The sequence below is a fragment of the Thermonema rossianum DSM 10300 genome (genome assembly GCF_000426825.1).
Classification (GTDB): Bacteria; Bacteroidota; Bacteroidia; order Cytophagales; family Thermonemataceae; genus Thermonema; species Thermonema rossianum.
In genome coordinates this window covers 1-115,343 of record NZ_AUGC01000001.1, presented here as the reverse complement: position 1 = coordinate 115,343, position 115,343 = coordinate 1, and the positions used below count along the sequence as shown (strand labels likewise).

Annotated in this window: 108 protein-coding genes and 1 tRNA gene (1 of these 109 running past the window's edge); 44 read left to right on the top strand and 65 right to left on the bottom strand. The window is 48.8% G+C overall.

The features are described from left to right. The 5 genes from K384_RS00545 to K384_RS00525 all read right to left on the bottom strand — a co-directional run. A protein-coding gene (locus K384_RS00545) for a tetratricopeptide repeat protein (protein ID WP_038028397.1) crosses the window boundary here: on the bottom strand, positions 1 to 634 show its 5' portion. It extends 86 nt beyond the left edge of the window; 634 of the gene's 720 nt are visible here — the first part of the coding sequence; it begins with the start codon at positions 632 to 634; its stop codon lies off the left edge, out of view. A gap of 18 nt (positions 635 to 652) precedes the next feature. Continuing rightward, positions 653 to 1,231, bottom strand: coding sequence for an RNA polymerase sigma factor (locus K384_RS00540; protein WP_038028395.1), 579 nt, complete (start codon positions 1,229 to 1,231; stop codon positions 653 to 655). 228 nt (positions 1,232 to 1,459) lie between these two features. Beyond that, positions 1,460 to 2,662 (bottom strand): hypothetical protein, encoded by a 1,203-nt coding sequence (locus K384_RS13160; RefSeq protein ID WP_051632969.1) that lies wholly within the window; start codon positions 2,660 to 2,662, stop codon positions 1,460 to 1,462. A gap of 38 nt (positions 2,663 to 2,700) precedes the next feature. Next, the gene (locus K384_RS00530) at positions 2,701 to 3,447 is read right to left on the bottom strand and encodes a prolipoprotein diacylglyceryl transferase (protein ID WP_169737590.1); all 747 of its coding nucleotides are present in this window, start codon (positions 3,445 to 3,447) and stop codon (positions 2,701 to 2,703) included. After that, the gene (locus K384_RS00525) at positions 3,402 to 3,983 is read right to left on the bottom strand and encodes an RNA polymerase sigma factor (protein WP_038028391.1); all 582 of its coding nucleotides are present in this window, start codon (positions 3,981 to 3,983) and stop codon (positions 3,402 to 3,404) included. Before K384_RS00525 ends, K384_RS00530 begins: the two co-directional genes overlap by 46 nt. 236 nt (positions 3,984 to 4,219) lie before the next feature. On the opposite strand from K384_RS00525, the gene K384_RS00515 reads away from it, so the two are divergent. The 6 genes from K384_RS00515 (at position 4,220) to K384_RS00490 (ending at position 9,010) form a co-directional block, all read left to right on the top strand. Continuing rightward, positions 4,220 to 4,723, top strand: a complete 504-nt coding sequence (locus tag K384_RS00515; RefSeq protein ID WP_038028387.1) for an RNA polymerase sigma factor — start codon at positions 4,220 to 4,222, stop codon at positions 4,721 to 4,723. Positions 4,724 to 4,912: 189 nt separating this feature from the next. Then, entirely contained in the window at positions 4,913 to 6,712 is a 1,800-nt protein-coding gene (locus K384_RS00510; protein WP_038028384.1) for an acyl-CoA dehydrogenase family protein, read from the top strand. 338 nt (positions 6,713 to 7,050) lie between these two features. Continuing rightward, a complete protein-coding gene (locus K384_RS00505; protein ID WP_051632968.1) occupies positions 7,051 to 7,530 on the top strand; it encodes a TlpA disulfide reductase family protein in 480 nt (159 codons plus the stop codon). Positions 7,531 to 7,534: 4 nt separating this feature from the next. Continuing rightward, on the top strand, positions 7,535 to 8,137 hold the full coding sequence (locus K384_RS00500; protein ID WP_038028380.1) for a thioredoxin family protein: 603 nt from the start codon (positions 7,535 to 7,537) through the stop codon (positions 8,135 to 8,137). A 91-nt stretch (positions 8,138 to 8,228) separates the two neighbouring features. After that, positions 8,229 to 8,588 (top strand): hypothetical protein, encoded by a 360-nt coding sequence (locus K384_RS00495; protein WP_169737589.1) that lies wholly within the window; start codon positions 8,229 to 8,231, stop codon positions 8,586 to 8,588. Between the two features lie 161 nt (positions 8,589 to 8,749). Then, positions 8,750 to 9,010: a hypothetical protein gene (locus K384_RS00490; RefSeq protein ID WP_038028377.1), complete on the top strand. Its 261-nt coding sequence runs from the start codon at positions 8,750 to 8,752 to the stop codon at positions 9,008 to 9,010. A 48-nt stretch (positions 9,011 to 9,058) separates the two neighbouring features. On the opposite strand, the gene K384_RS00485 is transcribed toward K384_RS00490, so the two are convergent. From K384_RS00485 to proS, 4 genes are read right to left on the bottom strand one after another with little or no spacing between them, the layout of a single operon-like run. Then, a complete protein-coding gene (locus K384_RS00485) occupies positions 9,059 to 9,595 on the bottom strand; it encodes an NADH-quinone oxidoreductase subunit B (protein WP_038028375.1) in 537 nt (178 codons plus the stop codon). Between the two features lie 3 nt (positions 9,596 to 9,598). Beyond that, positions 9,599 to 10,096 (bottom strand): NADH-quinone oxidoreductase subunit A, encoded by a 498-nt coding sequence (locus K384_RS00480; RefSeq protein ID WP_038028926.1) that lies wholly within the window; start codon positions 10,094 to 10,096, stop codon positions 9,599 to 9,601. Positions 10,097 to 10,118: 22 nt separating this feature from the next. After that, positions 10,119 to 11,405: an adenylosuccinate synthase gene (locus tag K384_RS00475; RefSeq protein ID WP_038028374.1), complete on the bottom strand. Its 1,287-nt coding sequence runs from the start codon at positions 11,403 to 11,405 to the stop codon at positions 10,119 to 10,121. Positions 11,406 to 11,428: 23 nt separating this feature from the next. Next, the gene (gene proS, locus K384_RS00470) at positions 11,429 to 12,904 is read right to left on the bottom strand and encodes a proline--tRNA ligase (RefSeq protein WP_038028373.1); all 1,476 of its coding nucleotides are present in this window, start codon (positions 12,902 to 12,904) and stop codon (positions 11,429 to 11,431) included. Positions 12,905 to 13,051: 147 nt separating this feature from the next. On the opposite strand from proS, the gene K384_RS00465 reads away from it, so the two are divergent. Then, entirely contained in the window at positions 13,052 to 13,981 is a 930-nt protein-coding gene (locus K384_RS00465) for a hypothetical protein (RefSeq protein WP_038028371.1), read from the top strand. A 59-nt stretch (positions 13,982 to 14,040) separates the two neighbouring features. Continuing rightward, complete coding sequence (locus K384_RS00460) at positions 14,041 to 15,537, top strand: hypothetical protein (RefSeq protein WP_038028369.1); 1,497 nt, start codon at positions 14,041 to 14,043, stop codon at positions 15,535 to 15,537. Positions 15,538 to 15,785: 248 nt separating this feature from the next. Here K384_RS00460 and secG read toward each other — a convergent pair whose 3' ends face one another. From secG to K384_RS00405, 11 genes are all read right to left on the bottom strand, one after another. Further along, positions 15,786 to 16,088: a preprotein translocase subunit SecG gene (secG, locus tag K384_RS00455; protein ID WP_038028366.1), complete on the bottom strand. Its 303-nt coding sequence runs from the start codon at positions 16,086 to 16,088 to the stop codon at positions 15,786 to 15,788. 16 nt (positions 16,089 to 16,104) lie between these two features. Next, positions 16,105 to 17,055, bottom strand: a complete 951-nt coding sequence (locus tag K384_RS00450; protein ID WP_169737588.1) for a tetratricopeptide repeat protein — start codon at positions 17,053 to 17,055, stop codon at positions 16,105 to 16,107. Between the two features lie 118 nt (positions 17,056 to 17,173). Then, the gene (locus K384_RS00445) at positions 17,174 to 18,334 is read right to left on the bottom strand and encodes a trans-sulfuration enzyme family protein (RefSeq protein WP_038028362.1); all 1,161 of its coding nucleotides are present in this window, start codon (positions 18,332 to 18,334) and stop codon (positions 17,174 to 17,176) included. Then, entirely contained in the window at positions 18,331 to 19,194 is an 864-nt protein-coding gene (locus K384_RS00440; protein WP_038028361.1) for an alpha/beta hydrolase family protein, read from the bottom strand. Before K384_RS00440 ends, K384_RS00445 begins: the two co-directional genes overlap by 4 nt. Before the next feature lie 72 nt (positions 19,195 to 19,266). Then, positions 19,267 to 20,049 (bottom strand): hypothetical protein, encoded by a 783-nt coding sequence (locus K384_RS00435; protein ID WP_038028359.1) that lies wholly within the window; start codon positions 20,047 to 20,049, stop codon positions 19,267 to 19,269. Continuing rightward, positions 20,033 to 20,770: an ABC transporter ATP-binding protein gene (locus K384_RS00430; protein ID WP_038028357.1), complete on the bottom strand. Its 738-nt coding sequence runs from the start codon at positions 20,768 to 20,770 to the stop codon at positions 20,033 to 20,035. The genes K384_RS00435 and K384_RS00430 overlap by 17 nt, the downstream gene beginning before the upstream one ends. Before the next feature lie 3 nt (positions 20,771 to 20,773). Further along, positions 20,774 to 22,027, bottom strand: coding sequence for a nitrous oxide reductase family maturation protein NosD (gene nosD / locus K384_RS00425; protein ID WP_038028355.1), 1,254 nt, complete (start codon positions 22,025 to 22,027; stop codon positions 20,774 to 20,776). Next, positions 22,014 to 22,457: a nitrous oxide reductase accessory protein NosL gene (locus K384_RS00420; protein WP_038028353.1), complete on the bottom strand. Its 444-nt coding sequence runs from the start codon at positions 22,455 to 22,457 to the stop codon at positions 22,014 to 22,016. Before K384_RS00420 ends, nosD begins: the two co-directional genes overlap by 14 nt. Further along, a complete protein-coding gene (locus K384_RS00415; protein ID WP_157629988.1) occupies positions 22,444 to 23,082 on the bottom strand; it encodes a hypothetical protein in 639 nt (212 codons plus the stop codon). The genes K384_RS00420 and K384_RS00415 overlap by 14 nt, the downstream gene beginning before the upstream one ends. A 59-nt stretch (positions 23,083 to 23,141) precedes the next feature. Next, positions 23,142 to 25,121: a Sec-dependent nitrous-oxide reductase gene (nosZ, locus tag K384_RS00410; protein ID WP_038028352.1), complete on the bottom strand. Its 1,980-nt coding sequence runs from the start codon at positions 25,119 to 25,121 to the stop codon at positions 23,142 to 23,144. 31 nt (positions 25,122 to 25,152) lie between these two features. Beyond that, entirely contained in the window at positions 25,153 to 25,641 is a 489-nt protein-coding gene (locus K384_RS00405; RefSeq protein WP_038028349.1) for a c-type cytochrome, read from the bottom strand. 176 nt (positions 25,642 to 25,817) lie between these two features. Between K384_RS00405 and K384_RS00400 the strand changes: the two genes are divergently transcribed. Continuing rightward, entirely contained in the window at positions 25,818 to 27,128 is a 1,311-nt protein-coding gene (locus tag K384_RS00400; RefSeq protein WP_038028347.1) for a DEAD/DEAH box helicase, read from the top strand. Here K384_RS00400 and K384_RS00395 read toward each other — a convergent pair. Then, positions 27,125 to 27,754, bottom strand: coding sequence for an SH3 domain-containing protein (locus K384_RS00395; RefSeq protein WP_038028345.1), 630 nt, complete (start codon positions 27,752 to 27,754; stop codon positions 27,125 to 27,127). The two genes, K384_RS00400 and K384_RS00395, sit on opposite strands and share 4 nt — an antisense overlap. A 64-nt stretch (positions 27,755 to 27,818) precedes the next feature. Here K384_RS00395 and K384_RS00390 point away from each other — a divergent pair. Then, positions 27,819 to 27,894, top strand: a tRNA-Lys gene (locus K384_RS00390). Positions 27,895 to 28,016: 122 nt separating this feature from the next. Here the strand turns inward: K384_RS00390 and K384_RS00385 are convergent. Next, on the bottom strand, positions 28,017 to 28,766 hold the full coding sequence (locus tag K384_RS00385; RefSeq protein ID WP_038028343.1) for a YebC/PmpR family DNA-binding transcriptional regulator: 750 nt from the start codon (positions 28,764 to 28,766) through the stop codon (positions 28,017 to 28,019). 30 nt (positions 28,767 to 28,796) lie between these two features. Next, a complete protein-coding gene (locus K384_RS00380; protein ID WP_038028341.1) occupies positions 28,797 to 29,102 on the bottom strand; it encodes a DUF4286 family protein in 306 nt (101 codons plus the stop codon). A 61-nt stretch (positions 29,103 to 29,163) separates the two neighbouring features. Here K384_RS00380 and K384_RS00375 point away from each other — a divergent pair, with 61 nt between their 5' ends. Together K384_RS00375 and K384_RS00370 are read left to right on the top strand one after the other, a co-directional pair. Beyond that, positions 29,164 to 29,631: a tetratricopeptide repeat protein gene (locus K384_RS00375; protein WP_038028338.1), complete on the top strand. Its 468-nt coding sequence runs from the start codon at positions 29,164 to 29,166 to the stop codon at positions 29,629 to 29,631. A gap of 21 nt (positions 29,632 to 29,652) precedes the next feature. Then, entirely contained in the window at positions 29,653 to 30,801 is a 1,149-nt protein-coding gene (locus K384_RS00370) for a DNA polymerase III subunit (RefSeq protein WP_038028337.1), read from the top strand. Positions 30,802 to 30,814: 13 nt separating this feature from the next. Here K384_RS00370 and K384_RS00365 read toward each other — a convergent pair whose 3' ends face one another. The 6 genes from K384_RS00365 to rlmD all read right to left on the bottom strand — a co-directional run bounded on the left by K384_RS00365 (position 30,815) and on the right by rlmD (position 38,411). Then, positions 30,815 to 31,309, bottom strand: coding sequence for a DUF7832 domain-containing protein (locus K384_RS00365; RefSeq protein WP_051632967.1), 495 nt, complete (start codon positions 31,307 to 31,309; stop codon positions 30,815 to 30,817). Between the two features lie 157 nt (positions 31,310 to 31,466). Then, entirely contained in the window at positions 31,467 to 33,350 is a 1,884-nt protein-coding gene (locus K384_RS00360) for a M1 family metallopeptidase (RefSeq protein ID WP_038028335.1), read from the bottom strand. Positions 33,351 to 33,461: 111 nt separating this feature from the next. Next, entirely contained in the window at positions 33,462 to 34,493 is a 1,032-nt protein-coding gene (locus tag K384_RS00355) for a lytic transglycosylase domain-containing protein (RefSeq protein ID WP_051632966.1), read from the bottom strand. Positions 34,494 to 34,495: 2 nt separating this feature from the next. Beyond that, positions 34,496 to 35,251, bottom strand: coding sequence for an LOG family protein (locus K384_RS00350; RefSeq protein ID WP_051632965.1), 756 nt, complete (start codon positions 35,249 to 35,251; stop codon positions 34,496 to 34,498). Between the two features lie 136 nt (positions 35,252 to 35,387). Then, positions 35,388 to 36,932 carry a YifB family Mg chelatase-like AAA ATPase gene (locus K384_RS00345; RefSeq protein WP_038028331.1) on the bottom strand — a complete coding sequence of 515 codons (1,545 nt, stop codon included), beginning with the start codon at positions 36,930 to 36,932 and terminating at the stop codon, positions 35,388 to 35,390. 63 nt (positions 36,933 to 36,995) lie between these two features. Next, entirely contained in the window at positions 36,996 to 38,411 is a 1,416-nt protein-coding gene (rlmD, locus tag K384_RS00340) for a 23S rRNA (uracil(1939)-C(5))-methyltransferase RlmD (RefSeq protein ID WP_038028329.1), read from the bottom strand. Between the two features lie 71 nt (positions 38,412 to 38,482). Here rlmD and K384_RS00335 point away from each other — a divergent pair, with 71 nt between their 5' ends. The 6 genes from K384_RS00335 (at position 38,483) to K384_RS00310 (ending at position 42,114) form a co-directional block, all read left to right on the top strand. Then, a complete protein-coding gene (locus tag K384_RS00335) occupies positions 38,483 to 38,938 on the top strand; it encodes a GatB/YqeY domain-containing protein (RefSeq protein ID WP_038028327.1) in 456 nt (151 codons plus the stop codon). 6 nt (positions 38,939 to 38,944) lie between these two features. After that, positions 38,945 to 39,508 carry a CvpA family protein gene (locus K384_RS00330; RefSeq protein WP_038028325.1) on the top strand — a complete coding sequence of 188 codons (564 nt, stop codon included), beginning with the start codon at positions 38,945 to 38,947 and terminating at the stop codon, positions 39,506 to 39,508. Then, positions 39,492 to 40,073: an anthranilate synthase component II gene (locus K384_RS00325; RefSeq protein ID WP_038028323.1), complete on the top strand. Its 582-nt coding sequence runs from the start codon at positions 39,492 to 39,494 to the stop codon at positions 40,071 to 40,073. Before K384_RS00330 ends, K384_RS00325 begins: the two co-directional genes overlap by 17 nt. A gap of 94 nt (positions 40,074 to 40,167) precedes the next feature. After that, positions 40,168 to 40,941, top strand: a complete 774-nt coding sequence (locus K384_RS00320) for an alpha/beta fold hydrolase (protein ID WP_038028321.1) — start codon at positions 40,168 to 40,170, stop codon at positions 40,939 to 40,941. Further along, positions 40,938 to 41,606 (top strand): CBS domain-containing protein, encoded by a 669-nt coding sequence (locus tag K384_RS00315; RefSeq protein WP_038028319.1) that lies wholly within the window; start codon positions 40,938 to 40,940, stop codon positions 41,604 to 41,606. Before K384_RS00320 ends, K384_RS00315 begins: the two co-directional genes overlap by 4 nt. A gap of 127 nt (positions 41,607 to 41,733) precedes the next feature. Next, the gene (locus K384_RS00310) at positions 41,734 to 42,114 is read left to right on the top strand and encodes a hypothetical protein (protein WP_038028316.1); all 381 of its coding nucleotides are present in this window, start codon (positions 41,734 to 41,736) and stop codon (positions 42,112 to 42,114) included. Between the two features lie 234 nt (positions 42,115 to 42,348). Here K384_RS00310 and K384_RS00305 read toward each other — a convergent pair whose 3' ends face one another. Beyond that, entirely contained in the window at positions 42,349 to 45,726 is a 3,378-nt protein-coding gene (locus K384_RS00305; RefSeq protein ID WP_038028314.1) for a lamin tail domain-containing protein, read from the bottom strand. Positions 45,727 to 45,866: 140 nt separating this feature from the next. Between K384_RS00305 and K384_RS00300 the strand changes: the two genes are divergently transcribed. Then, positions 45,867 to 46,268: a hypothetical protein gene (locus K384_RS00300; protein ID WP_038028312.1), complete on the top strand. Its 402-nt coding sequence runs from the start codon at positions 45,867 to 45,869 to the stop codon at positions 46,266 to 46,268. A gap of 20 nt (positions 46,269 to 46,288) precedes the next feature. Further along, positions 46,289 to 47,455 carry a glycosyltransferase gene (locus K384_RS00295; protein ID WP_051632964.1) on the top strand — a complete coding sequence of 389 codons (1,167 nt, stop codon included), beginning with the start codon at positions 46,289 to 46,291 and terminating at the stop codon, positions 47,453 to 47,455. A gap of 61 nt (positions 47,456 to 47,516) precedes the next feature. Here K384_RS00295 and K384_RS00290 read toward each other — a convergent pair whose 3' ends face one another. Both K384_RS00290 and amaB read right to left on the bottom strand, forming a co-directional pair. Beyond that, the gene (locus tag K384_RS00290; protein ID WP_038028311.1) at positions 47,517 to 47,939 is read right to left on the bottom strand and encodes a response regulator; all 423 of its coding nucleotides are present in this window, start codon (positions 47,937 to 47,939) and stop codon (positions 47,517 to 47,519) included. Between the two features lie 96 nt (positions 47,940 to 48,035). Further along, complete coding sequence (gene amaB, locus K384_RS00285; RefSeq protein ID WP_051632963.1) at positions 48,036 to 49,601, bottom strand: L-piperidine-6-carboxylate dehydrogenase; 1,566 nt, start codon at positions 49,599 to 49,601, stop codon at positions 48,036 to 48,038. Positions 49,602 to 49,783: 182 nt separating this feature from the next. Between amaB and K384_RS00280 the strand changes: the two genes are divergently transcribed. Together K384_RS00280 and K384_RS00275 are read left to right on the top strand one after the other, a co-directional pair. Next, positions 49,784 to 50,578: a rhomboid family intramembrane serine protease gene (locus K384_RS00280; protein WP_038028914.1), complete on the top strand. Its 795-nt coding sequence runs from the start codon at positions 49,784 to 49,786 to the stop codon at positions 50,576 to 50,578. A gap of 47 nt (positions 50,579 to 50,625) precedes the next feature. Next, entirely contained in the window at positions 50,626 to 51,534 is a 909-nt protein-coding gene (locus K384_RS00275) for a rhomboid family protein (protein ID WP_038028309.1), read from the top strand. Positions 51,535 to 51,542: 8 nt separating this feature from the next. Here K384_RS00275 and K384_RS00270 read toward each other — a convergent pair whose 3' ends face one another. The 6 genes from K384_RS00270 to K384_RS00245 all read right to left on the bottom strand — a co-directional run bounded on the left by K384_RS00270 (position 51,543) and on the right by K384_RS00245 (position 58,107). Then, positions 51,543 to 52,361 (bottom strand): universal stress protein, encoded by an 819-nt coding sequence (locus K384_RS00270; RefSeq protein ID WP_038028307.1) that lies wholly within the window; start codon positions 52,359 to 52,361, stop codon positions 51,543 to 51,545. Next, positions 52,358 to 53,134: an imidazole glycerol phosphate synthase subunit HisF gene (hisF, locus tag K384_RS00265; protein ID WP_038028306.1), complete on the bottom strand. Its 777-nt coding sequence runs from the start codon at positions 53,132 to 53,134 to the stop codon at positions 52,358 to 52,360. Before hisF ends, K384_RS00270 begins: the two co-directional genes overlap by 4 nt. Next, positions 53,124 to 53,855 (bottom strand): 1-(5-phosphoribosyl)-5-[(5-phosphoribosylamino)methylideneamino]imidazole-4-carboxamide isomerase, encoded by a 732-nt coding sequence (gene hisA, locus K384_RS00260; protein WP_038028305.1) that lies wholly within the window; start codon positions 53,853 to 53,855, stop codon positions 53,124 to 53,126. The genes hisF and hisA overlap by 11 nt, the downstream gene beginning before the upstream one ends. 303 nt (positions 53,856 to 54,158) lie before the next feature. After that, complete coding sequence (locus K384_RS00255; RefSeq protein ID WP_038028304.1) at positions 54,159 to 54,344, bottom strand: hypothetical protein; 186 nt, start codon at positions 54,342 to 54,344, stop codon at positions 54,159 to 54,161. A 132-nt stretch (positions 54,345 to 54,476) separates the two neighbouring features. Further along, a complete protein-coding gene (locus K384_RS00250; protein WP_038028913.1) occupies positions 54,477 to 55,745 on the bottom strand; it encodes an aminotransferase class I/II-fold pyridoxal phosphate-dependent enzyme in 1,269 nt (422 codons plus the stop codon). 280 nt (positions 55,746 to 56,025) lie between these two features. Further along, positions 56,026 to 58,107 (bottom strand): tetratricopeptide repeat protein, encoded by a 2,082-nt coding sequence (locus K384_RS00245; protein WP_038028303.1) that lies wholly within the window; start codon positions 58,105 to 58,107, stop codon positions 56,026 to 56,028. A gap of 80 nt (positions 58,108 to 58,187) precedes the next feature. On the opposite strand from K384_RS00245, the gene K384_RS00240 reads away from it, so the two are divergent. Then, complete coding sequence (locus tag K384_RS00240) at positions 58,188 to 58,910, top strand: SDR family NAD(P)-dependent oxidoreductase (RefSeq protein WP_038028302.1); 723 nt, start codon at positions 58,188 to 58,190, stop codon at positions 58,908 to 58,910. Here the strand turns inward: K384_RS00240 and K384_RS13155 are convergent. From K384_RS13155 to K384_RS00225, 3 genes are read right to left on the bottom strand one after another with little or no spacing between them, the layout of a single operon-like run. Beyond that, positions 58,896 to 61,034: a hypothetical protein gene (locus K384_RS13155; protein ID WP_157629987.1), complete on the bottom strand. Its 2,139-nt coding sequence runs from the start codon at positions 61,032 to 61,034 to the stop codon at positions 58,896 to 58,898. The two genes, K384_RS00240 and K384_RS13155, sit on opposite strands and share 15 nt — an antisense overlap. Beyond that, positions 61,012 to 62,214: a BatA domain-containing protein gene (locus tag K384_RS00230; protein WP_038028301.1), complete on the bottom strand. Its 1,203-nt coding sequence runs from the start codon at positions 62,212 to 62,214 to the stop codon at positions 61,012 to 61,014. The genes K384_RS13155 and K384_RS00230 overlap by 23 nt, the downstream gene beginning before the upstream one ends. Positions 62,215 to 62,222: 8 nt before the next feature. Continuing rightward, positions 62,223 to 62,672 carry a hypothetical protein gene (locus K384_RS00225; RefSeq protein WP_038028300.1) on the bottom strand — a complete coding sequence of 150 codons (450 nt, stop codon included), beginning with the start codon at positions 62,670 to 62,672 and terminating at the stop codon, positions 62,223 to 62,225. Between the two features lie 68 nt (positions 62,673 to 62,740). On the opposite strand from K384_RS00225, the gene K384_RS00220 reads away from it, so the two are divergent. Next, positions 62,741 to 63,328, top strand: coding sequence for a VWA domain-containing protein (locus tag K384_RS00220; protein WP_038028298.1), 588 nt, complete (start codon positions 62,741 to 62,743; stop codon positions 63,326 to 63,328). On the opposite strand, the gene rlmB is transcribed toward K384_RS00220, so the two are convergent. From rlmB to K384_RS00205, 3 genes are read right to left on the bottom strand one after another with little or no spacing between them, the layout of a single operon-like run. Next, positions 63,318 to 64,079: a 23S rRNA (guanosine(2251)-2'-O)-methyltransferase RlmB gene (rlmB, locus tag K384_RS00215; protein WP_038028297.1), complete on the bottom strand. Its 762-nt coding sequence runs from the start codon at positions 64,077 to 64,079 to the stop codon at positions 63,318 to 63,320. The two genes, K384_RS00220 and rlmB, sit on opposite strands and share 11 nt — an antisense overlap. 42 nt (positions 64,080 to 64,121) lie before the next feature. After that, entirely contained in the window at positions 64,122 to 64,751 is a 630-nt protein-coding gene (locus K384_RS00210; protein WP_038028296.1) for a thioredoxin family protein, read from the bottom strand. A gap of 33 nt (positions 64,752 to 64,784) precedes the next feature. Then, the gene (locus K384_RS00205; protein WP_245605262.1) at positions 64,785 to 65,516 is read right to left on the bottom strand and encodes a pyridoxine 5'-phosphate synthase; all 732 of its coding nucleotides are present in this window, start codon (positions 65,514 to 65,516) and stop codon (positions 64,785 to 64,787) included. 73 nt (positions 65,517 to 65,589) lie between these two features. Here K384_RS00205 and K384_RS00200 point away from each other — a divergent pair, with 73 nt between their 5' ends. After that, on the top strand, positions 65,590 to 66,525 hold the full coding sequence (locus K384_RS00200) for a sterol desaturase family protein (protein WP_051632960.1): 936 nt from the start codon (positions 65,590 to 65,592) through the stop codon (positions 66,523 to 66,525). On the opposite strand, the gene K384_RS13150 is transcribed toward K384_RS00200, so the two are convergent. Together K384_RS13150 and gpmI are read right to left on the bottom strand one after the other, a co-directional pair. After that, positions 66,507 to 66,851 (bottom strand): indolepyruvate ferredoxin oxidoreductase subunit alpha, encoded by a 345-nt coding sequence (locus K384_RS13150; protein ID WP_051632959.1) that lies wholly within the window; start codon positions 66,849 to 66,851, stop codon positions 66,507 to 66,509. The genes K384_RS00200 and K384_RS13150 overlap by 19 nt on opposite strands. A 143-nt stretch (positions 66,852 to 66,994) precedes the next feature. Continuing rightward, complete coding sequence (gene gpmI / locus K384_RS00190; protein ID WP_038028293.1) at positions 66,995 to 68,527, bottom strand: 2,3-bisphosphoglycerate-independent phosphoglycerate mutase; 1,533 nt, start codon at positions 68,525 to 68,527, stop codon at positions 66,995 to 66,997. 152 nt (positions 68,528 to 68,679) lie between these two features. On the opposite strand from gpmI, the gene K384_RS00185 reads away from it, so the two are divergent. Then, positions 68,680 to 69,090 (top strand): DUF4783 domain-containing protein, encoded by a 411-nt coding sequence (locus K384_RS00185; protein WP_038028292.1) that lies wholly within the window; start codon positions 68,680 to 68,682, stop codon positions 69,088 to 69,090. A gap of 5 nt (positions 69,091 to 69,095) precedes the next feature. On the opposite strand, the gene K384_RS13145 is transcribed toward K384_RS00185, so the two are convergent. The 5 genes from K384_RS13145 to dapF all read right to left on the bottom strand — a co-directional run bounded on the left by K384_RS13145 (position 69,096) and on the right by dapF (position 77,060). After that, the gene (locus K384_RS13145) at positions 69,096 to 70,547 is read right to left on the bottom strand and encodes a PorP/SprF family type IX secretion system membrane protein (protein WP_071837407.1); all 1,452 of its coding nucleotides are present in this window, start codon (positions 70,545 to 70,547) and stop codon (positions 69,096 to 69,098) included. Then, complete coding sequence (locus tag K384_RS00175; protein ID WP_038028290.1) at positions 70,547 to 72,076, bottom strand: T9SS type B sorting domain-containing protein; 1,530 nt, start codon at positions 72,074 to 72,076, stop codon at positions 70,547 to 70,549. Before K384_RS00175 ends, K384_RS13145 begins: the two co-directional genes overlap by 1 nt. A gap of 76 nt (positions 72,077 to 72,152) precedes the next feature. After that, positions 72,153 to 72,728 carry an SPOR domain-containing protein gene (locus tag K384_RS13140; RefSeq protein WP_051632957.1) on the bottom strand — a complete coding sequence of 192 codons (576 nt, stop codon included), beginning with the start codon at positions 72,726 to 72,728 and terminating at the stop codon, positions 72,153 to 72,155. Positions 72,729 to 72,805: 77 nt separating this feature from the next. After that, entirely contained in the window at positions 72,806 to 76,156 is a 3,351-nt protein-coding gene (secA, locus tag K384_RS00165; protein ID WP_038028288.1) for a preprotein translocase subunit SecA, read from the bottom strand. Positions 76,157 to 76,274: 118 nt separating this feature from the next. Then, positions 76,275 to 77,060 (bottom strand): diaminopimelate epimerase, encoded by a 786-nt coding sequence (gene dapF, locus K384_RS00160; RefSeq protein ID WP_157629986.1) that lies wholly within the window; start codon positions 77,058 to 77,060, stop codon positions 76,275 to 76,277. A 120-nt stretch (positions 77,061 to 77,180) separates the two neighbouring features. Here dapF and bioB point away from each other — a divergent pair, with 120 nt between their 5' ends. Continuing rightward, a complete protein-coding gene (gene bioB / locus K384_RS00155; protein ID WP_038028898.1) occupies positions 77,181 to 78,161 on the top strand; it encodes a biotin synthase BioB in 981 nt (326 codons plus the stop codon). Next, complete coding sequence (locus K384_RS00150) at positions 78,154 to 79,218, top strand: adenylyltransferase/cytidyltransferase family protein (RefSeq protein ID WP_038028287.1); 1,065 nt, start codon at positions 78,154 to 78,156, stop codon at positions 79,216 to 79,218. The genes bioB and K384_RS00150 overlap by 8 nt, the downstream gene beginning before the upstream one ends. A gap of 86 nt (positions 79,219 to 79,304) precedes the next feature. Here the strand turns inward: K384_RS00150 and K384_RS00145 are convergent, their stop codons facing one another. Next, complete coding sequence (locus tag K384_RS00145) at positions 79,305 to 80,762, bottom strand: hypothetical protein (protein ID WP_038028285.1); 1,458 nt, start codon at positions 80,760 to 80,762, stop codon at positions 79,305 to 79,307. A 116-nt stretch (positions 80,763 to 80,878) separates the two neighbouring features. Between K384_RS00145 and K384_RS00140 the strand changes: the two genes are divergently transcribed. Continuing rightward, a complete protein-coding gene (locus K384_RS00140; protein ID WP_051632956.1) occupies positions 80,879 to 82,828 on the top strand; it encodes a RecQ family ATP-dependent DNA helicase in 1,950 nt (649 codons plus the stop codon). 103 nt (positions 82,829 to 82,931) lie between these two features. Further along, positions 82,932 to 83,657: a hypothetical protein gene (locus tag K384_RS00135; protein ID WP_038028283.1), complete on the top strand. Its 726-nt coding sequence runs from the start codon at positions 82,932 to 82,934 to the stop codon at positions 83,655 to 83,657. Between the two features lie 82 nt (positions 83,658 to 83,739). Here K384_RS00135 and K384_RS00130 read toward each other — a convergent pair whose 3' ends face one another. Both K384_RS00130 and mutY read right to left on the bottom strand, forming a co-directional pair. Next, positions 83,740 to 84,213, bottom strand: a complete 474-nt coding sequence (locus K384_RS00130) for a single-stranded DNA-binding protein (RefSeq protein ID WP_038028281.1) — start codon at positions 84,211 to 84,213, stop codon at positions 83,740 to 83,742. A 108-nt stretch (positions 84,214 to 84,321) separates the two neighbouring features. Further along, positions 84,322 to 85,392 (bottom strand): A/G-specific adenine glycosylase, encoded by a 1,071-nt coding sequence (gene mutY / locus K384_RS00125; protein ID WP_038028279.1) that lies wholly within the window; start codon positions 85,390 to 85,392, stop codon positions 84,322 to 84,324. 190 nt (positions 85,393 to 85,582) lie between these two features. On the opposite strand from mutY, the gene K384_RS00120 reads away from it, so the two are divergent. The 3 genes from K384_RS00120 to K384_RS00110 all read left to right on the top strand — a co-directional run bounded on the left by K384_RS00120 (position 85,583) and on the right by K384_RS00110 (position 88,499). Beyond that, on the top strand, positions 85,583 to 85,897 hold the full coding sequence (locus tag K384_RS00120; protein ID WP_038028277.1) for an HU family DNA-binding protein: 315 nt from the start codon (positions 85,583 to 85,585) through the stop codon (positions 85,895 to 85,897). An 18-nt stretch (positions 85,898 to 85,915) separates the two neighbouring features. Next, positions 85,916 to 86,743, top strand: coding sequence for a tetratricopeptide repeat protein (locus K384_RS00115; RefSeq protein ID WP_038028276.1), 828 nt, complete (start codon positions 85,916 to 85,918; stop codon positions 86,741 to 86,743). 205 nt (positions 86,744 to 86,948) lie between these two features. Then, positions 86,949 to 88,499 (top strand): Rne/Rng family ribonuclease, encoded by a 1,551-nt coding sequence (locus K384_RS00110; protein WP_038028896.1) that lies wholly within the window; start codon positions 86,949 to 86,951, stop codon positions 88,497 to 88,499. Between the two features lie 33 nt (positions 88,500 to 88,532). On the opposite strand, the gene K384_RS00105 is transcribed toward K384_RS00110, so the two are convergent. The 5 genes from K384_RS00105 to K384_RS00085 all read right to left on the bottom strand — a co-directional run bounded on the left by K384_RS00105 (position 88,533) and on the right by K384_RS00085 (position 97,456). After that, the gene (locus K384_RS00105) at positions 88,533 to 89,684 is read right to left on the bottom strand and encodes an efflux RND transporter periplasmic adaptor subunit (protein ID WP_038028275.1); all 1,152 of its coding nucleotides are present in this window, start codon (positions 89,682 to 89,684) and stop codon (positions 88,533 to 88,535) included. 23 nt (positions 89,685 to 89,707) lie between these two features. Continuing rightward, the gene (locus tag K384_RS00100) at positions 89,708 to 94,057 is read right to left on the bottom strand and encodes a CusA/CzcA family heavy metal efflux RND transporter (RefSeq protein WP_071837412.1); all 4,350 of its coding nucleotides are present in this window, start codon (positions 94,055 to 94,057) and stop codon (positions 89,708 to 89,710) included. A gap of 111 nt (positions 94,058 to 94,168) precedes the next feature. Next, complete coding sequence (locus K384_RS00095; protein ID WP_038028274.1) at positions 94,169 to 94,561, bottom strand: hypothetical protein; 393 nt, start codon at positions 94,559 to 94,561, stop codon at positions 94,169 to 94,171. Positions 94,562 to 94,563: 2 nt separating this feature from the next. Next, entirely contained in the window at positions 94,564 to 95,856 is a 1,293-nt protein-coding gene (locus K384_RS13135) for a transporter associated domain-containing protein (protein ID WP_051632954.1), read from the bottom strand. A gap of 79 nt (positions 95,857 to 95,935) precedes the next feature. Beyond that, entirely contained in the window at positions 95,936 to 97,456 is a 1,521-nt protein-coding gene (locus K384_RS00085) for a CCA tRNA nucleotidyltransferase (RefSeq protein ID WP_051632953.1), read from the bottom strand. A 209-nt stretch (positions 97,457 to 97,665) separates the two neighbouring features. Between K384_RS00085 and K384_RS00080 the strand changes: the two genes are divergently transcribed. Continuing rightward, positions 97,666 to 99,243, top strand: coding sequence for an acyl-CoA carboxylase subunit beta (locus K384_RS00080; protein ID WP_038028272.1), 1,578 nt, complete (start codon positions 97,666 to 97,668; stop codon positions 99,241 to 99,243). 83 nt (positions 99,244 to 99,326) lie between these two features. On the opposite strand, the gene K384_RS00075 is transcribed toward K384_RS00080, so the two are convergent. From K384_RS00075 to K384_RS00065, 3 genes are all read right to left on the bottom strand, one after another. Continuing rightward, positions 99,327 to 99,785 (bottom strand): hypothetical protein, encoded by a 459-nt coding sequence (locus K384_RS00075; RefSeq protein ID WP_038028271.1) that lies wholly within the window; start codon positions 99,783 to 99,785, stop codon positions 99,327 to 99,329. Between the two features lie 165 nt (positions 99,786 to 99,950). Next, positions 99,951 to 101,177 carry an NADP-dependent isocitrate dehydrogenase gene (icd, locus tag K384_RS00070; protein ID WP_038028270.1) on the bottom strand — a complete coding sequence of 409 codons (1,227 nt, stop codon included), beginning with the start codon at positions 101,175 to 101,177 and terminating at the stop codon, positions 99,951 to 99,953. 33 nt (positions 101,178 to 101,210) lie between these two features. Then, entirely contained in the window at positions 101,211 to 102,581 is a 1,371-nt protein-coding gene (locus tag K384_RS00065; protein WP_316928910.1) for a hypothetical protein, read from the bottom strand. 212 nt (positions 102,582 to 102,793) lie between these two features. Here K384_RS00065 and K384_RS00060 point away from each other — a divergent pair, with 212 nt between their 5' ends. After that, a complete protein-coding gene (locus tag K384_RS00060; RefSeq protein ID WP_038028267.1) occupies positions 102,794 to 103,330 on the top strand; it encodes a D-glycero-alpha-D-manno-heptose-1,7-bisphosphate 7-phosphatase in 537 nt (178 codons plus the stop codon). A 13-nt stretch (positions 103,331 to 103,343) separates the two neighbouring features. On the opposite strand, the gene K384_RS13965 is transcribed toward K384_RS00060, so the two are convergent. Both K384_RS13965 and K384_RS00055 read right to left on the bottom strand, forming a co-directional pair. Next, entirely contained in the window at positions 103,344 to 103,469 is a 126-nt protein-coding gene (locus K384_RS13965) for a hypothetical protein (RefSeq protein WP_262509230.1), read from the bottom strand. Between the two features lie 65 nt (positions 103,470 to 103,534). After that, entirely contained in the window at positions 103,535 to 104,932 is a 1,398-nt protein-coding gene (locus K384_RS00055; protein WP_038028265.1) for a type III PLP-dependent enzyme domain-containing protein, read from the bottom strand. A 159-nt stretch (positions 104,933 to 105,091) separates the two neighbouring features. On the opposite strand from K384_RS00055, the gene K384_RS00050 reads away from it, so the two are divergent. From K384_RS00050 to panB, 5 genes are all read left to right on the top strand, one after another. Further along, complete coding sequence (locus K384_RS00050; RefSeq protein ID WP_038028263.1) at positions 105,092 to 106,060, top strand: arginase; 969 nt, start codon at positions 105,092 to 105,094, stop codon at positions 106,058 to 106,060. A 141-nt stretch (positions 106,061 to 106,201) separates the two neighbouring features. Then, the gene (gene obgE, locus K384_RS00045) at positions 106,202 to 107,194 is read left to right on the top strand and encodes a GTPase ObgE (protein WP_038028890.1); all 993 of its coding nucleotides are present in this window, start codon (positions 106,202 to 106,204) and stop codon (positions 107,192 to 107,194) included. A gap of 3 nt (positions 107,195 to 107,197) precedes the next feature. Next, the gene (locus tag K384_RS00040; protein WP_038028261.1) at positions 107,198 to 108,544 is read left to right on the top strand and encodes a dihydroorotase; all 1,347 of its coding nucleotides are present in this window, start codon (positions 107,198 to 107,200) and stop codon (positions 108,542 to 108,544) included. Beyond that, the gene (locus K384_RS00035; RefSeq protein WP_169737587.1) at positions 108,537 to 109,733 is read left to right on the top strand and encodes a murein hydrolase activator EnvC family protein; all 1,197 of its coding nucleotides are present in this window, start codon (positions 108,537 to 108,539) and stop codon (positions 109,731 to 109,733) included. The genes K384_RS00040 and K384_RS00035 overlap by 8 nt, the downstream gene beginning before the upstream one ends. Before the next feature lie 36 nt (positions 109,734 to 109,769). Continuing rightward, positions 109,770 to 110,585 (top strand): 3-methyl-2-oxobutanoate hydroxymethyltransferase, encoded by an 816-nt coding sequence (panB, locus tag K384_RS00030; protein ID WP_038028258.1) that lies wholly within the window; start codon positions 109,770 to 109,772, stop codon positions 110,583 to 110,585. 72 nt (positions 110,586 to 110,657) lie between these two features. Here the strand turns inward: panB and K384_RS00025 are convergent, their stop codons facing one another. Then, entirely contained in the window at positions 110,658 to 111,386 is a 729-nt protein-coding gene (locus tag K384_RS00025; RefSeq protein WP_038028254.1) for an SIMPL domain-containing protein, read from the bottom strand. A 295-nt stretch (positions 111,387 to 111,681) separates the two neighbouring features. Between K384_RS00025 and K384_RS00020 the strand changes: the two genes are divergently transcribed. The 4 genes from K384_RS00020 to K384_RS00005 form a co-directional block, all read left to right on the top strand. Then, positions 111,682 to 113,283, top strand: a complete 1,602-nt coding sequence (locus K384_RS00020) for a hypothetical protein (RefSeq protein WP_038028252.1) — start codon at positions 111,682 to 111,684, stop codon at positions 113,281 to 113,283. Positions 113,284 to 113,300: 17 nt separating this feature from the next. Next, complete coding sequence (locus tag K384_RS00015; protein ID WP_038028249.1) at positions 113,301 to 113,834, top strand: hypothetical protein; 534 nt, start codon at positions 113,301 to 113,303, stop codon at positions 113,832 to 113,834. Between the two features lie 269 nt (positions 113,835 to 114,103). Then, positions 114,104 to 114,661, top strand: a complete 558-nt coding sequence (locus tag K384_RS00010) for a hypothetical protein (protein WP_038028248.1) — start codon at positions 114,104 to 114,106, stop codon at positions 114,659 to 114,661. Between the two features lie 227 nt (positions 114,662 to 114,888). Then, positions 114,889 to 115,343, top strand: a 455-nt coding sequence (locus tag K384_RS00005; protein WP_038028246.1) for a hypothetical protein, incomplete at its 3' end; no start/stop codon positions are given.

Here is a 115,343-nt window from a genome sequence, read left to right as displayed (position 1 = left end):
CTTGTGGACGGTACTCCCGCAAAAAAACCAAAGCCAAGTACCAGCGTGCTGTTTCGGCGTAGTAGCTGTTTTCCGAACGGAAAGCAAGCAATATCTCTTTCGCTTCTTTGGGTTTGCCCATTTCTATGTAACTGATGGCTTCGTAAAGCTGCGTTGCCTCTGCCGAAGCACCTGCCGCACGTGCCTCTTTGAACTCTTTCACTGCCTTGGCATATGCTTTTTGCTCATAAGCCTCCAAGGCTTCTTCCAGTTCGGGCGACAAAGGCACTTCATGTGCTGCCAGCCCTTGGGTGGGCAGTGGTTTGTAGTGTGCTTCAAATAAACGATGAGGGGTGTAGTAATACTGAAAGCCCAAAGCAAAAACAAACAAAGCCACCACTACGGCCAGTCCCCAGCGCATGCGTTTTTGCAAACGGCTGCGGCGTTGCTCATGCAGATGCAACATCTTTAGGCGTTGCTTCATGCCGGCTCTTCCTGCACGCCGTGCCCCTTCCATCACGCCCCATAGCAAAACTGCCTCGCGCCGCAAAGCCGGCTCTTTTTGCAAGGTCATTTCCAACTCTATTTGCTCCTCGGGGCTTGCTTCGCCCCGGTGCATCTTTTCTATCAGTGTTTCAAATGCTGTATTCATCATACCAACCTTTTCGCCTCTTTAATCCACAGAATAGTTTTTCAAACGCTTTTCTACGGTTTTTCTAAGTTTTTGCAAACAACGTGCCTTTTTGTTTTTCATCACATTATCATTTTTGTAGCCCAGCTTTTGGGCAATAACTGTCAAAGACAGTCTGTCGAAATAAAACCACTGCAAGATACTCCGGCAGGGCTCTTTCATATTCCGGGCAGCTTCCAGCGCTATTTGCTCCATTTGCGCCTGCTCTTCCTCTTCGAGAAAAGCCGGTGCAAAACGGTCTTCGCTCAAATAAGCCATTTGCTCCTGGTTGCGCTGCCGGATGTCTGCTTTTTGAAACCTTCTGTATATTAAATGCTTACCAATGGCAAACAGATAAGTTTTCAGCGAGCTTTTGATATCCGGCATGGTGCCGCGGCATAGCTTCTCATAGAAAATCACGAATGCATCCTGAAATGCATCCAGCGCTTGTTCCCGGTCCAGAGCAAATTGTTTGTAACACCAATGAATAAATTCAGCATGTACGTCTAAGTAGTAGCGTTCCACCACTTGTTGGTTCCCTGTTTTGACTGCCTCCAATAGTTGCCGGTCACTAATAGCCATTTCGATTTCAGGTATTTAGTAAAAAGAAGCGCTGCAATGTTAGCACATAAAGTTAAAAAAAAGATGTAGTCCGGACATTGCTTTGAAAGCAACGCGCCCCTGCCGGACTTATTGCATGCTTTGCTTGCTTTGCCGGCTATAGAAAAAAGGAAGCTGCCCTCCACCGAAGGGCACTTCCTTGTAGCGGTACACAAGTCTTTGGTTGTATAGAGAAACCGTAGGTGCGGCTTAGAGCCGGATACCAAAAGAGATGGGCTGCAGGTTGATGTTTTGCGATTCGTCGAAAAGTGTATTCAGATCATATTTTACAAAGAGCAAAAGACTGCCGAAGCCTATCTGTCCTTCCACGCCGTAGCGCAGGCTGTTCAAATAAAAGTCGCCTTTTTCTTTGGTTTTGGAACCGCCCACAGGCTGCACTTTGGTCCAGGCATTGACCCGGTATCCCACATAGCCGCCAATACCCAAATTGAGCGTACGGTTGCCGTTGGCATTCATGCCACGATATACCAAACGCACCGGCACGTTCAGATAAGAAACCACCAGTTTGTTTTTCTTTAGGTCTTCTCCAAAATCTGCCTTATAGTCACCCCAGCTTACGCCGGTATCGGTGGCGCGCAAATAATAGGACGGCTTGTATTTGAAATTGTACCAATCCCACAAAAGCCCGAAATCAACAGCCAGGTAGCTACCGTTTTTGCCGGTCACCAAGTGGCGGCGTGCCGTAATGCCTATGCCTACATAAGTAGAGTTCAAAGGACGCACGGCATAAGGTGCGTTTTGGTCGTTCGGGAAGTTGCCATCTTGCAGATAGTTGTTTATCCCAAAATCGAAATAAGCGATCGTGTTCCAAGGTGTTTGGTAAAAAGTAATACCTTCGCCGCCCAACCATGCATCTACCTCTACCTCTCCTTCATCATCGTCTTCTTCCTCTGCCATGTCATCCATGTCAGCCTGACTGTGTTCTATACGGATGGAAAACTTATCGCCCAGAATGGCTTCGAGTTCTTCTACGTCTGCTTCCACTTCCTCCCAATCTTTCAGGTCTTCGCTGTCGGCCGGAATACGCAGGTTCAAAATGGTTTTGCCACGCTTGTTATTGCGAATTGTAAGCTGCACATACTCTTTTTCTTGTTGCTCTTGTTCATCATCTACGCGCACCAGCACACTCTTGTCGCCGGCATTGACCAGTTCATAGTTGTAAGTAACGGCGGTGTCAGGGGGCAAGTCCGCACCTACTTCCTTTATTACTTGTTCAATCAGGTTGTTGAAGTCGATATACTTCAGTTGTTTCAACGCCTGCTTGTCTTTGGTGGCTACTATCACGGTAGTATGGTCTTCCACCTCTACCCGGATGGTATCTTGGGCATGTGCCGGCACCCACAGACACAAAGCGGTGGTGCACAGCAAGATCATTTTGCTGAGTCGTTTCATTGTTCTTCCTGTTTTTAAAGTGAGATTTTTATTTCAAACTACTGACCAATGTCTTTTTTCAAATACAATACTTGGTTGAGCACTTTCTCTACCTTTTGCTTATTCCAAATGATGCGGGTTCCCATCTTTTTGTGCCCTTCCGGTTTGGCATTGGAAGTGGCTTGTTGTTCCCGCTCGGGCGAAATGCTTACTTGTACCCGCACCCGTGCGGGCGGCCGCTCGTAACGGTCAGGAGCGGCAGTAGTCTGCTGCATAGGCTCCTCCGGCGAATTGCCGGCTTCCTTGTCTGTCTCCGGCAGGGCTTGTTGGGGCTGCTGAGGCACTTCTTTCCGTATGGGGTTGGCTTTTGGTGTCGCTTCGGCCTGCTGTTTGGTCTCTGCTGCTCTCTTTGTCTGCCCGGTGTTTTCTTCTGCCAAAGGCACAAGCCCGCTTACTTTTGATTCTTCAGCTGCTTTGACTTCGCTACCGGCAGCAGAAGATTTTCCGCTTGTATTCAATAAACTCTCTTGCTCTGTTCCCATAGCCATGCTGTCGGTGGGCAAAGCGGTTGCATGCTCGCCTTTGAAGGCGTAGTATCCGCCCAGCATCAGGCTGCCCATGAGCAGCAGCGCCCATATCCAGTGTTTTTTACCACTCGTAAACGGCTGCTTGCCGCCGGCTGCCCCCCTCCGTATGCGCTCCCAAGCACCGGCCGGTGGCGGTACTTGATAGTGTTTCAGCTTTTTGCGAAACACTTCATCTATAGGATGTTTGTCCGGCTGCATTGTGCTTCTTCGGTTATCCATGTTTGTAACATCTTTCTGGCTTTCGCCAACTGACTTTTACTCGTTCCTTCGCTGATATTCAACATACCGGCTATTTCGGCATGTGTAAATCCTTCTATGGCATAAAGGTTAAAGACCGTTCGGTAACCTTTGGGCAATCGCTCCAGTAGCTCCATCAAATACTCTTCTTGCAGCTGTGCGAGCACGTCGCCGGCTACATGCAGCTCGTCGGCCACCGCCTCTGTTTCTTCTGTCTCCACACTCAGCAAGCGGCTTTTGCTTCGCAAATACTGCAGGCAGTGATTGACAAAGATGCGCCGCATCCAGCCTTCAAAGCTGCCCTCGCCTTTGTACTGCTCTATGTGTTGAAATACGCGCTGAAACCCTTCAATAAAAGCGTCTTCGGCCTCCGGCATGGGCAAATAACGGCGACACACGCCCATCATTTTGGCCGCATAGCGCTCATATAATGCCGACATTGCCTTTTCGCTTCCCTTGCGTATGGCTGCTATCAGCGACGCTTCATCTGTTATACTTCTCTTTCGTAGTCGTATCATCTGCTTTTATGAAAGCCTTCACTTATATAGATGCCACTCCTTGCAAAAGGGTTGCCTGAAGATAATATTTTTTTATGGCAAGCTTTTTTGTTTAAATATTGAGAACCAAAAGGAAAACAAAAAATGTTTAAATATTGATTTTGTTTAATATTAAACAATAAAAAGTTAAACAAAATTTGGATACCATCTGCAAACTTCCTATATTTGAAAAACATAGAAACCAAAGCCCCACAGCTATGAACCCACGCGAAGATTTCGGATACAGACTGCATGAAGCCGGCGCCTCGTTGCGCCCCTTTGCCCTGCGTATGGTCAAAGACCAAGACGCTGCCGATGATCTCATTCAGGAAACTTTATATAAAGCGCTCAAAAACAAAGACAAGTTTTCCATAGGTACCAACCTGAAGGCATGGCTTTACACCATCATGAAAAACACTTTTATTACACGCTACCAAAAGGCCAGCCGCCGGCAAACCTTCGTAGATACTACCGACAACCAGCACTTTATCAACTCGGGCGAGCGCACTGCACACAACGCGGCACTCAGCCACTTGATGACCGAGGAAATCATGCATGCCATAGATGCCCTTGCCGAACACTACCGCCTCCCCTTCCTGATGTATTACCGTGGGTTCAAATATCAGGAAATTGCCGACCGCTTGGGCATCCCTATTGGCACGGTGAAAAACCGCATTCATATTGCACGAAAGCAGCTAAAGGAAAAATTACAAAGAGATTAAGCCCTCCGCACGAACAAAAACACGCCACAACGCCTTATAAAAGGGAAGCCCTACGGACTTCCCTAAATTTTTGTATCACAATAAGTTTTATAAAAATCTTACAATTATTCTGCATGCATAATAATTTTTTATTACATTTGTCGATAAGAATGATTCCTTCTTTCGTCAATACGAAAACCGTTATAAACTATGGAAACCGTAGCAAACAAAAACCTGATCAAAGGTGGTGAATTCCTGATTAAGGACGTTACCCCCGAAGAAATTTTCACTCCTGAAGAGTTCACCGAAGAGCAGCGCATGCTGATTCAGGCATGTAAAGACTTTTTGGAAAAGGAAGTATATCCTAAGGTGGAAGAGCTGGACGAAGCCAAAGACACTTCTCTGATGGTGAGCTTGCTCGACAAAGCCGGTGAATTGGGCTTGCTGGGTGCAGGCGTGCCCGAAGAGTACGGTGGCATGGGCATGGACTTCAACTCTACCATGCTTATTACCGAATATCTGGGTGCCGGACACTCTTTTGCCGTAGCTTTCTCGGCGCATACCGGTATCGGCACGCTGCCTATTCAGTACTATGGCAACGAAGAGCAAAAGAAAAAGTATTTGCCCAAGCTGGCTTCGGGCGAGTGGAAAGCAGCTTACTGCCTCACCGAGCCCGACTCCGGTTCTGACGCCAACTCGGGCAAAACCAAAGCCACTTTGAGCGAAGACGGCAAGTATTATATCATCAACGGGCAAAAGATGTGGATAACTAACGGTGGCTTTGCCGATGTGTATATTGTATTTGCCAAAATTGATGATGACAAAAACCTGAGCGCCTTCATCGTAGAGAAAGACTTTGGCGGCATCACCATGAACCCCCCGGAAAAGAAAATGGGTATCAAAGGTTCGGACACCCGCCAAATCTTCTTCAACGACTGCAAGGTGCCCGTAGAAAACTTGTTGTCGGAGCGTGAAAATGGCTTTAAAATAGCCGTTAACATCTTGAATATCGGGCGTATCAAGCTGGCTGCTGCCGCTATTGGTGCTTCCAAAGCTGCCCTGAGCCATGCCATCCGCTACGCCAACGAACGTAAGCAGTTCGGTCGCCCCATCAGCTCGTTTGGTGCCATCAAGCATAAAATTGCCGAATCGGCTGTAAAAATCTTTGCCTCTGAGGCTGCCACCTACCGTGCCGGTCAAAACATTGAAGATGCCATCAAGATGTATAAAGAAGCCGGCATGAGCGACTCCGAAGCCAAACTTGAAAGCTTGAAGCAGTTTGCCATTGAGTGTGCCATGATGAAAGTACATGGCTCGGAAGTGCTCGACTATGTGGTAGATGAAGCTGTTCAGATTTACGGTGGCATGGGCTATTCTGCCGAGTCGCCCGTAGAGCGTGCCTACCGCGACGCCCGCATCAACCGTATTTTCGAAGGTACCAACGAAATCAACCGTCTGTTGACCGTTGATATGATTCTGCGCCGCGCCATGAAGGGCGAGCTCGACGTGATGGGTCCTGCCATGGCTGTTGCCAAAGAACTGATGGCTATTCCTGATTTCGGTGCCGAAGCAGATACCAGCCTTTTTGCCGCCGAGCTGAAAGCCGTGAAAAACTTCAAGAAAGCCATCTTGATGGTAGCCGGTGCGGCAGCTCAAAAACTGGGCAAAGGCTTGGGCGAAGAACAAGAAATCATCATGAATGTAGCCGACATGCTCATAGAAACTTATGTAACAGAGTCGGTGCTGTTGCGTGTGTTGAAGATGGCTCAAAAACAAGGTGAAGAAGCGACTGCCCTTTACCAAGACTTGGCTCGTGTGTACCTTTACGATGCCGTAGATGTGATTCAAAAAGCTGCGCGTGAAGCCATCACCGCCTTTGCCGAAGGTGACGAGTTGCGTGTAATGTTGCTTGGTTTGAAACGCTTTACTAAATTAGAGCCCTTCAATGTGAAGGCTGCCCGCCGTCGCATTGCCGATTATCTCATCGAAAAGAATGAGTATGCATTTTAGTGTTTAGGGTTGAACATATAGCCAAGCCGCCCATGAGTTTCTCATCGGGTGGCTTTTCTTTTTTCCGGGCAAAAGCTAACCGCTCCATAGTCATGCAAAAAAAGAGCAGGGTACATTCCTGCTCTTTTTACACCGGGGACGCACAAACACCCTACTCCACCACTATTTTCTTCACACTTCCGCCTGTCTTCTCGCGAATGAAATAAGTGCACAGTGAGAACAGCGCAGCTTTATCCGGCTAATTGTGGCAAGCCCGGACACCGGCTACCTGTTTTTTTTCTTCTAAAACAACATTTTAAACCCGTGCGTCGTTAATTATGCAAACAACAATCGGTACAATGAAACGGTGGTTATGGCTCTGCCTGCTGGCAATTGGCTTGGGGCTACACACACAAGCCCAAAGTGTTGAGGTCATTAAGATAGACCGCTTGGAAAAAGAAATAGCCCGGCGCGAGGGGGTGGTGGTGGTCAATTTTTGGGCAACCTGGTGTGCACCTTGTGTAAAAGAGCTGCCCGACCTTTACCGTGTTTATCAAGACTTTCAGGCACGGGGCGTGCAGCTACTTTTGGTGAGCCTGGACTTTGCCGACGAGCAGCCCAAAGCGCTCGCGCTGCTGAAAAAGAAAGGCATTGCGCTGCCCACTTTCCTGCTCGATGAAACCGACTATAACGCATGGATAGACCGCATTGAGCCGCGCTGGCAAGGTGCCATTCCCATGACCCTGATTTACCGCAACGGGCAAAAGGTGGCTTTCATTCCCGGTCCTGTCAGCTACGCATCGTTGGTCACACGTATTCAAGAGCAACTAAACCCATAGAGTCATGAAAAAGTATCTGTTTACCCTTCTGCTGCTGTTGCCGGCTGCCCTCACATGGGCACAAGGCTATAAGCCCGGCGACAAAGCCATCGATTTCAAACTGAAAAATATCGATGGGCGCCATGTGTCGCTTGCCGACTACCCGGAAGCCAAGGGCTTCATTGTGGTATTTACCTGCAACCACTGCCCTTTCTCCAAGATGTACGAAGACCGCATCATTGCCTTGGACAAGAAGTACAAGCCATTGGGCTATCCGGTCATAGCCATTAACCCCAACGACCCGAAGAAGCAACCCGAGGACAGCTTCGACAAAATGATAGAAAGAGCCAAGGAAAAAGGCTTTACTTTCCCCTATCTGTTCGACGAAACCCAAGAGGTGGCACGCACCTACGGCGCCACCAACACCCCGCATGTGTTTGTATTGAAAAAAGAAGGTAAAGACCTGATAGTAAGCTATATTGGTGCTATTGACGACAGCCCACGCGACGCGAGCAAAGCCAGCAAAAAATATGTAGAGCAAGCCGTAGATGCCCTGCTCAATGGCAAAGAGGTAGAGGTAAAACAAGCCAAAGCCATAGGCTGTACCATCAAGTGGCGCGAAATGTAAAATAACCTTTGCTTCCCTGTTTATCAAAGGCGCTTGTCAGTCCAAAGACAAGCGCCTTTTTTATTGAAGCCCCCACTAACCGCCTTTTGTCTTGGACAGTATCCTTTTTACAAAAAAAAATTTTCTATTGCCTTGGGTTACCTTTTTCAATCAAGGGAATAAAGGGGTGCATTTAGGTTCATTGTTAAACCTCAAAATTCTAATTACTATGAAAAAGTTATTTTTGATGTTGTTGGCTGCTGGTACTTTTGCATTGGTTTCTTGCGGCGAAGGTCAGCAAGAAAACGCTGAAACCCAGGAGCAACCTGCTGCTGAAGATGTACAACCTGCCGAAGAGCAGCCTGCTGTGGAAGAAGCTCAGCCTGAAACTACTGAAGAAGCTCAGCCTGAAGCTACCGAAGAAGCTCCTGCTGAAGGCGAAGCTCAGCCTGAAGAAGCTCCTGCTGAGTAATTTCATACGAAACAGCATTTATCAACCAAGCGAGCCCGTTCCAACGAACGGCTCGCTTTCTTTTATGCATAAAAAGAAAAATACAGTGGGTTACCTTTCGGCAAACCGGGAATTAAAGAGTGCACATACACTTGTGACACAACTAAAAAAACAGTAGAACTATGAAGAAGTTATTTTTGATGTTATTGGCTGCCGGTACTTTTGCATTGGTTTCTTGCGGCGAAGGTCAGCAAGAAAACGCTGAAAAATCAATGGAAGAAGCCACCGAGCAAGTAAAAGAAAGCGCCGAAGAGGTAAAAGAAGAAGCAAAAGAAGCTGCTGAGGAAGTAAAGGAAGAAACTGAAAAGGCAGCCGAAGAAGTAAAAGAAGGGGCTGAAGAAGTAAAAGAAGAGGCCGAAAAAGCCGTTGAAGAAATGAAGTAAGCAGCCGGACACTGTACAAAACAAAGGCGGGGCTTTGTGGCTCCGCCTTTATGTTTTTTTATTGCTCTGCCGTTTTTTCTCCAAAATTTGCCGGATACCTGCCACGTCTTTGCTTAGGAAGGCTTCCGCCTTAATTTTTTGCTGCAGTTTCATGAATGCCCCAATGAGGGCTTCGGGGCGTGGGGGGCAACCGGGCACATAAAAATCAACCGGTATGATTTTATCGACGCCTTTCACCACATGATAGCCGTGCTGCCAATAAGGGCCGCCGCAGTTGGCACAAGAGCCCATCGAAATCACATAGCGGGGCTCGGGCATTTGCTCATAGAGCCGCCGGATGCGGTCTGCCATTTTAAAAGTGACGGTGCCGGCTACTATCATCACATCGGATTGGCGGGGCGAATTCCGTGGAATGATGCCAAAGCGGTCCATGTCATAAGCCGAAGCATAGGCGGCCATCATTTCGATGGCACAACAAGCCAAACCAAAGCCCATGGGAAAAAGCGAAGACAAGCGTGCCCAGTTCAGCAGGTCTTCGGCTTTGAGCAAGAGCACACTTCCCTGATTGTTTCTTTCCATTTCCATAAGTTATGCTTTCTGTTTGGATGGCGGGCTATAGCGCCGGTTCACATTTTCATACAGGGCATGAGGCACGGGCGAATGAACCGACGGCACCTTGGGACGGGGCCTCGCCCAATCAAGAAAACCACGCCGCCAGGCATACAAAAGACCGGCAAGCAGCAAACCAATAAAAACGAGGGCTTCTATGAAAGCAAACCATGCCCACCGTCCTTGGGTGGCTTCTATAAGTTCTTTTTGCCCGAAAACTATAGCCCAAGGAAAAAGAAGCACGGTTTCTATTTCAAAAAGAATGAAAATAAGCGCGAGGGTATAGAAGCGAAAGTTGAACTGCCCCCATGCATGCCCTACGGGCTGCTCGCCACACTCGTAGGTCGATAGTTTTTCGTGATTGGGCTTGCGGGGTGCCAACAGGTAGGCAGCAAACAGGCCGCCCAACAAAAACAGAGCACTCCCGATGATGAACAATAGAATCATGGAAAAGGATGAGAGTGCTCCGTGTTGCATGGTATTGGGCATTTTTTATCACTTACATAGAAAACACATTCTTGCGCAAGATGGTTTGTGCCCGGTCGGGCCCGATGGACACCAGCGCGATGGGCAGGTGCAGGTATTCTTCAATGAAATTTACATAATGACGCAAATTGCGCGGCAGGTCTTCGTAGGCGGTGCTCGCTTCTATGTTTCCGGACCAACCGGGCAGCGTTTCATATACAGGCTCTACCGGCTCATTCAACAGACAGTAGGGCATTTGCCGGGTAATGGTACCATCGGAAAGCTTGTAATGCGTACAAACTTTGATTTCATCGAAGCCGCTCAGGACGTCAGCTTTCATCATGAATAGCTGGGTCACGCCATTGAGCATACAGGCATAGCGCAGCGCGGGCAAGTCGAGCCATCCGCAGCGGCGCGAGCGCCCAGTGGTAGAACCGAACTCATGCCCTGCCCGGCGAATGGCTTCGCCGGTTTCGTCGTTCAGCTCTGTGGGAAAAGGACCACTTCCCACACGCGTGCAGTAAGCCTTGAAGATGCCCAACACCTCGTGTACGGCTTTGGGCGCCACCCCCAAGCCAATGCAGGCACCGGCGGTGGTCGTGTGCGAGCTGGTTACATAAGGATAAGAACCGAATTCAATATCGAGCAAAGTGCCTTGTGCCCCTTCTGCCAATACCCGCTTGCCTTGCTGCAAAGCTTCGCTCAGCATGTATTCGGTATCGGCAAGGCGGAGTTCTTTGAGCTGCTCAATGGCCTCAAAGAAAGCCGGCTCGCTTTCATTCAAATCGTATTCATAGCGATAAAACTCCAGCAAGCCTTTGTGTTTATCTACAAGCTTTTGATAACGCTTCTTGAAGTCGGGGCTTAGGATATCGCCTACGCGGAGGCCGTTGCGTCCGGTTTTATCCATGTAGGCAGGTCCGATGCCGCGCAAAGTAGAGCCTATTTTTTCTTTGCCTTTGGCAGCCTCCGAGGCAGCATCCAACAGGCGGTGGGTAGGCAAAATCAAATGGGCTTTTTTGGAAATAAAAAGGTTTCTCTGGTAAGGCACGCCATAAGGCTTAAGAGCTTCTATTTCTTTCATAAAGACCACGGGGTCAATCACTACCCCATTGCCTATGACATTCTGAATGCCTTCATGAAAAATGCCCGAAGGAATTTGATGCAGCACATGCTTGATGCCGTCGAACTCCAAGGTATGGCCGGCGTTCGGTCCGCCTTGAAAGCGCGCTACCAGTTGATATTTGGGCGCCAGGAAGTCCACTATTTTGCCTTTCCCCTCATCGCCCCATTGTAATCCTAACAGTACGTCTAAGTTCATAGCTATGGTTCTTATGCTTGTTGTTAATAGGCTTTGGCAAATAAAACTCTGCGTTTCGATGGCTTACCAGTCACTATGCACTTGCCTTCTTCCTCTTCGGCATCCAGCGGGATACAGCGAATGGTAGCTTTGGTTTCTTCTTTGATACGCAACTCGGTTTCGGTGGTGCCGTCCCAGTGAGCCAAGATGAAGCCACCGTGCTTTTCCAATATTTCCTTAAACTCTTCGTAAGAGTCGGCTTTGCGTGTGTTGGCTTCGCGGAAGGCCAAAGCACGTTTGAAGAGGGACTGTTGCACATCATCCAGCAGGTCAAGTATATGCTCGGTAAGGCCATCTACAGGGGCGGTGTGCTTTTCGCCGGTATCACGGCGTGCTACTTCCACCTGATTGTTCTCCATATCACGCTTACCAATAGCCAAGCGCACAGGGACGCCCTTCAATTCCCATTCGGCAAACTTAAAGCCCGGACGGTGGGTATCACGCGCATCAAAGTGCACCTTGATGCCTACACGTTTCAGCTTCTCTATAATCCCTTGGACATATGTTTGAATTGCTTCGAGCTCGTCATCTCCATGATAGATGGGCACAATCACCACTTGAATAGGCGCCAAACGGGGGGGCAATACCAAGCCTTTGTCGTCGGAGTGGGTCATAATCAAAGCGCCCATCAAACGGGTACTTACGCCCCAGGAAGTCCCCCATACGTAGTCCAGCTCGCCTTCTTTGTTGGCAAACTTCACATCGAAAGCTTTGGCGAAATTTTGCCCCAAAAAGTGCGAAGTGCCGGCTTGCAATGCTTTGCCATCTTGCATGAGGGCTTCAATGCAATAGGTATCTACTGCGCCGGCAAAACGCTCGTTTTCGCTTTTTACGCCCTTGATGACCGGCATGGCCATGTATTCTTCGGCAAAACGTGCATACACGTCCAGCATGCGGCGGGTCTCTTCTATGGCCTCTTCTTTGGTAGCATGGGCGGTGTGGCCTTCCTGCCACAAGAATTCAGCGGTGCGCAAGAAGAGGCGGGTGCGCATCTCCCAGCGCACCACGTTTGCCCATTGGTTGATAAGCAGGGGCAAGTCGCGGTACGACTGAATCCAATTGCGGTAAGCACTCCATATGATGGTTTCGGAGGTAGGACGCACAATCAGTTCTTCCTCCAAACGTGCTTCGGGGTCAACAATTACCCCTTTGCCGTCGGGGCTGTTTTTCAAGCGATAGTGGGTAACCACGGCGCACTCTTTGGCAAAGCCTTCTACGTGTGCCGCTTCTTTGCTTAAATACGATTTAGGAATAAACAAAGGGAAGTAGGCATTGACATGCCCCGTTTCTTTGAACATATCGTCTAAGGTACGCTGCATCTTTTCCCAGATGCCGAAGCCATAGGGTTTGATAATCATGCAGCCTTTCACCGGTGCATGTTCTGCCAGGTCGGCTTGCTTCACCAATTCTTGATACCAAGCAGCGTAGTCTTCTGAACGTTTAGGAAGTCCTTTACTCATAGTATTGCGTTTACAGATGTATGCTTTTGCAAAGGGCAAGCGCCAAGGCTTGCATTTGGCTTGTCTTTTGCAGCAAAGATAAAAAGAATGCTATGGAATGAAATGCTTTTTGTTTAAATTCAGTTGTATAGATAAAGAAAAGTTGTTATGAAACGAGCCCTTCCTGCCCTTCCGATACTCGCCCTTATTATCTTTTTCAGCGGATGTAGTCCCAAATTATATCAGCCGGCAAGCCGCGAAGTAGATGATGTTTATTACCTGCCCACCGCCGACGCCGAGCCGGCAGTCTCTACAAGCTATAGCCGGCAACCACAGGCAGTGCCTGCCGAAAGGGGCAGCATGAATGGCGGCATTGCCAATCCGGACTATCAACCCAATAGCGACGCGGGCGGCAGCACGGAATACTATCAAAGCCCGGAAAGCCGCTTGGCACCGGAAAACAACCCTTATTATGACGATTTCGAAGCTTACCGGGAAGGTTACCGCAATGGCTATCAAGATGCCTATTGGCAAATGAGTGGCTGGGGCTCGCCTTTTATGGGCAACCCTTGGTATTCGCCCTACGGTTGGAATTCGCCTTATAACACATGGAGCAACTTTTACTACAACCCGGCCTGGGGATGGCGCAGCAGCTGGGGCTTGTCTTTTGGTTGGGGCAATGGTTGGCGCTATAACCCTTGGCGCTACTCGCCTTGGTACTCGCCCTGGTATGGCAACTGTTGGAACTGTTGGTACGGCAACCAAATTTATGTAACCGGCGGCAGCGAGCGCCCGCGTAGCTACTACGCACCACGCAGGCATTTAACGCCGCGTGGCACCACCTTCCAACAGCAGAATACAAGAAGTACCATCAGTACGCAGCCGGTACAGCAAAACCCAAGCCGCCAAGGGCGTACGCGTTATTCAACCACACCTAACAAGACGCCGACTTATACGCCCCGGTACAGAAACAGCAATACCCAACAACGCCAAAGCACGCCCCGCTACAGAAGCACTACCAGTCCGCGAAGTACGCCCTCATATAACCGCGGTTCTTCGCCTTCAAGAAGTGGCGGTAGCCGCAGCCGTCCGCGCTGATGCTTGTATGCGGGCAATTCCATATATTTTTGCAAAACATGTATTCTTTCTGAGAAAATATGATAAAGCGCCTTTTTTTGTTTTTGGTTTTCATGGGCTTATCGGCTTTTTATGCACAAGCACAGGTGTATTATACCGATGCTTTTCGTTATACCTATCGCCCCCTGCCCACGGGCAGTGCGCGTGCACTGTCTTTGGGGGGTGCTCAGGGGGCACTGGGTGGTGATGCCACTGCTTTATTGGTCAATCCGGCCGGTATTGGGCTGTTCCGGCGGGCAGAGGTAGCCGTGGGTATAGACTATGGCAACAGCCTGCTTCAAAGCAACTACCTGGAAAACACAAACACTGCCACCAGAGATAAAATAGGACTTTCACACGCTGCCGCCATCTTTGCCACGCCACAAAGTCTTTCCGGCCAGAGCCTTCAATTTGGCATTTCGTATGTGCGTTCGCACGATTTCCGCCAAGACACTTACTATCAAGCGAGCAATCCTTACAGCAGCTTGGCAGATGTGTGGACCGAAGAGGCTGCCGGCATTCATGCCGGTGTGTTTGAAGCAGAAGCTGCCAACAATGAAATTTATGATTTGGCTTCCTTGGCCTATGCCACCTTTGTTATCAATCCTTATGCCGATGACAGCACTGCTTATTATACCGAATTTCGCGATGTCAATAATCAATTGGTAGCTCCTATCTTGCAAGAAGAGCGGGTGAAAGAAAGCGGAAACCGCTCGGTTTTCAATATTACCGTTGGCGGGCAAGTGCAAGAGAAAGTGTATTGGGGAGCCACCGTCGGGGTGGAAGTCATTAATTATCAAAGGGAAAATGTTTATAAGGAGCGCTTAAGCCGCACGGCTGCCGATGGCGAACTGCAGGCATTCACACTCCGGCAACGCTACACGGCTACGGGTGGCGGGCTTTATTTGGGTTTGGGCGTTATTGTACGCCCGGTTGAGACGCTGCGCCTGGGGATCTCGGTGCAAACGCCCACCGGTTTTTCCCTGTATGAAACCAGCAGAGCCTCCATAGAAAGCGAGTCGGTGGGGTTCAGCAAGGTATCTGCCTCCATGCTGCCTTATGAATATGATTTCCGCTACAGAAGCCCCTGGCGGGCTACCGGAAGCCTGTTTTGGCAAATCAAAAAATACGGCTTTGTTACCGCCGACGTGGAATGGATTCCCTACCGTCAGATGGGGGTAAGCGGCAGCGACGATAATTTTGATGAAAGCGGCGAACGGCGCGCCATTCAAGAGACTTTTCGTAATACGATACAGGCAAGGGTCGGTGCTGAAGCGCGCCTGGGCAGCTGGTATGTGCGTTCGGGCGTATGCTATACGCCATCGCCTTTACGAAGCGGGCAGGAGTACTACGATGCCATGGCTTTCACGGCAGGGATAGGCTATCGCTTGCAAGGGTTTCAGCTGAGTGTGGGGGGCATATGGGCGCATTACTCGAGCCTCTATCAGCCTTATGTGTCACAGCAGTATTTTTCGCCTACCGTAGAGCGCAAGCATCGTTACATGCAATGGCAGTTTTCTACACATTGGTACTTTTAAGGTTTTCTTTTGTCCGGTGACACTTCAGGTGTCTTTGTCCTTTCAGGCATAAGCGAGCGGCCTCACTGCGTTCGGCATGAAAAGAAGGGCTAATGAGATGTCTTGCTTCACTATGTTCCGCTCGATATGACAAATAAGGCGACAGGGTTGACTCTTTTTATTCAAGAAAGGAAGCAGACTACAGGTTACAAAAAAAGGCTTGGAAGTGCGTACACTTCCAAGCCTTCCGGCAATGCCACAACGGATGCTTACTCTTGAGGCGCCACGGGTTGTTCTACGGGCGCTGCTTCAATATCTTCGAGAGCGGGTGACTCGGGCGCTGTGTTGCCGGTCATTTTGCTTAAGCCAAGAATAAGCACCAACATGGCGGCGGCCAATCCCCAGGTAATACGCTCAAGCATATCGGTTGTGCTGCGTACACCGGTGGTTGTTTGAGCGGCACCACTGCCACCAAATTGACGCGACAGACCGCCTTTGGGTTCTTGCAGTAAGACAACTAATACCAATAAGATGGCTATCAGGATGATAAGCCCCATCACTACATACAACATAATCGTATCGTTTTAACTATAATCCTTTTATGATTTGAATTTGCTTTTCAAAATACGCCTTTTTTTCCGGATGTTGCAAAATCAAGCGCTCGTAAATTTTTATTGCTTCTTCATCTTTGCCTTCATCGCGCAAGCGTATGGCATCCAACTCCGTATAAAATGTTTGAGGTGCTTCTTGTAAAGCATCTACCAAAGACTTAGGCTTAGGCATAGTGGGTGGCTGCGTTTCTTGTGCCGTGTCTTCTCCGGCAGGTGGTGTTGTGTTTTCCACATCCGGTGTCACTACGTCATTGTCGCCCAGGTCTTCTTTCAGTATGTCTATTTGGCTTTGATAGTAGGCTTCCCGCTCAGGGTATTTTTTCTTTAAGGCTTCATACACCGCCACAGCTTCGCGTACTTTTCCGGCCGAATACAAAGTAATGGCATATGATTCGCTCAGCTCGTCCGGTGGGGGTATTTCCGGAGCAGGGCTTGCAGTTTTGTTTTCTTCTTTTTGTTCAAGAGGCTTGGAAACAATCTGCTCGCCGGCGGCAGTGTCTTCCTCCTCTAAGGAAGAGAAGTAGTCTTTCGGTTGGGTATAAGAAGTAGTAATTTTTTCAAGCTCTTGATCCAGCTCTTCTTCTGAGGCGCTTGCCAGCTTTTCATCAAAAGCACTTACTTCTTTCTGAATGTCGTCCAATACATTGCGTGCCTTCGACAGCTCTTCTTTCAAAGAACCGGAAGCGCCGGAAAGCTGAAAATCGTTTTGCTCAAAAACCGGTGCATTCAATGCTTCGGCCAGGCGCTTGCGGCTGTACATATGCAAGGCAGCCCGCCGTATTTTCTGAGGTGCCAAATGTGAGCCCTGCTTCGATTGGTAGCGGGCCGCCAACAGATGCAACAAGCCGGCATAGGGCACCTTATCTATCAGTGCTTCTACTTCTTCATACTGCTCTTCGGTGAGCGCCTGCCCTGCTAAAAGAGCCAAAAATGTTTCTGCATTTAACATAAGAATTGCAAGTATAGACCAAGCATTTAGGGCAAGTTAATACAAAAAACCAAGTAAATCAAGCAATGAATTTTTCTGCTGTCCAAGTCTTTTGTTTCTACAAGCACTCCAGCGCTTGGCGCAAATCGGCTATGAGTTCGTCGGCGTCTTCAAGTCCTATATATACGCGCACCAAGCGCCAATCGAGCCAAGGGTTTTGATAGTTGGCCGAGCCATAGAGTGTGCAGGCAGGGAAAATCAGCGACTCGTAGCCGCCCCATGAGCAAGCCAACAAGAAACGTTGCAAACGGTTGCAAAAGCGCTCGACTTCTGCCATTTCATTGGCTCTGAGACGGAAAGAAAACATTCCTCCGGGGCGCTTCATCTGTTTTTTTGCCAGTTCATATTGCGGGTGTGAAGGGTGAAACGGATACAATACGGCTTCTACTTTGGGGTGCCGGGCTAAAAAATCAACCACCTTGGGGGTGGTCTGTGCCACGCGTTCCACACGCAGCGCCAAGGTGCGCAGCCCGCGCAGCAATAGCCATGCACTGAAAGGTGCCATCACACCGCCCAAGGTCATGTATTCGGAAGAAAAAATCTTTTCGCGCATGGCTTGCGAGCAGCACAAAATGCCGGCAACCACATCGCTGTGCCCGCCAATATATTTAGAAGCCGAATGCACGACAATATCCACGCCCATGTCGGCAGGGCGCTGATTCAGCGGTGTGGCATAGCTGTTGTCTATAATGGTAAGCAAACCGTGTTGGCGCGCCACCGCTACACAAGCGACAATGTCTTGCAGTTCGAAAGTAAAAGAGTTGGGCGATTCGAGATAAAGCAGTCGTGTATTGGGGCGAATGGCTTGTGCGAAATTTTCCGGCCGTGTGCCATCAACCATGCTTACTTCCACACCAAAACGTGCCAGCAGCTTGGTAAGCAGCTTGTTGGTCCAGCTGTAAGGCTTCTGCACACACACTACGTGGCTTCCCTGCTCTACGTTTGCCATAACGGCAGCGGCAACGGCGGCGCTGCCACTTGCAAAGAGTAAAGCGGCTTCGGTGCCTTCCAAGGCTGCGAGCTTGCGTTCCAGAGCGGTGAAGGTGGGGTTGTTGCCACGTGTGTAAAAATAAGATTGGGTTTCTTCTGCCAGGGCACGGCGCATCTGCTCTACCGACTCGAAGGCAAACATTGAGGTTTGGTAGAGAGGGGTTGCCACACTTCCATGTGGGTGCTCTTCGCCCAGCTCGTTCAAGATAAAAGAGAGAGAGTCGCTCATAAGTGTTTTTTTAGGAAATCAACGGATACATGAATAACTTCTTGTGCGTGCCCGGGCAATTCGTTGCTTTCATAAGGATGCATTCCCCCGAAAGTGTGCCCTGCTCCCTCCACTATATGCAAGGTGGCGTTGGGAATCCAAGCAGCAAGGTTTTGTGCAGCTGACAGTGGCACCGCCTCATCGGCAGTGCCATGAATCACCAATGCCGGGATATCGAGTGACTTGGCTTTGTTTTCTAAGTTATAATCTGTGTCTTTTTTAGCCAGCCAGTCGTCATACACTTCTCTGTAAACAGGCAGTTGCTGCCCCGTACGGGCATTCAATATATGGGTCACACCTTGATCCAGTATTTGCCGGCGCCGCTCTTCTGTCCAAAGGAAACCGGTATTATCGATAGATGCCATGGTAATGACAGCCTTCACGGCTTCACGCAAAGCAGCCGCTGCCAACACCGCTACGGCGCCGCCCCGGCTGTGTCCTGCCAGTGCCAAGCGGTCCGGGTCAATGATTCCTTCTTTGTTGGCCCAGCCGGAGGCTTTCAAGAAAGCCACCAATTGGCTTACATCTTCCACGTCGCGCGAAAAGGTTTCGCGCCCAAAAGCATCCGTATCGGCAAAATCAGTGGGGTGTTCCGGTGTGGTACCGTTATAAGACAGGTTCATACGCACCGCCGCTATGCCTGCGGCAGCCCATGCATCAGCCATAAGGAGCCAGTGCCCCCAGTCTTTAAAACCTTTGAATCCATGAATAAAGATGAGCACCGGTTGCGCTTTCTGCCCTTCCATATAGTGCAAGTCGAAGGTGACAGGCTTGCTGCCGGCAGTCTGAATGCTGTGCGACAGGCGTTGAATGCTTTGCATATGTCTTCCTTGTTACATGTTTATGCAAGGAAGATAGTGATTTATGCAATGCATGGCAACGGTTGCCGGAATTTAAAAATCTTTCTTTTTAGCCATGACAGTAATGCCGATATAAGAAAGGAGCATCCATAACAACAAAGCGACAAATGTTGCTATGCTGCCGGTGGTGCTGCCCAAAAAAGCTTTTACAGACGCCCCTGTAAGACCAAACAGAGCGGATATATCGAGCTGAAGCAAAATAAACACCCTCGACAGATCTATGGGGTTGAGTAATGTCAGAGCTATTGCCAGTTTTTCTATGGGATAGTCGCGAAGGTAAATTAACAGCAAAAGGAAAATGGCATCATAAATAACGGCAAAAAATAACCATACAAGTAAGCTAACCCCAATGCCTTTTAGTTTATCGTCGAAACGCAGGGCTATCCAATACACAATAAAAGAAAACACGGAAGAGAGTATCACCCCTATTACCAACAAGAAAGCATAACTTGCTATAGAACTTCCTTGTGTCAAAGACATGTAGGCGAAGGGCATTCCAATCCCCACCAACACGGCAATACCTAAAGAAGCCGTCAGCCCCAACAGCATACCGCGGATAATATCCGTTCTTTTCAGCGGTTGTGCCAAAAGAAAAAGAACAAAATCTTTCGAGTTGTAATAATAGCTGACGGTAAAAAAAGTACTTACTAACGGCGCAAGCAGCAAAATAGTATTCATTAAACCTACTACTACCTTGGTTATGCTGCTGCTGAAAGCAAACAAAAAGACAGTGAGCGCAAAATAGAACAAGGCGTAAGCGAAAGTCCACTTGCTACGCAGCAAATCATAAACGGTATATTTAAATACTTTCCACATGAGTCATGCCGATTTGAGATTCCATTACTTTAGCCACAATTTCTTCCAGGGATGCTTCGCCGTAAGTATCGCGCAGGTGGGCAAGGGTGCCGTCAAAGAAAGCGCTACCTTCCAATATAAAAAGCAAGCGGTCCGCAATTTCTTCCACAAAAGGAATAATATGCGTACTAATGAGTATGTATTTTCCTTCTTCCCGTTTTTCGAGTATCAACTTTTTCAAATAAAAAAGCGAAAGGGGATCCAAGCCATTGGTTGGTTCATCCAATACATACACAGCTGCTTCATTCATAAAAGCCAATACAATACCTAACTTTTGCAAAGTACCACCGGACAGGTGTTTCACCTTCTTGTCCAGGTGACTTTCAAGCTGAAACCCTTTCAACATGCGGTTCAATAATTCTTGATTGATATTGCCCCGCAACTCTTTTACCATTTGAATCAGCTCTCTGCCACTTAGGTTTTCAGGATAGTGAGCCAGCTGTGGCAAATAGCTAATATTGCTTTTATAAGCGGCCCCGGATTTGCGTATGTCCTGCCCATCGAAAAGAATCTTACCGGAAGAAGGCAACACCATCCCCAATAACATCTTCAAGAGGGTGGTCTTGCCGGAACCGTTAGGACCTACCAACACCATAATGCCCGGCTCTTGCCAAGATATGGATATGTTTTTCAATACCTGCGTCTTACCGAAGCGCTTCGATATATCCAGTAGCTCTATCATAAATTATGTGTTTAAAGGCGGTGTCATAAGAGGATAGTTGTCTTTTACATTATCAGGTGTGAAAAAAGGCATCAAATACTCTGTGTAATTGAGTACATCCACAAAAAAACTTCTTAACAGCAGTATGGTAGTGGGCGATTGATTCACAATGTAGGAATACAAAGAGACAGGACGGTAAGGTACATCACCAATGCCATCATGGTCAAGGTCATAGCCGGAGTAGTTCGCCCAATAGTTATATCTAAACTCATTGCTCTGCAGCTCGCTGCTTGCCACCACATCAAAAGTATTGCCTTCCATAACGTTATATTCAAAAACATTATCCATGCAGCTGCCCATGAGCATAAAGCCCTTGCCGTTGTTGTTTAACTGATTGTAGCGGAAAAGAATGCGTGTAGCGCTCTCTCCATGTACGGCAGTTGTGTTTTCCTGAAACATGTTGTGTTCTATGCGGGCATCGTAAATTTCTTTTAACAACAGACCGTAGCTTGCTGCCCCCCAATTGTGTATAAATTCGTTGTATTCCATCACCACATTACGAGAAAACATTACCGCCACACCGGCACCGTTCTCACTGAAACGGTTATACTGATAACGGTTGTTATCCGAAAACATGAAATGAAGCCCATAACGCAGGTTTTGATACGCATGGTTATGAGTGATTTCGCTGTCGGTTGTGTATTCAAGATAGATGCCATCGCGGAAGTGGCTGACCTCGTTATGTATGATACGCAGGTGCTCTGAGTACCAAGAGTGAATGGCATTGCCGGAAGACATCTCTCTCGCTGCGGAGGATTGCAGCCGGTTGTTCTCAACTGTACAGTAGCGTGCTTGTTGCAGATATATCCCGAAGAAAGGGTTAATAATATGATTGTTTTTCACTACGCAGACGGCGGCTTCCAATATCCGGATAGCTGCCCAATCCTGTAAGTAGCTAACGCCCACATTTTGAAGAGTGAGCCCTTCCACCCAAACATTATCGGCCGTAACTAAAATAATTTCACCACGCTGTTGCGCATCAATCACACTCCCTTTTTCGCCCAACACGTACAAAGATTTATCTACAACAATACCATGTTCGTAGTAGGTGCCTTTTTTAATCAGTACGGTATCACAAGGTTGCGCGGCTGCCACCGCTTCCTTTATAGAGCTTAGCTCACAACTCTTGCAAACGACAATCAACTCTGCTTTTGCAGGAGCTGCCAAGCATACAATCGTCCATATAAAAAGTATCCATCTGTGGTTATTGCACTTCATATGCTTCTCTCAGGTCAATCCATGTTTTTTTATCGCCACCGTATTTTTGATGAAACTCATCACGTACTTTTTCGGTGGAAAAGGCATTGATGTCACCACGCATAGGACTTGGCAACTGCTCGCTAATGAGATACCACGCTTTTGATGCATCTACCAGCTGCCCCGGCTTATCGTAGGTGTTCACCAACCACAACTGAAATGTCTGCTCCGACTCGGCAGCATAGCGCAACATACACTCAATGGCATCAAACTTATAAGGCTTCCCTTTGGTGTTTACCAATTCAGCCGCATAACGTTTATCCACGATGGTCATCCTGCAGAAATCGCAATAATCTGCCCCGTATTGAATAGGCACCGGTTCTACGCTGCAGCCGGAGAAAAAACCCCAGCTTACCAAGAACCAAACGGTTTTATTTCTAAGCCACACCATAAGACTTCTTTCTATTTATCCATTCCCATATAATGCACAAATAAATGACAGTCAGTCCGGCAATCAGAATCACTCCTCCTATGTCGGGTAATGAAGTAGCGGTAATATTCAACAGCTGCTTACTGCCAATTAAAGGTGGTTGATAGGAATCCAAAGCTTTGATGGGCGCTTCGGGGTCCAAATTATGCCCATAATCATACTCCCAAAGGTAAAAATCGTAGAGCCCCACTGCGGCTAAGAGCGTAAATAAAACTGCCCAAGTTACCAAAAGGCGAAAGCTGCCACTAATGACACATACTGCACCTACGATAATCAACCCCCATACGATATAGGGCATCCATCGCAACTCCGGAATGGCATCCGGTTCAATGGGCTTCATACCAATATAATGATTCAAAAGATTCACATTTTGCAGCACGCTTGGGTCGTCGCCCCCCACATTGTCATACCATATTTCCATTTTAATGCCTTCCGGATACTGAGGTGCATCCAAGTAAATGCTCCACATCGGATAGCGGAAAGAAATAATCATCGCCACCACCACCGCTGCCAGGGCTATGCGCACCGGCAAGCTTAAACGATGTTGCCGGGTGGACGCAGAAGTAGAAGATACAGTTGTCATCATTGTACCGTTTGATTAAACACCGGAGGCAGCTGCCTCCGGTGATGTGTTAAAGAACATGCTTATTTTTCTTCTTTACTTTCGCCCAGTCCCCACTTGAGAGGCACATTGCTGCCTTTTTCAGAAACGCGTATATAACCTTGCATTTCCTGATGAAGCGCAGAGCAGAAGTCGGAGCAATAGAATGGATATACCCCTGCTTTCTTCGGCTCCCAGCGGAGTGTTTCGGTTTGTCCGGGCATTATCAGCAGCTCGGCATTGTTGGCACCCATCACAGCAAAGCCGTGCGGAATATCCCAGTCTTGCTCTAAGTTGGTAACATGGAAATAAACAACATCGCCTACCTTAACCCCTTCGATAAAGTCCGGTGAGAAGTGACTACGAATGGTAGTCATGTACACATGCACTTCGTTGCCCTTGCGCTCCACTCTTGCTTCTGCTTCGCTTTTCACGGCATAGGGGTGCTTGTTGTCTTCCAGCTTAAATACTTTCTTCGAACGCGGAGCCAGTATTTCTGCGGGGATGGCTTGTGCATAATGCGGCTCACCTACCGTGGGGAAGTCAAGCAGCAACTCCATTTTTTCTCCTGAAATATCAATCAATTGAGCCGATTGAGTCAATTCAGGTCCGGTAGGTAAGTAACGGTCTTTGGTTATTTTGTTCAAAGCTATCACGTACTTGCCCCACGGATGCATGGAACCACCACCGGGTACACACAGGTGTCCAATAGAATAATAAGTAGGAATACGGTCTACAACTTCCCACGTACCCAACTTCCATTTCACAATCTCAGAAGAGATGAAGAAGGAGGTATAAGCATAACCTTTGTCATCGAACTCGGTATGCAAAGGCCCTAAACCACCCGATTTCACGACACCAACTACTGTTTTCTCGGGGTTCAGTACGGGGATACCATCCACTTCACCAATGATATCGCCATTTTCAATGGCTTCTTGTATTTTTTCAAATGAATGTACGGTTACATCTGCCGAAAGTTTTCCACTGGCTACAATATATTTTCCGGAAGGATCTACATCTATACCATGTGGCGACTTAGGCGTAGGCAGGTAGTAAATTAAACCGGGGCACTCCGCCGGGATAAGCACTTTTACTTTTTTCTCTACCTTAGAAGTAGCCATGTGCTTTTCTTCGTCATACTCATTGTTGTAATATTCCACATCCCATTCCTGGTATTTACCCTGGGCTATATATTCCTCAGCTTTTTTCCAATTGACAGCCGCCACATAGTCTTTGTCATTTTGCGAAGCGGTTTTCTCTTTTAGTGTATATCCCTGCTCTGTGTTATAAGTAGAGAAGAATGCCCATCCATGAGAAGGTCCTTTACCCCCGGTAGCCAGGTCGTAGTCATAACCGGGCACCAATATTTGGAAAGCCAAGCTCATGTCACCGCTTTCCTTTTCTACTTTTATGAAGCTAAGAGTCCCTTTAAAGTTTTCTTTGTAAGAATCGATGGGCACATCTTTTTGAGGTATAGGTACACTAAAACGGGTACCGGCAAAGACATATTCGGTATTTTGGGTTACATAAGGCGAAGAGTGGTTACCGCCCGCATTCGGTATTTCAATAATTTCTACTGTTTCAAAAGTAGTTAAGTCAATACGGGCAATGCGTGGCGTGTTGTTTTCGTTGATAAACAACCAGCGCCCATCATGCTTACCGTCCGTTTGAGACAGCTTGGGGTGGTGTGCATCTCCCCAGGGAACAAAGCCATAGCTGGTTTGAAGCATAGGCTTGGTTTCTTCATTGTAACCATAGCCTGTTTCGGGGTCTTGCGAGAAGACAGGGATTTCCCGGAACAAGCGCCCGGAAGGCAAGCCATAAACCCCTACTTGCCCGCTAAATCCTCCGGAAGTAAATAAGTAGAATTCATCATGCTTCCCGGGAGCTACATATACTTTTGATGCAGCATCTGTATTAAGGGCGGTTTCCTGCTTGGAATCCCCCTTTTTAGATTCGCCACAGGCACTCACCAGTGCCGTAGCGAGCCCTGCTACCAATAGTTTTTTAATTTTCGCATTCATACCTCTATGTTGTTTTTCGTACAGTTAAAACCTACTCTTGTGTGCGGAAGTATTCCAATATTTTGCGTGCTTCTTCCTCTGTTAAGCCCTGATTGGCCATAGGTGTACCGTTAAACTTTGCAAATAGCTCTTTGGCTATGGGGTCTTCTTTTACCATATTTTCCGGATTGAGTATCATGTTCATAATCCACTCCGGTGCCCGCCGGGCGGTTACGCCTTTCAAGTCCGGACCAATGTATTCTTCGCCTATCTTATGACACGCAGAACACTTGGATTCAAACAGCATTTTTCCTTCCTCTGCCATAGCAGGGTCTATTTCTCCCAACTCAATGCTTTGCACCGGTCCTACCCCTTTCACGGTCATGGGGTCCGGCGCTTCATTTTCTGCCGGCTCTTCGTCAGCCAACATGCTTTGAGGTGGTTCGTTGTTCTGAGCAGTATTTTCCTCCTGCCCGCCGCAGGCAAACATCAACAGACCGAGGGTCATTGCCGCGATAGTCAAAATGAAGTGTCTTTTCATAGGTCTTTTGGTTTTATTTATAGACAATCTTATCCTTTTTTCATTTCTGCACCAATGACCTTCGTCATATATCCGCTGATTTTCATCATCCTATATCAAATGGCACATCACACGCTTTGAATACCACCGGCTTGCTTATCTTTGTGTTTCTCAAAACCAAACCATTTGCAGGGACGATGACCTTCGAAGAGTTAAAACTAACCCGCCAGTTTCTGAATGCGATAGAAGAGGCAGGCTATCAAAGCCCTACACCAATTCAGGAAAAAGCCATTCCGCCGGCACTCGCCGGACACGACATCATAGGCATAGCCCAAACCGGCACCGGCAAAACAGCTGCTTATGCTTTGCCTATGCTCATGAAACTGAAATATGCCCAAGGCAAGCATCCTCGCGGCTTGGTGCTGGTGCCCACCCATGAACTTACCAAGCAGGTAAGTGAAGCCATTGCCCGGCTGGCGTGTTATACCGACCTGCGTTGTGTTCCTATTTTTGGGGGCAAGGGCATCAAAAAACAAATAGAGCAGCTGGCAGAAGGAGTCGATATTGTGGTAGCTACCCCGGGGCGCCTGATGGATGTTTATCTTGCCGGTGGTTTGCAGCTTAAACACGTCAAGACGTTCGTCATAGACGAAGCCGACCGCATGCTGGACTTGGGCTTTATGCCTCAAATACGCCGTATTTTGGAAGTGCTTCCACGCAAACGGCAAAACCTGCTGTTTTCGGCTACCTTTTCCGAAAAAGTAGAGCGTCTGTGCGAAGAGTTTATAGAGTACCCGGTAAAAATAGAAATCACTCCGCAGGCGACCCCCGCCGAAACAGTAGAGCAGTATTTGTACGAAGTGCCCAATATCAAAACCAAAATCAACCTGCTCATGCACCTGCTCGAGCAAGAGTCGCTTAAGAAGGTGCTGGTATTTACCCGCAGAAGACGTATTGCCACGGCAGTATATAAGTATTTACACCGGAAGCTGGGCGAAGACAGCGTACGTGTCATTCACGCCAACAAAGACCAAAACGCACGCACCAATGCCTTGGATGCCTTCCGCAAAGGCGAGGTACGGGTGCTGGTAGCTACCGATGTGGCAGCCCGTGGTATCGATGTTTCAGAAGTTACACACGTTATCAATTTCGAAGTGCCTGTTTTATACGAAGAGTATGTACACCGCATCGGACGTACAGGACGGGCATTCCGGCATGGCACGGCTATTACTTTTGTGAACCCGGCCGAAGAGTACCACATTAAAAAGATAGAAGCGCTTATCAAAATGAAAATTCCGCGCCTGCCTTTGCCCGATGCGGTAGAGGTAGCAGAAACGCCTTTTGAAGAAAAGCAAGAGATGGCGCGGGAAATAGACAAACAGCGAAAAAAAGAAGACCCCACCTTCCAGGGCGCATTTCATGAGAAAAAGCGCAAAACTACACGCACGCAACACAAGCATAAAAAACACAAACGCGGCAAAAAGAGTAGCGGCAAAGGGCGCCGCTAAGGTTTGTTTTCTGCTTCTATTAAATACACCATGGATTTCTGCACGTAAACCGTTTGCCCTTGTGGTGTGTACACTTTCCACCAGAAAGGCTGCTCGTCGATGACACGCAAGCAGGTGCCCCGGGGTAATGTTGCCAGCAGAGGGGCAGCCACCGTGGGGTGTTGATACCCCAGCAGCGCTTCTGCTTTGACTATCGCCAGCCGCTTGGGTGGAAGTGTATAGAAAAACCAAGCGGCCCCGCCTGTCAGAAGCCAGCAAAGCAGCAAGTAACGAAGCTTTTTTTGCCGCACCAACAAACTCAACAACACTAAAAAAAGCAGACAGGCAAGCAGCGCGAGCAAGTTGAAATAGCGTGCCGGAATATGCCACCACGGCGGGTTTAAAAAATCGTAGCCCCGTAAACCATAATGCGCACTCAATAACTGCAAGCGGTGGCGGCTAAAATTGTCGAAGTGCGTATAATAATGCTTGCAAAGCAAAGCAGCTGCCCGGGCATAGTCGCCTTGCTGCTCTGCGGTCATTGCTTTTTTTAAATATTCACTATCCGGCGCAATCCCCTGTCCCACAATATTTTGCCCACATAACCCCAAAAACAGGAAGAATAAAATTAAAATTTTTTTTGCCATACGCTTGCACAGTTTTAAAAAACCTCCTACCTTTGCATTGCAATTCAACGATAAAACAACACACGATTCCGTAGCTCAGTTGGTAGAGCACCTCCCTTTTAAGGAGGGGGTCCTGGGTTCGAGCCCCAGCGGGATCACCAGCCCGTCGAAAAGACGGGCTTTTTTATTGCTTGTTCTTTCAAAATACTCAACACAAGTACAAAAAAAGGCGAGGCTCGGAAAGAAGCTCGCCTTTTTTGCTATCTTTTGCATGCTTGCTGCATCATGCCATCTCCATTTGCTCATCGGTAATTTCGATGTTGTGATATACTTTTTGCACATCGTCGTCATCTTCGAGCGCTTCAATGACCTTCATGGTCTTCTGGAAAGTTTCGTTGTCCAGCTTCACGTAGGTTTTCGGAATACGCTGCAGTCCGGCTTCTTTTGCTTCGATATTCATTTCTTCGAGTTTCTTCTGAATGCTGCCGAACTCTTCCATAGGACAATAGACGGTTACAAAGCCGTTTTCGTGGTCAAACTCCACTTCATCAGCGCCGGCATCTGCCATTTCCAAGGTAAACTCTTCTTCATCGAGCTTGTAGTCTTCCAGTGAAATGGTAAATACACCTTTTCTGTCGAAGATGAAGTCCAACGAACCATTGGTGGTGAGGCTGCCACCGCCCTTGCTAAGAATTGCCCGCACATTGGCTACCGTACGGTTGGTGTTGTCGGTGGTGCACTCTATGTAAAGAGCTACCCCATTGACATAGCCTTCGTAGGTCACCTCGATATAATCCTCGCCCCCGGCGCCTGTGGCCTTGGCTATAGCCTTCTCAATTTTATCTTTGGGCATATTTGCCCCTTTGGCGTTTTGAATGGCTATGCGCAAACGGGGGTTGGATGCGGGGTCGCCACCACCTAAGCGGGCAGCAATCATGATTTCACGGGTCAGCTTGGTAAACAGCTTGCCTCGTTTGGCGTCTTGTGCGCCTTTTCTGTGCTTGATATTAGCCCATTTACTATGCCCTGCCATGATTCTGTCTGGTTTAGTTATCGTTTGTTTTTATTCTATCACTTCCAACAAAGTGCGAAAAGCATGGCAATGCTCACCATAACGAGCCTGATGTTCGGCCTGCAAGCGAGGGGCATGCTCTTTTTGGTAAGTCTCGAAGTCTTCCATGCTTTTCAAGAAATACTGAATAGCGTAGGTGAAACCGTCATTCTCAGGCTCATGCATTAAGCGCAGCATTTTGTGCTCTACAAACAAGCCTGTAGCCAGCACATCGGGAATGTGCACGCGACGCATCCAGTCGAGCCAATCGTCGTGCACTTCTTTGTCCACACTGACGGTCACATTGTAAAGTATCATCTTTTTCTTTTGTGTAATTTTGTCAAAGATACCACCTGAAAGCGGTCAAGCTAAAAAACTTATGCACAAATTTATACAATTTATAGCTTTATTCCTATGTACGGTAGCCTGTCAGGCGCAAAATGAGGGCAAAGGCAACTCTCATTTTGAATCGAAGGCAGATATTTGGTACCGCACCCCACCGACGGCCACCGACCGGCTGGGCAGAGGGCAACATTATTACCGGCAAGTTTTTTTCAAAAAAGCGGTTGACGAGCTGAACGAAGCCCTGCTGCTCAATCCCCGGCTGGCCGAAGCTTATTTATGGCGTGGCAAAGCCAAAGAAGCGCTGAAAGACTACTCAGGCGCCATCAACGATTACAACATGGCACTTTACTATAACGGTCAGTTATATGAAGCACATGAGCTGCGTGCCGGTATCCGTCTGATTCATGGCGACACTGCCGGCGCATGCCGGGAATGGCAATCCATTCCTGCGGATCAGCGCTCATTGCAATCGCCTTGTGCCGGCATATGCCCTAACCCTTAGTTCCTTTTAAAAAAAACAAGCATGCAGTTTTCACAACTTCCTCCCATTCCTGCCTTACAAGAAAAACTCGTGCAGCAGATTGCCCGGGAACAGGTACCTCACGCACTGATGTTCGTGGGCAAAAGTGGGGGCGGACAATGGGCTGTTGCGCTGGCTTTTGCAAGCCTGCTCTTGTGTGAAAACCCTCAAAAAGCGCATGCCCAAGACAGTTGCGGCCAATGTGGCAACTGCCGCAAGATGGCACAACTGACACACCCGGATGTTCACTTCGTTTTTCCCGTAGGGAATCAGGGCACCGGCAAAAACACCTCCGCTGCTTTCATTGACGAGTGGCGCCGCCTGAATGCCCAAAGCCCCTTTTTCTCTTTGGACCGGTGGCTTGAGCTTGCCGGCATCGATAACAAACAAGCCAATATCAGCGTGGAAGAAAGCCGCCAGCTGACCCAAAAGCTCAGTTTGAGCGCTTTTGAAGGTGGTTACAAGCTGGTTTTGATGTGGTTGCCGGAATACATGAATACGGCAGCAGCCAATGCTTTGCTTAAACTCATAGAAGAGCCCCCTGCCCGTACTTTCTTCCTATTGGTAAGCGAAGACCCGGATGCCATTATCCTTACCATTCGCTCGCGTGTTCAAAGCATACAAGTGCCGCCTTACACAGCCGAGAGCATAGAGCAATGGCTTGTTAAAACACGCGGCATTCCGCCCAAGCAAGCCAATGAGTGGGCTGTGTTGTGCGAAGGCAATATGTTGTTGCTGGACGCTTTGATGCAAAACAGCGAAGAAGACAGCCATCTATTGTTCCGGGAGTGGCTGCGTCATTGCTGGCGTGCCGATTGGTGCGCCATTGCGCCTGTGGTAGAGCGTTTGTCGAACGAAAGTAAAGTAACGCAAAGGAAAGTATTGGAGTACGGCATAGCTACCTTGCGTGAGTGTCTGATGTGGCAACACACCGAAGGTGCGCTCAACAAATTCCGCTCCGAACATTTAGAGTTTGTGCAAGGCTTGGCTTCTGTTTTACCGCAACGGGCAATAGAAGGGCTTTTAAAAGATTTTACACAAAGCCTTTACTACCTTGAGCGGAGTGTAAACAACAAGTTGGTATTTGCTACTTTGTCGGTTCGCCTGCTTTCTGCCTTAGCAGAAGCTAAAAGGCAGCGCATGCGGGGATAACCCCCCCGGCATCCTACTCTTCTTCGTCGTGGCTTTGGGCTTCGGCCTGCTCGCCTTCACGCTTTTTCTTCCACTGTTTGTAACGCTGCGTGATTTTCTTTGCCATCTTCTCGTAGTTTTCCCAGTTGTCTTCTACATGGTAAATAGATGGCAAGTTGGCAGCCAGTGTTTTTTCGTAGTCTTTTTTGTATTTGCCGCTTAAATAATAGTACTGTGTAAACTCGTTTCCTTCTTCGTTGAAGAGGTCCGAGCCCAAATAGCCATCCCATACGGCACTCAGAATGGAGCAGCTGATTTGACGCTTACGGAAACGCAAGATTTGCAAAGCCGCTTCTTCTTCGAAAAAGTCGCTGTAAAGGTCATTCTCACAGATCCATCCCAAGTACATGCCTATATGCACATAGGCTTGCTCTATGGGCAACACACTGGGGAAATTGCCCAAAAAGTGATGCTTGGCTCTATCGTAGATGAAGTTTTTTGGTTTTTCTGCTTTTGGTAAAACTGCCATGTCCCTTCTATTTTGGATATAAGCGAAATGTAATCATTTTTTTTATGTTTTGCACTACAAAAGTGAATATATGCAGTGCACTTTCTTACCAATTTTACAAATAATTCCAATTTTATACAAGCCGGCTGTCATTTTTGTTGCAAAGTTCGTGCAAAAGTCAAGGTGTTTTGTGCACTTTTTCGTTCCACTGCAGCATTTCGTCTAAGGTAGAAACCGATACATAGTGATAGTTTTTCCGTGCTTTCGCATAAATATCATAGGCAAGTGCCTTACCTTCTTCGGTTTGCAGCAAGGCCCGATAAATAGGCACCAGGAATTTCCGCCGCCCTACTTTCAATAGAAAAGCCTCCATGGCCGGATAAGCATCGCTGTATCCGTGTAAAGCCGCCTGTGCGTACCACTCCGCCTGAATTTCGGCATTGTTCGATTGGGTGAAGCCAAAAGCCTCGTCTAATGCTTTCATTTGCTCTACCGAGAGGCCGGCAGGCAAGTGGCGCACAAAGTGCAACCATTCATGACTGCTCCAAGAGGCTGTAGGCAATGAATCCGCAGGCGTTCCATTCAGCCAGTCTTGCAGTGCTTGTTCCACACGGCGAAAACGCACGGCATTTACCTTGGGACAATTGTCAGGCAAGCCCGTGCCGTAAATCCATTCTTGCATGCGGATGGCTTTGGCAGCCCCGGGGTTTTTGTCCAATACTTCTTTTTGGAAATATTCAACAAAGCTTTCGGTATCCATCGAGCGGAAAGCAAAACGCTGAAAGTATGTTTTCACAAAAGCATCAAATTTGTCACGCCCGATGGTCTCTTCTACCAGACGCAGGAAAAAGTAGCCTTTTTCATAAGCGATATCGGTGACAGCTTCGTCGGGGTCGCGGCGTTGCAGGTCCAGCTTCAGGCGGGTGTCCTTATTGTTTTCGCCCATGCGGGCAATAGTCTGACGCAAGTCCTGATAGCCTAACTCGGCCAGCATTTCGGCATAGTCGCGCCCATACATGGCTTCCATAATGCGGCGCTCGAAATAGACGGTAAAGCCTTCATTCAACCAGAAGTCGTTCCATGTGCGGTTGGTAACAAGGTTGCCCGACCACGAATGTGCCAATTCATGGGCTACCAAGCTGGTCAGAGACTTGTCACCGGCAATGATGGTGGGGGTTGCAAAGGTAAGGCGGGGGTTTTCCATGCCACCAAAAGGAAAGCTGGGGGGCAAGACCAGCAGGTCATACCGTTCCCACACATAATCGCCATACAGCTGCTCTGCTGCCTGAATCATTTCTTCCAGGTCTTCGAACTCGTGTACTGCCGCCTCTATGGTTTCCGGTTCTGCATACACACCGGCACGCGCACTGATGGGCTTAAACACCAAATCGCCTGCGGCTATAGCCAACAAATAAGAAGGGATGGGCTGGCGCATACGGAAACGATACACACCATCGGCACTTTTTTGCTGTGGATTTTCGGCGCTCATCAATGCCAACATGCCTTGTGGTACCTTTACTTCGGCATCATAGGTAAAGCGAATGCCGGGGCTATCTTGGCAAGGCACCCAACTGCGGGCCAAAATGCACTGCGATTGACTGAACAGGAAAGGATGCCGCCCGCCGGCAGTTTGATGTGCTTCCAACCATTGAAGTGCGGCTGCACCGGGCGAGGTGCGGTAAACAATGCGCACACGCTTGGCACCGGCTTTCAAAGGCACGCGTAACGCCTGCCCCAAGACCGGGTCTTCTTTGCCCAAAGAAAAGGGCACCGCCGTGGTGTCGTCATTCAGAAAGACCGAATCGATGATTAGCCCTTTTGTGTCGAAAATAATTTCTTCTGCATCCGGTGCGGTGTCAATGTCCCACGTAGCAATGCCACTCAGTTGTTTGGTGTCGAAGTCCACCTGTAACTGCAAAGACAAGTGTTTGGCTACCGCTTTGCCGGGTTCCGAAAAAGAATGAATGTCTTTTCCCATCATAATATCTTCTTGTGGTTGTTCAATATCGTTACAAGCCTGAAAAACAATCATTAATAGCAACAGCCATGCGCCGTATCTCATAGATAAGGGGTGGTTTTTGATGAGGTTCAAAGATAAAGATTTTTTATTAGCCCGCTGGGCATTTCTATGGTGAATTCCTTTTTAAAAAAGTGAAAAAAAGGATAAAGGAACTTACTCCCTGTCGGCAGCTATATGGTTTACTCTATCTTGTACGGTGGGGCTATCGGCGGGCACTCCGAGGCTATCTACCGGAGGCGGCGTTGTTTTTTCTTCGTCTTCGAGCGTTGCTTCATAGTCTGCCTGAACAGGCAAGCGGATTTCGTAGGTTTTGCCTTCGGGCAAAGTGAGTGATTCGCCCACCAGCCAAGGGTTCAATGCGCGCAAGGTCTTCAAAGAGGTTCCTTGCATTTGGGCAAACTTCTTCAAAGAAGGGATGCTTGTGCGCACCTGGATGGTACGGTAAGCCGGCGGCTGCCAAGCCCGGATTGGCAAATCAAAGCCATATTTTAATGGATGCTCATACACTTCTTTAAAGGCCGCTGCTTTCATCACATAGCGGTTGGTCTCGGGGTTGAGCACCATATAATAATAAGAAGGGGCTTGCTGTGTGGCAACGGCATAGCGCATCGCCCCAATGCCTGCGTTGTAGGAAGCCGCTACATAGGTCCAGCTGCCTATTTCCTTATAGGCAAGGCGCAAGTATCGTGCTGCTGCATGGGCTGCTTTTACCGGGTGATAGCGCTCATCCACTTCGTGGTCCACACGCAAACCCATCATACGGGCAGTTTCGGGCAATAGCTGCCAAAAGCCGGCAGCGCCTGCAGGTGACACCACATTGCGCATGCCGCTTTCAATCACCACCAAATATTTAAAGTCGGCAGGCAGCTCATAAGAGCGCAAAATTTTTTCAAAAATAGGTAGCCAATACTTGGCTTTTGACAACAGCTCTATGGTGTAGCTGCGCCACTTGGTCAGAATATAAATTTCATAGGCGAAGCGCTCCCGCACTTGTGCATCGTACAGGGGCACTTCTTCATCCAAGAAATAAATCTGTTGGGGTACTTCTTTGTTGGCTAAATATAATTGATAAGCATAGTCTTGCTCGTAGTCAGACCGCACGGGGTCTTGTAGCCGCTCGTAAATGGAATAAAAGACCAGCAGCAGAATGACTCCGAGTAAGACCAGCAGCTGTAGGTTTCTCATATTTAAAAGTTGGGTTGCAAAAGATACTTGGCATAAAAGTCATTGATGACTTTTACAGCATCTTGTGCCGTATCTACCACCTTGAACAGGTTCAAGTCTTCGGGGCTGATGTTGTGCTCTTTTTCCAACATGGTATTGCGCAGCCAGTCGATAAGACCTTGCCAGTAACTGCTGCCTACCAATACAATAGGGAAACGTCCTATTTTTTTGGTTTGAATGAGCGTGAGCGCTTCGAAAAGCTCATCCAGGGTGCCAAAGCCGCCGGGCAGTACAATGAAGCCTTGAGCATATTTCACAAACATAACCTTGCGTACAAAGAAGTAATCGAAGGTAATGAGCTTGTCGGGGTCAATGTAGATATTGCCCTGTTGCTCGAAAGGCAAGATGATATTTAGACCTACGGACTTACCGCCTGCTTCAAATGCCCCTTTGTTACCGGCTTCCATGATGCCGGGACCACCGCCGGTAATGACACCATAGCCGCAACGCACCAGTTCGGCGGCTATTTCCTCTGCCATTTTGTAGTAGGGGTTATCGGGCTTGGTACGCGCCGAACCAAAGATGGACACACAGGGTCCTATTTTAGCCAGCTTTTCAAAGCCCTGTACAAACTCCGACATGATTTTAAAAATAGCCCAAGAGTCGGCGCTTTTTATTTCGCTCCAATTACGGTTTTCAAAAGCTCTGCGGATTTTAATTTCCTCTTCGCTATCCAGCTTTTGGTTGTTGGGTGATAGGTTTTTCAATTCTTCTGCCATAAACTCCACAATTTAGTTCAACATCTTCTTCCCTTCTCGAGGGTAAAACAAACTTACGAGCGGCAAAAAGGTTAAGCTAATTAAAACAAGTTGATTAAGATAAAAAGTTCCCTTAAAAAGCACAAAAAAAGAGAAATCAAACGGTAGCGCCCCAATTGCTGCGGTCCAAGCTGCGGTATTGAATGGCTTCGGCAAGGTGCTCTACTTTGATATCATCGCTGCCGGCCAGGTCGGCAATGGTGCGTGCTACTTTCAATATGCGATCATAGGCACGCGCCGATAGCCCCAGGCGCTCCATGGCTGCTTTGAGCAAGGTTTCACCGGCTTTGTCTATACGGCAATACTCCTTCACCAGGGGCGAAGGCATCATGGCATTGGTGTAAATGCCCGGCATGTGCTCGAAACGTTTGGTTTGCCGCTCGCGTGCCTGTGCTACACGTGCGCGTATGTCGGCACTGCGCTCCTGCTTCTTTCGCGAAGTCATTTCGCTAAACGAAACCGGCACCACCTCTATGTGCAAGTCTATGCGGTCGAGCAAAGGACCACTGATTTTGCTTAAATAACGCTGCACACTTTGCGGGGCACAAATACATTCCTTTTCCGGATGGTTGTAATATCCGCAAGGGCAGGGATTCATACTTGCCACCAACATAAAGTTGGCGGGGAAATCCAAAGTCATTTTAGCACGCGAGATGGTCACACGGCGCTCTTCGAGCGGTTGGCGCAGGACTTCCAAAACAGAACGCTTGAACTCGGGCAACTCATCCAGAAACAAAACGCCGTTATGTGCCAAAGATATTTCGCCGGGTTGGGGCACTGCCCCGCCCCCTACCAAAGCCACATCACTCACCGTGTGATGAGGGGCACGAAAAGGGCGTGTGGTAATGAGCGATGCATCTTTGCCCAGGCGCCCTGCTACTGAATGTATTTTGGTAGTCTCAAGTGCTTCCTGCAAGGTAAGCGGGGGCAAAATCGATGGCAAGCACTTGGCAAGCATGGTTTTGCCTGCGCCGGGCGGTCCTATCATAATGATGTTGTGCCCGCCGGCGGCAGCTACTTCCATGGCACGTTTCACATTTTCTTGTCCTTGCACGTCGGCAAAATCCAAGGGGTAATGATCGGCAGAAGCGGCAAAGAGCGCACGCGTATCCTTGACAAGCGGCTCTATGTGTTTTTTCCCTTGCAGAAAAGCAACGGCTTCTTCGAGTGTTTCCACACCAATTACCTCCAGATTGTTGACAATGGCCGCTTCCGAAGCGTTTTCTTTTGGCAGAATAAATCCCTTAAAACCCTTCTTGCGTGCCATAATGGCGATAGGCAACACGCCCTTTACCGGACGCAGGATGCCGTCCAACGACAGCTCGCCCATGATTAAATACTGCTCCAGATGCGGCACCTCTATTTGCCCCGAAGCAGACAAAATACCGATGGCAATGGGCAAATCGTAGTTGGCGCCTTCTTTGCGTAAATCGGCAGGCGCTAAGTTGATAACCGTTTTTTGGCGTGGGAACTGATAGCCCAAATATTTAATGGCTGATTCGACCCGCTGCGCACTCTCTTTCACGGCGCTGTCGGGCAAACCCACCATAAACAGATGGGTGCCCTGTGTAACATTTACTTCTATGGTAATGGTGAGCGCCTGTACACCATAAACAGCAGCAGCGTAGGTCTTGGCTAACATAACACAAAGGGTTGTAGCGATGGAACAAAGCCCTTGAAGGCCGTCATTCAAAATACAAGAATTCTACTTGCGATGCAAGAGCGCCACGCTTTCCACATGATGCGTATGCGGGAACATATCGACCGGCTGCACCCGCTCCACTTCATAAAAAGGTGCCAAAAGCGCAATATCACGGGCTTGTGTGGCGGGGTTACAGCTGACATACACAATGCGGCGGGGCGCCACACGGGCAATCAGCTGCACCACGTCGGGGTGCATGCCGGCACGTGGCGGGTCCGTAATGATGACCTCCGGCCTGCCGTGGCGCTCTATGAAGTCATCGGTCAGCACGTCTTTCATGTCACCGGCTTCAAAATACACGTTGTCGATGCCATTGTCCCGTGCGTTTTGCCAGGCGTCGTCAATGGCTTCTTTTACATACTCTATGCCTACCACCTTTTTTGCTCTCCGGGCTACAAAGTTGGCAATAGAACCGGTGCCGGTGTAAAGGTCATACACCAGCTCGTTGCCGGTGAGCGCCGCCCAATGGCGTGCGATGCTGTACAGACGGTAGGCTTGTGCCGAATTGGTCTGAAAGAAGGACTTGGGGCCAATACGAAAACGCAAGTCTTCCATTTGCTCCGTGATATATGCCTTGCCGGCATACAGTTCGGCCTCGAGGTCGTAGTAGTTGTCGTTTTGTTTGGGGTTGTGCATCAGGTAAAGAGAAGTGACCGCGGGGAAGCGTTCTTGTATGAATGCAGCCACACGGCTTGCAGCTATTTTCCCTTCTGCGCCTCCGGCATATACAATCACCACCATCACTTCGCCGGTATTGGCTGTGCGTATGATAAGACTGCGCAGAATGCCTTCATGCAGAACGGTGTCATAGAAGGGAATGCCTGCTTCCAAAGCAAATGCCTTTACTGCCAAGCGGATGGCATTAGAAGGCTCGGGCTGAAGGTAGCAGTGTTCAATATCTACCACACGGTCGTAGCGCTTGGGCACATGAAAACCTAAAGCGTGGCGGTCCAGGTCGTCGCCGGAAGCCACCTCTTCGCCGGTAAGCCAACGCCGGTTGCTGAACGCAAAGTCCAGTTTGTTGCGATAATAGGTTGTTTGTTCAGCTGCCAGGATGGGCTCCCATTGCTTCACAGGCACTTTGGCTATGCGCTCAAAGGCATCTTTTACCTGCTGCTCTTTTAGTTCCGTCTGTGCTTCGTAACGCATATGCTGCCATTTGCAGCCGCCACAAGTGCCAAAGTGTTTGCAAAAAGGCGCTTGGCGCAAGGGTGAACTTGGCTCTACGTGTATGGCTTGGCCTATCCAATAAGCCGATTTTTTCTTTATGATGCGCACGTCGGCTTTGTCGCCGGGTGCCACCATTCCTTCCACAAAAACCACGCGTTCGCCATGATGTGCCATGCATTTGCCTTCTGCCACGGCTTTTTCAATCAGCAGCCCCTCCAATACGGTCTGTACTTTCTTTTTGCGCCCCATATAGTTTTTGCGTGCAATTTAGTAATTTCGTTGCCAATAAGATTGTTGTTGAACCCAAATTGACAAGAAACATGAGCCTGGAAAGCAAAATACAGCAGGACCTGAAAGAGGCAATGAAAGCCAAAGACGCTATTGCTTTAAAAGCCATCCGCGAGTTGAAGTCGTTCATTACTTTGGAAAAAACCAAAGAAGGCAATAAAGAAAGCCTGACCGAAGCCGAAGAAATGGCCATTATCAACAAGGCGCTGAAGCAGCACCAGGAAACTTATGAAATGTTCAAACAAAACGGGCGAGAAGAACAGGCACAAGAGGAAGCCGCCATCATAGAAGTGCTCAAGCGCTACTTGCCTGCTCAAATGTCGGCCGCAGAAATAGAAGCCAAAATAAAGGATATTATTGCCCGCACCGGTGCACAAAGCATCAAAGACATGGGCAAAGTGATGGGCGTTGCCACTAAAGAATTGGCCGGACAAGACAACCGCCTGATAGCCGACACCGTCAAGCGTTTGCTTTCTGACCAAAAATAAAGCCTTATGAATTTACTTGATTTATTTATTGCGCTCCCCATTCTCTGGGGGGCGCACAAAGGGTATCAAAAAGGGTTTTTGTTGTCACTCATTACCTTCTTGGCATTCTTTGTTGCCCTGCTGCTTTCTTTTAAATTCTTTCATGTGACCTTGCAGGTGCTTGCCAACTTTGTGAATGTGTCAGACAGCACCATGCCTTATATCGCCTTCTTCATTACTTTCGGCTTGATGCTCTATGCCATCATGTGGATAGGCAAGCGTTTAAAAAGCACCATAGACAACACACTACTGGGCAGTTTCGACAGCTTGTTGGGCGCCGCGCTGGGCGGCTTGAAATATGCTCTTTTTGTAAGCGCTTTTCTCTGGCTCTTTGGTACATTCAAAACATTTCAAGACAACACACTCGAAGAAAGCCTTTTTTATCCGGTGGTGTCGCCGCTTGCGCCTTATGTGGTAGAACACAGCTCTGAATGGATAAGTAAGGGCAAGGGCATCATTGAGGCATCGAAAGAGATTGTTCAAGAGGCGAAAGAAAAAAAGGAAAACAGTCAGAGTGATACTGCTAATTGACAATTACGACTCTTTTACATACAACCTGGTCGATTACTTTGCCCGCTTGGGCGTGCGCTGCCATGTAGTGCGTAATGACCAACCTCCGGACACCTACGCATCGCTGCCTTTTCAAGGCATTGTGTTATCACCGGGACCGGGTACCCCCCGCCAAGCCGGCTATTTGATGCATGCCATCGAGCGGTTTTACCGGCGGTTCCCTCTTTTGGGCATCTGCCTGGGACACCAAGCCCTGGGCGAGTTTTTTGGTGCCACACTCACACACGCCCACCGCCCCATGCACGGCAAAGTGAGCCAAATCACACACCGGGGCTGTGGTCTGTTTGAGGCACTGCCCAACCCTCTTGCGGTTGTACGCTATCATTCGTGGGTGGTTCAAAGCCTGCCGGCCGAGCTACTGCCCACAGCTTACACACTGGATACCCACCAGGAGTTAATGGCATTTCAACACCAAAAACTGCCCGTCTTTGGTGTGCAATTTCACCCCGAAGCAGCCCTCAGTCAAGGTGGATTAAAACTATTGAATAATTGGTTAAAACATACAGGCATCACAAAAGCTTACTAACTCAAGTAGAAATTTATTGCCAATTCGTGTTTATATTATAGGATAGTTACTATTTTTAAGCCGGAGTGCATATACTAAAAAGAAACAAACAGTCATGGAACTTCAAGCAAAGAAACAAGGCAAATACACATACATAGATGAGGGACAGGGCGAAGTCATGTTGTTGCTGCACGGTCTGTTTGGGGCACTCAGCAACTGGAAAGACGTGGTCAACGCTTTCTCTGACCGCTATCGCGTGGTCATCCCCATGATGCCCATCTATGAGCTGTCGCCACGCAAAGCCGGCATTGACTCGCTGACCAAATTCATAGCCCAATTTATTGAAGACTTCGATTTGCATGAGTTGACCCTGCTGGGGAATTCGCTGGGAGGACACATCGCGCTTAACTATACGTTGCACCATCCGGAAAGAGTAAAGCGGCTGGTCTTAACGGGCAGTTCCGGGCTCTTTGAAAACACCATGGGCGGCTCTTATCCCAAGCGAGGCTCTTATGACTACATCAAAGAGCGTGTGGAATACACTTTCTATGACCCGGCTACTGCCACCCCCGAACTGGTGGAAGAAGTATTTAACGTGACCCGAAGCATCCCCAAATGCATGAACATTGTAGCCATTGCCAAATCGGCGCAGCGCCACAACATGGCTAAAGACCTGCCCAAGATAAAAGTGCCGACCCTCTTGATTTGGGGACTAAACGATACCATCACACCACCCCATGTGGCGCATGATTTTGCACGTCTTTTACCAAATGCAGAGCTCAGGTTCATTGACAAGTGTTGTCATGCACCTATGATGGAGCGCCCCGAGAAGTTTAATCGTATTTTAGAACAGTTTTTGCAAAAGAGTAAAGAAACAGCGGTTACATGATAGTCGAAAGCCTTTTACATATTGCCACACCGCATGTGAAACTGCAGGACAGCCCCCAAGCAGCTCGCCAATTAATGGATGAGCTGAAAATGGAGCAATTGCCTGTAGTAGATGCCGAAGGGCAGTATGTAGGCATGCTTACCCGCAAAGCCGTTGAAGAGGCCGGCGCAAGCGCAACTATTGAAGACTTGCCCCTCTTGCCGCCACAAGATACTTCCGTGTATAGCTCTCAACATTTTTACAACGTACTGCGCCAAGCCAACAACTATGACCTGCAATGGATAGCAGTAGTGGATGAAGAGCAAAAACTGGTAGGGCTGGTGCGTGTTCAGGATGCCATTAAACAGTTTATAAGCTCCTATGCCATGCAGGAAAAAGGCGCCATCATCTTGCTTTCCATGCCGGCACGCGACTACTCCCTGTCTCATATCAGTCGCCTGGTAGAAGAAAACAACGCCAAGATTATCAGTGTCAATGTGGGCGTAGATGAAAAAGACCCGCAGCAGCTGCTGGTAACCATCAAAATAGACAAGCCCGACGTGAGTCGCATAGTAGCTACGCTCGAGCGCTTCAATTATCATGTGGTAGCTACGTTCCACTCTGCCGAGCTGGCGCAAATAGACCGTTCCCGTCTTGAACTTCTTTTGCGATATTTGGATATTTAGCGCTAACTTTTGGGCATTCAGCAACACCAAGCAATGTAATAAGTGACTTTTATTTGTTAAGTATTTCATTTTCAAAAGGAAATACTTAACTTTGATACAATCGCAGTGAGTTTGTCATTACACATACATGCGTCAATACAAACACTACATATGGCTTTTAGCATGCCTTTTTTGGCTGTTTCCTGTTGTCACTGAGGGGCAGTCGTTGATACTGACAGGCAATGAAGTTCTAATGCAAGACGAGCTGAGTTTTCCACAAGACAGCACGCGGGTGCAGATAAGTCCCAAAAGCGGGAGCAACTACCAAAAAACACCTAAAAGCGCAGGACAGCAGTTTACGCCGTCGAACTCCATACCTGCCAACAAAGACAAAACATCGCCTTCGCAACAAACCAAACCGGAAAAGCCGGTGCCTGTGTATCCACCCACTATTTCGGCACGTGCTTTCACCGTGCTTACCTCTTTGTTCTTTTGGCTGATACTGACCCTTTGGAAACTGCTTATGTAGTGCAAGGGGCTAAATCACCCGTTGTGCCTTTGGGCCACTGCTTTGCTTACCGCCTTTTTAACAGAAATAACCTACTTTTGAGCATGCCTTCTATAGACTTGCCCCAAAAGCAGTCTTTTTGTTTTATTCCCGGCATACAAGCCCCTCCTGCTTCATCTACAACAACATGCCTCGCTTGCGCTTCACGTAATCCAATCTAATCAAAGCAAAAGATGCTACTTTTTCGCCTCTCTGCTAACGACGATTGACAACCACCGTCTCTTTATATCGTTTTTGTTGACCGGACAGGTCAAACACTTCGAACACAATAATGTAATAACCGCTTCTTACGGCCTGACGCTCGTCGTTTTCGCCTTGCCACAGGAAACTGCCTTCGGTACTCAACAGCTGGTTCGACACCAAACGGCGTACCAAACGCCCTTGCGCGTCATAAATCATCACATTTGCCACATAGCCATTTTGAGCAAAAGCATAGCGAATTTCCAAAAAATCTTGGATACCGTCTTCATCGGGGGTAAGCATGGGACTGCTCAAACGAATGCCGCCGGTGATGCCCTCTGCCTCAAGACGCTGCGAGTTCGGTTGCGCCGGCGTAGCATAGCCCGCCGTAGAAGCAGCCGAGAACCAGTTGGAAGGCTCGTTGGTGGGCGCATCCACGCGAATGCGCTCCAACGAAACCCCTTCTTTGTCGTCCAAAAGCGCAAAATGGTAATCCTCCGAATAATCGAATTGTTCCCATAACTTCCCGGCAGGATTTAAAAGTAATACGGTGCCTTCATCGTCGTTATAGCCCGGCATGGAGCTTACTTCTGCAAAGCGTTTACCCACAGAAGAAGGGTAGTTTTGTCGTATGTTTTCCGCATTATCCGTTATGGCTATATACTCACCGGGCGGCAGTACCAACGGGCTTGTAGCAATGGGGGTGGCTCTGTCTATCGCGCCGTTATATAAACGGGCTATTTGCCATCCCTGCAGGTTGATGTACTTGGCAGAGCGGTTATAGAGCTCAACAAAATCACTGCCGCCGGTGCGTGGGTTGAAAAGCACTTCATTTAGAATGACATCACCGGAGTCGGCCGCTTCCACCAAACCGAAACCATAAGGCTCGTTGCTAATTAAATTGCCGGCACAGTCCGTAGCGCCACTTATGCGAACAGTGTAAGCTTGTCCGGCTTCTAAAAGCCCGCCTAAAACTATTTTCATGCGTTTATTCAACGGGGGCAAAGGCTGAAGAGAAGCCACCGCCACCGGAGGCTCCAATATAACGGAAGCATTCAACAGCGATGCCTCATCCATAGGTTCGGAAAATAACACTTCCAGCGTATCTGCATAGAGAGCATAAACCTGTGTGATAGAAGGCGGGGTATTGTCCGGGCGGCTCTCACTTACTGAATTAGGAGCAGCAGGCGTGCCGCCTCTTTCATCTTCTGAGGCGAGCCAATTGTTGGACTCACCACAAGGGTTTTGCACATCTATCATCTCCAGCGACCATCCCCCTTCTTTTTTGTCCGGATCTTGATACCAGCTGTCGCTATACTCAACAGCAAAGACGACTTCTCCCGAGGCGTTTTGGATTTGAAGCGACTCACCGCCGTTGTTCAACGAAGGGAAAGAAGTAACTGCAACGGCACGTCCGTAAGCCGACAGCTCAGCAGCTGCTGACGAAGAACACAAAATCACATATTCGTCCGGATAAATATTGACGGGGGGCAAGTTCGTTGCCGAAGTGGCATCTTTCAACACACAGCCGCTTAGACTGATGACAGCGGAGGTAGGGTTATACACTTCCAAATATTCATACTCAGGCAAGCCCACTACGGGCGTAGGGTCTGCCATGATTTCAGTAATCAACAAATCGAAAACATTGGGCTCTTTTCCCAAACCAACTGTATAGCTTGCAGGAGAAAGAGCATTGCCACTGCAATCGGCTATGTTTTGAATGGTCAGGGTATAGAGTTGCCCTGCCACCAAAGGAGCATCCAGGTTAAGTAATACTTCGGCATCGCTGTTTAGTTGAACACTACTGATGCCGATCCCATTACTCAATGTATAGTTTGCTGCATTAGCCAAAGAAGTGGTTTCCATAGGCTCCGAAAAAGAAAGCAACAATGCCACACTTCCTGAAGGCTGCAGGGCAGTCAGTGCGGGCGGCATGGTATCGGGCGAAGGGTCATAAACAGAATTCTGCGCACCGGGCGTGCCGCCTATGGCTGCCACCGAAGCCCGCCAATTATGAGGACCTGCTCCACAAGGCAGATGAGGGTTGACCTGTTCCAAAGACCATCCGCCATCAGATTTGGCAGGGTCTTGATACCACTCATCCGTATAACTGACGGCGTCAATGAGTACACTGCCGGCATCTTGCAGACTCACGGTTTCACCCCCATTGGTAAGCGCATCGAAAGAGGTCATGCCAATTACATTCGACACCCCGAAAGCAGCCGCATCGGCAGCAGCCGTCAGCAGCACATATTGGCCCTTCTTCAAGATATAAGATGAAGTAGTAATTACCTTGCCATTCAGTGTAAAGTTCTGCAAATCAATATTTTTATTGCTCCGGTTGTAGAGCTCCACGTATTCGGCATTTGGTAAGCCTACCACCGGTGTAGGGTCCGCCATGATTTCGTTGATAACAATATCGCCGGGAGCAGCCGCACTTAGTTCCACATACTCGAAAGGCGGTGCCGGCGACGTGCTTACTGCATTGCTGAGAATATCTTTTACATTCGATACGGTGAGTTGATATTGCTGCCCATCTTGGAAGCTGTTGGCAAAAGTAAGGGTTACCTTGTTGAGGGTGGTGGCATCGAGCGTAGCCGTTGCGGGGGTGCCAATACCATTGTTCACACTGTAGTTGGTTACCTCTTCTGCCGAAGTCTGTTCCAATGGTTCGTCAAAGAGTACTTCCAAAGTATTGGCACCCACGGCTGTGGTTTGCACCACCTGCGGCGGCTGATTGTCTATATACACTTGAAAGTCATCGAAGTAATACAAAGTGGCGCGACTTGCGGTGCCATATTTACAATACACCCCAAAAAAAGTGGTGGTGGTGTGTGTGTTGTCCACTACTTCGCCTTCTTTCTGATAATTGAAGCCGCCGGTAGGGTCAGCGAAAACCGTCCATTTTCCCGTTGCGTCCCGAACAACTTTGATGCGCACTTTGATATTCCCAGAAAAAGCCGTCGTCCCACTTAAAACCTCTGTGCTATCGGTGCCTGTTTTTCTGTAAAATTTAATATAATTGGTCCCCCCTACTTGCCCTATTTGAATGAAGTAACCATTCAAGGCGCTTTCCAAATTGGCTTGGTCGCTTGCCAGGTAAATACGCACAAAGTTTGCCGAGGAAGGGGCAAATTTCAAATCCACCAAGAAAGACCACACCGCCTTATCCATGATAGCAGAGGGTGTGCTTAGATGTAGAATATCACTGCTGGCAGTTCCGTTGCTGCGCAGCTGTCCATTGTCCACAACAAATAAAGACACATCGCCCGACCAAGCAGGATTGGCCGTAAAGTCACCATCCGAGAAATCATCTTGAAACTGAGCCTGCGCAGACAAACCAATGCAGGCACTTAAAAAAAACAAAAGCCAATATTTACGAAGCGTATTCATACAATTGAAGTTATCAACATTTAAATTTACGCACTTTTCAACAGACAGAAAATTTTGTCGTTCGTGCCTGCTGTTTTTTTGAGGCAATAGAAAATCTTTTTTAAATTACTTTCAAAAGAACAGTTGTAACCCTCTGCTTCATGAAAAAATGTCAGGTAGAACGCGGCATTCTCATTCGTCGCGCATGCAGTAAGCCTGCAGTAGCCATCTGCTACTCTTGCCAACGCTTTATTTGCAAAGAACACACCTCGCAATATGCCGAACTGGTACTTGAGCAAAAAATAGATTTGAACAAGCCCAATAATCAAACCATCGACGGTAACGCCATTTTTTGCCTTGAGTGCGCCGCCAAAGCCCCACAAGAGCAACAACAGCCGGGTGACTCGCCCGTAGAAAAAGAGGTGTACTACAGACGCTACTATGATAGTCATTATGGACCGATTGTGTATTATCATTCGGGACACTACCATGACTACGACAGCAGCGCCGGGCAAGAAGACTACGACACCGATGACACCACAGGGGGCTTTTTTGACAGTTAATCAAGGGCTTCTGTAAAGACATGAAAAGACTGCTTTGGATTACCGAACATTATCCGCCGACCATCGGGGGAATGGCCAATGCCTGTGACCGCATTGTTTACCACCTGCGCGATTTTTTTCATATAGACGTGTTGCACCTTTGCAGGGCTACACAAAGCAAACCACCCTACCGGCCGGCCCATGTGATGGAAGAAGCCGGCGGTAACTGCTATGTGTTTCATGCGCATCGCGATATTGCCCACACGCTCAATTGTGTGTACTTATGGCTGTCTAAACAACACCAAAAGCAGCCCTATGAGGCGCTTGTTGCCTTTGGGGGCTATGCACCTGTTTTTGCCGTGCCCACCTTTGCCGCACTTTTGGGACTTCCTTATGTACTGCTTCTCAGGGGGAACGACTTCGATGCGGGCTTGTTTCAACCCAAGCGCCGCGACCTTCTACTGACAGCCATAGAGCAGGCCGCCGCTGTCTGCTGTGTAAGCAGCGACAAAGTGCAAAAGATACGTGCCCTGCTTCCGCACAAGCCCGCAGTGTATTATACTCCCAACGGCATTGACACAGCAGAGTGGAAAGCCTATGAACATGACTACCGACTGGCTGCCGACTGGCGAAAAATGCATAGCGAAGGGCGCACGGTCGTTGGATTGTTTGGGCAATTGAAAGAAAAAAAAGGGTTGGACTTTTTTGTGGATAGCTTACAGCAAAGTGCATACTCCGATGAAGTGCACCTGTTGTTAATAGGTGATTTGGAAGAAGAAATGCGCCGGCGGCTCACCGGTGCCGGACAACTGCATTATACACACATCCCTTTTGTAGAACGCATGCAGTTGATTCCCTATTATTTGGCATGCGACTGGATGGCTATTCCTTCTTTTTACGACGGCATGCCCAATGTACTGCTCGAAGCAGCCGCTTTACAACGCCCTGCCATAGGTAGCCAAGTAGCCGGCATAGCCGATTTCATCGAGCACGGGCGCAACGGCTTCCTTTTTGAAGCCGCCAACAGACACAGTTTGTTGGAAGTCTTGCAAACGGCGTTGGAACTACCTGCCAATGAGCGTGAAGCCATGGGCAAAGCCGCTTTTAAAGGCCTGCAAGCAGCCTTCACTGCCCGCCATGAAGCCGGGCGTTATGCCGGAATATTTGAAGAAGTCTTGTTTCGCAAAAATGCAGCACAAGGCGCATAAAAAAGCAGGGCTACCTGTTGCGGATAGCCCTGCTCTATTGAACTGCTTTTTGAGTTGCCTGTTACACGTCCAGCTTTTTCAAGCTTTCTGGCGTTAAAGGCTTGTTCAAGTATTTTTTTACCGATTTGTAACGCTTCGAGCGGCTTACGTCTTGTGGGTTGATGGAAGAAGTAAGCATTACGATTTTGCAGTGCTCTTTGGTTTTTTCGGAAAGTCCCTCGAACTCATCCAAAAACTGAAAGCCATCCATCAAGGGCATGTCTATGTCCAAGAAGATAAGCTCAGGCAGAACTGCGTCGCCGGCCACATCGGCAATCTTTTCCATATTACGCAAAAACTCAATGGCACTTTTTCCACCGGTATGCGTAAAAATACGCTCGCAGATGCCGGCCGATTCTATGATTTTTTGATTAATGAGATTATCTATCTCATTATCATCGATAAGCATGACGGTTTTATATTTCTTTTCTACAACTTCTGCCATAGTTTATTGCTTTCTGTATTGAACGTTCAAGGGACAATTTAAAAAATATGAATCACTAAAAAAACTTTACGTTATTTTTATGTGCATTTTTCATTGTTATACGTCAAATTTAATGCCTTGTGCCAATGGCAGTGCCGTTCCGTAGTTGATGGTGTTGGTCTGACGACGCATGTAGAACTTCCAGGCGTCGGATCCGGATTCGCGGCCGCCACCGGTTTCTTTTTCCCCACCAAAAGCACCACCAATTTCAGCACCGGAAGTGCCAATATTGACGTTGGCAATGCCGCAGTCAGAGCCGGCCGCCGACAGGAACAGCTCTGCCTCGCGCAGGTTCTGAGTGAAGATGGCAGACGAAAGCCCCTGTTTTACATCGTTTTGTATTTCAATGGCTTCTTCTACATCGCCTTGGTAGCGAATCAGATACAGAATGGGGGCAAAGGTTTCTTCTTGTACCGTGGCGAAATGGTTCTCTGCCTCTACAATGGCAGGCTTCACATAGTGCCCGTTGCCGTAGGCATCGCCTTTGAGTACTTCACCGCCATAAATCAGCTTTCCGCCTTCTTTTTGCACGTTTTCAAGCGCTTTTACGAAGGCATCCACCGCCTGTTGGTCGATTAGGGGACCCACCAAAACGGAAGGATCCAAGGGGTTGCCTATAGGCAAGCGCTCATAAATTTCAATCAGGCGTTTTTTTACTTCATCATATACCGACTCATGCACAATCAAACGGCGGGTGGTTGTGCAGCGCTGCCCGCAGGTGCCTACTGCGCCAAAGACCGTAGCGCGCACCGCCATCTCTATGTTGGCATTGGGGGTGATGATGATGGCGTTGTTGCCGCCTAATTCAAGCAAGGATTTGCCCAAGCGGGCGGCTACTACTTGTGCCACCTGCTTGCCCATGCGGGTAGAGCCGGTTGCCGAAATCAGGGGAATGCGCGTATCTTCTGCCATCCATTTGCCCACTTCGGCATCGCCAATCACAAGGCTGAAAATACCTTCCGGCAAGTCGTTTTCTTTCAGCACTTCTGCCACAATATGCTGGCAGGCAATGGCGGTTAAGGGAGTCTTTTCGGAAGGCTTCCAAATGCAAACATCGCCACAAACGGCGGCAATCATGGCATTCCAAGACCATACGGCCACCGGAAAGTTGAATGCCGAAATGATGCCCACCAAGCCCAACGGATGATATTGCTCATACATGCGGTGTTCGGGGCGTTCTGAGTGCATGGTGAAGCCATACAGCTGACGCGACAAGCCGGTGGCAAAGTCGCAGATATCAATCATTTCCTGCACTTCGCCCAAACCTTCCTGGTAGATTTTTCCCATTTCGAAAGTTACGAGCTTGCCCAGTGCGTCCTTGTAAAAACGCAGGCGGTCGCCTATTTGACGGACAATCTCGCCACGCTTCGGCGCCGGCACCTTGCGCCACACTTTGAAGGCTTCCTGCGCCTTACGAATCACGGCTTCATAATCTTCGCGCGTAGCTACCTGCACACTGGCAATATACTCTCCATTGATAGGCGTATGTACTTTTATTTCTTTCTTTCCTTCCTGGATGCTTCCCCATTGCTGCCCGGTACTGTAGGCGGGGTTTTGTTGCCGGATGCCCAACTGCTTCAATATGCTCTCCATCTCCCGGGAAAGAGTTGCTACCGTATTCATGGTTCTGTCGTTTTTAAATCAATTTTTAAACAAATGAATGATAGCAAAAGTACAAAAAACTTACAATTCTGCCCTTTAAAAGTGCAACGAAATCGCATGTAAATGTCCGCTTTCACAGCCGGAAGGTTCAGCATAAAAATGTTATTTTTGGCTTGAGTATCCAACCAACCTTATTGATAGTTATGCTAAACCGAGTTCCGCCCATTACGCTGGCACTGCTGGCAAGCAACTTACTGATGTACTTCGTGTATCACTACACGCCTTTGGGCAATGCGCAGCTGCTGGAGTTATATCCTTTTCAGTCTTCTTTGTTCCGTCCTCATCAGTTGTTCAGCTATATGTTCTTGCATGCCAACTTTTGGCATTTGTTCGGCAATATGTTCGGCTTGTATGTGTTCGGGGCTTTGCTCGAGCAGGTATTGGGCGACAAGCGCTACCTGATTCTTTACCTGGTCTGCGGCATAGGCGCCGGCGTAGCGCAAAACGGGGTGCGTTATTGGGAATACAAAGACTTGCAAAACGATAAAATTGCTTTTTTGAGCGAACCGACACCTGCCCAATTCCGGGCTTACATAGAAGAGCACGTAGGCAAGGAAGAAGAACTCAACCCGGCCTTTGTTGAGTTCATGCATGCCTATGAACGCAACCCTGAGAACAGCAGCTATATAGCCACGGCCAAGCAGTATGCACGCAGTATTGCACAGCAGCAGAGCGAAGTGCCGACGGTTGGGGCTTCGGGAGCTATTTTCGGCATCATTATGGCTTTTGCGCTGCTGTTTCCCAACTTGCGAATGATGTTGCTCATCCCACCCATCCCTATCAAAGCCAAGTATTTGGCACTGCTGTATGCAGGTTTTGAGTTGTACTCACTCATTCAAAGCAACCCTAATGACAATATAGCTCATTTTGCACACTTAAGTGGGATGATTTTTGCTTACCTACTTATTAAGTACTGGCGTGTGCCACAGTATCATTAGGCACTTTTTTGCTTGCTTTTTGTTCTTACATTAAATAACTACCGGCTATGTTTCGCAATACAGGCACTTCGTTCAACACCTCCGACGCCCTGATAAGATTGATACTTATCAATGTAGGGGTATTTCTGCTGTTGAAAATAGCCTATGTGTTTCTGTGGGCTGCACAGAGCACGCATATCTATCAGTGGTTGGTGTTTCATCTTGCCATGCCGGCCGAGGGCAGCCTGCTACTGCGGCGCCCCTACACCTTGATAACCTACTTCTTTACGCATGAAGGCTTCTGGCATATTTTGTTCAACATGCTGTTTTTGTACTGGTTTGGGCGTATTTTACAAGAGTTTCTGGGCAATCGTCGCTTGGTAGCTTTGTATATATTGGGCGGTTTGGCTGGTGGTGTTTTGTATTTCTTGCTTTACAATGTATTGCCGCCACTTCAAGCAATACGCCCGGTAACCGTGTTGCTGGGCGCGTCGGCAAGTGTATATGCCATTGTGGTAGGAGCTGCTACCTTGCGCCCTACTTACACAGTGCATCTTCTGTTGTTTGGTCCTGTGCAGATACGCTGGATTGCCGTTTTCTTTGTTTTGCTGTCGTTTACAGAAATCGGCAGCGCCAATACAGGCGGCAATTTTGCCCACTTGGGAGGTAGCCTCATGGGCTATCTGTACATCAAAGGACTGCAAAAAGGCACCGACGCGGGCGCATGGATAAGCTTCCTTTTGGATAAGATAAGCCGCTTGTTCAGCCGCAAGCCTCGCTTGAAAGTGCATCGTCCGCCTTTGGAAAAGGTGCGTGCACACAACACTGCCCGCCGTGCCGGTAACGAAGCCCAAGGCACAAGCAGCAGCTTGCAAGATGAAATTGATCGTATCTTAGACAAAATCAGTGAGCAAGGCTACGACAGCCTCACTCCTGAAGAAAAACAAAAGCTGTGGGATGCCAGCCGCAACTTGTAAAAACTAAATCAGGCTTTCAACACCCACAAGGGCAGCCGTGCCATATAAATGAGGTCCTCTATTTTGCTGTGATAGAAAAGCGTTTTCCAGAAAGAGCGCCGGTAATAAGAGAGTGCCAGCAAGGCATGGGTGTACGGCTTCATGTAGTCGAGCAAGGCAGGTGCCACCTCCTCGCGGCAAATGTGCTCAAAAATGAGCGGCACACCGGGTAATTGTTCTTTAATCACACTTTGAAAGCCACGGAAAAGCAAGCGTTTTTCAAAACTGTCTTCTTCATCTACGTGAAGAACATGCAGCTGTGCTTGATGCACTTGCGCTATTTGGGCTAAGTCGCACACTATGTCCACATCTTTGGGTCTATAGGCCGTGGCATAGAAAATATGCTCCGGGCGCTCGACAACCGCCCCTTCGGGAATAGCCAAAAAGGGGCACTCTGCCAGTTCCATCAATTCGGCTGCGGTGCTGCCCAACACCCGGTTTTCAATGCTACGGTTACCCTGCGTGCCACTTACAATGCATTGTGCCTGCACTGCTCCGGCTACTTCCAGAATTGTATCTACTACTTTACCGGGTACTACCAAAGCCCGCACTTTGAGAGAAGCGGGCACACCTACCTCGCGGCACAGTTGCTCAATGGCTTTGTGCCCTTTCTCTTCTTCTGCCTGAAAGCGTTCTGCCAAGCGCAACGAAAAGTCGTAGGGCGGCTCAAACACATGCAAGATGGCAATTTCTTGCAGCGAGTGTTCGAAAAGCTTCAGTGCAAAGCGCAAAGCTTGCACCGAGTGGGCTGAGAAGTCAGTGGCAAAAAGAATACGTTCTATATTCATGGCTTGAAAGAGTTTGTATTGATACGCATGGGTATTCCTGCCTGATGCAGGTAGTGTTTAAGTGCCGGAATCTTAATTTCCCCAAAGTGAAAGACACTGGCTGCCAAAGCGGCATCTGCTTTGCCTTCCCGGAATACCTCCAGGAAGTGCTCCTGTGTGCCTGCCCCACCTGAAGCAATTACAGGGATTTTTACGGCTTCGGCAATGAGCTTGGTCACTCGCAGGTCAAAACCGGCTTTTGTTCCGTCGGCATCCATAGATGTCAGCAGGATTTCGCCGGCGCCTAAGTCTTCTACCTGCTTTGCCCAATCAAGGGTGAAGCGCCCGGTTGCTTTTCGCCCCCCATGAGTATGCACTATGTCTTTGCCTTCCACACAGCGGGTATCGATGGCCACCACCACACATTGAGCGCCAAACTCATTGGCCAAGTCGCGTATCAACCGGGGATTTTTTACGGCTGCCGAATTGATGGATACTTTGTCCGCACCGGCATGCAAAAGGGCTGACACGTCTTCTATGCTGCCAATGCCGCCGCCTACGGTAAAGGGAATATTGATTTGCGCAGCCACACGCCGCACCAACTCTACCAATGTTTTGCGCTTTTCTACCGTAGCGGTTATATCAAGAAAAACCAGCTCATCGGCACCTTGTTCGGCGTAAGCCTTGGCTAACTGCACGGGGTCGCCGGCGTCGCGTAAGTCCACAAAGTTGACGCCCTTCACCGTGCGCCCGTCTTTAATGTCCAAGCAGGGAATAATACGTTTAGTAAGCATTGTTTTTTATCAGTTTAGCAAGGTCTGTGAGTTGAATATATCCTTCATAAATGGCTTTGCCTACAATGACACCATACAGCCCGGCCGCCTGCAACTGCAGCAAGTCGCTGATGGAAGCCACTCCACCACTGGCAATGAAGTGCAATTCAGGGCACTGCTGCTGCAAATGGCGGTAAAACTCAACGTTTGTGCCTTGCAAACTGCCGTCGCGGCTAATGTCCGTGCACACTACATAGCGAGCCCCCTGGCGGGCATAGAACTGCAAAAAGTCTTCGGCTGTATGCTTGCTTAGGTCTTGCCACGCATTCACGGCAATTTTTCCATCTTTTATATCGGCACCGATAATCAACTTTTCCGGTCCGAAATCATGCAACCACTCTACGACTGTTTCGGGCTGCTTCACCGCCAAAGAACCAACCGTTACTTGTACGGCGCCGGCAGCAAGCACTCGCTCTATGTCTTCTTTTTTCCGGATGCCACCGCCAAAGTCTATTTGCAGGTGGGTATGCGCGGCAATGCGCTCCAGCACCTCTATATTGACGGGCTGCCCTTGCTTGGCACCGTCCAAATCTACAAGATGCAAATGCGTGATGCCTGCCGCCTCAAACTGACGGGCAGCCTCCAAAGGGTCTTCGTAATATTCGGTTTTTTGATTGTAGTCGCCAAAACGAAGGCGCACACACTTGCCTCCGATAAGGTCAATAGCAGGAATGATTTTCATAGCTGATAACTTTTGATTATGGATGAAATGATAACGACCGCAAGCTATGGCTTGTTGCCGAAAAGCGCAAAGCTTGTAGTCAACGGTCCATTTTTTTTTCTTTGGGCGGTTACCTTTTCAGCATTCAATGTATCAACACATAACAAGCATTCAAAAGCGTGCAAGAAGTAGTTTAACTTTCTGTGTGGAAGGGCCTTTCTTTTTAAGGAAGGCTCTTTTTTTGTTCTTTTCAACAGGAAAATAAAGAAAGGAAGGCTGTGGAATACAACCTTCCTCCTATACAGAGTAGCTCTTTTTCGATAATTAAGCTCCTTTTTTAGAGTTCTTAATTTCTTGTACTTCCTTACGGATGTCGTGAGCCAACTCTTTCAATTGCTGCATGGCTTTACGCAAACGGGTGCCGGCAGCTTGGTTGTCTTTTTCATAGAATTTTTTGGCATCTTCTTCAGCAGCCAAAACGATGTTTTTGAGTTCTTCAAACTTTTTCATACGCTTGTTCTTTTAAGTTTTACAATCGAAAATCGTCCAAATCTACATATAAATTTCATTTTTCCTAATGAAAACTGAAATTTATTACGTTTTTCGATAAAGTTGGTTTATGTTTTTTCTGCCTTTTTCCTGTTAAGTATTATAAAGTGCCGGCACTTCGGGCAAGTCATTTTCATGAGCACCTTTGTAAGCGCCCGCTTTCAGTTTCTTGCCTACCTCTTCAAAAGCACGCAGGGTTTCCTCTACGTCTTCGAGGGTGTGGGTAGCCGTAGGTATCAGGCGGAACATAATCACGCCTTTAGGCACCACCGGATAAGCAACTATAGAGCAGAAGATGCCATAGTTTTCACGCAAATCCAGCGCCATGCGGGTAGCTTCATCTTTTCCGCCCTGCAAGAAAACAGGTGTTACCGGCGACTGCGTGTTGCCAATATTGAAGCCACGCTCTTTTAAGCCCGATTGAAGCGCACGCACGATGGTCCAAAGCTTTTCACGCAGTTCGGGCTTGGTTTGCAGTAGCTCCAGGCGTTTCAAGGCGCCTTCTACCAAAGGCATGGGTAGCGCCTTGGCAAAGATTTGCGAGCGCATATTGTATTTCAAATACTCAATCACATGGGCATCGGCAGCCACAAAGGCACCAATGGCAGCCATCGACTTGGCAAAAGTGGCAAAATACAGGTCTATACCATCCTGACAACCTTGCTCTTCACCGGTTCCGGCACCGGTAGCGCCCATGGCACCAAAACCGTGGGCATCGTCCACCATCAGGCGGAAGGGATATTTCTCTTTCAGTGCTACAATCTCTTTCAGCTTTCCTTGGGTGCCTTCCATGCCAAAGACACCTTCGGTAATCACCAGGATGCCGCCGCCGGTCTTTTCTACAATCTTCATAGCGCGCTGCAGCTGCTTCTCCAGCGCTTCTATGTCGTTGTGCGGGAAAACAAAACGTTTGCCCATATGCAAGCGCACGCCATCGATGATGCAGGCATGCGACAGCGAGTCATATACGACCACATCGCGACGGTCCAAGATGGCATCAATGGCAGACATGATGCCCTGATAGCCATAGTTTAGTAGGAATGCATCTTCTTTACCGACAAATTTTGCCAAACGCTGCTCCAACTCCTCATGCAGCGCCGTGTTGCCGGTCATCATACGCGAGCCCATGGGATAAGCCAAGCCCCATTTGGCAGCGGCTTCGGCATCGGCTTTGCGCACTTCGGGATGGTTTGCCAAGCCCAAATAGTTGTTCAGGCTCCAGGTAAGAACGGTCTTACCATTGAATTGCATGCGCGGGGCAATTTCACCTTCCAATTTGGGGAAAGTAAAATAGCCATGGGCACGGTCGGAGTGTTGCCCCAAAGGACCTTTATCGATTTCGATTTTTTTGAATAAATCCACAGCTGAACTGTTTTTTTGATTGTGAAACATAAAAAGAAGGCGAGAAAAATTTCTCCGGGACGCCTGCTTATTGATTATTGCCTTGCAAGCGCTGTTTTTCAGCTTTTTCGAGCCAAAGCCCTACGAGCATCGAAACGGTGAGTAGAACGGCAAAAAAGATGATTCCGGTCATAACTTCTTCCTGATTTTTAAATGTGTAGCGCCCAAATTTAAGGCAATTTCACGAAATAAAAAAACAGCCCTATTGGTAATCAGCCGCTTCTATTCAACTCATAAACAATCAACTACAGCGAAAAGCCACTACCAAAACATCATCGGTTTGGGCTTGTCCGCCCCGCCATTCATCGAAGCGCTCTGCCAAAATACGCTCCTGCTCTTCAAAGGGAAGCGTATAGATTTGCCGGATAAGCTCTCTAAACTGCCTGATTTTAAATTTCTTACGATTACCTTTATCGAATTGGTCTATGTAGCCGTCGGTGTGCAGGTAAAAAATCTGCCCGGGTCGCAGTTGCACTATCCGGTTTGTAAACTCTTTTTCTCCGTATAGCCCTCCGGCACCGATTGAGTATTTTGAAGCGGGCAATTCTTCATAGCCATCGTCACTAAGTATATGCATCCGTTGTTTTGCCAAGCTGACGGTAAGGGTCCCTTCCGCCGGGTTTATCATCAGCAGGGCGATATCCATACCGTCTTTTACCTCGGGGTCATGCTGCTGCAAGGTGGTGGTAATACGACGGTCAAGCTGCGTCAGGATTTCGGCAGGGTCCATCACATTATCTTCATGCAATATCTGGTTTAAGAAATTGATGCCCATTACGGTCATGAAGCCACCGGGCACACCATGGCCGGTGCAGTCGCTAACAGCCAAGTAAGTGAGTCCATCTTTTTGGGCACACCAGTAAAAATCGCCACTTACGATGTCTTTTGGACGCCAAAAGATGGCAGATTCGGGGAAAAGAGTTTTGAATTGATGCAGGGAAGGGAAAAGGGCTGCTTGAATACGCTGGGCATAACGTATGCTCTCGAGGATTTTGTTGTGTGTGGTTGCCAGCTGTTCGTTTTGCACCTCTATTTCTTCCTTCTGTTCTTTGAGTATGCTGTTCAGTTTGGTTAACTCCTCATTTACTTTGCGGCGCTGCTCTGCTTGTCGCCAAATAAAGAATGCCATCACCAAAGCCAAGAGTGCCATAGCGGCAAAGAGCAATACGGCATAGCGTTGCCGCTGCACGCGCAACTCTTTGATGGCAAGCTCTTGCTGTGCGCGCTGTTTTTCCATCTCTGCTTTTTCCAGTTCATAACGGGCAGCAATTTGGTTGGCTGTTTCTTGCTGCTCTGCCAGCTGAAGCTCGTCTTTCAAAGCCACCGCTTTTTTGTAATATTCAAGAGCAAGGGCCGCTTGCCCCATTTTTTCATAAGTACGGCTGATGGCTTCGTAGCATTCTTGTTCTATGAACTTTCTGCCTGTTTCTTGTGCCAATGCCAAACTTTTTTTCTGTAGCTCAAGCGCTTCGGCATAGTTGCCTTTATCGAAATACACATAGCTCATGTTGACCAAAGCACTGGCTTCCATGCCATGCAGATCGTTTTGCTCTACTATTTCAAGCGCCCGGTTGAAGTGTGCCAAAGCCTCTTGGTATTGCTTGAGCAGGTAGTATTCATAGCCCATATTGGACAGCGTGTAATACATGCCGGGGGCATAGTTCATTTGTTCACAAAGCTCATAAGCCTTGCGGTAATGTTCAATGGCTTCTTCGTGCTGTCCATTATCGGAATAAGCCACTGCCAAGGTGTTTTCCATGGAAGCCAAGTTGGAAATGTCTTCCAAACGGCTGCACACTTCTATCCCTTGTTCAAGGTATTCTATGCCCTTGGACAAGTTCTTCATGGTGATATAGGTTTCGCCCAATTGCGAGAGTGTTTCACAGGCATAGGCGTCTTGGCGATTGGCTTCAAAGATGCGCAGTGCTTTTATATACAGGTCGGCCGCCTTGGCATAGTCGTAGCGCAGAAAGTACACACGCCCGAGGTCCAAATACAGCACACCTAAAGGGGTGTTGTCGGCAGGCGGTGCTTTTTTCCAAAGCTCCTCTGCTTTTCTGAAGGCTTCCAGTGCCTCGCCATACTCTTCGTGGTTCAAATGGTACTCGCCCTCGTAAAGGTAGGTTTCTGCCAGGCTTGCAGTAGCGTCTTGGTTGAAAAGCTGCGCCCTCCACTGCTCTATCAGGGCAAGGGTAGTAGAGTCTGCCCCTTCTTGAAGGGCTTTTTTTACTTTTTCCCGGTAATTCAACTCTGCTGCCTGCTGTGCCTGCAATGAAGATAAGAGTCCAAAAAGCAACAGAGAAAAAACAAGTGTCAAGCGCATAGTGGTTGGCTTATGGTGTTTCATGAAAAGTATTAGGCATCATTTGTTTTGTATTGTGTAAGTTTACAAAAAAAAGAATTATGTCTCATAACATATCGTCCAAAAGCTTGATAGTCATCACGGGCGGCACCAAAGGCATCGGGCGTGCTTTGGTAGAGCGTTTTGCTGCCGAAGGCTACGATATAGCTACTTGCAGCCGCAACCAAAGTGAACTCTTGCAGTTAAAAGAAACCATAGAAAATAAGTACCCTGTTGCTTGCCACGTACAGCAGGCAGACCTGTCTCAAACAGAAGACTGTTTGGCTTTTGCCGATTTTGCAGCCCGGCTCGGCACTGCACCGGCTGCCGTGGTGCACAATGCAGCGGTTTTCCGTGTGAAGCCCCTGATGGAAGAATCGCACGATGCTTTGCAGCAGATGCTTCAAACCAATGTAGTGAGTGCGCATATCATCAACCGGCGTTTGCTGCCCCTCATGATAGCGCAGCGGCAGGGGCACCTTTTTTTCATCGCATCGGTAGCCAGCCTGCGCGGCTTCGACAACTGTGGCGCTTATGTAACTGCCAAACATGCCCTTTTAGGCATGGCACGAGCACTGCGCGAAGAGTTGAAAACAGCAGGCTTGCGCGTTACTGCTGTGATGCCAGGCGCTACCTATACCAACAGCTGGGCCGGGGCAGACATCGACGAGCACCGCTTGATGCCTCCCGAAGATGTGGCCCGGGCCGTATGGGCTGCTTTTACGTTGTCCGGGCGCAGTGTGGTAGAAGAGATATTGCTGCGTCCGCAATTAGGGGATTTGTAAAGTACGCGACAAAGGGCGCTGCGGCAAAGCGGGCTGCTGCAACAACTGAAATAGCGTTTTTAACAGATGTTGCCGGCATTCTACGCAGGCAGGGCGTCTTTGCAAAGCCCCTACCTGCCGTATGAGCTCCATTTTTTGTTCTTCGGAAGCCGGCAAGGTCATTATTGTTTGCGACAACTGCTGCAGTTGAAGGGCAGACAAGGGTTTGCCTGTCAGGTGGCTTAACCAAAGCACTTGCCACCATTCTGCAAGCCGGGCATACGACGGTATGGTTGCCGGCAAGGGCAGCAGCCGGCGCCGGGGGGCTTGTGGTACTTCACCGGCCTTAGAAAGGCGGTATTCTTCGCTCAACGGTGGTAAATCTATACCGCTTTTCCTGACATAAACCCGCGATTTCTGCTGCACCATCTTCAGGTATTTCAGTGCTTCGTATTGATAGGGCAGCGCCTGTTGTGGTTTTGCCAAACGCAAATACTTCTCCGACTCCCACATGGCAGCCAATGCTTTTTTTAAGGTATCGCGCGTGGCCGGATCGAGGAAAGTATTGATTTCGCTCAAATCATGGACATGCCGGTAGGCCGCCAAAAGGTCGGCTTGCTCGCCTTCTGCATGCTCGTGCCCCTCATGATGATGCTCTTCATGCTCATGCCCGTGGTGTTCATCGTCCGCTTCTTCTGTGGTTTCTTCGTGTTTGGTTGTGGGCGAAGCAGCCAGGTAGTCTTCTTCTCCCAAAAACTTACCATAACGCATGCGCAATGCTTTTTGGTCAAAGGCTATGTTTTGCGAACGTTGGCGAAACGCTGCTTCCGGCAGTTGCTTATGCACGCGCAGCAGCTCCTCCGTATCTATGATAATTTGCCGTTGGCTTCTGAAATACTCAGGTAAACGGTTCACCCCTACTCCAAAGCCTTCTGCCGCAAGCACTTGTGCACTGGTGTCTTCCATCGTCAAACGAAGCACAGGCAGCTGCGTTACTTGAGATACGGGTTTTTTGTTGTCGCGCACCCATACACTTACAAACACCTCATCGCCCCAGGCAGCCCCCCACTCAAGTGGTGCCAGATGTAGCGATGCCCGCTGATGGCGTTTGTTCAAGACTGTTATAGCCAGAGGTAGCGCCTTTTCATAAAAACTCACCTGCTCGCCCGTACCACGTGCAATGGTCAGAGTGGCTTGGATCGACTCAATACCAAAATCGTCGGTAGCTTCCAGAATCCATTGATAAGCCGGTTCTTTACCGGGCCGGTAAGGCACAAATATATCAGTTTGCGTAAGCGACAGCCAATATCCACGCGGCAGGCTATCGGGTAGCAGTGTCATCTGGCGGGCATCGGCAATGAAAAGGCTGTCTTGATAAAGTAATTGCAATTGATACAAGCCGCTTTTTTCCGGCTGCCAGTGCAGGCTATAGTGGCAGGGCGTATTTCTACGTAAAAACAAAGTGTCCGTGAAATTGAACAACAAGTAGGCTTTTTGCAGGCTATCGGATGCACTTACTTTTACATGCAGGCTGCTGCCCTCTATTAGCTGAAAATGCTCTTTGGTTTCACGTGCGGCCGTTTTCCCTGTATAAGCAGGCGGGAAAACCGTCCACTCCGCAGCAACGGATAAACGCCCGGTATCCAAAGCCGCCACAACCGGCTCTTGTGCTTCTTTTGTGGTTGCCTTTACGGATACCCTGCCATGTACTGCCCATATAAACAAGCACGACAACAGACAAAGCCCGCTCCACCACATCCAAGAGCGCCGGGCATACGGATACGGCACCGTGTCAATGGCTGCCAAACGCGGTTCTATGCGTTCATAAAGCAAGCGGTAAAAGGCCGTACTGTTGGGCACCCTTAAAAAATGCAGGCTATGCTCCAACTCCGGATGGCTTTTGTGCAAGCAATCGATAAGTGCCCTGTAAGAAAGGTAATTATGTGGCAGATGCAAAGCCCCAAAAAGAAGCACTGACACGATGGCAACCCACACAAGCCCCTCCATGTCATGCATGGTCAACAGGTGCATGAAAACAGCCGACAGCCCCGTGATGCCCCCACTCCAAGCAACCATATGCAGGCAATAATGCATCACGCGCTTTCTGTGTAAATGGCGCAGCTTATTCTGTACCTCTCTGCTCATAAGCAAACCAGCCTACATCAATGATACATAAAACAATGGCAAGCCAAAGCAGCCAAGGTGCCAAACGGACAGGCAGCCATACCTGTGCCTTGCTCTCTTGTGTGCTTTGCAACACAGCAGGGGGCGTGATAACCGTTTCGGGCAAGGTCTGCCGGCGCCGAACGGCCACTTGCCACAGTTCCTTTTTCAGCAGCTCATACTCATCGGCAGGCAACCCACCGGGCAAACACCGCAATTGCCAATAGCCTGTTTGCTGCGCAAAGCACCACAAAGAAGCATCGGCTGCTTGCTTTCTTATGCCGGCACTACAAGCGGCCGGTGGGGCTTGCTCACTCCACCACACATCAACAACAGGCAACTGTCTGCTTTCTTCTACCGGATAAAAGGTTACCGTCACATGGTATGGTTTGAACGCCTCTTCAAAAAAGCGGTGCCATTGCAAAGTGTCGCCGGCCGTGTCGTCATCATAAACGACTACCCACGAAAGATGCAAGCTCTGCTCTTCTGCTGCCTCCACTCTTTCGAATGAAAGCAAAGGATAGGGCGTCTTTTGAAAGTAGCGGGCTTTGTCAAAATAAAAGACGGTATCGCTGTAGTCGGGCAGCAGGAAGTGCCAATGCACCTTGTTCCGGTAAGCCGGCAACATATCTGCCCACCGGCTGCTTTCAAGTCCGGCAATTGCATGCACCGGGCGCTGCACTGCCAGGCTATCCAACAGCGGAAGAAAAAACACATAATCGGTGGCGCCGGTATCGTGTTTTTCTTTCAACGGTAAGTTCAACAAGGGGAAACCATCGCTCAAACGGCGTATTTCCGCCTCTTTACCCTGCTTGAGCGAGTCGAGCAGACGGTGTAAACGAGCATAATTGTAATACGACACAGGCAGCAGATCATTGCTTACCAGTATCCAAGATGCTTGATTTTGATGCCCGGCGCGGTAATACCACACCGGCTGTGCCAGTGCCAAAACTATGCATGCCGTAAAAAGCATGCGCAGCAATAAGCGCATTTTGTCCTGTAGCTGAAAACTTTGAAAACGCCGGCTCTCTTCATCCTCAAAAAAACGCAAAGAGCCCACCCATACCTCTTTGGCTTGTCGTTTGCTCAGCCAATGGATAGCCACCGGCACCCCTACGGCACCCAATGCCCACAACCAAGAAGCTGCCATCCATTGCAACATAAATGCATTTATTGTTTACGTTTCAAGATGATAACGCTGCCGTTGCGGTCAAAGTTGTGCCAATACATATGACTTTCAGAAAAACGAACGGGCAGCTGCAGGCGCTTCTCTTTACGGACAACAGGCAAAGAAAATTGCAGTTCCAGACGGCGCGGCAACACACGCCGGCGCCACCGTCCACGCAGCAGGCGCACGCCACCCGGCAGGCGGCATTCAAAGCCCCCGCCGGCCTGAAGTTCGATGCTCAATTGGCGCCCCACCTGTTGCGCGAGCTCCCCCACCATAGCTTCTTCCATACCCAACAAACGCAATATAAACAAGGCATCGCCTACCCGCTGCAAGTGCCTGTTTTGCACCCGCTCCGGCTGCCACTGCCCTTGCCACCGGCGTGGATGGGGACTGCACGCACACACACATAACACAAGCAAAAGAAAACTCAAAAAATAAGACGGCCGCATGGGGAATTCCAATGTATTTTTGTATTTTTTCAGTAAACAGCAACAACAAACCAAAATACAGATTAAAAATGAAATGCACCCTCATATTAGACAAAAGCGGCTCCATGATTATCAGGGACCAAAAGGGCGGGCGCTCGCGTTGGGAAGCCTGCAAAGAAGCTACCATTGCCTTGGCATATAAATGCGAAGAAAAAGACCCCAACGGCATGACACTCTACACCTTCTCCGGGCGCTTCAAGCGCTACGACAACGTAACGGCGGCACGAGTGAGCGAAGTGTATGAAGAAAATGAACCGGGCGGCGGCACCGATCTGGCAGCCGTATTGCAAGACGCACTACAACAGGTGGAAAACCGTTGGAAAAACGGCAGCACCGAGCAAGAGCTGATATTGGTCGTAACCGACGGCGAACCCGACGACCACCAGGCTGTGGTCAATACCATCATTCATTTCTCGCAGAAAGTAAAAAGCCAAATGGATGTAGCCATCTCCTTCATACAAGTAGGTACGGACCCGGCCGCCACGGCTTTCCTGAAAGCATTGGATGACGATTTGGTGAAGGCCGGTGCCGCTCACGACATTGTAGATACGGTGACCCTGGAAGAAATGGAAGAATATTCGCTCACGCAAATCATGGAAAAGGCATTCACTGACTAAAATGCTGTGTTTCGCGCTGGCGCAAAGCTTCATACAGCACCACGCCGGCCGAGACTGACACATTCAGCGAAGATACTTTCCCTCGCATGGGAATTTGGGCGAAGGCGTCGGCCAGTTGCAACAGCTCACGCGATATGCCCTTTTCTTCTGACCCCAACACAATAACCGAAGGCAAACGATAGTCCACCGCATAATGTGGACTATCTTCTTTTTCGGTGCACGCCACGAGCTGCAAGCCGCTGTCTTTTAAAAAGCGGGCTGTTTTCACCAGGCTTTGCACACGGCACACAGGCACATGCATCAAAGCACCGGCGGAAGTCTTTACTGCGTCTTGATTGATGCGCGCAGCCCCTTTTTCACCTATCACGATGGCATGCACCCCCACCGCCTCGGCTGTGCGCGCAATCGCACCAAAATTGCGCACATCGTTGACCTTGTCGAGCATCAGCAGAAGGGGCACTTCACCGTTGCCAAAAGCAGCGTCTAAGATGTGGTCCAGGTTGGCAAAAGCAATGGGGGCAATAAAAGCCAGCACACCTTGGTGGCTCCCTTTGGGCACCAGCTTTTGTATTTTCGAGCGTGGCACACGCACTACCGGAATACGGTGCTCACGCGCCGCCTGCCACAGCTCCTGCAGCTGTGCCGACTTGCCGCCCTCTTGCTGCACCCATATTTTATCGATGCTTTGCCCCGCTTCTATGGCTTCAAGCACGGCATGAAAGCCGTAGATTAACTCCAATTCTTCACTCATAGTATTGTGTTTGGAATGCGCAAGTTAGCAAAATCTGCCTGCTTACAAGGAAGCGGCAGTGCCTTCTGCCCATGCTGCTATGAGCTGCTTCATTTCAGCCTGAAGGTGTGCTCCCTTATCATCGGCATACCATTTATGCAGCTTTTCGGCAAACTGCCAAAAGTCTTCCGTCGGATTGGCTTTGTAAGCCATCACCATTTCTTGCGCCGGGCGGGGACGGGGCCCCCATGTGCCCAACTCTTCCCAATCACTCTTGCGAATGCAAATAAGTTTGGGGATGGCTCTTCCGCCATTGGTCAGGTAGTGATCCATGATGCCGGGATGCTCGTCGCGCAGCAGCAGACGCAAATCAATCTTGGGATTTTCTTTCGCCATTAAGTAAAGAAAAGGCACGTTTTGTGCGGCATCGCCACACCATGGCTCGGTAAGCACCACCCAGTACCATTCATCATGCACCGACTGCAACAGGCGCCGCAAATCTTCATCTATTTTTCCGATTTTATGGATGCGCTCCATACGACGGCGGTTCATGCGCGTATAGTGCACCATTTCTTCGCTTTGGTTGTCGCCGGTGGTTTTTCCTTGTGCCAGCAGCTCGTCCATAAAGCGCACATAGCCTTCGTATGTAAAGGCTTGGTCAAGCACTGGCGGTTGAATGACTGCATTTTTCATGAGTAAAAAGTATTGTGAAGGTTATATAAAAAATCAAGCTTGGCGCCCCAAACGGCGTAAATAAAGCTGCACGGTGTTTTCTAAGCCAAAATAAAGTGCATCGCTAATCAGGGCGTGGCCAATGGATACTTCATCTAAAAAAGGAATCTGCTCTTTCAAATATGCCAGGTTGTCCAAGTTCAAATCGTGTCCGGCATTGAGCCCCAAGCCCAAATCACGGGCGGCGGCGGCGGCTTTCAAATAAGGGGCAATGGCTGCTTCCCGGTCTTGCTCATACAAACGGGCATAAGGCTCGGTATAAAGTTCCACGCGGTCGGCGCCTACTTTTGCAGCCCCTTCTACCATACGTTCGTCGGGGTCCACGAAAATAGATACGCGGATGCCCGCCTCTTTGAGCCGGGCTACCACTTTTTTCAAAAAACCGGCATGGGCAACGGTGTCCCATCCTGCATTGGATGTAAGCGCATCGGGCGGGTCGGGCACCAAGGTTACCTGTGTGGGCTTCACCTCCAAAACCAAATCCATAAAACGCTCAATGGGGTTGCCCTCTATGTTGAACTCGGTAGTAAGCACCTCTTTCAAAGCATACACATCGGCATAGCGGATATGCCGCTCATCGGGGCGGGGGTGTACCGTAATGCCGTCGGCACCAAAGGACTCTATGTCAACAGCCGCCCGGATGACGTCCGGCACATTGCCGCCGCGTGCATTCCGGAGCGTAGCAATCTTGTTGATATTTACGCTGAGTTTGGTTTCTTTCATCATGCTCGTAAAGTTCTACTGTTGCTTTTTTTGTATATTAAACAACAAATTTAGATGCTTAAAAAGTTTTAAGGCGATGGACTGGCTTTCAATCATGGCACAAATCAGCGGAACCAACGATCCGGTTACTTATGCCATTCCGGTGTTCATTCTGCTGATGGTCATTGAGATATGGATTGACCTCAAAGAGAAATTGCAGCTGTATGAATTCAAAGAAGCTGCGGCCTGTCTGGCAATGGGCTTGGGTTCTTTGGTTATCAACCTCTTTGTCAAGGCTTTTTATTTTTACGTTTTCTGGAAAATATACGAGCATACGGGCTTTTTCAAAGAGCAATTGAGCTTCACCGTCATGGGTTGGGTGCTATTGCTTTTTGCCGATGATTTTTCATTTTACTGGCATCACCGTTTAAGCCACGAAGTGCGTTTATTGTGGGCAGCCCATTCCAATCATCATTCTTCGCAAGACTATAACTTTGCCGTGGCCCTGCGCCAAAGCTGGACAGAAGGGTTTTATAAGTTTTTGTTTTATGCTTGGTTGCCTGTGCTGGGTTTTCATCCGCTGATGGTATTCAGCATGGTGTCCATCAGCCTGATTTATCAATTCTTTTTGCACACTCAGGTGGTTAAGAAATTGCCGGCATGGGTAGAGTTTATTTTCAATACACCTTCGCATCATCGCGTACACCATGGGGTCAATCTGCAATATTTAGACAAGAACCACGCGGGCATTTTCATCATTTGGGACCGCTTGTTTGGCACCTTTGAACCGGAAGGCGAAGCGGTGGTGTACGGGCTCACCAAAAATATCGACACAAAGAATCCGGTAAAAATAGCTGTTGCCGAATTCAAGGCGTTGTGGGAAGATGTCAGGCGGGCGCCCACTTGGAAAGACAAACTCAAATACATTTTTTATCCACCGGGCTGGAGCCACGACGGAAGCAGCCTTACAGTAAAAGAAATCATGCGCCGCCGGCAGAAGTCCGGGGACAATCATCATCCGTCCACGGCATAGCCGGGTCCTTCTTCAAAGAAGCGATAGGTTTCCGGAATGGCTTCTTGCAGGTTCACTTGTTTGTCTTCGCCTTGCACCGGTGCCCCTTCCATAGGGGTGTACACAGCGTCTGCACCTAAAGAGTAACTTACAGGCACCTTATCCGACGGAAAGATGGCACCTTCCGGACACACTTCTGCACACTCATGACAATCGATGCAGGTATAGGGGTCGATGAAAGCCCGCCGCCATGGTGTGTGCGATGGCGGCACTACAATACACTCTACCGGACATACCTCTTGGCACTCGCCGGTGCGCTTGCATAGCCCTGTGACAATATAGGTCATAACAACAAATATTTCATAATGAACACTTTACGGTTCGTTTATGGCTAAGGTTTTCTTATTGCCCGGCTTTTTGTATTAAAGTTTCAAAAAAAAGAGCGGGCTTTTTGTCCCGCTCTCACAAAGCAACGGACTATTGCCGTGCCCTACTCTACCGGCACATGTTCCAGCAACGAATGTTCGGTCATTTCAGCCGGCGCTTCCAATCCCATCAATTCCAAAATAGTAGGCGCCACATTGCCTAAAATGCCATCTTTCAGCGTGCCCTTAAAGGTTTCGTCTATCAGCACACAAGGCACCAAGTTGGTAGTGTGTGCCGTATTGGGGCTTCCATCTTCATTAATCATGTATTCGGCGTTGCCATGGTCGGCAATGATCAAAGGCGTGTAGCCGTGCGCAAGTGCCGTTTCTACTACTGCCTTGGCGCACTCGTCCACCACTTCACAGGCTTTCACTGCGGCTTCGAATACACCGGTATGCCCCACCATATCGGGGTTGGCAAAGTTCAGACAAACAAAATGAGCTTCTTCTTTCTTCAACTCTTCAATGATGGCGTCGCGCACCTGGTAAGCACTCATTTCAGGCTTCAGGTCATAGGTAGGCACCTTGGGCGAAGGGCACAAGATGCGCTTTTCGCCTTCAAAGGGCTCTTCGCGCCCACCGGAAAAGAAGAAAGTAACATGGGGATACTTTTCGGTTTCGGCAATGCGTATCTGCTTCAGCCCTGCCTTGGCAATGACTTCGCCCAACGAATTCTGTATGTTGTCTTTTTCAAAAATCACATGCACGCCCTCAAAAGTATCATCATAGGGGGTCATGGTCACATAGAACAGGGGCATTTTGTACATCTCATAATCGGGGAAGTCTTGCTGTGTCAGTGCCATGGTAATTTGGCGTCCGCGGTCTGTGCGGAAGTTGAAACAACACACAGCGTCTTCCGGTTGGATGCAGCCCACAGGATGGTTTTCTTCGTCCACGCAAACAATGGGCTCAAGAAATTCATCGGTGATGCCTTCTTCATAGGAAGCGCGTATGGCAGCCAACGGGTCACGTGTGGGCAAGCCAATACCATGTACCAAAAGGTCATAAGCTTTTTTCACTCTTTCCCAACGCTTGTCGCGATCCATGGCATAGTAGCGCCCGACAATGGAAGCCAAGCGGGCGCCGGTTTCGCGGCAATGATTCAACAAGTCCTCTATAAAATGCACGCCACTTTTGGGGTCTGTGTCGCGCCCATCGGTGAAAGCATGCACCAACACAGAGATGCCTTCTTTACGCAAGATGCTTATGAGTGCTTTTAAGTGCTCTATGTGAGCATGCACACCACCATCCGAAACCAATCCAATAAGGTGGGCCGGTTTGTTGTGCTCTTTACAATAGCGAATCATGTCCTGCACTGCCGGACGGCTTGCCAAGCTGCCTTCTTCAATGGCTTTGTTGATGCGCACAAGGTCTTGATACACAATGCGCCCGGCACCGATATTCATATGCCCCACCTCGGAATTCCCCATCTGCCCTTCAGGTAAGCCCACAGCCAAACCGGATGCTTGTAATTTACTGTTCGGGTAGTGCTGCATAATATGGTCAAAAAAAGGTGTGTGGGCTTGCGCAATGGCCGACACCTGCGGGTTATCGCCCAATCCCCAACCGTCAAGAATAATAAGTATTACCTTTTTCATGAAGCTATATTCATTTGATTATTGAAATTTATACAAATATACGGCATCCATCCTAAAAGTTTTTTTTCGTAAACCGGTGATATTTTTTATGTTGGTACGATTTTGGTGTCTGTATTTGGTGAAGTTATCATTATCAAAATCGGCACGAAGCGATGGCAATGCCTAAAATTATTATTCTGTTATTCGGCTTTTTCTTTTTTCATACTGCCTCGCCGGACTACTCCCGGCAAGATACCGTGCTGGAAGAGATAGAACGCACCTTCCGCATAGGCAGTGCCCGTGAGCTCTCGCGCTACTTCAATGAAGTAGTAGAGCTTTCTATCAACGATACGCGTGCTACCTACAGCAAGAGTCAGGCAGAGTTTATCATGCGTGATTTTTTCAAAAACTATCCGCCCAAGAGTGAAGGGGTAGAGGTGTTTCATCAAGGCAGTTATCAACAATCACTGGTATATAGTATTCTGCGCTATCAGTCTTCGCAAAAGAGATTTCGCGTATTCATCAAACTAAAAGAATACCGTCAACGCTACCTTATCGACAGCATCACCATTTCGGAAGAGTAGTCAATTTACAAGAGGGGCACCAAAGTCACTCTGCGGTTCAAGCGCCGCCCGGCTTCGGTCTCATTCGTAGCCACAGGCTTGCGGTCTGCCATGGCATCCACTATCATGCGTTTTTCTTCTATGCCCTGCGCTTTCAAAAAAGTGCGCACGGCATACGCGCGCTCCATCGATAGTTTTTCGTTGCCCATTTCTTCTCTAAAAGAGCAAGTGTGCCCTTCTATCTTTAAAAATATTTCGGGGTGTTTCAAAAGAACTTCTGCAACTTGTTTGAGTTTCTTTTGGGCAGAATCGGACAAAAGGCTGCTTCCTTGTTCGAAGTAAATGCTGCTCTGTAATAGTTCTTTTTCCGCCCCGGTCAATGCTATATTTGCCTTGGGCGGCTTCACCTCCACCGGCTCACGGGTAAACACTATCACTTTGGGAGCTTCTTGCGGTTGTGTTTGGTTGCGTGCCGCTGACAGCCGGCGACGGCGTGATTTTTTCTTCAACTCAAAAGGTTTGATCCATGCTATCCCAAGCTCAAAGGCGGTAGGGTAACCTTCTTTGCCTATGTTTACATCATAGCTGAATGAGATTTGATACTGTGCCTGCCGTAGGCAAAGACTTCCCATCAGGTAGCTCTCCTGCCACCATGCTGCCATACCGATGGCGCCTTCTTTAAAGACCGGGCTCAAAGCAGGGAATGCGCGATAATATTCAGCCCCCACACGCCACTGCTGGCTTCCCGCTTGGTAAGTCCAACGAAGGGAAGGGAACACGGCACTTTCTCTGCTGTGCCAAGCCCTCAGCTTTAAAAAGGCAAACAGGCGTGGGGGCAATAAAACTGCCTGCCGGTAAAAAGACACATTGGGCTGATTGAGCGCAGCGCCACTCACGCCCAATTCAAAAAGCGGGGTGTTTTCTGCCGGGCGCTGCCTGCGAATAATCATGCCCGACTGAATGGCAGGATAGCCCACTTGTAAACGGCTGAAGTCCTCACCACTTAAAGCGGGTTCGCCCAGGACACCATTCAAGTATTGATATTCAGTGGAGATATTGTCTTCTTCTATGCGGCGCAAAAAATAGGCTGCCTGCATGCCGAAGCTTAACTTGGTTTCTTCGTTCAGAGGCATGGCATAGGCTAAGGAAAGCGCCATGCCGGTGTTTTTATATACAGATGTTCTGCCCAATTGCTCTTGCATAAAAGCAAGCCCTACGCCCCCCCAATGACGGGTTTGGTCTTTATTAAACATTGGGTATTGAAACTGAAATGAGGGTAGGCGCAAACTATATCCATCGCCTATATATTGCTGTCGATACAGCAGCCGGGCACTCCCCCGCAGCTCACTCCCCACCGATGCCGGGTTAAGCCAAGAGGAAACCGCTTCTTGTTGTGTGAACAGCTCGGCTTGAGCACCTGCCTCTTGACTTAGCAGCATGCATCCAAAGAGCGCTCCAATACAGAGGTATCGTAGCATTAGCGAATCAAGGTTAGCATACCATGGGTTTTCCCTTCTACATGCAAGGGTGCCCCACTGCGAAAGGTTCCTTTTATTTCCCAAAAATAAACATCCGGCGGTTGCGGCACACCTCTGTAGGTGCCGTCCCAGCCTTGCTGCATGGCTACCGTTACGTCGGCCGTTTCAAACACAAGGACGCCCTGCTTATTGTAGATGCGCAAATGGACGGTAGCAACGCCATCGCCTAATAAACGAAACACGTCGTTGCGTCCGTCGCCATTGGGCGAAAAAAGGGAAGGTAAAAACAATTTGCCTTCGGGCCGGGGCTGCACTTCTAAATACAAGGTATCGGCTGCACGACAGCCGTAGTTATTTTCGCCAACCACTACTATAGGGACACCGGCAGTAGCTTTGACTTGCACTTGGCTTCCGATCGTATCTCCCACAATAATCGAGGCGGGTGTCCAATAGTAAAATTCTGCCCCCGTTGCGTTTAGTGTGATGGTGTCTCCTTCAAAAACCGAAGAGGCCGGCTTTTTGATTTTCACTTTGGGCGCAGGCAATAGTCTTGCCTGCACAGGTTTGCGGGCACTCTCGCATCCCTGCCATACCCAACTGACAAAAAGCGTTGTGTTTTCATTGAGCTGCTCTATCAGAAAAGTAGCTTCCCGGTAAGGCTCACCTTGTGGGTTTGTCAGGGGGGCAGTTGCTACGGGGCTGTCATACCACAAAAAAGAACCTTCGCCGGCAGGCAAGTCAAGAGGGGGCGCAGCCTGAACAACACACGGCTCCCCGGCACAAGCTGCTCCATTGATGGTTTCAGGCGAAGGCACGCCGGTTGAAAAGTGCCATTGGTTGCGATCGTTGATGCCTACAAAAGCAACAGCACCGGCAGCATAGAAAGCGGCCGTATCGACCAAAACATCATAAGGCTGCAGAGGCTCCAAGGCAAAGGGAAGTTCATAACGGACCTTATTGCTATCAACACGCATGCCTTCGCCGGCAGCCCAGATATGTACGGTATCTTTGTCTTTCAGCAAAAAAAGCGAACCGCCACCTGTACCAACCGATTGCGGAAACTCTATTTCCAAAACAGTTTCCAAGGGCACGCAATCGCCATAGGGGCTTTTCGCCGTATAAAACAACAAGTTTCGACGGGTGCGAAAGCGCCAACGATTGTTGCTGACAATGCCTTGAAAGACCTGACCTTGCTGCCCTATGACTGCTCCCGGTGAGATTTTCACCCATACTTCCGTATCCGGCGGCAACATGTCGGGCAAGTTTATCAACAAACGCTTGCCTTCTATCCACACCTCGTCATCAGCTATGTTTATTTCCTGCAGTACGCCGTTCGACGGATAGGCATAAAATGTTATTGTTCCACTCCCTTTTTGAATAGAGGCATTGAATTCTACCCAATAAATAGCATTGGGGTGCGCATCGTCCGTTCCGTGAGCAGGGAATGTTTGCACCACATCAAGCCCCCCGCCAAAGGCTGCCGGCACGCTCAAACATATAAAAAAAAGTAGTCTGTTTATCTGTATCATTCCGGATGATGCTTGTTGCCCAGTTCTTTGCTCTACTCTTTAATTCCGGAAACAGCCAGAAAGTAAAGTTTATCTGTCAACGATTTTCTTTTTCAGCCTCCCGCCGTTTTCTGATGAGCATCAAATCATCTTCGGTTGCCTCGGTGATAATCACCACCCGGTCGGGCACCACAATGGCCGTCGGAAAATACCGCTTAGCTTCTTTGTAAAGCTCGTAGGCTTCTTCCCGGCTGGCAAAGTCGCCCACCTTCACTCTATATTTTGGACGGCTGTATTCAAAATACACTTCATAGTCCGGATGAAAAAGGCTGTAGCATTTGTTTTTTGCATTTACTGCCTCGCTTCTGTCGGGCGACACAAAAACCTGCACCCGGTAACCGGGCATTTCCTTACGCACTAAAATGCGCTTATAAGCAGACAATGCTCTGAAAATGGTTTCGGTGTCTTGGTGTAAAAAGACATTATTGCCGGAAATACGTACACTTTGCCCGGAATCGGTAAAAAGAACGGGGGTGTAATCATAAACGGGGCGCACCTTAGCCAACAAAGTATCTACGGCAAGGTCCTTCTTCGCTTCGTTTTTTTGTGTTCTGCCATGAGGGGCACACCCCAAAAGAAGCGTTGCGAAAGCAATAAGCAGCAGGTAGCGCATAAATATGGCGTTTGATAATCAGACACTAATCTATAAAAAAAGAAGCAACCGGCAGTTGCCGGCTGCTTTCCAAGCTTCTATTCTTGAATAATCACGCAACGATTGTTTAAAATATCCTGCTCCACTTTTTTATACTTCACATCTTTGACCACCCGCCCGTCGTGGTAGCGCACAGTAACCTTATCGTTTCGTCCAATGGTTTTGGCTGATTGAATAGGTGCGGTTTTCTGCACCGGCGCCGGGTCATGGGCTTTGGGCTGTTCATCCAAAGCAGCCGGTTTTTGCTCTTTGAGCTTGGGCGCTTGCTCGCGTGGCGGGCGTGCTTCACGCACTTCGGCCGGCGCCTGCGGCAAGGTGGCTTTCATCAAAAAGCCGGTTACGTCGCGATTGATGCGTGCGAGCAAATCTTTAAACAACTCAAAAGCTTCAAACTTGTAGATGATGAGAGGGTCTTTCTGCTCGTGCACCGCCATTTGCACCGACTGGCGCAGGTCGTCCATCTCGCGCAGGTGCTCTTTCCATTCTTGGTCAATCAGGGCAAGCACGGTGGTGCGTTCCAAAGCACGTATCAGCTCCTTGCCCTCCGACTCCACGACCTTTTGAAAGTCCGCTGCTATGCGAATCAGTTTTTTATGGTCGGTAAAGACAATCTCTATGTTGCGCACGGTGTCGCCTATTTCCTTGTATTTTTCTTTCAGGAAAGGCATAATTTGTTGCAGCAGGCGCTGATTTTTTTCATCATAATGAGCACGGGCCTGTGCATAAAGCTTTCGTACCAAAGCAGCTACCTCTTCGCGTGCAAACTCTTCGGCTGTGATGGCGGGCTCAAAGCCAAAAGTAGCAATTACTTCCAGCTTAAAGTCCTCATAAGCGTCTTGGGCTTTCAGGGATTCTACTATCTCTTGGCACAGACCGGCAAACATTTGATTAATATCCACGTCGAGGCGATCGCCAAACAAAGCATGGCGGCGGCGTTTGTAAATGTGTTCACGCTGCACGTTCATGACATCATCGTACTCAAGCAGGCGTTTACGAATGGCGAAGTTGTTTTCTTCTACCTTCTTTTGAGCTCGCTCGATGGACTTGCTCACCATGCTGCTTTGAATCACCTCGTTTTCGTTCATGCCCATGCGGTCCATGACTTTGGCGATGCGGTCCGAGCCAAACAAGCGCATGAGGTTGTCTTCCAAGCTGACGAAGAACTGCGAAGAACCGGGGTCGCCTTGGCGGCCGGCACGTCCACGCAGCTGGCGGTCTACCCGCCGCGACTCGTGGCGCTCGGTACCGATGATAGCCAAACCACCGGCGGCTTTGGCCTCGGGCGACAATTTGATGTCGGTACCACGCCCCGCCATGTTGGTAGCAATGGTGACGGCACCTGCTTGCCCGGCGTTGGCAACGATTTCAGCCTCCCGCTGGTGGTGCTTGGCGTTCAATACCTGATGCGGTATTTTGCGCAGCTGCAGCATGCGGCTGATGATTTCGGACATCTCCACGGAGGTGGTACCTACCAGCACAGGACGCCCTTTGGCGCGCATCTCCTCAATTTCGGCAATGACGGCATTGAGCTTGGCGCGCATGGTTTTATACACTTTATCGGGGCGGTCATCGCGAATTACCGGTTTGTTGGTAGGAATCACCACCACATCCAGACCGTAGATTTCGCGAAACTCGTCGGCTTCGGTTTCTGCCGTACCGGTCATACCTGCAAGTTTGTGATACATGCGGAAGTAATTCTGCAGGGTAATGGTAGCGTAGGTCTGTGTGGCGTCTTCTATTTTTACGTTCTCCTTGGCTTCCAGCGCTTGATGCAAGCCGTCGGAATAGCGACGCCCTTCCATGACACGCCCGGTCTGCTCATCTACAATTTTCACTTTGCCCTCATCGATGATATAATCGACGTCTTTTTCAAAAAGACAGTAGGCTTTCAACAACTGATTGACGGCATGGATACGCTCCGCCTTGGTTTTATAGTCTTCAATGAGGGCTTCTTTCTTTTCTACTTTTTCTTGCGAGGAAAGCGCCGGGTCGTTTTCAATCTTGGCTATTTCGGTGCCTATGTCGGGCAACACGAAGAAATCGGGGTCTTCACCTGCTTTGGTGATGGCTTCCAACCCTTTTTCGGTCAGTTGCACCAGGTTGTTTTTCTCGTCAATAGTGAAGAAAAGCGGTGCATCTGCCTCGGGCATCAGCTTAGCGTTTTCCGCTAAATAAATGGCTTCTGTTTTTTGCAGTATCTTCTTAATGCCCGGTTCACTCAAATACTTAATCAAGGGGCGGTACTTGGGCAAGCCACGATAAGCACGGAACAGCGCCAATCCACCTTCTTTGGTGTCGCCGGCTTCTATTTTCTTCTTGGCTTCGTTCAGCAGCTGCGTGACCAAGCGGCGCTGCTCGTTCACCAATGCCTCCACACGCGGCTTATAGGTGCGGTAGAGTTCCGACTGGTCGCCTTTGGGAATAGGTCCGGAAATGATAAGTGGTGTACGGGCTTCATCAATCAAGACGGAGTCCACCTCATCGACAATGGCATAGTGATGCCCACGCTGCACCATTTCTTCGGGCTGGCGCACCATGTTATCGCGCAGGTAGTCGAAACCAAACTCATTGTTGGTACCGTAGGTAATGTCAGCCTCATAAGCCCGGCGACGCATGGGGGAATGTGGCGGATGTTTGTCAATACAATCCACGCGCAGACCGTGGAACTCATAAAGCGGTCCCATCCATTCGGCATCACGACGGGCAAGGTAGTCGTTGACCGTTACCAGGTGCACCCCTTTGCCGGCTAAGGCGTTCAGGAACACCGGCAAGGTGGCTACCAGCGTTTTACCCTCACCGGTTGCCATCTCGGCAATCTTACCTTGATGCAAGACAACCCCCCCGATCAGCTGCACATCATAGTGCACCATGTCCCAGGTGATGCGGTTGCCGGCGGCCTCCCATGAGTTTTTCCAATAGGCTTTATCGCCTTCGATGCGCACGTAATCTTTGACGGCAGCCAACTCACGGTCAAAGTCGGTGGCAGTCACCTCCAACTCTTCGTTCTCCTTGAAACGCCGGGCTGTTTCTTTCACAATAGCAAAGCCCAAAGGCAGGCATTCGTCCAGTACTTTTTCCAGATGCTGCAGGCTTTGTTTTTCTATTTCGTCTATCTGACGGAACAGTGCCTCTTTTTGAGACAAGCTTTGCTCCGGCAGGGCGGCCGCCTCGTCGCGCAGCTTTTGTATTTGCTGCTCATAGGGCGCCAACTCTTGGCGGATGCGTTCCTGAATGGAACGTGTTTTTTCACGCAGCTCGTCGTTGCTCAAGGAAGAAAGCTTATTATACTCGGCGTTGATTTTTTCAACGTAAGGAAGCAATTTTTTCAGGTCTCGCTCTTTTTTCGAGCCAAAAATGGCGCTTAGCGCTTTTTCAACAATATTCGACATTGCTTATTCAAATTTTGAAGTTCGTTCGTTTGCTATGAAAACACAAAATATAAGTGTATGAGTTTTACTACAAAAGTAATACATTTTGCAAAACTTTTTGAGGAAGACTGCCATAGTGTCAGTGCAAGGGATATTCACCACGGAAAACAAAGACGGCCGGTCCCTGCAGATAAATGTCGGTGAAATGTCCGGGGCTTAGCATGCGGAAATATACCGTCAAAGTGCCGCCCAAAGCTTCCACTTTTACCGGCGAAGGCATGCCACGCAAAGCAGCGGCCAAAGCGGCAGCCGTAGCGCCGGTGCCACAGGCATAGGTCTCGTCTTCCACGCCACGCTCATAAGTGCGGATGGCAATGGTTCCGGGGCTTTTATGTTCAATGAAATTCACGTTGGTGCCTTTTGGTCCAAAGGGATCGGCATAGCGGATGCGCCTTCCTTCCTGCAGCACCGGAAAAGCGGCCAGTTCTTTCACCCATTGCACATAATGAGGCGAGCCGGTGTCCAGAAAGCAGGCTTCCGGCGACATGGCATTGACTTCCGTCACGTCCTGCATCTTCAATTTAATTTCGTTACTCAGTACTTCTGCTTCGTGCATGCCGTCGTAGGCTTCAAAAACTACTGACTGCGGGCAGATGCCATGTTTATGGGCAAAAGCCACCGCGCAGCGCGCACCATTTCCGCACAAAGACCCTTCGTAGCCATCGGCATTGAAGTAAATCATCTTGAAGTGGGCTTGCGGCGCGTGTTCTATCAAAATAAGCCCGTCGGCTCCAATGCCGAAACGGCGTTGACACATACGCGCAATCAGCCCGGCTTCATCCTTGGGGAAGTGCCCTGCGCGGTTGTCGATAATGATAAAATCGTTGCCGGCGCCCTGGTATTTTTCAAAAGAGATGCTATCCATAAAAATGCAGATTTAAAAGGCGCAATGCCTACTCTCAATTTTATTCAATATTTTTGCTTCAAATTGCAAAGTGCAAATTTCTTCTCTATAATTGAATACACAAAAGAAAATCATACGGCTATGATACGAAACGACTGGACACTTGAAGAAGTGCGTGACATTTACCAAACCCCTATCATGGATTTGATTTACCGCGCCGCTACGGTGCATCGTCAATATCATGACCCCAACGAAGTGCAGGTGTGTACCCTGCTTTCCATTAAAACCGGCGGCTGTCCGGAAGATTGTGCCTACTGCCCGCAGGCAGCCCGCTATAATACCGGCGTGGAAGTGCACAAACTACTGGATGTGGAAACCGTGCTCAAAAAAGCACTGGAAGCCAAAGAAGCAGGCAGCACCCGCTTCTGTATGGGCGCCGCTTGGCGTGAAGTGCGCAATAACCGCGACTTCGACAAAGTGCTTGAGATGGTGAAAGGCGTAGCCAATTTGGGCTTGGAGGTATGTTGTACCCTGGGCATGCTCACCGAAGAGCAGGCACAAAAATTAAAGGAAGCGGGACTTTATGCCTACAACCACAACTTGGATACAAGTGAAGACTATTACGACGACATCATATCGACGCGCACCTATGAAGACCGTTTGAAGACCATCGAGGCTGTCAACAAAAGCGGCATTTCAGTTTGTTCAGGTGGTATCATAGGTTTGGGCGAAAAAGAAGAAGACCGCATAGCCATGCTGCATACGCTGGCTACCATGAGTACGCATCCTGAATCGGTGCCCATCAATGCGTTGGTGCCGGTGCCGGGCACCCCGCTGGCAGAGCAGCCGCGTGTGTCTGTGTGGGAAATGGTGCGCATGATAGCCACCGCCCGTATTCTGATGCCCAAGGCAATGGTGCGCCTATCGGCAGGACGCGTGCGTATGAACGTGGAAGAGCAGGCCTTGTGTTTTCTGGCAGGTGCCAACTCTATCTTTGCCGGCGACAAACTGCTCACCACCCCCAACCCCGATTACGTGGAAGACCAAAAGCTTTTCCAAATATTACAACTAAAACCCCGTCCGGCTTACAAACAAGAAGCAAACCGTTGTGAGCATGCATAATCAAACCCCGGAGGTGTCGTGGCTCAAACAATACCACGACACCTTTGCTTTTTTCGGCATCAAGTCTTACGAACACCTCTTGACAAGGTGGCAAGAGCCGCATCGTTTTTATCATAACCTTGCCCACCTCAAAGAGCTGCTGGGCTGTATAGAGCAAAGCGAGGTGAAAGACAGCGAAAGGCATATTTTGATAGCAGCTGCCTTTTACCATGATGCGGTATATCTGCCTTGGCGCACAGATAATGAAGAACTATCGGCTGCTTTGTTCGAAGCCGACTGCCCGCAACAAAGCGAAGCCGCTGCACTGGTGAAGCAGATTATCCTGGACACCCGCACCCACGAAGCTACCCACCCGCTTTCGGCCCTATTTTGCCGCTTCGATACCCACCTATTGCGCCACGGCTCATTTGTGGAGTTGCTGCGGTGGGAGGCTGCCATTTTTAAGGAATATCAGTGCTTTGATTACCGTATTTACCGCGAAGCGCGCCTGAAGTTGCTTCAGCACTGGATAGAGCGCTATCCCGAAAATCAAAACAACCTGCAAAGCCTTTACGATTACCTGCTGCACTATAAGCCCAAAATTGGTGTTTATCCCGGCTCGTTCAATCCTTTTCATAAAGGGCACTATAATATTTTGGTGAAAGCCGAGCAGGTATTTGACAAGGTCATCATAGCGCGGGGCATCAATCCGGAAAAAACCGATGCACTGACCCGCGACGCCATCAGCCCCATACTGTATTACCGCCAAACCGAAGGCTTCGAAGGCCTGCTTACCGATTATTTGACAAGCAAAGAAGCGTATGCCGACGTGACGCTTATCCGGGGGCTACGCAATGGCGATGATTTGGCTTATGAGATGAATCAGCTGCAGTTTATGCGCGACATGAAGCACAATCTTAAAACCGTATTTTTCCACTGCGATGTGGAATACGAACACATCAGCTCTTCGGCCCTGCGCAACTTGGATAAGATAGGCAAAGGCTACAGCCGGCCCTACCTGCCCGAACTGCCGGTGCCCCACCTCGCGCATTTCATTGAAGAGCGTTTTATGACTTAAGCACTCAATACTCTGACAAACCAAAGGGCAACCTGCTTACCGGAGGTTGCCCTTTATTTTATGTTATTGAGAAGAAGCCCTACGGTTTATTTGTTCAAATTAAACGGCACGTGTAAGCCGAAGTAAGGCATGATAAACTGCTGCACTTTGAACTTCTCTACCCCATTTTCCACCGTGCGGGCAAAAGTCCACTTGGCATCTACACCCAAAGCCAAAAACTTGGCAAAGCGGTAAGCCAAGCGCCCTTGCGCCAAAGAGCGCTGGTCCAAGGTAAAAGCGTCGCTCAAATCAGCCAGTTGTCCTTTGATATAAGAACCTTGAATAATCCACCCCTCAATCAACTCATTGGCATCCAAAGTCAGATAGATGTATGCGGGGTTTTCTTCCGACACATTGTCAGGCAAGAGCAAGCCGCCACCCAAGCGCACCTTGTTGATGATGGTACCGGTCAACGAACCAAAAGTTCCGGTCAAGGAAGTAGTGGTCAACAGGCTTTCAATTTTGGCATCTTTGTTCAGCTCATAAATGGCATTGAAAAACTGAGGCTGATAGTAGTCGCTAAACCACAAACGCTCCAAGCGCACATCTAAGTTAAAGATATTGGCAATGAAGTTGATGCCCGCATGCGCCCCAAAGCTAAAACCGGTACCGGCTTTGTAACCGTTGATAAGGTCAGCCTGCTCAGGGTTGGCAATAGCCAACTCCAACTGGCGTGCTTGCAAGCTGTCTGAGTCTATTTTGTTCAGTTTGTTGTACTGGGTGTAAGCCGTCAGGCGCAGCATGGAGTTGTTCACAACCGTAACGCCCATATCCACGCCCCAGGCACTTAGCCCATCGCGTACATAATAGGTAGAAGGCAGATTGGAGGGATCATTGACTGCTTCGTCATCTTGAAATACTTTTGTGTAATCGGTATTGTCGCGGTCTTGCAGATAGGTAAAGCCTATTTCTACCGTTTTGGCTACGGGTATTTCGGTAGTTGCCAAAGGACGCACATAAGGGCGCACCGCCAACAAGCCCGGAGTGCTCAGGTTGCCATAAAGCCCTTCAATACCAAAGTACGGAACGGGGCGGATGTCAGCACTGATACCTACGGCACGTTTTTCAAACGAGGGTGAGTTGGTGTATTGGTTGACCAAGCCACCAAAACCTATGTACTCGCCCGTCATGTCACCTATCTTTACATATACCTTGTCGCGCTTTTTGAAGCCATAGCGCAGATAACGCATCATACGCAGCGCCCCCACACCGTTCTGAAACTCGTCTTTACGCAGCTCGCCTGTTTCCACATTCCACAACAAAGGCACGTCGAAGCCCACGCCTATTTTCCAAATGGCAATTTCGGGCTGAATGCGAAAACCTACATACTGCTGCTCGCCAATTTTGGTGTACACGAAGGGCAGCTTAAACACACTCATGCTGTCCATAGCAGACAGCCCCATGGTCATGGACGGGTCCTGATAAGTGTCTTGCCCGTCTTGCTGAGCCCAAGTGGGTGCTGCAGCAAAGGCTGTCAGCAAGCCCCAAAGTAAAATCTTTTTCATACAGCTTGTGTTTTGTTGAAACAAAAAAACTGTTTTAGTTCATTAGCAAAAATCAGGCAATACAAACACAAAAAAATCTTAAATTCAAAGGAAAGGTCATTACATCCCTGATTTTCATGAGTTACGAACACACACAACTGCCTTCCGAAGCTGAAGCGCTCAGTGTTTTAAAACAATACTGGGGCTACACGTCCTTCCGCCCCATGCAATGGCACATCATCCGCTCGGTATTGGAAGGGCACGATACCTTGGCTCTGTTGCCCACCGGTGGGGGCAAATCCATCTGCTATCAAGTACCGGCTTTGTTGCGTCCGGGTCTATGCTTGGTGGTGTCGCCCCTGATTGCGCTCATGAAAGACCAAGTGGAACAGCTAAAACGCAGGGGCATTGCCGCCGAACTCATCACCTCCGGCATGAGCCACCGGCAAATCGATTTCGCCCTGGATCGTTGTATCTATGGCAATGTGCGCTTTTTATACGTATCGCCCGAGCGCCTGCAAACAAGCCTTTTCATTGAGCGGGCAAAGAAAATGAACATTCAACTGCTGGCTGTAGACGAAGCGCACTGCATTTCACAATGGGGCTACGAATTCCGGCCGGCGTACCTGCAAATAGCCCGTTTCCGGGCGCAGCTTCCACAGCGCCCTACTACTCTTGCCGTCACGGCATCGGCCACGCCACAAGTGCAACAAGACATTCGCGAGAAGCTGGAGTTCAGTTCCGATTATCGTTTTTTTCAAAAAAGCTTTTTGCGTCCCAACCTGTCTTATTCGGTCTTTGAAGAAGAAAACAAAGCAGAAAGGCTGCTGTATATCTTGCAAAAAGTAAAAGGCAGCGCCATTCTGTATGCCGATACACGCAAGCGATGTGAGCAGCTGGCACTTTGGCTACGCAAGAAGGGCTTTTCTGCCGGCTACTACCATGCGGGGCTGAGCGCCCAAGAACGCAACCACAAGCAAAACGAATGGATACACAACCGCCTTCGGCTGATGGTAGCAACCAATGCTTTCGGCATGGGCATCGACAAGCCCGACGTCCGTCTGGTTTTGCATATAGCCCCACCCGCCTCGCCGGAAGCCTATTACCAAGAAGCCGGGCGTGCCGGGCGTGACGAACAGCCCGCCTATGCCGTACTGCTTTACCATGCTTCCGACTTTCAAAAGCTCAAAGCACAAATCGAACGCAGCTATCCCCCCGAAGCCGTTTTACGGCGGGCTTATGAGTCGCTCAGCAACTATTTTCAATTGGCTGTAGGCAGTGGCGAAGGTCAAAGTTTCGATTTTCATTTCGAGCAATGGCAGACGCGCAGCGGCCTCTCTGCCCAAGAAGCTTATTTTTCGCTCAAAGCACTCGAACAACTGGGCATTATCGAGTTTGCCGAAGACTTCTACCGCCCGGCTCAGTTGCATGTGCTGCTCAATCAAAAAGACCTTTACGATTTTATCCTGCGAAGCCCCCATCTTGAAGGCGTCATCAAAGGATGTCTGCGCTTGGGTGGTGGCAAGCTGTTTACTGAATACCATGCCTTTTCGCTCAATGAATGGGCAAAGAAGCTAAGCATGAAGCCCCAAGAGCTGCACCACGCTCTTTTACAATTGCGCAAAGCAGGCGTCATGGACTACCAAGCTGCCGGCGAGGGCAGTCAGATTACCTTTTTGCTGCCCCGCCATCAAGCTCAACGGCTTCCGCTGCGCTACCACCTTTTGCAAGAGCTTAAAGAGAACCATCTGGCGAAGGTAGAAGCCATGGAGCAATACTGCCGCGGACAGCACTGCCGCAGCTTGTTCATTGCGCATTACTTCGGTGAAAAAAACGAGCAAAGTTGCGGCTTCTGTGACTACTGTATTGGTGAAAAGAAAAAGAAAAAAGCGGCAGAGCGCCTTCAAAATGTAAAAGAGCATATCAAAGCGCTGTGCCGCCAAGCCCCCCTGCCTCTGGAAGACCTGCGCAAACACATCAAACAATTGGACTTAAAACTCATTGAGCAAGCCCTCGAAGATTTAAGCCGGGAAGGCTATATCAGAATCAACGATGCCCAAATAATTGAATGGGTTTTGCCCTCATAAGCCAATTTCTTACACCTGTTTGCCGTATATGGGCGCCTTTTTGTTTGTTTCAATGTTAAGAAATTGTTAACTTAGAGTTAACACATCTTAAAAACAGAAGACCATGAGGCGCTATTTATACAGCTTGGCAGGGATGTTCCTTCTGATATTCAGCTTCCGGGGCTTTGCACAACCGTCCGAGAGCGGCGTACAGCCTGCTTTTTCGGATACAGAGCAGCACACGCGGCACGCCATTTTGCGTGAGTTTCATGCTTTCCGGCAAGCCATCGAAGGTGAACGCCTCTATTGGGAAGCACAGGCAAGCAAACGGCCTGTCAATAAAAACTTACTATACAAACTCTTCCGGCATACAAAAAAAAACCTGCTGAAAGAATATCAAGCTTACAGCCGATGGAGCGACTTGCCGGGAAATGGTGCTTTCGACTGCGTAACGGGCAGCATGGTGTATGCTTATCTTTTGGGTAAAATAGGCGTTCCTTATGAAATCATGGAGGCCCCCCATCACGTATTCGTAAAAGTGCGCCTTGGAAATGAAGAAATTGTGCTTGAGTCAACCGATGAAAACGGCTTTTTGGAATTTGAGCAAGACATAGTCGAACACGCCCGTTTTTACGCCGAAGGCGGACAATTTACCGGCATCAGTTTTGTGCAACTGATAGCCCTGTATTATTACAACCAAGCAGCGCATGCCTTCAATCGAGGTCAATGGGAAGTAGCCCGCCGCTATATCCATGAAGCCGATTTGCTCTATTCTTCCGCACGCATTCGTGAGCTAAAAGCAGAATTGGAAAGCCGGGCGCAATGGATGGTGGCACAGTTTTCATTTTAAAAAAGATACAAGCACACCGCAGCGCTGCTTTTTCCACAGACAGGGGACCGCTGTGTGCTTGTATGCTCAAAGCCGGAAGGGCTTAAAACGGTAAATCGTCGTCATCGTCATCAGCCAGGAAGGGCGGCACATCATCTACTGAAGAAGTGCTTTTTTCTGCCGGTGGTGTATGCGATGCCACATTGGACGAACCATAAGAAGAGGTGGTAGACTGCTCGTCCGGGCGCCCGCCCAGCAATATCATCGACTGGGCACGTATTTTCACCATAGAGCGTTTGTTGCCGTCTTTGTCTTCCCAGTTGTCTGTTCTGATTTTTCCTTCTATATATACCTGACTTCCCTTGCGCAAATATTGCTCTGCAATTTTAGCCAAGCTGTCCCACATTTCTATCCGGTGCCATTCGGTGATCGATTGGCGGTTGCCCTGCTTGTCCATGTAGGTTTCGGTAGTTGCCAAATTGAAAGTAGCCACTACAGAACCGCTCTCCAGGGTGCGCACTTCGGGGTCGGCACCTAAGTTGCCGATAAGCATTACTTTGTTGAGTCCTCTTGCCATAATTTACGCTTGTTTTAGTGTGCAAATATGCATGAATATAAAGAATTTTGGTTAAAAAAAGGATGGTCAGGCAGTTACGTTTTTGCTTTTTTTCGAAAAATGGATGCTTTATTCATGCAGAAGATGCCTGTGGCGTTCGAAGTACTGCGCAATCACAATGGGCTTGGGCAAAGCGTCGCATTCTTCCGGTGTAAACCAATCGCCGCCATCCTTCAGGAAGGGCGGCAAGGCTGCATCCGGTGGCAGGTGCAGCATGCCTATATCAATAAACAGCTCCTGATGTGTGAGCAAATGGCGTATTTGCTCAATGGCTTGTGCTTGTTGCCAAAGCGCTGCCGGTGCTTCGTTTTGCAACAGCTGTTCCATCTCGCGCGCCGTAGCTGCTTCGATGCGGGCCGGTTCGTACAGCCCCTTCCATATGTCCTTTTGTTTGCGCTCTTGCATCCATAACTTGCCGTTACGGTAAAAGAAACGATAAGATAAATAACGCTTGCGCTTGGTAGTTTTCTTGCTCTTTACCGGTAGCTCCTGCTGTTTGCCATATTGTGCGGCATAGCAGTCATCACGAAAAGGACAGGTCATGCACAAAGGCTTTTGCGGCGTACACTGCACGGCACCAAACTCCATCATGGCTTGGTTGTAGGCAGCAGCTTCCTGCGGTGGCATATGTGCTTCGCTTAGTGCTTTGAACTTGTGTTTGGTCTTTGTACGGGAAATGTCGTCGTACAAACCGTAGAGGCGCGCCAACACACGAAACACGTTGCCATCGACCACGGCCACGGGTTCATCGAAAGCAAAAGACGCAATGGCAGCGGCTGTGTAGTCGCCTACGCCTTTCAATCGGCGCAGCTCGTCATAAGAAGCGGGGAAACGCCCCGCCCACTGTATGCTGATGGTGCGGGCGGCAGCATGCAAGTTGCGCGCCCGGCTATAATAGCCCAGCCCTTGCCATAAACGCAACACTTCTTCTATGGGCGCTTTTGCCAAATGATGCACGGTGGGGTAGTGCTCTACAAAACGCTCATAATAAGCGAGCCCTTGCGCTACGCGCGTTTGCTGAAGAATGACTTCAGAAAGCCAAATGCGGTAAGGGTCACGCGTCTTACGCCAGGGCAAATCCCGCTGATGCAAGCGATACCACTCGAGCAGGCGCCCGGCAAAGCGGGGAATCATTTTCATAAAGCCGGTGTTTTAAATCTGAATTTCAATATTTTATGTTTTTCTGTTTTCCCGGACAATATTAAATTTTTTGACAAGTATTTTTAAAATCGATAAACAAGCTATACCTTTGTGTTCCACTAAAACAGTGGTTTTTAACTCGTTATCTTTTTTAGTAGGATCAAGGTTTAACTTAAAAATTGTAAGAACCGTGACAAAGGCAGAAGTTATCGCACAGATTGTTGAGAAGACTGGTATCGACAAAGCTGATGTTCAAAAAGTAGTAGAGACCTTTTTTGAGGTAGTAAAAGACAACATGACCAAAGGCGAAAACATTTACTTCCGCGGCTTTGGCAGCTTCGTAAACAAAAAACGGGCTCGCAAAACCGCTCGCAATATTGCAAAAAACGTGGCTATCATCATCGAGCCGCATTATGTACCTTCGTTCAAGCCTGCAAAGACTTTTGCAGAAGCCGTAAAGAACAACTTGAAAGTAGAAGAAAGCCGCGAAGAAGCAGCTGTTTAAATCTAATTCACTCTGCTCATGAATAAGTCTCAGATAATTGTAGGCATTGGCGGAATAGCCCTGATGGGCGGCTTGTATGCTCTGCCCCGGCAGGTGGTAAAAAAACCGGCTGCCCCTGCCAGCACGGCAACGGCAGATACCCCAAGCACCCAAGAAAACAGCGGCGACGAACCCCATGCCAACATGCAATTATCTGAGGCTTCGCTTGCTCAAATCAAGCGCTTGAAAGAGGCATGGAGCCAAGCCCGAGCAAGCGAAAAGCCTCTGTGGGCAGATTCACTGGCAATGGCTTTCTACCAAGCCGGGCGCTTCGACAGCGCCGCCTACTACATGGCATGGAAAGCCGGGCGCAGCCAAAGCATACAAGACAAGCTGCGTGCTGCCGATGCCTACTATGAGGCATTCCGTTTTGCTATGGACGTAGAGCGCGCCAACCGCTTTGGCGAACAAGCCAGAGCACTTTATGAGCAAGTGCTGAACGAAGACGAAACATTACTGGATGCCAAGGCTAAAATGGCGATGACCTATATCACCACGCAGGAGCCCATGCGTGGCATTCAGATGCTTTTGAGTATATTGCAGACGAATCCCAATCATGAGTTGGCGCTCTACAACTTGGGGTTGCTTTCCATGCAACGGGGAGCTTATGATAAGGCAACGCAGCGTTTCGAGCACTTGCTTGAGGTGAACCCGCAGCATGCCGAGGCTTATTTGTTGCTTGCCGAGAGTTATTTGAATCTCGGCAAAACAGCAGAAGCCAAAGCTACCTTGCAAAAAGCCCTTGAGCAACTGCAAGACCCCGCCGCCAAAGCGCAAATAGAGCAAGCAATGAAGGAATTAAATTAATGTTTCACCAAAAAATAACAAGACTATGCCTTGTGGAAGAAAACGTAAAAGACACAAGATTGCGACACACAAACGCAAAAAAAGACTAAGAAAAAACCGTCATAAGAAGAAAAACCGTTAGTGCATCTTGAATGCACTCACCTGAAAGGCTTCAGTCGGAAGCCTTTTCCCTCTTTTTTACATGAATGAGCAAAACCATAAGACCGTGAGTCATGAACTGATTGTCAATGTCAGCAAAAACAGCGTACGCATTGCGCTGCTCAATGACAAAGACATTATCGAGTATCATGTAGTAGAGGGGGACAATCCATTTAATGTAGGAGACATTTACTTCGGGACGGTAAAAAAGGTAGTCTCAGGACACAACGCGGCGTTCATCGATGTAGGCTACGAAAAAGATGCTTTCTTGCACTACACCGACTTGGGTCCGAACGTACGCACGCTGTTGCGCTATACCAAAGACACTATTGCCAAACGGCAAAAAACGCATAAGTTAGACAATATCCGGTTTGAAGAGCCCATAGAAAAAGGGGGCAAAATAGGGCAGGTGCTCAAACGCAACATGCCCATTTTGGTACAAATAGAAAAAGAACCTATTTCGAATAAAGGTCCCCGCCTGTCCTGCCAACTCACCATTGCAGGACGCTATTTGGTGCTCATTCCCTTTGCCGATACCGTCAACGTATCGAAAAAAATCATCAAAAAAGAAGAGCGCAACAGGCTGCTACGCCTTATCAACTCTATCAAACCCAAGAATTTTGGTGTGATTGTGCGCACGGCAGCCGAAGGCAAAGAAGTAGCAGAACTCGATGCCGACCTGCGTGAGCTGATGGAACGATGGGAAGCCGGTTATCGCATTTTGCGAGAGGCACGCCCGCCTGCCAAAATTATCGGTGAATTGAGCCGCGTGTCTGCCATCTTGCGCGACATGCTCGATGAAAATTTCGATGCGGTAGTGGTTGACGACCCCGCCATGTATGAAGAAATACGCTCATACATACGGCGTATAGCCCCCGACCGCGAAAAAATCGTGAAGCTATACAATGGCAAAGTGGGCATTTTTGAACACTACGGTATCGAAAAGCAACTCAAACAAATCTTTGGCAAGAGCGTGTCGCTTCCCGGCGGTGGCTACCTGATCATTGAACACACCGAAGCCTTACACGTCATAGACGTAAACAGCGGCAACCAGGCAGCCAATACGGGCAATCAAGAAGAAACGGCGCTGAAAGTAAACTTGGAAGCAGCCAAAGAGATAGCCCGTCAGCTGCGTATCAGAGACATGGGCGGCATCATTGTCATTGATTTCATAGACATGAAAAACCCCGCCCACAAGAAAGCGGTGTACGAAGCCATGAAGGAATTCATGAAAAGCGACCGTGCCCGCCATACGATATTACCCATCACCCGCTTCGGTCTGATGCAAATCACCCGGGAGCGCGTCCGTCCCGAATTAAACATTAAAACCCGCGAGGTTTGTCCCGCCTGCAATGGCACCGGCAGCATCTCTGCCAGCATATTAATTGCAGATGCCATTGAAAATGCTTTGGACTACATCGTGCATCACCAAAAAGAGCGCGGTCTAAGTCTTATTGTGCACCCTTATTTACATGCCTACTTCACCAAGGGGCTTTGGTCCAAACAAATGAAGTGGTTTTTTAAATACGGCACTTGGGTGCGTGTCATTCCTGATAGCTCATTGGCTATCAACGAATACAAATTCAAGAACAAAAAAGGTATCGAAATAGAAACCTGAAAAGAAGGCTGTCCCGGCGGGACAGCCTTTCTTTTATTCCTCCTCTGCGGCATTGCGGAAAATAGCCAGCAAACGGAAGGCACCCGTCGAGACTATAGAGTCTTGGGGACTGAAGGGCAGAGGTTCTTGTAAGGCAACACTGCCCCCACTGGCAGGCACCGACTGTACTACCAACGGCTCCAATTGCTTGCCTTGCTTACGCCATACATATGCCTGCCCGTTATCATATACGACCGCTTCTTCAGGCAGCACCCACGCCACACGGGGCGCAACGGCAATCCACGCTTGCACATAGCTGCCTGCAACAGGATGCTCGGGGGCTTTGTCAAAGTGTGCATGCACATTGGTGCTGCGGTCTGTGTTTAATTTGGCATTCACTTCAAACACCTTGGCATGCAATGTATCGTTGGGCGCTGCTGCCGACACCAAGCGTACTTTTTGCCCACGCCGCACTTTCGGCAGGTCTTTTTCAAAGACTGTCAGCTCTATGTGCACATGGCGTTCGTCGAGCAGTTCCAATACAGCCTGCTGTGGCTGCACATAAGCCCCTTCGGTGGTCAATATTTTGGTTACTACTGCAGCACGCCCGGCACGCACAGGCAGCCATTTTTGCAGGCTGCCTTGAGCTATCTGTACGGGATTGACTCCCAGCAGCTCCAACTGTGCCTCCAAAGCTTTCTTTTCTGCCAGGGTCTTTCGATAAGCTGCGTTGGTTTGTTCAAAAGTTTTGCGTGCATTGACATCAAGCTCCAGCAATGCCTGCTCTCTTTTATAGGCACTTTCGAGTTGCTCCAAATCTGCGAGCACCGTCAGGTAACGCCGCTGCATATCGACGAAGTCCAAGCTTTCAATATAAAACAGCACTTGCCCTTTTTGCACATGCTGCCCTTCAATGAGCTGCAGCCTGCGCACATAACCGGGAATGCGGGCACTCACCTGAATGATGCTCTCGGGCGGCGGCATCACCTGACCACTCACTTCTACCCATTCCGACACCTCTTGCCGGACGGCTTGCGTGAACTGTATGCCCATTTCCTCGATTTGCTGTGGGCTTAACTCCACTGCTTGCAGCTCAGCAGGTGCTTGGGCGGCATCAGCTGCTTGGCTTGTCTCTTGTTGTGGCTTGTCTGTGGTGCAGGCTTCAAGCAATATCAAAGCAAGAAGAATATATAATGAACGTTTCATTTTTCCGGTATTTTAAAAGGTGTTTAAAATTGATTCAAAGCCTCTTCGAGCGTATTGGCATAATAGTGCCAACTAATCACGGCACGGTTGTATTCGTAGAGGCGGGTGTAATAGTCAGCCAGCCAGCTCAGGGCTTGAAGGCGATGATTGTAAAAAGTGATGCGGTCAAGCTCACCACGGGCATAGGCTGCGGCAGCCCGCTGCAATTGCTGTTGCTGCAGCTCATAAAGCGGCTGCAGCTTGTTCAGTTCGGTTGCCAACCACAGCAGCTGCCTGCGGGCTTCCTCTTTTTGCAGCTTCCATTGCTTCTGTTGCCAAGCTGTTTCCAGCTTGCGTGCTTCTATTGCCGCTTTGTTGGCTTGCTGCTGTTTATGCAATCCACTATTGATAAAAGGGAAACTGAGGGTAAGCATCACCCCTTGGAAGCGCTTGCCGGCATCATAAAAGCGCTCTTGCCCGGGGGCACCCTGCCAGCCAGTCAGTGATTGGTTGAAATACCCCAGATTGAGTGAGGGCATCCATTCTGCCCGCTGCCGCTGCCTGCCGGCTTCTTCTTGCTTCAGTTGGGCTTGCAATACCTCTTCATAAGGGTGCATGCTTGTTTGCTCTACGGCAGGCATCTGCCAAGGGGCAAGCGAGTCTGCCGGCAGTGCCGCTTTGCCTGCATACAAAGCGAGGGCAGCAGAAGCCATACGCAAGGCTTTTTGATGCTCGCGCCGCAAGCGGGTGTATTGATAGGATGACAGTTGCCACTGATTATATTGCCAGCCGCTTATTTCGCCTTTTTCAAAAGCTCTTGCAGCCAAATAGAGCAGCGAGTCCGTGACTTGTGCCGCTTGGTCGTAGAGAGCAGCCACCTGCCTTTCATATAGCACCTCTTCATAAGCAAGCATGGCTTGGTAGAGCAGCTCTTTCGCCAGAAGCTCCTGCCGGCGCTGCTGCAGTTCATAGGTGCTATGGGCATGTGCTTTGCGCGCTTTGAGCTGCCAAAGCAAAGGCAGCTCTTGCCGTATGGCAAAGTAGTTGTCCCAATAAATAGCATTGTATTGCCCGCCCATCCACTCTATTTGCAGGCGGGGAAGCTGTGCCCAGTTCTTGGCTTGCCACTCCTGTGCCCGGGTCTGCATTTCGGCTGCCTGCATGGCTTCTTGTTGGTGCAGCAAAGCGGGCAACTCTTGGCGCTGCAACAAAGACTGCCCTTTTGAAGGCAAGGACAAGAGCGAAAGAACGAAAATCATGACCATCAGAGCCATGGGGCGCTTGCCGGCACGCCCGCCAAAGCCTTGTTCTTTCAGCGTATAAAGGCAAGGCAGCAGCACCAAAGTGAGCACGGTAGCTGTCATCAAGCCGAAGATAACCACTGTAGCCAAAGGACGCTGTACCTCTGCCCCATCGGACTGAGAAAGCGCCATGGGCAAAAAGCCCATAGACGCCACCAGGGCGGTAGTCATCACGGGGCGTAAGCGGGTGAGGCTCCCTATCAGTACCATCCGCCACAAGTTGCTGTATTGTGTTTTCAAGTGGCGGAACTCCGCAATCAATACAATGCCATTCAATACGGCAATACCGAAAAGGGCAATGAAGCCTACGCCTGCCGATATGCTAAAGGGCATATTGCGCAAGCTAAGCCCCCACACCCCGCCAATGGCAGCCAAGGGCACTGCCGAAAAGATAAGCAACGCATCGGCAAAGGAGCGGAAGGTGAAGTAAAGCAAGATGAAAATGAGTGCCAATGCCAATGGTACGGCTATCATCAGGCGGTTTTGGGCTTCCTGAAGGGTTTGAAATTGCCCTCCGAAAGTGAGGCTGTAACCCGGCGGTAATTTCACCTCTTGGGCAATTCTTTTTTCCACTTCTTCCACTACCGAGGCAATATCGCGCCCCCGCACATTGAACGCCACGCTCAAGAAGCGGCGCGCATTGTCGCGGCGAATTTCGTTCAGGCTTTCTTTCTGCTCAATACGAGCCACTTTGGAAAGTGGTACCATCTGCCCGTCTTTGCTATGCAAGTAAATTTCCTGCAAAGCTTCGGGGCTTTGGCGGAAGGGCTCTGCATAACGCAGCACTATATCAAAACGCCGTTCTTCTTCATATATTTGCCCCACCTGCCAGCCGGCAGAGGCAGCCTGCAGGCTTTGGTTGGCGGTGGCAATGTCAATACCATAACGTGCCAAGGCTTGGCGGTCGAAAGAGACTACCACCTGTGGCATGCCCCCCAGCCGCTGCACATACAAGTCTTTAGCTCCTTGCACTTTCTGCACCACTTGGGCTATTTTTTCTCCATAAACCATAAGCGTATCAAAGTTTTCGCCATATAACTTCACTGCCACATCTTGGCGTATGCCTGTAATCAGCTCGTTGAAACGCAGCTGTATGGGCTGCTGAAAGCTCAATTGCAAGCCGGGAATTTGTGCCAGCCGTTGCTGAATGGCAGCCACCAGCTCTTGCTGTGTTTCGAAGCGCGTCCAAGTGCTGCGGTCGTGCAGCAACACCATCAAGTCGGTTTCTTCAATGGGCATGGGGTCGGTAGGTATTTCGGCGGTGCCTATTTTGCCCACCGTAGCCCGCACTTCCGGAAATTCAGTCAATAAAATATGAGATATACGGCTTACTTGCCGCACACTTTCCTGCAGGCTGCTTCCTTGCAAGAGCGTCACTTGTATGGCTATGTCGCCCTCTTGCAGGGTAGGCACCAGCTCTGCGCCCATTTGCAGAAAGCGCCACAGGCTCAGCACAAACAGCAATACGGCCATGGCCACTACCAGCAAACGACGGCGCAAGGCGCCCCACAGCACCGGTCGATACAATGCCTGCATGGCATGCACAATACGCGCCGAGACCGCCCAAGTAGGTTTTATTTTTTTATTGAACAGCCATGCGCTCATCATGGGCACATAAGTTAAAGACAAAATAAAAGCGCCCAAGATGGCAAAAATCACGGTGGCAGCCATAGGCTTGAACATGCGCCCTTCCACGCCACTCAATGCCAACACCGGCAAATACACTATCATGATGATGATTTCGCCAAAAGCGGCGGCATTGCGCACTTTCACAGCCGAACGAAAAACCGCCTCGTTCATCTCTTGTTGCGGCAGGCGTTTATTCAAAAAGTGAGTATGCAAGTAATGCAAGCCGGCCTCTACAATGATAATAGAGCCATCGACAATAATGCCAAAATCAATGGCGCCCAAGCTCATCAGGTTGCCGGAAATGCCAAATACGTTCATCATGCCAATGGCAAAAAGCATGGACAAAGGAATGACCGAAGCCACCACCAAGCCGGCACGCAAGCTGCCCAACAGCAGCATGATGACGGCAATGACAATCAGCGCCCCTTCGGTCAGGTTTTTTACTACGGTGCGAATGGTGCGATTGACCAACTGCGTGCGGTCCAAATACGGCTCAATGACCACGCCCTCGGGCAAGCTTCGTTGTATTTGCTGCAAACGCTCTTTCACACGTTCAATGACTTTGGCGGCATTTTCGCCTTTCAACATCATCACAATGCCGCCTACGGCTTCGCCCCGGTCGTTGTAGGTCAGTGCTCCATAACGGACGGCATGCCCCCAACGCACCTCGGCTACCTCTTTGAGCAGAATGGGCAATCCTTGTGCGGTATAACCTACACAAATTTGTTTGAGCTCGTCGAGAGACTGCAACAAGCCTTCGCTTCGGATAAAATAAGCCCGCTCACCTTTTTCAATGTAGGCAGAGCCCGCGTTTTGGTTGTTCATTTCCACGGCACGGGCAATGTCGGCAATGGTGAGCCCAAAAGAGCGTAGTTTTTGCGGATTGAGCGCTATTTCGTATTGTTTCAGATAACCGCCAAAGCCACTGACGTCGGCCACGCCGGGCGTGCCCAGCAACTGACGCCGCACCACCCAATCCTGTAAGGTACGCAACTGCATGGCGTCGTATTGTTGCTCATAACCTTTCTTGGGACGCAACACATATTGATACACCTCCCCCAAACCTGTGGACAAAGGTGCCATGGCCGGCTTTCCTATAGACGGGGGCACTTCCACACCCGCCAGGCGTTCTTGCACCTGTTGTCTTGCCCAGTATATATCGGTGGCATCATCGAAAACCACTGTTACAACCGACAAGCCAAAGCGAGAAATGGAACGTACTTCTTTCAGCTCCGGAATATTGAGCATAGCTTGCTCCACGGGGAAGGTGACCAAGCGCTCTACGTCGGAAGCCGACAGAGCAGGCGCCGTGGTGATAATTTGTACTTGGTTATTGGTGATGTCGGGCACGGCATCAACGGGCAATTGGCGTAAAGAATAAATCCCCCACGCCAACCATGCCAACATAGCCAAACCTATGATTGCCCTATGATGGATGGAAAAATGAATGATTCTATTGAGCATAGCATTTCTTTTTTTTAATGAATGAAAGAGCAAACACATAAACCACAGCACATGCCGCATAGCGGCAGCAAGGCTGCTTTTGTGTTCGTTTGGTAAAAGAAAGGTTGAATGCTATGCCCGGCAGGGGGGATGAAAAACAAAATCAATGGCAGAGCGGGGCGTGCCGGCCCGGTGCCCCACTATCCCTTTCACCACTGTTTGGAGCTTGACAAGCGGGGGCAGTTCTCTGCTTGCGAGTATAAAGAAAAACAACTGCAGCCCTTCGTGATGGTGCACCTTCATGGGCAGCTTTTGATGCTCACTTGCCCCTTCGTCCCGGTGCTGATGATTCAGGCGCACATAATGCTCTATCAAAAAACTAAAAAAAGAAGAGCCGGCATGATGCTCCATGTAGTGATGCCACAACAAAGGCAACTTGCTTACCTCTTCGGCATCTTGAAAAGGGAAGCAAGCACTTGCGGCTATCCAAAGCGTGAGACCATATGCCAAGGCTCTTCTGAGCATGCTTAGTCTATGTTGGAAATAGGTTGCTCGGGCAATACTTCAAGCTCTACCTTGGTGATGGCATTGCCCTCTTTTTCTTTCACTACAAACTTAAGGTTTTCTACAATAGCCACCTCGCCTATCTCCGGTATTTTTCCGAGCGTGTAGTTGAGCAAGCCGGCCACAGTATCGTATTCGTCGCCCTCGGGGATGTCGAAAGGCAAGTAACGATTCACATCGGTGAGCGAGGTCAATCCATCCAGCAAATAGTGGTTGTCGTCCAGGCGCTGCACAATGGGCTGCTCGTTGTCGTATTCATCCTGTATGTCGCCTACTATTTCTTCCAGCACATCTTCCAGCGTAAGCAGCCCGGCCGTGCCCCCGTACTTATCCACCACAATGGCCATGTGCACGCGATGGTGCTGCAGGGTGCGTAGCAGGCGGTCCAAAGGCATGTCTTCAGGCACGAATAGGGGTTTACGCAAGATGCGTCTAAGCTGCGCAATATCCGACTCTTCTTTTCTTACCACCAAAGAGAGCAGGTCTTTGGCATAAAGAATGCCCACTATTTTGTCTATGGTCTCTTCATAGACGGGCAAGCGTGAATAGCCTTCTTCGTTTACCTTATCTACAATCTGCTGCAGCGGGCTGTCGATAGAGACCGCCGCCACCTTGGGGCGCGGCACCATGATTTGCCCGGCCACCTTTTCATTGAACTGCAAGACATTTACAATCAAGGCTTGTTCGGTGTCCGGCTGCCCTTCGTCTTGGGGCTGGTGCTCAATCATTGCCAAAATTTCTTCTTCGTCGTAAAGCGTGGCTTCGGTGCGCAGGCTGTCGGTGTCTTTTTCCAGCTTCTTGGCCACAATCAGCACCAACCACGCAAAAGGATATAGAAACGAATAAATGAGACGTAAGGGGAAAAAGAGTTGCTTCAAAACCTTAACCGATGACTTGATGGCGATAGAACGCATCCAAAAATCGCCCAGCAAAGCCAACAGGACGGCACAAAGCAGCAAGCCGCCGATGGCCAGGCTCCATCGTCCGTAAGCTTCACGGATAGCCAGGCTCATCCATGCCTGCGCTGCCAGCCAACCGATGAGCAGCGCCATCAGTACTTTAAACAAATAAAGCGATGAGAGCACCAGGTCATGGCGCGTAATTAAGAAGTTGGTGCGTTCGGGGCTGAGTCTTTCATTTTTTTCTAAGGCAGCATGCAAATTATGGTATTTCACGACTGCCACACGCAGCAAAGTAGCCAAAGCGTAAAGGGCAGTCAACAGGATAAGCCATAAAATACTACTTTCACTTTCCATAGGTTGGTTTCGTTTGTAAATATCTCTGTTTTAAAAAAAGGTGGTCTAATTTAAATTTTTCTACGTTTTGCAAAAATAGTTAGTTCCGTTTTGCTGCCTCTTCTTGCTTTTTCAATTGCTGCTCTTGCCACCACCGACGCACCTCCTCTTTCGATTTTTTCGGTTCCAAGCCCTTTTCTTTTGCCAGTGTCAACAGCAAATCAAAAGCCTGCTCGAAATCGTTTTTTATTTTTCCGTCCAATACGGCATCTTTAATCTGCTCTTTGAGTTCCCCGATGATGCGCCCCGGTTTCAAGTCGAAGGTAAACATGATGCACTCACCGCTAATGACGGGCTGAAAGTTGCGAATGCGGTCGCGCTCTTCCACTTCCATGATTTTTTGTTCTACCTTATCGAAGTTCTTCAAAAAGCGCGCTACTTTGTTTTTATCTTTCGAGGTGATGTCGGCACGGCAAAGCAGCATCAAGTCTTCGAGATATTCGCCGGCATCGAAAAGCAAGCGGCGGATGGCAGAGTCGGTTACGGTCTCTTTAACCAAAGCAATAGGGCGCAAATGCAGACGCACCAAGGTTTCTACTTTCTTTAAGGGCTCCTTATTGGGCAAGCGCAGGCGCTTGAATATTTGCCGTGTCATTTTGGCCCCTACAACTTCATGCCCATGGAAGGTCCATCCTACTTTGGGGTCGAAAGCCTTGGTAGGCGCCTTGCCTATGTCGTGCAGCAGGGCAGCCCAACGCAACCAAAGGTCATCGCTTACTTTAGCTACATTGTCCAAGACCTTCAAGGTATGGTAAAAGTTATCTTTGTGCCCTTTGCCGTCGATCACTTCCACACCATGCAATGCCACCAATTCGGGCAAGATATACTCAAGCAAGCCTGCTGTGAAAAGCAGTTTAAAACCATAAGAAGGCAGCGGTGACAAGATGATTTTATTCAATTCTTCGGTAATACGCTCTTGCGATAATATCTTGATGCGCTCCTTGTTGCGTATGATGGCTTCGAATGTGTCGGGTTCTATATCGAACTGCAACTGAGAAGCGAAGCGTATGGCGCGCAGCATGCGCAAAGGGTCATCGGAAAAAGTGATGTCCGGGTCAAGGGGGGTGCGTATGATCCTACGCTTCATGTCTTTGAGTCCGTCGAAGGGGTCAATGAGCTCGCCCCAACGGGCTTGGTTCACACACACCGCCAAAGCATTGATGGTAAAATCGCGTCTCTTTTGGTCGTCTTCGAGTGTGCCGTTCTCTACGATGGGCTTGCGTGAGTCGGCACGGTAAGACTCCTTACGCGCGCCTACAAACTCTACCTGCCAGCCATCGAAATGAAACATGGCAGTGCCGAAGTTTTTATATACGTTTACTTTCAATTGGGGGCTAATGAGCGCGGCCGTCTTTTTTGCCAATTCAATGCCGCTGCCCACACATACAAAATCCACATCTTTGGTAGGGCGCCCCAACAGGCAGTCTCTCACATAACCGCCTACCACATAGGTTTCCACGCCCAGCTCGTCGGCTGCTTGTTGTACGTAGCGGAAGATAGGTTGCTCGCTCAGGTGCTTTTGAAAGTCAAAGTTAAAGTTATTGACAGTTGCCGGTCTCATTGTGTTCTACGGTTAAAATCGGGTGCCTTTCGCAAGGCACAAGCTCATGAGTAGCTACCACTCGATGCATGAAGTAACTACCACCCGGTGCAAAGTTACACAATTCAAACGGACTCCCTTTGCCCAATGGTTTGACAATCCTTGATTTTAGGCTTATCTTGGGAGGGCATTTGTTACCTATGTATCAATTCAATTGAACCTGTCAAGATATGGAACAACATAAGGGAAAGCTCTCTGCCCGCACCAAAGCAGAGAAATACGAATTGTTAAAAAAGAAAAACGAAGAAGCCCTTTTGGGCGGGGGCATAAAAAAAATAGAAAGCCAGCATAAAAAAGGGAAGCTCACGGCGCGCGAACGCCTGGAGCTGCTGCTTGACGAGGGCTCGTTCGAAGAGATAGGACGCTTTGTAATGCACCGCTGCAAAGATTTTGGCTTGGATAAAGAGTATTACTTGGGCGACGGGGTAGTGACCGGCTATGGTACCATCAATGGGCGCCCGGTTTACGTCTTCTCTCAAGATTTTACTGTTTTCGGTGGCTCGCTTTCCGAAGCCTATGCCGAAAAAATATGCCGTATTATGGATTTAGCCATGAAAAACGGCATACCGGTCATTGGCTTGAACGACTCGGGTGGCGCCCGCATTCAAGAAGGTGTGGTGTCGCTTGCCGGCTATGCCGATATCTTTTACCGTAACACACGTGCCTCGGGGGTGATTCCCCAAATTTCGGCCATCATGGGACCTTGCGCAGGGGGTGCAGTTTACTCGCCGGCCATTACCGACTTTATTTTGATGGTCGAAAAAACCTCCTATATGTTCGTGACCGGTCCCAACGTGGTAAAAACAGTGACTCATGAAGACGTGACGGCAGAAGAGTTGGGCGGTGCACAAACACACACCAGTAAAAGTGGGGTGGCTCACTTTGCCTGCCGCAATGAAGTAGAGTGCATCGAGCATATCAAAAAGCTATTGAGCTATATTCCGCAGAACTGCGAAGAAGACCCGCCGCGTCTGCCCTATACTCCACAAGACGAATTGCGCCCCAAACTGGATGACATAGTGCCCGACAACCCCAATCAGCCTTACGACATGCGCGAAGTGATTGAGGAGGTGGTCGATGCCGGCAGCTTCTTTGAAGTACATCAAAACTATGCCGAAAATATCGTGGTAGGTTTTGCCCGCTTGGCAGGGCGCAGCATAGGCATTGTTGCCAACCAGCCGGCGGTATTGGCAGGTGTGCTTGACATCAACGCCAGCGTGAAAGCAGCCCGCTTTGTGCGCTTCTGCGATGCTTTCAATATTCCGTTGCTGGTGTTTGAAGACGTGCCCGGCTTTTTGCCCGGTACCGACCAAGAGTGGAACGGCATCATCACCCACGGCGCCAAATTGCTTTATGCTTTTTGCGAAGCCACTGTGCCCCGCATTACTGTCATCACACGCAAAGCCTATGGCGGTGCCTACGACGTGATGAACTCCAAGCACATAGGGGCAGATATGAACTATGCTTGGCCCACTGCTGAAATCGCCGTGATGGGCGCCAAAGGCGCGGCCGAAATCATTTTCCGCAAGGAAATAGCCGCCGCCGAGGACCCGGAAGCCAAGTTGCAAGAAAAAATTCAAGAATATGAAGACAAGTTTGCCAATCCTTACCGGGCAGCACACCGTGGTTACATAGACGAGGTCATTATGCCTTCGCAAACCCGTCAGAAGTTGATTCGTGCTTTTGAAATGTTGGAAAACAAGGTAGAGAGCCTGCCCAAGAAAAAACATGGCAACATTCCTCTCTAATGAAAGAGCATTCAAGCAGGCTTGTTTTGAATATAAAAAGGGAGCTTTCGGGCTCCCTTTTATTTTTTTCTTGCTTCCGGCTTTTAGTAGTGTTCCAAGCGCTTCACAATACGCCCGTTTTCAATAAAACGCACTGCCTTGTATTTCCCCTTTGGAATGAGCACGATTAAAGGAATGGCAGCTTTCCACGGGATATTTTTTTCTGTAATGTATGCTTCATAAAAGAGGTTTACCTCCCCGTTTTCTACTTCCACTTTCTGTGGACGTAAGAACCAGTAATCATAACCGTTTTTAATGAGTGCAATGGCATCGTATCGATTAAAATCGACACGTGTTACCTTCTTGGGGTAGTGCCCCGGATAGGGCTCAAAAACACTTGCCCACTCCGCTTCGCTTTTGATGGTATAGAAAAGCATGGTCAAGTCCGTATCTGGTCCGACAAATACATACCCCCGCACCGGTTCGAACTCTACCAGCGACCTGCCGCTATAGGTCCATGAAAACAACTGAATGAACGAAAAGCACAGAAGTAGTTTTGCCATAGCCATCTGATTTTCATACGCTACCTAAAAATAAAGGATTCCGGCTTGCCATGCCACACCATAAAAGCCTACTTTCTCACAGTGTAATACAAGCAAAAAAAGTGCAAAAAAATAAGCGGCCATATAGCCGCTTATCAAAATTTTATACTAAAAAGAAACTTTTGTTTACATATTATTTACAATTTCTTCGCCAAACTCAGAACATTTCAAGAGTGTAGCCCCTTCCATTAAACGGTGGAAGTCATAGGTCACGCGTTTTTTGGAGATGGCTCCGGTCATTCCCTTATAAATGAGGTCGGCGGCTTCGGTCCAACCGAAATATTCGAGCATCATAGCCCCCGACAAAATCACTGAGCTGGGGTTTACTTTATCTTGTCCGGCGTATTTAGGCGCTGTACCATGGGTAGCCTCGAAGATGGCAGCACCGGTATCGTAGTTGATGTTTGCACCGGGCGCAATGCCTATACCGCCCACAATGGCAGCCAAGGCATCGGAAATATAGTCGCCGTTCAAATTCAATGTGGCAATAACAGAATATTCTGCGGGACGCAACAAAATTTGCTGCAGGAATGCATCGGCAATCACATCCTTGATAATGACCTGATGACCATCTTTTTCAATAATTTGCCAAGGACCTCCTTCGTAGTCTTTTGCACCAAATTCGCGTTTTGCCAAGGCATATCCCCAGTCACGGAAAGCCCCTTCGGTAAACTTCATGATATTACCTTTATGCACAAGGGTCACCGAAGGCTTTTTGTATTGAAAAGCATAATTGATGGCTGCACGCACCAAGCGCTCGGTTCCCTCACGAGAAACCGGCTTTATGCCAATGCCTGAGGTTTCCGGGAAGCGAATCTTTTTATAACGCTCGGGGAAAGCATCCTTCAACAATCCCAAAAACTTTTTCACGTCTTCGGTGCCTTCCTGAAACTCTATGCCCGCGTAAATATCCTCTGTATTTTCACGGAAAACCACCATATCGCAGAGTTCCGGGTGCTTTACGGGCGAAGGCACGCCTTCAAACCAACGCACCGGACGCACACAGGCGTACAAATCCAACTCTTGGCGCAGCGCCACGTTGAGAGAACGAATGCCACCGCCTACGGGAGTAGTCAAAGGACCTTTGATACCTACCAAATATTCTTTAAACGTTTGAAGGGTTTCTTCCGGCAACCAAGAGCCTACGGTGTTAAAAGCCTTTTCGCCTGCCAGCACTTCTTTCCACACAATGCGTCGTTTGCCACCATATGCTTTTTCTACTGCTGCATCAATCACACGTTGAGCCGCAGGCCAAATATCAACACCGGTACCGTCGCCTTCAATAAAAGGAACAACCGGATTATCAGGCACATTGAGTTTACCGTTCTGGATAGTAATTTTTTCTCCACTCATAGATAGGAAGTTGTTTTTGTTTAACCGTAAAAATTAAGAAAGTGCCCAATTTATAAATTCCTCGTCTATTTTCACATACTGCACGGGACAGAAGAGACGTGGCATTGCTTGGCTTAGCTTGTTGGCTAAGGCGCGCACCTTTTCCGGTTTGTTACGTTTATTCGGGCTGGTCAAGGTTTTCAATATTTTCAAGAAGCCCACTTCATAGGGGCAGTTCTCTTTGCCGTGCAAGCGTATTTGCCGTTGAATGCTGCTTGCCAACTGATTGAACAGCTCGATATCGTGTAGCATGCAATATTGCAGCGCCAGCAGCAGCTTCACATTCATATGCACGAAAGGATATTTCTTCAAAGATACATCGTTGAGCAGGTCATTCAGCCACTTGGCTGCTTCTTTGAACTCTTTTACGTAATAACAGCTCAAAGCCCGGTAGCAAACGTAGCTCACATAAGTGGGCAAGTCGTTCTTATCGGGTTCGAAGTCGTAAAAGAGTGCTTCGTTTTCCGGATAAATATCTTGCTCCGAGCCCATGCGCAAGTGGCGCTCTATTTTGGTATAAAGAAAGCGTGCGGGGAAAGTATAAAGCGGATAGTTTGTTAACAGGCTGGACAAGGAATCGTTTACTTCATCGAAGTAATCTTCTACCTTGCGATATACTTTATAATGGTTATAGTATTCCAAACGCAGGAATTCGAATACTATCTGCAGGTGATAGTAAATGGGGTCCACGTTGTACATGGAGAAGACTTCCGAAGCACGTTGCAGCATGTCTTCTATGGGCTCGTCGTCCATGCTTTCTTCCGCCTCCACAAACAAGCGATGGAAGATATCCACACAAGCCTTGTACACGTAAAGCCGGTGTGACTCATAGAGCTTGGCGGTGCTCAGCAGCTCTTTGCGCATGAGCGTCAGCTCCAGCTTGTCGGTTTCATCTTGGGTAAAGAAGTAATCGCCATATTTTTTGAAATACTCGGTAATGAGCATCTCGGCTTTATCTACCGAAAGCATGTAAGCCACGTGACGGTTGTAAAGCTGCGAATAGTTGTAGTATTGCTCGGGCTGGTGAACATGTAAGCGTTTGAGGGTTTTATATACAATCGTCAGCTCATTTGACAGGTCGAAGTCCTTCAGCTCTTTTTCAAGCTTTTTGAGGGTGGCAATGATGATAGGACGCTTTTTGGTGAATACCACTTCGGTAATGTTTGCCACCTTTTTTAACAAGTCCGTGCGCGGGCTTTCAATCTGCTCAAGCAGGTATTCTTCAATCTTTTGATTCAGACGTGAGCGCAATGTATAGTACGCATTGGAGTTCACGTCCAACTCCTCCATGATTTTGGAATCGGGGAGCTTGTTCTGGTATAAAAATTTAAGCAGATAGGCAGACTTCTCCGCGCTGCTTTCCATCAGAGAATTGTAAATATTTTCAAAATCCTCCTTTGAAAGTTGTTTAATTATATTCTTCAGCTTTGCCATGGGTCATCAGTTTTCTAATGGGGGTTTGAGCTGTTCAATATTAGAAAAATGTTGAAAACTCTCAAAGAACGGAAAGGTTTGTTTGCCAAAATTTTTTCAAAAAAAGACCAACTTTGCAAAAAAGAAATAAAAAAAGTAATTGCATGTTACTACATAGAGCTGTTTTTCTTGATCGAGACGGGGTCCTGAATCGCGAACGGGGTGAGTACACCTATCGTCCTGAAGATTTCGACATCTTGCCCGGCGTTTGTGAAAGTTTGCACAAGCTACAAGGCGCAGGCTTCCGGCTTATCGTAGTGACCAACCAAGGAGGCATTAGCAAAGGGCTTTACGACACCGCGGACGTCTTGCGCTGCCATCATTATCTTATGCAGCAATGTGGCATTACGCTCGACGATTTGTTTTTTGCGCCCATACACCCTTCTGTCAGCCGCTCGCTGGCATTCAAGCCGCACAGCCTGATGCTGGAAAGAGCCATTGCCTTGCATCGTATATGTGCTGCACGGTCTTGGATGGTGGGCGACAGCATCCGGGATATAGAAGCCGCTCAAAAAGTAGGCTTGCGCACCATTTTCATTAAAGACAAAAAAGAATCTGCCTGCGAATCAGCAGACTATGTTGCTCATTCACTGGCAGAGGCAAGCGAAATCATATTGAGCGTACCGGAAAGAAGAGATTAAAAGGCGCTTCACTTTAAGAGCGCACCTCCTGCTTGGCGGTCTTCGTATCTTTAATGTAAGTAGGGCAAGTATAACGTTTTGCACAGGAGGAAAGCCCCAACAGCCCGGCAAGAAGCAAAAAAGCAACGAACTTCTTCATAACACTTTCTGATTTTTTTTACACAAACGGAATACGAGGTATTAAGTTACAAAAATCGCGCCTAATTAGGAAGTATATCCCAACAAACGCAGCATAGATTCACTGCTTTGCTCAGGCGCAAACAGACGGGAGCGCACTTTTCCCTGCTCGTCTCTGTCAACAATGACATGCTGGGGCGCCGGCACCAGGCAATGCTGAATGCCCCCATAGCCGCCCAACGACTCTTGATAAGCACCGGTATGGAAAAAGCCTATATACAAAGGTTCATCCTCATTTTCGATAACCGGCAAGAACACTTCGGAGCTGTGCGCTTCGGAGTTGTAGTAGTCCAGGCTGTCGCAGGTCAGGCCGCCAAGGTTTACTTTATGGAAAGGCTTGTCCCAATGGTTCAGGGGCAACAAAATAAATTTTTGGTTGATGCCCCATACATCGGGCAGGTGCGTAATGAAAGAGCCGTCAATCATATACCACAGCTCTTTGTCGTTTTGCAACTTTTGGTCAATGATTTTGTACAAAACAGCACCGCTTTCACCTACGGTAAAAGAGCCGAACTCGGTAAATATGTTGGGCACGGGCACATGATTTTTCTCGCATATCCATTTAATGTTGGATACAATTTGTTCAATCATGTACTCGTAATCATATTCAAACTGCAGAGAGTTCTTAATGGGAAAACCACCACCTATATCCACGGTGTCCAGGTCGGGGCATACCTTTTTCAGCTCGCAGTATTTATACATAAAGCGGCTCAGCTCACTCCAGTAATACGCGGTATCTTTAATGCCCGTGTTAATGAAAAAGTGTAGCATCTTGAGTTTAAACTTCGGGTGGTGCGCAATGCGCTCACGATAGAGGCGGTCAATGTCGCTATAACGCACGCCCAAACGGGAAGTGTAAAACTCAAAATTCGGCTCTTCGTCGGCAGCAATGCGGATGCCCAACTTCACTTCTTTTACATCCACATCTTCGTAAGCATCTATTTCCTTCAAATTATCCAATACCGGAATGCAGTTTTCGAAACCGGCTTCCAGCAACTCGCGGATATACTGTGTGTATAGCGGCCGTTTGTAGCCGTTGCATACAATGTAACGGTCTTTGCCGAAAAGTCCTTTGCGGTGAACGCTCCAAATGATAGGAATATCGTAGGCAGAAGACGTTTCAAGATGTATATCGTTCTTTAAAGCTTCTTCTATCACAAAAGAGAAGTGCGACGACTTCGTGCAGTAACAGTAGGTGTAATTCCCGGAATATTTATACTTTTTAATGGCATTATTAAATAACCTTTTACTTTCTTGAATCTTTTCACTAATTTTCGGCAAATAAGTCAGCTTGGTAGGCGTGCCGTAGGTGCTTACCAGCTCCATTAAAGGCACTTCGTTAAACAGCAGTTCATCGTCTTCAACCCGAAACTCTTGGGTGGGAAAGTAAAAGGTCTGTTCAATCAGTTCACGGTATGTTTTCATTGCACGTTATTAGTTATTTGCCACTCATTCAGAGACACGAATTTAGCTAAATTCTGAAAAGTAAAACGCTTTTGTTTCTGTAAATACTCATTTCATTTGAGTAGTACCTTATTTTTTCTTTTCAGATATGTAGCAAGCTCATAAAAAAACAACATAGTTATGGAACGCAAAGTAAATATAGTAGGTGTACCTTCGGAAATAGGGGCAGGCACACGGGGTGCCAGCTTGGGCATAGAGGCATTGAAGGTCGTGGGCTGGACTCAACACAATCCTTTGTTTAAACATTATCCTATCCAATACGTTCCCCATGAAAACGATGTGCTCTATGACGAAAGCCCTTATCGTCATGCACATTATATCGACGCCTATACACGCATTGCCCATGGTATCAGCCGTGAAATAGAGAAATCGTTGCGCACCTATACCCGCAATGTAGTGTTGGCAGGTGACCACTCTACGGCTGCCGCCACCATCTTTGCTTTGATGCGCGCCTATCCCGGCAAGCGCCTGGGCGTAGTGTGGATCGATGCCCATGCCGACCTGCATTCGCCTTATACGACCCCTTCCGGAAACATGCACGGCATGCCCCTGGCATTGGCACTGGGCGAAGACAACCTGGCCTGCAAGCGCAATGCCCCGCAAGCAGAAACCATTGAATGCTGGAACAAATTAAAAGACTTGGCCGGCGGCAAACACATACTGCCCGAAGACATTGTATTTATCGGGCTGCGCAGCTTCGAGCCGGAAGAAGCCTTCCTTATTGAAAGGAATCATATTCCACACATATCGGTAGAAGACGTGCGCCGTCATGGGGCAGCACACACCGTGAACCAGGCACTTCAATACCTGGAAAACTGCGATATTGTTTACGTATCTTTTGATGTGGATAGTATGGACAGCGCCATTTCAAAGGGCACCGGCACCCCCGTAGCCAACGGACTGACCGCAGAAGAAGCCCAAGAAATCAACCGTTTGTTGTGCGAAAATGAAAAAGTAGTTTGCTGGGAAATGGTGGAAATCAACCCCACCTTGGATGACAAAGGCAACCGCATGGCAGAAGTAGCCTTCGGCATTTTACAAACGGCCATACAAGCACTGGAAAAAGCAGCGGCGGCGGTGCTTAGTTGATGCCGCCACCGCTGCATGCTTTTTCAAGGCTGTCTTTCAAAGATGAAAGGCAGCTTTTTTTTGCCTTTCATCTGAAACATAAGCCTTTTTCTTACTCTCACTCAACTTTTGCTTACCTTTGTACATAAAATACAAAAGGCTGTGAGTTCACCTAACTTCATTGATTACGTTAAGATATGCTTCCGCTCCGGTAAAGGCGGGGCAGGAGCCGTGCATTTCCATCGCGAAAAGTTCATCAATAAGGGCGGTCCTGATGGAGGCGACGGTGGACGCGGTGGGCATATCATCTTGCGTGGCAACGCGCAACTGTGGACGCTTCTGCATTTGAAATACCGCAAACATATACGTGCCGAAAACGGACAGCCCGGTGCGGGAAACAACAAAACAGGGGCCAGTGGTAAAGACGAAATCATAGAAGTACCTTTGGGCACCATCGCACGCGATGCGGAAACCGGTGAAATACTGCTTGAAATCACCGAAGACGGCGAAGAAAAAATATTGTTGCCCGGCGGGCGTGGTGGCTTGGGCAACCAACACTTCAAATCATCGACACGCCAAACCCCACGCTACGCCCAACCCGGTGAGCCGGGCATTGAAAAATGGATTATCCTGGAGCTGAAACTGCTGGCTGATGTGGGCTTGGTGGGCTTCCCGAATGCGGGCAAATCTACCCTGCTTTCGGCTGTCTCGGCGGCCAAACCCGAAATTGCAGACTATCCGTTTACCACCCTCACCCCCAACCTGGGCGTAGTGCCTTACCGCGACTACCAGTCGTTTGTCATGGCCGACATTCCGGGCATTATTGAGGGCGCTGCCGAAGGCAAGGGCTTGGGTATTCGCTTCTTGCGCCACATTGAACGCAACTCGCTTTTGCTTTTCTTGGTGCCTGCCGATGCCCAAGACATAGTAGCCGAGTACCATACTTTGCTCAAAGAATTGGAAAAATACAATCCTGAGTTGTTGGACAAGCGACGCATATTGGCAATTTCTAAATCCGACATGCTGGACGACGAGCTGGAAGAAGAAATACGCCAAACACTCCCTACCGATATTCCGTCTATTTTCATATCTTCGATAACAGGCAAAAATCTGCAACTACTCAAAGACATTATTTGGAAACAATTACATTCTTAACATATGAGTCGCAAAAGCATTCTTTTACTCAACTGCCGGGCTATCAATGAAGGTAGTATTTTTGAAACAGATGTTTTCGTAAAGAACGGACGCATCGAACGCATCGACGACAACCTCAGCCACTTACAAGCCGATATGGTCATTGATGCCGCCGGCAAGTTTCTCATGCCGGGCGTTATTGACGACCAAGTGCATTTTCGTGAACCCGGGCTCACTCATAAAGCCGAAATATATACCGAAGCCAAAGCGGCCGTTGCCGGCGGCGTAACCACCTTCATGGAAATGCCCAATACCAAGCCGCCCACTCTTACCCAAGAGCTGCTCGAAGAAAAATACCAAATAGCGGCACGCCGTTCGCTGGCCAACTATTCCTTTTACATGGGGGCTTCGAACGATAACCTCGACGAGGTACTGCGCACCGACCCCAAGCGTGTATGCGGCATTAAAGTATTTATGGGCAGCTCCACGGGCAATATGCTGGTAGATGATTACCACACATTGGAAAACCTGTTTAAAGAAGCGCCCCTATTGATTGCTACCCACTGTGAAGACGAAGCCACCATACGTGCCAACATGGCTGCTTACCGTGAGAAGTACGGCGAAAACCCACCGGCTTCCATCCACCCCGAAATTCGCAATGTGGAAGCCTGCCTTAAGTCTTCGCGCATGGCAGTAGAGCTGGCAAAGAAATACAATACCCGTCTTCATATTTTACATATATCTACCGGCGACGAGGTCTTCCTTTTTGATAACCAAACGCCACTGCGCGAAAAGCGCATCACCGCAGAGGTCTGTGTGCATCATCTGTGGTTTTCAAAAGACGACTACGAGCCGATGGGCAATCTCATCAAATGCAACCCGGCTATTAAAGAAGCCAAACACCGGGAGGCATTGTGGACTGCCCTCCACGAAGACTACTTCGATGTGATAGCCACTGACCATGCCCCACACACATGGGAAGAAAAGCAGCGCTCTTACTGGGAAGCCCCCTCCGGCTTGCCTTTGGTGCAACACTCCCTGCTGATTATGCTGCACTTTGCCCGCCAAGACTGGATTACACTGCCCAAGATAGTAGAAAAGATGTGCCATGCCCCTGCCACTTGCTTCAACATTAGCGAGCGGGGCTTCTTGCGTGAAGGCTACTGGGCAGACCTTGTACTCTTCGACATGAACGCGCCTTTTACCATCGAAAAAGAAAACATACATTATAAATGTGGCTGGTCGCCACTGGAAGGCTTTACCTTCCCGGCTACCATCACACACACCATTGTTTCGGGACACCTGGCCTATGCCAACGGGCAATTCGACGAATCCATCACCGGTGAAAGACTCCTGTTTGACCGTGACTAAGTGTCTTGGCACCATATTGTCTTTGCTGTTGTTCCTGCAGGCCTCTTGCTTGCTTGCCCAAAGCAAGCAAGAGCTGGAGCGGCGGCGTCTCGAGCAACTCAAGCGAATAGAAGAAGCCAACCGCATCCTACGGGAAACCAGCCAGGAGAAAGGCATCAGCTTGGGCCGGCTGAACGCCATCAACGCAGCCATACGCAATCGCGAAGAGCTGATTCGCAACACCCGTAAAGAAATACAATACCTGAACCGTAATATTAGCGAAACCGAAATGATCATATCGGCGCTGGAGCGTGACCTCGCCGACATGAAGAAAGAATACGCCCACCTGATTTATCAGGCATCCAAAATTCACTCGTCTTACAATAAACTGACCTTTCTCTTCTCTTCCAACTCCTTCAATCAGTTCTTCCGGCGCTTGAATTATCTGCGTCAGTATTCCAACATACGCGCCATTCAGTTTGAAGAAATAGCCAAAACCAAACAAATGCTGGAGGCAGAGAACCGGCGGGTTACCCAACAACGCAAAGAAAAAGAGCAAGCGCTACGCCTCCTGGAACAAGAAACGGAAAAGCTCAATAAACTCAGAGAAGAGAAAGACAAAGCCATCGAAGCATTGAACAAGCGCGAGCGGGAACTCCGTGCCAAGCTACAAGAAGAACAGAGGGCACTGGCACAGCTCGAAGAGATGATTGTAGCTGCAGTAAAAGAAGAAATCAAAAAAAGCGGCGACAGCGAAGGCAAAAAGATGGTATTGACGCCGGAAGGCGCTGCCGTAGCCAAATCGTTTGAAGCCAACCGGGGCAAGCTGCCATGGCCTGTGAAAGTAGGCTTCGTTGCCCAACCATTCGGCATTAGTGAACACCCCGTATTGGAAAAAATATACGTCAACAACTATGGCGTAAAAATTCAAACACAAAGGGGCGAAAGTGTGTATGCCGTTTTTGGCGGCAAAGTGGAAAAAGTGTTCACCGTACCCGGGCACGGCTATGCCGTGATGATAAGCCATGGAAACTACTTTACCAGCTACAGCAATTTGTCGCAAGTGTTGGTAAAAGACGGGCAAGAGGTGCAAACAGGGCAAAAACTGGGCACAGCCCTCACTGACCACGACGGCGTTACGACCATTCAGTTCTACGTTTATAAAAACCAAACGCCGCTCAATCCCGAAGAGTGGCTGGCTAAAAAATAACTTTCATCGATTGCTCTAACTTAAAACTGCAAGCTTATGTCTGTACATTCACAAGTGAAACGCGTCACCACCCACACGCTTCAAGCCATGAAGCAAAACGGGGAAAAAATAAGCATGCTTACTGCCTACGATTACTCCTTGGCAAAGCTGGTAGATGCTGCCGGTATCGATGTCATTCTGGTGGGCGACTCTGCCTCCAATGTGATGGCAGGACACGAAACCACCCTCCCCATCACACTTGACCAAATGATTTACCACGCATCGTCGGTGGTGCGTGCCGCCAAGCGTGCATTGGTGGTGGTCGATATGCCTTTTGGCTCTTACCAAGGGAACTCCTCCGAAGCCTTGCGCTCTGCCATCCGCATCATGAAAGAGTCCGGTGGGCATGCCATCAAGATGGAGGGTGGTTCGGAAATCAAAGAATCGGTCGTGCGCATTCTGAGTGCCGGCATTCCTGTGATGGGGCATTTGGGGCTTACCCCCCAATCGATTTATAAATTTGGCACTTACAGCGTGCGCGCCAAAGAAGAAGCCGAAGCACAAAAACTCATAGAAGATGCACTCATGCTTCAGGAGTGCGGCTGTTTTGCCATCGTGCTGGAAAAGGTGCCCCGCCAACTGGCTGCACGTGTAGCCAAACAACTGCATATCCCGGTTATTGGCATTGGTGCCGGTCCCGATGTAGATGGGCAGGTGCTGGTGCTGCACGACATGCTGGGCATCAACAAAGACTTCAACCCGCGCTTTTTGCGCCGCTATGCCGACCTGCACACCATCATCACCGAAGCAGTAGGGCAATACATCAAGGATGTGAAAGCGGTCGATTTTCCCAACGAATCGGAAAGTTATTGATTGCCGTTGCTTGCTTTTAAGCCGGAAGGGCTGTCATGCCGGCAGTCCTTTTGGCTTTCCATCACAAGCCGCTTAGTCCACTTCAAAAGTCAAGCGCATGGTAATGCTGGCCGTCTTCATTTTAGACGAAGTATTGAAAGCCCCACCCCACGAATAGTCTTCATTGCTGTTTTGTGCCGTAATTTGAAACACTCCCATACGGGCACCTTTCAACTTGCCCAAAGAAGCACCTGCTTCCTGCGCTATTTTTTCGGCACGCAGGCGGGCGTCTTTCGTAGCTTCGGCTATCATCTGAATTTTCAGTTCCGATAACTTCGTATAGTAATACTCCGGCTCGTAAGATACGACCTCCAGCCCACGTTGTATCAAGCCCGTAATATTGCGCATGATGTCTTCTACCGCATCTACCCGTTTCGACTCAATGGTAAGTGTCTGCGACAACACATAGCCATTAAAGGTAGAATACTGCCTGCCACGGTCATCATAGCTGTAAACGAAATCTTTGCTGATGGCTATAGGCGAAAAAACGAACTCTTCCTTTTTTACGGCTTGCTCTTGTAAAAAAGCCATCACCAATGCCCGGTCTTCATCCAGCAAGGCATAAGCCTCTTTGATAGTAGGCGCTTTACGCGAAAACGACGCCCGCCACACGATTAAATCGGACTTGAAATCCTTGCTGCCCAAGCCAATCACCTCTATGGTATCTTGGTGGGCATAGCGATTCAGGTAAGTATAAGACAAAATAAGCGCCGACACCACGGCAGCAACGCCTATTGCCAAGGCAGGAGGGAGGTAACGCATGTGATAGACCGGTTAAAAGGGTGTTTGTTTCGCTGACAAGACAAGGTACAAAAAAGATGTGTAACAGGGAGATGAGGCAAATAGGTTTTCAAATGATTTTTTTACAAAAAAATAACAAAGTGAAAAATTGTAAAAAATGATTTTTTTATTACACTTGCATTATCAAACCAAAAATCAAAATACAAAATGAAACACAAATTCCACCATCTATGGAAAATGGGGGGGGGTAATTTATATCCTCCTTCTCTATGGTTGTGGTCTCCGGCAGACGCCTGAACTGCTGCCGCAAAACCAAGTGGCTTATTACGTAAAGCTGGCGCAAGAAGCCTTGCCACCGGCCCCTTGGGCACACAACCCACTACCCGACGGAGTACCTCTTTACCACTCCCTGTTGCCGGCAGAGGAAAAGGAAAAATTGGAAAGTTACTTTTATCCTCAATGGCAGCAGGCAGAGCTTTACTACAATCAAGCAGGAAATGCTGTACTGCTGGTACCCTTGCACAGACCTCTGAGTGTGTTTTACTTCACAGCCTTCCGCCGGCGCTTACGTGTGGAGTTTGACCGGCACAAGCAAATCGTCAGCACCCACATTGTAGAGCTGGCAACCGACAAAGAAACTTTAATCAATCAAGGCAACCGTTTGCTCATAGAGGCAAGCAGTTACACCGGAGCCTTTACCGGCAGCTTATTTTTGTATGACATGAACTACCACCTATTACAGAAACTTGAAGGAAAACCTCATGGCAAGTTTAGCGAAGAAAAAGCATATCAAATAGTGAGAAATATCACAACAGATGATCCCGGTGATCCCGGATGCATTGCTACAGTTACATGTAATGGAACCACTTGGTGTAAAATAAGTGAATCCGGTACATGGATAAGCTCAAAAGGAGTGGTCGAGATAGCTTCTCCTGATTCAGATCCTTGCAACAACAACGGTGGCGGTGGTGCAAGCGGGAGCGCCGGGGGGAGCACCGGTGGTGGTTCCGGCGGCTACTATGGCGGTAATTGGGGCGGCATCTTCATTGGCGGGGGTTCCGGCGGGGGCTCCGGCAGCGGTACCCCCGGCTGGCAAGATGGCATTGAGGTGCCTCCTATGGACCCCGGCGACACTCACCCTCAAATTCCCCCTATTAAAAACCCGGACAACCCCCTGCCCGGCAATCCCGTTGACTTCGGACCTTTCACCCCCACCGAAGCCTTCCTGAACAAACCGGGCTTGCAAGCACTATGGCAGCAAATGATGGAAGTGCCGGAGTTTCAAGCGTTGATTCACGATTTGGAAAGCGATTACATCACTTATAAGTTAGACATTGCCTCTCATCCTGAACAACCACAAAATGGTGAAAAATTGGGGGGATTTACACAGGTTAGCTTTAAAAATGGAAAATGGGAAATAACCGTAGCCCTTACCCCTGAACTGTTTACCCCTCAACCCACAAAAGCCTTGGTGGCACATTCTATTGTTCACGAAGCAGCCCATGCAAAAATATTCAAAGATTTTATTGAAGCTACCAACGGACAATCAGCGGATGATCCTTCCCTGCTGCCTGACAACCACTATTTAAAAAATGCCTATCAAACATACGACCCAAGTAATTTTTCCGAGTATGAGGATATTGAGTCTAATACACGCAGCCATGTACACCATTGCTTGATTGCGCTGCAATACCGCGATTTAATGGCACAGGTCATGTGGGTAATAGATGAAGATAACGGGCAAAGATCGCCCAACTATCCTAATCCACTTACTATGCAAGACTACCTTTTAGCCGCTTGGGCGGGGCTGCACCATACCGCCCTGTTTATGATGGAAGTAAAACAATCGCAAGACACTTATGATTGGTATCAAGGTGCTATTCAATTTATCTTATACTATTCTAATGTCAAACTTTAAAAAAAATCGAATAAGTCATGAAACGCTTGTTATTTATTTTACTTGTGTTATGCAAGATGAGCATGGCACATGCCCAAGACAACGCCCCGCTATACATGCTCTTGGAAGACATACCCGGACAGCCTGCCAGGCTGTATAAGAACAATACTCTCTACTTAGCACTCAATGAACCCGGTCCTTTTGGGGATTCGTTGAGAATCCTCCATTCTTTTACGTTTCAAATCAAAAGCTATCCCGGCAAAACAGGTTTAGGAAGTACCGATGCAGTATTTACTACCGCATTTGATGCCCGCCTGCGCGGGAAAAAACCCAATATGCACCGGGAAGTACCACTTTCCGAACTCGATAACCTGCCGGTCATGTCCCCGGCTGAGCTGGCTCAATTAATATTGAGCGATTATAACGGAGACAGAATACTACAAGACCATATGTGTGCTTTCTTTTTCAAATGCCAAAAAAACAACAGGCCCCTCTTCGTAGTCGAAAAACTGCAAGACAAAGCGGTGATTTATCGCGTAGAATTTATTTCTGTATTCTGCATAAAGCTATAAATAGAAAAAGATATACGCCCCCTTCATCCTGCCGCCCCTCACCGGGCGGCTTTTTTGTTAAGATATCTCCTGTCCTGTATTTATCTCCAAGTAAAGCTTTGTGCAAAGAATAATATCAGCCTGCTGCCTGCAAAAGTACTCATTTTGTATTTTCGGGAAATATATGACTCCCCTGATGATAAAAAGAGAATTGAATTCATTAAAGCCAACATATACCACTCTGAACCTCCTTTCAATGTCATTTACAAAAACAAATACAGAATAGCCCTATGAAGACCCTCAAAAAATTATTACTACTCTGCTTCCTGTGTGTCATCGCTCAACACACACAGGCACAACGGTTCAGCCTGCGGGACAATCAACAAAAAACAGGTGATACCCTCTATCTCCGTCTCACCGGTAAAAAAAACGGCATATCTTTTAGCGATAAGATTCAACGCATTTGGCACCTGCGGGAGCCGGGCGAAATGGGGGATTCGCTCTTTATTTATTATCAAGTATCCATAGTTATATACAAAAACAAGCCTGACATTCCCCATGCCCAATTTCATGCGCTATTCACTCCCATAGACATCCGCATTATCAACCGCCGCAAAATGCCCTCGCACAAAGAGGTACCCCTCCAATACCTGCAAGGGCTGCAGATACTCAGCCCGGATGAGTTTCATGAGTTAATAGTACCTCTTCGCAAAAGAGAACTCAGCTACGGCTGTACTGTTTATCATTACCTGAAAAACAAAACCGTTTATGTCGTAGAGGAACTCCCGGACAAGGCCTACCTCTGGCTTGTGGTGCCAACTTATCCGGCAGATTGTATAAAGTTCTAAACCCCGCCGCCCCTCACCGGGCGGCTTTTTTAATAGATGGCAAGACAAAATGTCGTTATCCACTTACCATGCAAGACTACCTTTTAGCCGCTTGGAACGGGCTGCACCGTACTGCCTTGTTTATGGCGGAAGTACGGCAATCGCAAGAAACTCATGATTGGTATCAAGGTGTTTTTCCAGATATTATATATTATTCTAATGTCAAACTCTAAAAAATCAAATTAGCCATGAAACGGTTATTATTTATTTTACTTGTGTTATGCAAGATGAGCATGGCGCATGCCCAAGACAACGCCCCACTGTACATGCTCTTGGAAGACATACCCGGACAACCTGCCAGGCTGTATAAGGGCAACACTCTCTACTTAGCACTCAATGAACCCGGTCCTTTTGGGGATTCGTTGAAGATACTCTATGGTTTTACCTTTCAAATCAAAAACTATCACGGCAAAACGAGTTTAACAGGCCACGATGTAACATTTGACACCGCATTTGATGCCCGCCTGCGCGGGAAAAAACCCAATATGCACCGGGAGGTACCACTTTCCGAACTCGATAACCTGCCCGTGATGTCCCCGGCTGAACTGGCTCAATTAATATTGAGCGACTATAATGGAGACAGAATACTACAAGACCATATGTGTTCTTTCTTTCTCAAATGCCAAAGAGACAAAAGACCACT

Bases quoted from the DNA above. Each gene is read 5' to 3' on its own strand.
- K384_RS00540 (WP_038028395.1), bottom strand. From the start codon at position 1,231: ATGGCTATTAGTGACCGGCAACTATTGGAGGCAGTCAAAACAGGGAAC.
- K384_RS13160 (WP_051632969.1), bottom strand. From the start codon at position 2,662: ATGAAACGACTCAGCAAAATGATCTTGCTGTGCACCACCGCTTTGTGT.
- K384_RS00530 (WP_169737590.1), bottom strand. From the start codon at position 3,447: ATGGATAACCGAAGAAGCACAATGCAGCCGGACAAACATCCTATAGAT.
- K384_RS00525 (WP_038028391.1), bottom strand. From the start codon at position 3,983: ATGATACGACTACGAAAGAGAAGTATAACAGATGAAGCGTCGCTGATA.
- K384_RS00515 (WP_038028387.1), top strand. From the start codon at position 4,220: ATGAACCCACGCGAAGATTTCGGATACAGACTGCATGAAGCCGGCGCC.
- K384_RS00510 (WP_038028384.1), top strand. From the start codon at position 4,913: ATGGAAACCGTAGCAAACAAAAACCTGATCAAAGGTGGTGAATTCCTG.
- K384_RS00505 (WP_051632968.1), top strand. From the start codon at position 7,051: ATGAAACGGTGGTTATGGCTCTGCCTGCTGGCAATTGGCTTGGGGCTA.
- K384_RS00500 (WP_038028380.1), top strand. From the start codon at position 7,535: ATGAAAAAGTATCTGTTTACCCTTCTGCTGCTGTTGCCGGCTGCCCTC.
- K384_RS00490 (WP_038028377.1), top strand. From the start codon at position 8,750: ATGAAGAAGTTATTTTTGATGTTATTGGCTGCCGGTACTTTTGCATTG.
- K384_RS00485 (WP_038028375.1), bottom strand. From the start codon at position 9,595: ATGGAAATGGAAAGAAACAATCAGGGAAGTGTGCTCTTGCTCAAAGCC.
- K384_RS00480 (WP_038028926.1), bottom strand. From the start codon at position 10,096: ATGCAACACGGAGCACTCTCATCCTTTTCCATGATTCTATTGTTCATC.
- K384_RS00475 (WP_038028374.1), bottom strand. From the start codon at position 11,405: ATGAACTTAGACGTACTGTTAGGATTACAATGGGGCGATGAGGGGAAA.
- proS (WP_038028373.1), bottom strand. From the start codon at position 12,904: ATGAGTAAAGGACTTCCTAAACGTTCAGAAGACTACGCTGCTTGGTAT.
- K384_RS00465 (WP_038028371.1), top strand. From the start codon at position 13,052: ATGAAACGAGCCCTTCCTGCCCTTCCGATACTCGCCCTTATTATCTTT.
- K384_RS00460 (WP_038028369.1), top strand. From the start codon at position 14,041: ATGATAAAGCGCCTTTTTTTGTTTTTGGTTTTCATGGGCTTATCGGCT.
- secG (WP_038028366.1), bottom strand. From the start codon at position 16,088: ATGTTGTATGTAGTGATGGGGCTTATCATCCTGATAGCCATCTTATTG.
- K384_RS00445 (WP_038028362.1), bottom strand. From the start codon at position 18,334: ATGAGCGACTCTCTCTCTTTTATCTTGAACGAGCTGGGCGAAGAGCAC.
- K384_RS00440 (WP_038028361.1), bottom strand. From the start codon at position 19,194: ATGCAAAGCATTCAACGCCTGTCGCACAGCATTCAGACTGCCGGCAGC.
- K384_RS00435 (WP_038028359.1), bottom strand. From the start codon at position 20,049: ATGTGGAAAGTATTTAAATATACCGTTTATGATTTGCTGCGTAGCAAG.
- K384_RS00430 (WP_038028357.1), bottom strand. From the start codon at position 20,770: ATGATAGAGCTACTGGATATATCGAAGCGCTTCGGTAAGACGCAGGTA.
- nosD (WP_038028355.1), bottom strand. From the start codon at position 22,027: ATGAAGTGCAATAACCACAGATGGATACTTTTTATATGGACGATTGTA.
- K384_RS00420 (WP_038028353.1), bottom strand. From the start codon at position 22,457: ATGGTGTGGCTTAGAAATAAAACCGTTTGGTTCTTGGTAAGCTGGGGT.
- K384_RS00415 (WP_157629988.1), bottom strand. From the start codon at position 23,082: ATGATGACAACTGTATCTTCTACTTCTGCGTCCACCCGGCAACATCGT.
- nosZ (WP_038028352.1), bottom strand. From the start codon at position 25,121: ATGAATGCGAAAATTAAAAAACTATTGGTAGCAGGGCTCGCTACGGCA.
- K384_RS00405 (WP_038028349.1), bottom strand. From the start codon at position 25,641: ATGAAAAGACACTTCATTTTGACTATCGCGGCAATGACCCTCGGTCTG.
- K384_RS00400 (WP_038028347.1), top strand. From the start codon at position 25,818: ATGACCTTCGAAGAGTTAAAACTAACCCGCCAGTTTCTGAATGCGATA.
- K384_RS00395 (WP_038028345.1), bottom strand. From the start codon at position 27,754: ATGGCAAAAAAAATTTTAATTTTATTCTTCCTGTTTTTGGGGTTATGT.
- K384_RS00385 (WP_038028343.1), bottom strand. From the start codon at position 28,766: ATGGCAGGGCATAGTAAATGGGCTAATATCAAGCACAGAAAAGGCGCA.
- K384_RS00380 (WP_038028341.1), bottom strand. From the start codon at position 29,102: ATGATACTTTACAATGTGACCGTCAGTGTGGACAAAGAAGTGCACGAC.
- K384_RS00375 (WP_038028338.1), top strand. From the start codon at position 29,164: ATGCACAAATTTATACAATTTATAGCTTTATTCCTATGTACGGTAGCC.
- K384_RS00370 (WP_038028337.1), top strand. From the start codon at position 29,653: ATGCAGTTTTCACAACTTCCTCCCATTCCTGCCTTACAAGAAAAACTC.
- K384_RS00365 (WP_051632967.1), bottom strand. From the start codon at position 31,309: ATGGCAGTTTTACCAAAAGCAGAAAAACCAAAAAACTTCATCTACGAT.
- K384_RS00360 (WP_038028335.1), bottom strand. From the start codon at position 33,350: ATGAGATACGGCGCATGGCTGTTGCTATTAATGATTGTTTTTCAGGCT.
- K384_RS00355 (WP_051632966.1), bottom strand. From the start codon at position 34,493: ATGAGAAACCTACAGCTGCTGGTCTTACTCGGAGTCATTCTGCTGCTG.
- K384_RS00350 (WP_051632965.1), bottom strand. From the start codon at position 35,251: ATGGCAGAAGAATTGAAAAACCTATCACCCAACAACCAAAAGCTGGAT.
- K384_RS00345 (WP_038028331.1), bottom strand. From the start codon at position 36,932: ATGTTAGCCAAGACCTACGCTGCTGCTGTTTATGGTGTACAGGCGCTC.
- rlmD (WP_038028329.1), bottom strand. From the start codon at position 38,411: ATGGGGCGCAAAAAGAAAGTACAGACCGTATTGGAGGGGCTGCTGATT.
- K384_RS00335 (WP_038028327.1), top strand. From the start codon at position 38,483: ATGAGCCTGGAAAGCAAAATACAGCAGGACCTGAAAGAGGCAATGAAA.
- K384_RS00330 (WP_038028325.1), top strand. From the start codon at position 38,945: ATGAATTTACTTGATTTATTTATTGCGCTCCCCATTCTCTGGGGGGCG.
- K384_RS00320 (WP_038028321.1), top strand. From the start codon at position 40,168: ATGGAACTTCAAGCAAAGAAACAAGGCAAATACACATACATAGATGAG.
- K384_RS00315 (WP_038028319.1), top strand. From the start codon at position 40,938: ATGATAGTCGAAAGCCTTTTACATATTGCCACACCGCATGTGAAACTG.
- K384_RS00310 (WP_038028316.1), top strand. From the start codon at position 41,734: ATGCGTCAATACAAACACTACATATGGCTTTTAGCATGCCTTTTTTGG.
- K384_RS00305 (WP_038028314.1), bottom strand. From the start codon at position 45,726: ATGAATACGCTTCGTAAATATTGGCTTTTGTTTTTTTTAAGTGCCTGC.
- K384_RS00300 (WP_038028312.1), top strand. From the start codon at position 45,867: ATGAAAAAATGTCAGGTAGAACGCGGCATTCTCATTCGTCGCGCATGC.
- K384_RS00295 (WP_051632964.1), top strand. From the start codon at position 46,289: ATGAAAAGACTGCTTTGGATTACCGAACATTATCCGCCGACCATCGGG.
- K384_RS00290 (WP_038028311.1), bottom strand. From the start codon at position 47,939: ATGGCAGAAGTTGTAGAAAAGAAATATAAAACCGTCATGCTTATCGAT.
- amaB (WP_051632963.1), bottom strand. From the start codon at position 49,601: ATGAATACGGTAGCAACTCTTTCCCGGGAGATGGAGAGCATATTGAAG.
- K384_RS00280 (WP_038028914.1), top strand. From the start codon at position 49,784: ATGCTAAACCGAGTTCCGCCCATTACGCTGGCACTGCTGGCAAGCAAC.
- K384_RS00275 (WP_038028309.1), top strand. From the start codon at position 50,626: ATGTTTCGCAATACAGGCACTTCGTTCAACACCTCCGACGCCCTGATA.
- K384_RS00270 (WP_038028307.1), bottom strand. From the start codon at position 52,361: ATGAATATAGAACGTATTCTTTTTGCCACTGACTTCTCAGCCCACTCG.
- hisF (WP_038028306.1), bottom strand. From the start codon at position 53,134: ATGCTTACTAAACGTATTATTCCCTGCTTGGACATTAAAGACGGGCGC.
- hisA (WP_038028305.1), bottom strand. From the start codon at position 53,855: ATGAAAATCATTCCTGCTATTGACCTTATCGGAGGCAAGTGTGTGCGC.
- K384_RS00255 (WP_038028304.1), bottom strand. From the start codon at position 54,344: ATGAAAAAGTTTGAAGAACTCAAAAACATCGTTTTGGCTGCTGAAGAA.
- K384_RS00245 (WP_038028303.1), bottom strand. From the start codon at position 58,107: ATGCGCTTGACACTTGTTTTTTCTCTGTTGCTTTTTGGACTCTTATCT.
- K384_RS00240 (WP_038028302.1), top strand. From the start codon at position 58,188: ATGTCTCATAACATATCGTCCAAAAGCTTGATAGTCATCACGGGCGGC.
- K384_RS13155 (WP_157629987.1), bottom strand. From the start codon at position 61,034: ATGAGCAGAGAGGTACAGAATAAGCTGCGCCATTTACACAGAAAGCGC.
- K384_RS00230 (WP_038028301.1), bottom strand. From the start codon at position 62,214: ATGTTGCAATGGATGGCAGCTTCTTGGTTGTGGGCATTGGGTGCCGTA.
- K384_RS00225 (WP_038028300.1), bottom strand. From the start codon at position 62,672: ATGCGGCCGTCTTATTTTTTGAGTTTTCTTTTGCTTGTGTTATGTGTG.
- K384_RS00220 (WP_038028298.1), top strand. From the start codon at position 62,741: ATGAAATGCACCCTCATATTAGACAAAAGCGGCTCCATGATTATCAGG.
- rlmB (WP_038028297.1), bottom strand. From the start codon at position 64,079: ATGAGTGAAGAATTGGAGTTAATCTACGGCTTTCATGCCGTGCTTGAA.
- K384_RS00210 (WP_038028296.1), bottom strand. From the start codon at position 64,751: ATGAAAAATGCAGTCATTCAACCGCCAGTGCTTGACCAAGCCTTTACA.
- K384_RS00205 (WP_245605262.1), bottom strand. From the start codon at position 65,516: ATGATGAAAGAAACCAAACTCAGCGTAAATATCAACAAGATTGCTACG.
- K384_RS00200 (WP_051632960.1), top strand. From the start codon at position 65,590: ATGGACTGGCTTTCAATCATGGCACAAATCAGCGGAACCAACGATCCG.
- K384_RS13150 (WP_051632959.1), bottom strand. From the start codon at position 66,851: ATGACCTATATTGTCACAGGGCTATGCAAGCGCACCGGCGAGTGCCAA.
- gpmI (WP_038028293.1), bottom strand. From the start codon at position 68,527: ATGAAAAAGGTAATACTTATTATTCTTGACGGTTGGGGATTGGGCGAT.
- K384_RS00185 (WP_038028292.1), top strand. From the start codon at position 68,680: ATGGCAATGCCTAAAATTATTATTCTGTTATTCGGCTTTTTCTTTTTT.
- K384_RS13145 (WP_071837407.1), bottom strand. From the start codon at position 70,547: ATGCTACGATACCTCTGTATTGGAGCGCTCTTTGGATGCATGCTGCTA.
- K384_RS00175 (WP_038028290.1), bottom strand. From the start codon at position 72,076: ATGATACAGATAAACAGACTACTTTTTTTTATATGTTTGAGCGTGCCG.
- K384_RS13140 (WP_051632957.1), bottom strand. From the start codon at position 72,728: ATGCGCTACCTGCTGCTTATTGCTTTCGCAACGCTTCTTTTGGGGTGT.
- secA (WP_038028288.1), bottom strand. From the start codon at position 76,156: ATGTCGAATATTGTTGAAAAAGCGCTAAGCGCCATTTTTGGCTCGAAA.
- dapF (WP_157629986.1), bottom strand. From the start codon at position 77,060: ATGGATAGCATCTCTTTTGAAAAATACCAGGGCGCCGGCAACGATTTT.
- bioB (WP_038028898.1), top strand. From the start codon at position 77,181: ATGATACGAAACGACTGGACACTTGAAGAAGTGCGTGACATTTACCAA.
- K384_RS00150 (WP_038028287.1), top strand. From the start codon at position 78,154: ATGCATAATCAAACCCCGGAGGTGTCGTGGCTCAAACAATACCACGAC.
- K384_RS00145 (WP_038028285.1), bottom strand. From the start codon at position 80,762: ATGAAAAAGATTTTACTTTGGGGCTTGCTGACAGCCTTTGCTGCAGCA.
- K384_RS00140 (WP_051632956.1), top strand. From the start codon at position 80,879: ATGAGTTACGAACACACACAACTGCCTTCCGAAGCTGAAGCGCTCAGT.
- K384_RS00135 (WP_038028283.1), top strand. From the start codon at position 82,932: ATGAGGCGCTATTTATACAGCTTGGCAGGGATGTTCCTTCTGATATTC.
- K384_RS00130 (WP_038028281.1), bottom strand. From the start codon at position 84,213: ATGGCAAGAGGACTCAACAAAGTAATGCTTATCGGCAACTTAGGTGCC.
- mutY (WP_038028279.1), bottom strand. From the start codon at position 85,392: ATGAAAATGATTCCCCGCTTTGCCGGGCGCCTGCTCGAGTGGTATCGC.
- K384_RS00115 (WP_038028276.1), top strand. From the start codon at position 85,916: ATGAATAAGTCTCAGATAATTGTAGGCATTGGCGGAATAGCCCTGATG.
- K384_RS00105 (WP_038028275.1), bottom strand. From the start codon at position 89,684: ATGAAACGTTCATTATATATTCTTCTTGCTTTGATATTGCTTGAAGCC.
- K384_RS00100 (WP_071837412.1), bottom strand. From the start codon at position 94,057: ATGCTCAATAGAATCATTCATTTTTCCATCCATCATAGGGCAATCATA.
- K384_RS00095 (WP_038028274.1), bottom strand. From the start codon at position 94,561: ATGCTCAGAAGAGCCTTGGCATATGGTCTCACGCTTTGGATAGCCGCA.
- K384_RS13135 (WP_051632954.1), bottom strand. From the start codon at position 95,856: ATGGAAAGTGAAAGTAGTATTTTATGGCTTATCCTGTTGACTGCCCTT.
- K384_RS00085 (WP_051632953.1), bottom strand. From the start codon at position 97,456: ATGAGACCGGCAACTGTCAATAACTTTAACTTTGACTTTCAAAAGCAC.
- K384_RS00080 (WP_038028272.1), top strand. From the start codon at position 97,666: ATGGAACAACATAAGGGAAAGCTCTCTGCCCGCACCAAAGCAGAGAAA.
- K384_RS00075 (WP_038028271.1), bottom strand. From the start codon at position 99,785: ATGGCAAAACTACTTCTGTGCTTTTCGTTCATTCAGTTGTTTTCATGG.
- icd (WP_038028270.1), bottom strand. From the start codon at position 101,177: ATGAGTGGAGAAAAAATTACTATCCAGAACGGTAAACTCAATGTGCCT.
- K384_RS00065 (WP_316928910.1), bottom strand. From the start codon at position 102,581: ATGGAAAGCAGCGCGGAGAAGTCTGCCTATCTGCTTAAATTTTTATAC.
- K384_RS00060 (WP_038028267.1), top strand. From the start codon at position 102,794: ATGTTACTACATAGAGCTGTTTTTCTTGATCGAGACGGGGTCCTGAAT.
- K384_RS13965 (WP_262509230.1), bottom strand. From the start codon at position 103,469: ATGAAGAAGTTCGTTGCTTTTTTGCTTCTTGCCGGGCTGTTGGGGCTT.
- K384_RS00055 (WP_038028265.1), bottom strand. From the start codon at position 104,932: ATGAAAACATACCGTGAACTGATTGAACAGACCTTTTACTTTCCCACC.
- K384_RS00050 (WP_038028263.1), top strand. From the start codon at position 105,092: ATGGAACGCAAAGTAAATATAGTAGGTGTACCTTCGGAAATAGGGGCA.
- K384_RS00040 (WP_038028261.1), top strand. From the start codon at position 107,198: ATGAGTCGCAAAAGCATTCTTTTACTCAACTGCCGGGCTATCAATGAA.
- panB (WP_038028258.1), top strand. From the start codon at position 109,770: ATGTCTGTACATTCACAAGTGAAACGCGTCACCACCCACACGCTTCAA.
- K384_RS00025 (WP_038028254.1), bottom strand. From the start codon at position 111,386: ATGCGTTACCTCCCTCCTGCCTTGGCAATAGGCGTTGCTGCCGTGGTG.
- K384_RS00015 (WP_038028249.1), top strand. From the start codon at position 113,301: ATGAAACGCTTGTTATTTATTTTACTTGTGTTATGCAAGATGAGCATG.
- K384_RS00010 (WP_038028248.1), top strand. From the start codon at position 114,104: ATGAAGACCCTCAAAAAATTATTACTACTCTGCTTCCTGTGTGTCATC.